Origin of the sequence: Enterobacter cloacae complex sp. SHL009, from assembly GCF_049237205.1 — a bacterium.
Taxonomy (GTDB): domain Bacteria; phylum Pseudomonadota; class Gammaproteobacteria; order Enterobacterales; family Enterobacteriaceae; genus Enterobacter; species Enterobacter cloacae_M.
Window position 1 is genome coordinate 112694 of record NZ_JBMKIW010000003.1, and the last position, 113664, is coordinate 226357.

Consider the following 113664-nt stretch of genomic DNA (forward strand, 5'->3'; position numbering starts at 1 on the left):
TGTGACGTTCCAGTCGCCGGTTTACGTGGCCATTCTCCTGACAGTCGGTGCAGACTGGCACCAGATCGCTGCGGCGGTCAGTTCGAATATTGTTATTTCGATGTTGATGGGAGCCGTTTACGGCTATTTCCTCGACTACTGCCGCCGCCTGTTTAAAGTCAGCCAGTACAGCCAGGCAAAAGCGTGATGTGAAGCGACTGGCGCACGCCAGTCGCGGATTTACTGTACGTCGCCAAACAGTCCCTTCAAAAATCGCTCCAGCGCCATACGCGAACTGAAACCGTGCGGAATACCGTAATGCTCATGCCGTTCACCGCCTAAATAGAGCGGAAATTGCTGATAATGATCGCAGGTTTTAATATCCGAGGCAGGCTCAGCAAATGACAAACTTCTGTCTTTCAGCGTCGGGTGAATAATGAGAGCGGTACGTCCCATTCTTGCTTCGCGATTAACATAAACATAATTCTCGCCGCGGCGATATCCATACGCTTTTGGCGTCACCTCATCCATGGTGAATCCCTCTTTTTCAAGAACGCGTGCCACCTCGTCAGGTCGTAAATACATATCTTTTCCTCGTTATCTTTTCCTGCCCGGCAACCTTACAGTATTCAGCAATAGCAGGGCTTTCAGAATAGTCCATAAACTGCCGGATAACGCGTGATGCGCTTCAGATATTAAATTTCTGAACTAAACTGAACGGGAACACAAAATTACGGAGGATCGTATGTTTAACAGACCGAACCGAAACGATATTAACGACGACGCTCAGGATATTCGTAATGATGTCAGCCAATTAGCGGACACGCTGGAAGAGGTGCTGAAGTCCTGGGGAAGTGACGCGAAGGACGAAGCGGAAGCCGCAAAGCGTAAGGCTCAGTCTCTGCTCCGTGAAACCCGCGCCCGTATGAACGGACGTTCACGCGCCACGCAGGCTGCCTGCGATATGGCAAGCTGTGCTACGACCTTCGTGCGTGAAAAACCGCTATGTACTCTGGGAACCGTCGCGGCGGTCGGCATCTTCGTCGGTGCCCTGCTCAGCCTGCGTAAATAATCCCGCGTATTCTGCCCCGGTAGCCTCAGGCGCCGGGGCTTTTTTATGCCCGTAAGCCTGAAAAACCCGTACAGCCTGCCCTGCCCCGCTGTGCTCATCACAGGGGCGATATTAATCTAAATTTCCCATATCTTGTATGGTTGAAACTTAAGACAACTACATCTAGTATTCCTTTTAGCAAGATACACACAACCTGACGCGATGATTCGCGCCGCACCCTCATTTTAAATGGAAATACGAATCATGAGCATTATTATTTACACTCGTAACGATTGTGTTCAGTGCCACGCGACCAAACGGGCAATGGAAAGCCGCGGCGTGGCGTTTGAAATGGTGAATGTTGACCAGGTCCCCGAGGCCGCAGACACCCTGCGCAAGCAGGGTTTTCGTCAGCTTCCGGTGGTGGTCGCCGGGGAGACAAGCTGGTCTGGCTTCCGCCCGGACATGATTAACCGCCTGAGCGCTCAGGCCACGCGTGCATGAGCGGGCTGGTCTACTTCTCCAGCAGCTCGGAAAACACGCTCCGCTTTATTGAGCGCGTCGGGCTGCCTGCGGTGCGCATTCCGCTGAACGAGCGGGAGCGGATCCGGGTAGATGAACCGTACATTCTGGTGGTGCCCAGCTATGGCGGAGGCGGCACGGCAGGAGCCGTGCCTCGCCAGGTGATCCGCTTTCTGAACGATCCTCACAACCGCGGGCTGATTCGCGGAGTGATCGCGGCGGGGAATCGCAATTTCGGCGATGCCTTCGGCCGCGCCGGGGATGTCATTTCTCAAAAATGCGGCGTGCCGTATCTCTATCGTTTTGAGCTGATGGGGACACAGCAGGACGTCGAAAACGTGCGTAAAGGAGTGAACGAATTTTGGCAACGACAACCGCAGAACGGGTGATTCAGGCGACACCGGATTACCATGCATTAAACGCCATGCTTAACCTCTACGATCGGGAGGGACGCATTCAGTTCGAGAAAGATCGTGAGGCGGTGGACGCCTTTTTTGCCGCCCACGTGCGGCCCAACAGCGTGACGTTTGCGAGCCAGAATGAACGTCTCGACTATCTGGTGAACGAGGGCTACTACGACGCGCGCACGCTCACCCGCTACGACCGCGCCTTTGTGGTGAAGCTGTTTGAACGCGCCCACGCCAGCGGCTTTCGTTTCCAGACCTTCCTCGGCGCGTGGAAGTACTACACCAGCTACACGCTGAAGACCTTTGACGGCAAGCGCTACTTAGAGAGCTTTGAAGATCGCGTGGCGATGGTGGCGCTGACGCTGGCGCAGGGCGATGAAGCGCTGGCGGAGCAGCTCGCCGACGAGATCCTCTCCGGCCGCTTCCAGCCCGCCACGCCGACCTTTCTCAACTGCGGCAAAGCCCAGCGCGGCGAGCTGGTTTCCTGTTTTCTGCTGCGTATCGAAGACAATATGGAGTCGATTGGCCGCGCGGTGAACTCGGCGCTGCAGCTTTCCAAACGCGGCGGCGGCGTGGCGTTTCTGCTCTCGAACCTGCGTGAAGCGGGCGCGCCGATCAAGCGCATCGAAAACCAGTCCTCCGGCGTGATCCCGGTGATGAAGATGCTGGAAGATGCCTTCTCCTATGCCAACCAGCTTGGCGCGCGTCAGGGTGCGGGCGCGGTTTACCTGCACGCGCACCACCCGGACATTCTGCGTTTTCTTGATACCAAACGTGAAAACGCCGACGAAAAAATTCGCATCAAAACGCTGTCGCTTGGCGTGGTGATCCCGGATATCACTTTTAAGCTCGCCAAAGAGAATGCCGAGATGGCGCTTTTCTCGCCGTATGACGTTGAGCGAATCTACGGCAAAGCCTTTGGCGACGTGGCCATCAGCGAGCTGTACGACGAGCTGCTGGCCGACGATCGCATCCGCAAAAAAACCATCAATGCCCGCGATTTCTTCCAGACGCTTGCGGAGATCCAGTTTGAGTCCGGCTATCCGTATATCATGTTTGAGGATACGGTGAACCGCGCGAACCCGATTGCCGGGCGCATCAACATGAGCAACCTGTGCTCGGAGATTTTGCAGGTCAACAGCGCGTCTACCTACGACGAAAACCTGGACTACGCGGACATCGGCAAGGATATCTCCTGCAACCTCGGGTCGCTGAATATTGCCCACACCATGGATTCCCCCGACTTTGGCCGCACGATAGAAACCGCCGTTCGCGGGCTGACGGCGGTGTCGGACATGAGCCACATCCGCAGCGTACCGTCTATTGAAGCGGGCAACGCCGCTTCGCACGCCATCGGTCTGGGGCAGATGAACCTGCACGGCTATCTGGCGCGCGAAGGTATCGCCTACGGCAGTCCGGAAGGGCTGGATTTCACCAACCTCTATTTCTACACCATTACCTGGCACGCGCTGCACACCTCGATGATGCTGGCGCGCGAGCGCAGCCAGCGGTTCGCGGGCTTTGAGCACTCCCGTTACGCCAGCGGAGCCTATTTCAGCCAGTATCTTGAAGGCGACTGGCAGCCGAAAACCGAAAAAGTGCGCGAACTGTTTGCCCGCGCGGGGATTACCCTGCCGACGCGCGAGATGTGGCAGCAGCTGCGTGACGACGTGATGCGCTACGGCATTTATAACCAGAACCTGCAGGCGGTGCCGCCGACCGGATCGATCTCCTACATCAACCACGCCACGTCGAGCATTCACCCGATCGTGTCGAAAATTGAAATTCGTAAGGAAGGCAAAACCGGGCGCGTTTACTACCCTGCCCCGTTTATGACCAATGAGAACCTGGCGCTGTATCAGGACGCGTATGAGATCGGCCCGGAAAAAATCATCGATACCTACGCCGAGGCGACGAAACACGTGGATCAGGGACTGTCGCTTACGCTGTTCTTCCCGGACACCGCCACCACGCGGGATATCAACAGAGCGCAGATCTACGCCTGGAAGAAAGGCATCAAAACGCTCTACTACATTCGCCTGCGCCAGCTTGCGCTGGAAGGAACCGAAATCGAAGGCTGCGTGTCCTGCGCGCTGTAAGGAGAAAGGATGAAACTGTCACGCGTGAGTGCCGTTAACTGGAACAAGATTCAGGACGATAAAGATCTGGAGGTGTGGAACCGCCTCACCAGCAACTTCTGGCTGCCGGAAAAGGTCCCGCTCTCCAACGATATTCCGGCCTGGCAAACGCTCGGCCACGCCGAACAGCAGCTGACGATCCGCGTCTTTACCGGCCTGACGCTGCTGGACACCATTCAGAATACCGTCGGTGCACCGGCTCTGATGAGCGACGCGCTGACGCCGCACGAAGAGGCGGTGATGTCGAACATAAGCTTTATGGAGGCGGTGCATGCCCGCTCCTACAGCTCGATTTTCTCGACCCTGTGCCAGACCAAAGACGTGGACGCAGCCTACGCCTGGAGTGAAGAGAGCGAGTCATTACAGAGAAAGGCGGAGCTGGTTCTGGAATATTACCGCGCCGACGAGCCGCTGAAGAAGAAGATCGCCAGCGTGTTCCTGGAATCTTTCCTCTTCTATTCCGGCTTCTGGCTGCCCATGTACTGGTCGAGCCGGGGCAAGCTCACCAACACCGCCGATTTGATTCGGCTCATCATTCGTGATGAAGCGGTGCACGGGTATTACATTGGCTATAAGTATCAGAAAGGACTGGAGAAAGTCAGCGAGGCGAAGCGCGAGGAGCTTAAAGGCTTTGCGCTCGATTTGCTGATGGATCTGTACGACAACGAGCTGAGCTATACGGAGGAACTCTACGCCGGCACCGGCTGGGAGGACGACGTGAAGGCCTTCCTCTGCTACAACGCCAACAAGGCGCTGATGAACCTGGGCTACGACGCGCTGTTCCCGCCGGAGATGGCGGAGGTGAACCCGGCGATTCTGGCCGCGCTGTCGCCCAATGCCGACGAAAACCACGATTTCTTCTCGGGATCGGGCTCATCGTACGTGATGGGCAAAGCGGTGGAAACCGAGGATGAAGACTGGGATTTTTGATGAACGCTAACGTTCGTTAATTTAATATAAACCCAACAATTCCCACTCTAATATTTACAAAACAACTACACTGTAATTTCCACGTCATATTCGCCTGAATCATTCCGGTTCAGGCGAAATTTCACGATGCAGCAGCAAAAAATTGAGAAAAATTCAAATCGCCCTCAGCCCTTTATTCATGGGAAATTCAGCCGTTTCGCTTGCGTCAAAATTTTGCCTTCATCCCGACTCAGGGTTGTCTCAGATTCTCAGTATGTTAGGGTTATGCCCGTTAACAATTTACCATGGTAATCATATCGGCATAAACAAATAACAGGACACTCTCTATTGCATGGCAATTAAATTAGAAGTGAAAAATCTTTATAAAGTATTTGGCGAGCATCCGCAGCGCGCATTCAAATATATTGAGAAAGGCCTTACGAAAGAGCAAATTCTGGAAAAAACCGGGCTATCGCTTGGCGTTAAAGACGCCAGTCTGGCCATTGAAGAAGGCGAGATTTTTGTCATCATGGGATTATCCGGTTCGGGTAAATCCACTATGGTTCGCCTTCTCAATCGCCTGATTGAACCCACCCGCGGACAGGTGCTGATTGACGGCGTGGATATCGCCAGAATATCAGACGCAGAGCTTCGCGAGGTGCGCAGAAAGAAGATTGCAATGGTGTTCCAGTCATTCGCGCTGATGCCGCACATGACGGTGCTGGATAATACCGCTTTCGGCATGGAATTAGCCGGCACGCCGGCTCAGGAACGTCAGGAAAAAGCCCTTGATGCGCTGCGTCAGGTCGGGCTGGAAAATTATGCGCATGCGTATCCGGATGAACTTTCCGGCGGTATGCGTCAGCGCGTGGGATTAGCCCGTGCATTAGCCATTAATCCAGACATATTATTAATGGATGAAGCCTTCTCCGCCCTCGATCCGTTAATTCGTACCGAGATGCAGGACGAGCTGGTAAAATTACAGGCTAAACATCAGCGAACTATTGTCTTTATTTCCCACGATCTGGATGAAGCCATGCGTATTGGCGACCGCATTGCCATTATGCAAAACGGTGAAGTGGTGCAGGTCGGCACGCCGGATGAAATTCTCAATAATCCGGCGAACGATTATGTCCGCACCTTCTTCCGCGGCGTGGATATTAGCCAGGTCTTTAGCGCCAAAGATATTGCCCGTCGAACGCCAAACGGCATTATCCGTAAAACGCCAGGCTTCGGCCCGCGCTCGGCGCTTAAGCTGCTGCAGGACGAAGACCGTGAATACGGATATCTGGTTGAACGCGGCAATAAATTTGTTGGCATTGTCTCCATCGACTCCCTGAAAACGGCTCTCACTGAGAACCAGGGAATCGATGCGGCGTTAATTGACGCTCCGCTTGCCGTGGACGCCGAAACGCCGCTCAGCGAGTTGCTCTCTCACGTAGGCCAGGCGCCGTGCGCCGTGCCGGTCGTCGGTGAGGAACAACAGTACGTCGGCATCATCTCAAAACGGATGCTGCTGCAGGCTTTAGATCGCGAGGGGGCAAACAATGACCGATCAATCTAACCCGTGGGGCACCACTGAGGCAGCGGACAGCGCTGCGCAATCCACCGACGCGTGGGGTTCCACGCCCGCTCCTGCCGATGGCGGCGGCGCGGCAGACTGGCTGAACAGCGCACCCGCGCCTGCGCCAGAACATTTCAACATCATGGATCCGTTCCATAAAACGCTGATCCCGCTGGACAGCTGGGTCACAGAGGGGATCGACTGGGTGGTCACGCACTTCCGTCCGGTCTTCCAGGGGATCCGCGTCCCGGTGGATTACATCCTGAACGGCTTCCAGCAGCTGATGCTGGGCATGCCGGCGCCGGTGGCGATTATCCTGTTCTCCCTGATTGCCTGGCAGTTCGGTAGCGCGGGGATGGGGATCGCCACGCTGATCTCGCTGATTGCCATTGGCGCAATTGGCGCGTGGTCGCAGGCGATGATCACCCTGGCGCTGGTGCTGACCGCCCTGCTCTTTTGCATTGTCATCGGCCTGCCGATGGGGATCTGGCTGGCGCGCAGCCCGCGGGCAGCGAAGATTATTCGTCCGCTGCTGGATGCGATGCAGACCACCCCGGCGTTCGTCTATCTGGTGCCTATCGTAATGCTGTTTGGTATCGGCAACGTGCCGGGCGTGGTGGTGACCATTATCTTCGCCCTGCCGCCGATTATTCGTCTGACCATTCTGGGGATTAACCAGGTGCCTGCGGACCTGATCGAAGCGTCACGCTCGTTCGGCGCCAGCCCGCGCCAGATGCTGTTTAAGGTTCAGCTCCCGCTGGCGATGCCAACCATCATGGCGGGCGTTAACCAGACGCTGATGCTGGCCCTGTCGATGGTGGTGATCGCCTCGATGATCGCTGTTGGCGGTCTGGGCCAGATGGTGCTGCGCGGCATTGGCCGTCTCGATATGGGGCTGGCCACCGTCGGCGGCGTCGGCATTGTGATCCTCGCCATTATCCTTGACCGCCTGACCCAGGCAGTCGGTCGTGATTCACGCAGTCGCGGCAACCGTCGCTGGTATACCACCGGCCCTGTCGGGTTACTCACCCGCCCTTTCTCGAAATCAAAATAAGGAACAACGATGCGACATAACGTACTTTTTGCCACAGCGTTTGCCACCCTTGTCTCCACCAGCGCGTTTGCGGCTGACCTGCCGGGTAAAGGCATTACCGTGCAGCCGGTGCAGAGCACCATTTCGGAAGAGAGCTTCCAGACTCTGATCGTCAGCCGCGCGCTGGAGAAGCTGGGCTACACGGTTAACACGCCGAGCGAAGTGGACTACAACGTAGGCTACACGTCGATTGCCTCTGGTGACGCCACCTTTACCGCGGTGAACTGGCAGCCGCTGCACGACGACATGTATGCCGCCGCCGGTGGCGACAAGAAGTTCTACCGCGAAGGCACCTTCGTGACGGGCGCGGCGCAGGGGTATCTGATCGACAAGAAAACTGCCGACCAGTACCACATCACCAACATTGAACAGCTGAAAGATCCGAAGATCGCCAAACTGTTCGACACCAACGGCGACGGCAAGGCCGACATGATGGGCTGCTCGCCGGGCTGGGGCTGTGAAGCGGTGATTAACCACCAGAACAAAGCTTTCGATCTGGCGAAAACGGTCGACGTGAGCCACGGCAACTATTCAGCGATGATGGCCGACACCATTGCCCGCTTCAAAGAGGGTAAACCGGTGATCTACTACACCTGGACGCCGTACTGGGTGAGCGACGTGCTGAAGCCGGGCAAAGACGTGGTGTGGCTGCAGGTGCCGTTCTCCTCCCTTCCGGGCGAGCAGAAGGATATCGACACCAAACTGCCGAACGGCATGAACTACGGCTTCCCGGTGAACACCATGCATATCGTGGCCAACAAAGCCTGGGCGGAGAAAAACCCGGCGGCGGCGAAGCTGTTCTCGGTAATGAAGCTGCCGCTGGCGGACATCAATGCCCAGAACGCGATGATGCATGCGGGCAAATCGTCTGAAGCGGATGTGAAAGGCCACGTCGACGGCTGGATCAAGGCCCACCAGCAGCAGTTTGACGGCTGGGTGAAAGAGGCGCTTGAAGCGCAGAAGTAAAACATTTTCCCTCACCCCGGCTCTCTGTTAGCGTTCCCTCTCCCTGTGGGAGAGGGTTAGGGTGAGGGCACCAGACCGCACCATTCACCTAAACCGCACAATACATCACCCAACAATCCCCCACTATTCACAATCATTAGCTATTATGGTTTCCGGAAAAATAATCACTCAACTAACGATTCCTGAAACTAATGACAAAAACAGCTCAAGGGCTTAGCCCCGCACTCATCCTTTTAATGTCCGTGGCAACGGGTCTGGCGGTCGCCAGCAACTATTACGCGCAGCCTCTTCTCGACACCATCGCCCGCGCGTTCAATCTCTCTGCCAGCTCCGCAGGCTTTATCGTTACCGCAGCACAGCTAGGCTATGCCGCCGGGCTGCTGTTCCTGGTGCCGCTCGGCGATATGTTTGAACGCCGAATGCTGATCGTCTCCATGACCCTGCTGGCCGCCGGTGGGATGCTGATCACCGCCAGCAGCCAGTCGCTGACGATGATGATCGTCGGAACCGCGCTTACGGGGCTGTTCTCCGTGGTGGCGCAAATCCTGGTCCCGCTCGCCGCGACCCTCGCCTCCCCGGAAAAACGCGGCAAGGTGGTGGGCACCATCATGAGCGGCCTGCTGCTGGGGATTTTGCTGGCGCGTACCGTTGCAGGGCTGCTGGCAAGCCTTGGCGGCTGGCGCACCGTATACTGGGTGGCGAGCGTGCTGATGGTCATCATGGCGCTGGCGCTGTGGCGCGGGCTGCCAAAAGTGAAGCAGGAAAACCACCTGAACTATCCTCAGCTGCTGGCCTCCGTTTTCAGCCTGTTTACGCAGGACAAGCTTCTGCGCACCCGCGCCCTGCTGGGCTGTTTCACCTTCGCTAACTTCAGCATTCTCTGGACGTCGATGGCGTTTCTGCTGGCCGCGCCGCCGTTCAACTATTCCGAAGGGGTGATTGGCCTGTTCGGCCTGGCCGGTGCCGCAGGCGCACTGGGCGCGCGTCCCGCTGGCGGGCTGGCCGATAAGGGCAAATCCCACCTGACCACCTCCGCAGGGCTGGTTTTACTTCTGCTCTCCTGGGCGGCGATCTGGTACGGACACATCTCGGTGCTGGCGCTGATTGTCGGTATCCTGGTGCTCGATCTCACCGTTCAGGGCGTTCACATCACCAATCAGACCGTCATCTATCGCGTGAAGCCAGAGGCGCGTAACCGTCTGACGGCCGGATACATGACCAGCTACTTCATCGGCGGCGCGGCGGGTTCGCTTATTTCAGCGTCGGCGTGGCAGCATGCGGGCTGGTCGGGGGTATGCGCGATCGGGGCCATCGTCGCTACCCTCAACCTGGTAGTATGGTGGCGCGGTTATCACCGTCAGGATGCAATTAACTAACATTTACATTGAGTTGGCCTCTTAGGGTGTTAAGAGACCCTTCACTCTGTTAATGTAAACGTAATCATTTATCCCAGAAATTTTAATGTGGGTGACATATTTACAATCGGCATGAATAGTTCAGACCCCCGTCCTCACATCCTCTCTTCAGCGGGTTCACACCCAACGCTTTCTGTGCTCACCGGGTCACGGACTTACCCGGCGCTTTCTGATGGTGACATAAGTTTGGCGGATATAACCGCACAAATAATTCATTTACATTATTTGTCACTATCGTTACTATATCGGCTGTAATTAATGAGGTTATGCCCAAATGGATAGTTCGTTTACGCCCATTGAACAAATGCTTAAATTCCGCGCCAGTCGCCATGAGGACTTCCCGTATCAGGAAATCCTGCTGACTCGCCTGTGCATGCACATGCAAGGTAAGCTACTGGAAAACCGTAATAAAATGCTGAAAGCTCAAGGGATTAACGAGACGTTGTTTATGGCGTTGATTACGCTGGAGTCTCAGGAAAATCACAGCATTCAGCCTTCCGAACTGAGCTGCGCGCTGGGCTCCTCCCGTACCAATGCGACCCGTATTGCCGATGAACTCGAAAAGCGCGGCTGGATTGAGCGCCGTGAAAGCGACAACGATCGCCGCTGCCTGCATCTGCAACTGACCGATAAAGGTCACCAGTTCCTGCGCGAGGTGCTGCCACCTCAGCACAATTGCCTGCACAAACTCTGGTCTGCCCTCAGCACCGCCGAGCGCGACCAGCTTGAGCACATCACTCGCAAGCTGCTCACCCGTCTGGACCAGATGGATGAAGACGGCGCCGTTCTTGAGGCGCTGCGCTAACGCGACGACACGCTCACCATTCCAGATTCATAAGAAAACCGACAGGCCAGCACGTCACAGTGCTGGCCTTTCTGACAACAGGTCGGCTCAGCCGATGTGAAAATAAGAAGATCGTGGAGAACAACAATGAGCGCAAATGCGGAGAGCACTACCCCGCAGCAACCGGCCAACAAGAAAGGCAAACGTAAGAGCGCCCTTCTTCTGTTGACCTTGCTCTTTATCATTATTGCCGTGGCATATGGGATCTATTGGTTTTTAGTACTGCGTCATGCTGAAGAGACTGACGACGCGTACGTGGCAGGGAACCAGGTACAAATTATGGCGCAGGTGTCGGGCAGCGTGACGAAAGTCTGGGCTGACAATACCGACTTTGTGCAAAAAGGCGATGTGTTGGTGACCCTCGATCCAACCGACGCCCAGCAGGCGTTTGAAAAAGCACAGACCGCGCTGGCCTCCAGCGTCCGTCAGACCCGTCAGCTGATGATCAACAGCAAACAGCTGCAGGCCAACATCGACGTGCAGAAAACGGCGCTGGCGCAGGCGCAGAGCGACCTGAACCGCCGCGTTCCGCTCGGCACCGCCAACCTGATTGGCCGTGAAGAGCTGCAGCATGCCCGCGACGCCGTTGCCAGCGCTCAGGCACAGCTGGATGTAGCCATTCAACAGTACAACGCCAACCAGGCGATGGTGCTGGGCACCAGCCTTGAAAACCAGCCTGCCGTACAGCAGGCGGCGACCGAAGTGCGCAACGCGTGGCTTGCCCTGCAGCGTACCAAAATCGTCAGCCCGATGACCGGCTATGTCTCCCGTCGTTCCGTCCAGCCAGGGGCGCAGATTAGCCCAACCACGCCGCTGATGGCGGTCGTGCCGGCAGACAATCTGTGGGTAGACGCCAACTTTAAAGAGACGCAGCTTGCCCATATGCGTATCGGCCAGAGCGCGACGGTTGTCAGCGACATCTACGGCGATGACGTGAAGTACACCGGTAAAGTGGTTGGTCTGGACATGGGGACCGGCAGCGCTTTCTCCCTGCTGCCTGCGCAAAACGCCACCGGTAACTGGATCAAAGTGGTTCAGCGTCTGCCCGTGCGTATTGAGCTGGATGCCAAACAGCTGGCGGATCACCCGCTGCGTATCGGCCTCTCTACGCTGGTGACGGTCGACACCGCCAACCGCGACGGTCAGATCCTGGCAAGCCAGGTGCGCAGCAGTCCGGCTTATGAAAGTAACGCCCGTGAAATTAGCCTCGATCCGGTCAACAAGCTGATCGATGACATCGTGAAGGCAAACGCCGGTTAATCCGAAGGTGAGCGTTATGCAACAGCAAAAGCCGCAAAAACCGCTGGAAGGCGCGCAGCTGGTCATTATGACCATCGCGCTGTCGCTGGCGACATTCATGCAGGTGCTGGACTCCACCATCGCAAACGTGGCGATCCCGACTATCGCCGGTAACCTTGGCTCGTCGCTGAGCCAGGGGACCTGGGTCATTACCTCGTTTGGGGTGGCAAACGCCATCTCCATTCCGATTACCGGCTGGCTGGCAAAGCGCGTCGGTGAGGTGAAGCTGTTCCTCTGGTCGACGGTATTGTTCGTTCTTGCCTCCTGGGCGTGCGGCATGTCCAGCAGCCTGACGATGCTGATTTTCTTCCGCGTCATTCAGGGGATTGTCGCCGGGCCGCTGATCCCGCTGTCGCAGAGCTTACTGCTGAACAACTACCCGCCCGCCAAACGCTCGATTGCGCTGGCGCTGTGGTCAATGACCGTAATTGTCGCGCCGATTTGCGGGCCTATCTTAGGCGGCTATATCAGCGACAACTATCACTGGGGCTGGATCTTCTTCATCAACGTACCGATTGGCGCCCTCGTGGTAATGCTGACGCTCCAGTCGCTGCGCGGCAGAGAAACCCGGACGGAACAGCGGCGTATCGATGCCATTGGTCTGGCACTGCTGGTTGTCGGCATCGGTAGCCTGCAGGTCATGCTCGACCAGGGCAAAGAGCTGGACTGGTTCAACTCCAGGGAGATCATCATCCTGACGATTGTCGCGGTGGTGTCGCTGAGCTTCCTGATTGTCTGGGAGCTGACGGACGATAACCCGATAGTCGACCTGTCGCTGTTTAAGTCGCGAAACTTCACCATAGGCTGTCTGTGTATCAGCCTCGCCTACATGCTCTACTTCGGCGCGATTGTACTGCTGCCGCAGCTGTTGCAGGAGGTATACGGCTACACCGCAACCTGGGCAGGTTTAGCCTCGGCGCCGGTTGGATTGATTCCGGTTCTGCTGTCGCCGATTATTGGCCGCTTCGCCCACAAGCTCGACATGCGCCGGCTGGTGACGTTCAGCTTTATCATGTACGCCGTGTGCTTCTACTGGCGCGCGTATACGTTCGAACCGGGAATGGACTTTGGCGCGTCCGCGTGGCCGCAGTTTATTCAGGGCTTTGCCGTGGCGTGCTTCTTTATGCCATTGACCACCATCACGCTTTCCGGTTTACCGCCTGAGCGCATGGCGGCCGCATCGAGCCTGTCGAACTTTACGCGAACGCTGGCGGGCTCGATTGGTACGTCGATCACCACCACCCTGTGGACGAACCGTGAATCGATGCACCATGCCCAGCTGACCGAAGCGGTGAACCCGTTCAACCCTAACTCCCGGGAGATGTACAACCAGCTTCAGGGAATGGGCATGACGGAGCAGCAGGCGTCAGGGTGGATTGCCCAGCAGATCACCAACCAGGGGCTGATTATCTCGGCCAACGAGATTTTCTGGATATCGGCGGGGATCTTTATCGTCCTGCTGGGGCTGGTGTGGTTTGCTAAACCACCGTTTGGCGCCGGTAGCGGCGGCGGTGGCGCGCACTAGTCCTTTGACAGTTGCCCGGTGGCGCTTCGCTTACCGGGCCTACGAACGTAGGCCGGATAAGGCGTAGCCGCCATCCGGCAAAAAACCGCACCCTGTCCTGAACGCGACAGCGATTGTCAGTTCCGATAAAGCAGCGCTCCTGAAATCAATTCACGATAGTGAAAAGACAACAGGAGCGCATTATGCTGAACACACCCGCCGACAAGTACCAACCCTATCCGACCCTTTCCCTGCCCGACCGCCGCTGGCCGGAGCAACGCATTACCTGCGCGCCGCGCTGGCTCTCAACCGACCTGCGCGACGGCAACCAGGCCCTTGCCGAGCCGATGGACAGCGCCCGCAAGCTGCAGTTCTGGGATCTGCTGCTGGGCTGCGGATTCAAAGAGATTGAGGTCGCCTTCCCGTCCGCCTCGCAGACGGATTTCAACTTTGTTCGCCAGCTGATTGAAGAGAACCGCATCCCGGATGACGTCACGATTCAGGTATTAACCCAGGCGCGGGAAGATCTCATCCATCGCACTTTTGAATCCCTGCGCGGCGCGAAGCAGGCTACCGTGCATCTGTATAACGCCACCGCCCCGCTGTTCCGCCGCCTGGTATTCGGCATGGAGAAAGCGCAAGTCGTCGAGCTGGCGACGCGATTCACGCGGCTTATTCGTCAGCAGTGTGAAGAGAACCCGGACACCCGCTGGCAGTATGAGTATTCCCCGGAGACCTTCTGCTTTACCGAGCCGGAGTTTGCGCTGGAGATTTGTGAAGCCGTGGCGGAGATCTGGCAGCCGTGCGACGAACGGCCCATGGTGATCAACTTACCCGCAACCGTCGAAGTGAGCACGCCGAACGTCTATGCCGACCAGATCGAGTATTTCTGTCGCCACTTCAGCCGCCGCCGGGATGTCTGCATCAGCGTACATCCGCATAACGACCGCGGTACCGGCGTCGCCAGCGCCGAGCTGGCCGTGATGGCGGGGGCAGACCGCGTGGAGGGCTGTCTGTTTGGTAACGGCGAGCGCACGGGCAACGTCTGCCTGGTGACGCTGGCGATGAACCTCTACAGCCAGGGCATCAGCCCGAATCTCGACTTTAGCGATATGAACCGGGTCGTGGAAGTGGTGGAAGCCTGCAACCAGCTGCCGGTGCATCCGCGCCACCCGTGGGCAGGCCGGCTGGCCTATACCGCCTTCTCCGGCTCGCACCAGGATGCGATCAAAAAAGGCTTTGATGCCCGCAGGCCTGGCGATCGCTGGGAGATGCCGTATCTGCCCGTCGATCCGCAGGACATCGGCTGCACCTACGAAGCGGTGATCCGCGTGAACAGCCAGTCAGGGAAAAGCGGCAGCGCGTGGCTCATCGAACAGAATCATGGCCTGAAATTACCCCGCGCCCTGCAGCAGGATTTCAGCCAGCACGTGCAGCAGGAAACCGATCGCCACGGAAAAGAGATGACGCAGAATGCGCTGTGGCAGCTGTTCCGCACCCGCTACGGCCTGGTAGCCACGCCGCAGTTTGCGCTGCAATCCTACCGCAGCGACAGCCAGCAGGACGGCCAGCTGCGTTTGACGGCAAGCATCGCTACGCAGGGGGGAACGCGTCAGCTGGAAGGTCAGGGTAACGGTCTGCTCTCCGCCGCCGCTCACGGCTTGAGCCGCTGGGTCAACGCCCCGTTCGTGATTAAGGATTATCACGAGCATACGTTAGGCGAACGCAGCGACAGCCGCTCAGTGGCCTACATCCGCTGCCTGTTCCAGGACGGGAGCAGCCGCTGGGGCGTGGGCATCGACAGCGACGTGGCGCGCGCGTCGCTTCAGGCGCTTTTAAACGCCGTCAGTCGTTCTTAAAGTAATCGCTGGGTGAGACGCCCATCACCCGGCGGAACATTGCCGTAAAGGCGCTGTGGCTGCCGTAACCCAGATCCAGCGCCACGCGCAGCACTGGCTGGCCCTGCGCCAGCCGCACTAAGGCTTCCAGCAGGCGCGCCCTTCTCAGCCACTCGCCGTAGCTTAATCCCGTCTGCTGCTGAAAATGGCGGTTCAGGGTGCGCTCGCTCATGTTCATCATGCTCGCGGCCTGCGCGCTGCTCCAGCTCCCTCCCGCGTTTTGCCGGATTAGCAGACACAGGTGGCGTAACGCCTCGCTTTCCGGCTCCGGCAGATGAAACGGCAGCACCGGCATGGTGCGGATTTCATCGAGAATGAGTTCATAGACGCGTTCATCCCGGCTGCCGGGCGAGTACGATTCAGGTAAAGCAAGAGAGACGAGGATCAGCTCGCGCAGCAGCGGCGCGATCTGCACGATCTGACAGGAGGCCGGGAGATCGGCCCGCGCCAGCGGATCGATGAACAGCGTTCGCGCCGCCACGTTGCCGGTGATGCGAAGCGAGTGGCGAGTCCCCGCCGGTAGCCAGACGCCGCGACCCGGAGGAACAACCCAACAGCCCGATGCGGTATCGACCCGTACCACGCCGCTCAGGGTGTGCAACAGCTGCGCGCAGTCGTGCTCATGCCACGGCTCGCTGTCACCATGAACGTAATCATGGGCGAACGGAACGAGGGGACGATGGGTAAAGGAGAAGGTTGCGGTTGTGGTCATGGGGTTAAACCACCCTCACCCTACCCTCTCCCGGAGGGAGAGGGAAAAGGTGCACTAGATGTGCAGTTCCTGCAGTTTTTCTTTTGGCAGGGCCAGCTCTTCGTTGCTGTTCACGCGAACATCACGCTCGATGATGTGACGCGCGATTTCCTGCGCTTCTTCCAGAGAGTGCATCTGGTAAGTACCGCACTGGTAAACGTTCAGCTCAGGGATCTGGTTCTGCTCTTTCACCTTCAGCACGTCTTCCATCGCCGCTTTCCACGCATCAGCGACGCGTTTCTCTTCCGGCTGGCCAATCAGGCTCATGTAGAAACCGGTACGGCAGCCCATAGGGGAGATGTCGATGATCTCAACGCCGTTGCCGTTCAGATGGTCACGCATGAAACCGGCGAACAGGTGTTCCAGGGTATGAATGCCTTTCTCTGGCATCACTTCTTTATTTGGCACGCAGAAACGCAGATCGAAGACGGTGATCGTGTCGCCGTGCGGGGTGTGCATGGTCTTCGCCACGCGAACTGCAGGTGCTTCCATACGGGTATGGTCGACAGTAAAGCTATCTAATAACGGCATACGTCACCTCCGACAGTGATTTTTTTTAAAATAAACTGAACTCTTCTACAGAATGCACGTCTGAGTATATGAAAGACGCGCATTTGTTATCATCATCCCTGAATTCAGAGATGTATATTTTGGCCACAGCGATGTGGCCTTTTTCTTTTCTGCTTAAGACTGCTTCGCCAGAAACGCCTCAAACGACTCGGTATCCGCCGCTTCAACCTCTTTCTGACGCACCACGGACGCATCGCGTTCCGCGGCAAAATCTGCTTCGCTCAGCACTTCTAACGGCTCCTGCATCAGCATCTCACGATACTCCGCTGAGAGTGAACGCCCCGTGCCGCCAATGCCCTGATCGATCATAGAACGCAGAATACGCGCTGAGAACGTCAGTTCCGGATTATCAAAACATTCCACCAGCTGGTCGCAGATCTGTTGATACGCGTCGCCGCCGTCAATGCTGTCCATTGTGCGGGCAACACGCTTCAGATCGCGGAACAGATCTTTGCCGACTTTGGTCAGCGGGAACTGTGCCGTTTCGCAGCCGATACCCAACGTCAGGCCCGGCTTACGCCCTTCCAGAATCACGCGATTCCAGTTTGTACGGGTACAGAGCAGTTCGTCTGAACTCATTTCCGGCGCATCCGCCAGCACGCACCAGACCATAAACAGATCCAGGAAGCGAATCTGCTGCTCATCAACGCCAATCGGTGAGAACGGGTTGATATCCAGCGAACGCACTTCAATGTATTCGATCCCGCCGCGCTGCAGCGCATCCGACGGGGTTTCACCGCTGCGCGTTACGCGCTTAGGACGAATAGGCGCATACAGCTCGTTTTCAATCTGCAGCACATTGCTGTTGATTTGCAGGCGTTTGCCGTCTTTTTCGAGGCCGATTTTCTCGTACTCTTCCGACGGGGTTTTGATCGCCCGCTTCAATCCTGCCACATATTCGTGCAATTCGTTAAACGTAATACCGAGATTGCTTTGCGATTTATTGGTATAACCGAGATCGCTCAGGCGCAGAGAGGTGGCGTACGGGAGATAGTACATTCCGCACTCGGTCTTCTCGAACGGCAGCGTGGTCGGTTTCCCCTGCAGGAACGAAGAACAGATCGCCGGGGAGGCACCAAACAGATACGGGATCACCCAGCCGAAACGGTAATAGTTGCGGATCAGGCGGAAGTAGCCTTCAGAGATCGCATCTTTATCCGTTTCACCGCATTTCGCCTGCCAGAACGCCATTGGCAGCGAGAAGTTATAATGCACGCCCGAGATCGTCTGCATCAACGCGCCGTAGCGGTTTTTCAGCCCTTCGCGATAGAGCGTTTTCAGCCGACCGATATTTGACGTGCCGTACTGCGCCAGCTCAATCTCCTGGCCCTGCTCGATATAGCACGGCATGCTGAGGGGCCACATACGTTCGTCGCCCATGTTGCGCGCGGTGTAGCGATGGATATCGCGCATAATCGTCAGCATATGATCAATATCACCCTCTACTGGCGTGATGAACTCCAGTAGTGCTTCAGCGAAATCGGTTGTGATCCATTTATGTGTCAGCGCCGAGCCTAACGCCTTCGGGTGACCCGTCGTCGCTAAGCTACCGTCCGCGTTAACGCGCAGCGTTTCACGCTCAAGACCACGCTGAATACCCTTCAATGCCTGAGGGTGGTTTTCCAGCCAGGCCAGCGCCTGAGATACGTCCGGGATCAAATTGACCTCCCGCCTGTCAAAGTAATTTTACTCAGCATAATTGTAATGGTTGACGATTGAAGGTCGCGTATTCATTCCACCAATTAGTGCCACCACGTCATACCCTGTAGTGTTGCCCACGCCACGAGAACATAGCGCAACGCCTTGCCAAGGCACAAAAAAAAGAGCACCGGTCCCCAGGAGATGCGCATCCATCCCGCCAGCAGACACAGTAAATCGCCTATTACAGGCATCCAGCTTAATAACAGCGTGGCAGCGCCATAGCGTTTTAGCCAGCCGACTGCCTTTTCCTGCCAGCGCGATTTTTCGCGCAGCGGAAAGAAACGCCCAAGAATAACGTTAGTCAGCCCTCCAAGGCTATTACCCATTGTTGCTATTAATACAAGCAGCCAGGGCTGACTCACGCCGGACAATAGCATCGCCACCAGCACCACTTCCGAATTTCCCGGTAACAGCGTGGCGCTTAAAAAACTGCTGGCGAATAATGAAGCAAGTGACAGCGCGTCACTCACAGTAAGCGCACATCCACCGCATCCATTCCGGCATCACGCGCGGCCTGAATGCCGAAATCGGCGTCTTCAAACACGACACATTTTGCCGCCGGGACGCCCATTAATTCTGCGCAAAGCAGGAAGGTGTCCGGTGCGGGCTTGTGATGTTTAACATGATCGGCGGCGACCACCGCAGAAAAATAGTGACGCAGGCCAAGATGATTGAGCAAAGCTTCTGCAATCGAGCTTTCACTGCCTGTTCCTACCGACATCGGGCGGCGCCCGTGCCACTCTTTTACCACATCAATCAGCGGCAGAGGACGTACGGTATCTAGAAGCATGGCTTTTACCGCATCGGTTTTTTCGCGCGCGAGCAGATGCGGGTCGAGGTCGGCCTGATTCAGTTCAATCACGGCCTGCGCAATACGCCAGGTGGGGGATCCGTTGAGGGCTATCATCGCCTGAAGATCGAAACGCATTCCGTAGCGGCCCAGGACGTCAGTCCAGGCTTGACGATGCGTGGGTTCGGTATCCAGGAGAGTGCCGTCCATATCGAAGATCAAACCGTCATACTGTGCGTACATCGTGCTCTCGCTAAACGATTAACAAACCATTACTTTATCGTAAATGGTGATTTTTGTCGCTGATTGAGAGTGTGATTGCTGACGGAACGTCGAAGGAATAAACAAAGAAGGAGAAGATGGTGCATCCGGGAGGATTCGAACCTCCGACCGCTCGGTTCGTAGCCGAGTACTCTATCCAGCTGAGCTACGGATGCATCGGGATTTACTACTGTACTGCTCGATATTCACATCACTTCTAAAGCAATATGAAGTAATAGATGGTGCATCCGGGAGGATTCGAACCTCCGACCGCTCGGTTCGTAGCCGAGTACTCTATCCAGCTGAGCTACGGATGCATCAGGGTACTGCTTTCAGAAATAGTAAATGGTGCATCCGGGAGGATTACTCGTCTGCGCCTCGCCCTGCGGGCCGTTGCTAAAGCAACGTTATCCTCCCTGGTGCTTACGATTAACTCGCAGACCTTGAAACAACAGCATCGCTGTTATCTCGGAGAATATGGTGCATCCGGGAGGATTCGAACCTCCGACCGCTCGGTTCGTAGCCGAGTACTCTATCCAGCTGAGCTACGGATGCATCGGGATTTACTACTGTACTGCTCGATATTCATATCACTTCTAAAGCAATATGAAGTAATAGATGGTGCATCCGGGAGGATTCGAACCTCCGACCGCTCGGTTCGTAGCCGAGTACTCTATCCAGCTGAGCTACGGATGCAAAATGGCGGTGAGGCGGGGATTCGAACCCCGGATGCAGCTTTTGACCGCATACTCCCTTAGCAGGGGAGCGCCTTCAGCCTCTCGGCCACCTCACCACACAACGCCTCTTTCGAGTGCTTCGAGTTACTCGTTAAGAGCTTCTCGTCGCTGCGTGGCGCATATATTACTTTCTGGGACTTATAAGTCAAACAATTTTCCAAAAGCTTTTATCGTTTGCACAAATCACACGCAATTCGCATGTAAAAGCCGCAAAGAGGGTGTTTTATAAGCGGATTTTGCAGGCATCTTCACAGAAAACCTTTGCAGAAATGGCGGCGTAAGGGCGAGTTTAAGGTAACGGAGTGGTTAAAAAGAGAGCGTTTGAAATTAAACGGTAACGTTGAGCAGGAAAAATGACAGGAGGGTTGCGTCTCGCCCGACAGCGAGACGCGACAATATCAGTAACTGGACTGCTGGGATTTTTCAGCCTGGATACGCTGGTAGATCTCTTCACGGTGGACAGATACTTCTTTAGGAGCGTTAACACCAATACGTACCTGGTTACCCTTTACCCCTAAAACTGTCACGGTGACCTCATCCCCAATCATGAGGGTCTCACCAACTCGACGAGTCAGAATCAGCATTCTTTGCTCCTTGAAAGATTAAAAGAGTCGGGTCTCTTGTATCCCGGCATTATCCATCATATAACGCCAAAAAGTAAGCGATGACAAACACGTAAAGTGTAAGCAGTCACGGCATCACATTCTGTTAAACGTAAGTTTAGCCGATATACACAAACTCAACCTGACTTTATCGTTATCGATAGCACAGTGAACAAGACGCCATAACGTTACCGCTATGGCGTCTGCTTGTGCTTTGTAGTTATTACAGTTTCGCGCTTACCCAGCTTTCAACGCTGGCCAAAGCTTGCGGAAGTGCCGCCGCATCCGTACCACCGGCTTGTGCCATGTCCGGACGACCGCCACCCTTGCCACCCACCTGCTGAGCGACCATACCAATCAGTTCCCCTGCTTTTACGCGGTCGGTCACATCCTTAGAGACGCCCGCAATCAGAGAAACCTTACCTTCTGCCACTGTCGCCAGCACGATAACGGTAGAACCAAGCTGGTTCTTGAGATCGTCGACCATAGTACGCAGCATCTTAGGCTCAACGCCCGCCAGATCGCTGACCAGCAGTTTGACGCCCTTAATGTCTACAGCCTTGCTGGAGAGGTTTGCACTCTCCTGCGCCGCAGCCTGCTCTTTGAGCTGCTGCAGCTCTTTTTCCAGCTGACGCGTGCGATCCAGCGCAACGCGCACTTTCTCGCCCAGGTTCTGGCTATCGCCTTTCAGCAGCTGAGCGATGTCATGCAGCTGATCGCTCTGCGCATGCAGGCTGGCAATCGCACCTTCACCGGTCACCGCTTCAATACGGCGCACACCTGCCGCCGTACCCGATTCGGAAACAATGCGGAACAGGCCGATGTCACCGGTGCGCGATGCGTGCGTACCGCCGCACAGCTCGGTAGAGAAGTCGCCCATGCTCAGCACGCGAACGCGGTCGTCATATTTCTCACCAAACAGCGCCATCGCACCTTTTTTCTTCGCGTCCTCGAGCTCCATGATGTGGGTCTCGATTGGCAGGTTACGACGGATCTGCGCGTTTACCAGATCTTCCACCGCGCGGATTTCAGACGGTTTCATCGCTTCAAAATGCGAGAAGTCGAAACGCAGCACTTTGTCGTTAACCAGAGAACCTTTCTGTGCAACGTGGGTACCGAGCACGTCGCGCAGGGCAGCGTGCATCAGGTGGGTTGCAGAGTGGTTCAGACGAATGCGCGCGCGGCGAGCTTCATCCACGTTAGCCTGTACGCCCTCGCCCACTTTCAGAGAACCGGAAACCAGTTTGCCCTGGTGACCAATCGCCTGACCGTATTTCTGGGTGTCGCTGACGCTGAAGCTGAAACCGTTGCCTTTCAGCTCGCCCTTGTCGCCAACCTGACCGCCGGATTCCGCGTAGAACGGCGTTTTGTCCAGAATGACAACCGCTTCCTGGCCCGCGCTGATGCTGTCCACGGCTTTACCGTCAACAAACAGGGCGGTCACTTTGCCGGTCAGTTCCAGCGCGTCATAACCTTTGAACTCAGACGCGCTATCAACGCGGATCATCGCGTTGTAGTCTGCACCGAAACCGCTGGATTCACGCGCACGACGACGCTGCTCTTCCATCGCGGCTTCGAAGCCCGCTTCGTCAACTTTGATATTGCGCTCGCGGCAAACGTCCGCCGTCAGATCAACCGGGAAGCCGTAGGTGTCGTACAGGCGGAAAGCGGTTTCGCCATCCAGCGTGTCGCCCTTGAGATTCGCCAGCTCTTCGTCCAGCAGCGCCAGACCGCGCTCCAGTGTACGCGCAAACTGCTCTTCTTCGGTTTTCAGAACCTGCTCTACCTGCGCCTGCTGGCGTTTCAGCTCGTCACCGGCAGCACCCATCACGCCAATCAGTGGCCCAACGAGTTTATAGAAGAAAGTGTCCTTCGCGCCCAGCATGTTGCCGTGACGGATGGCACGACGAATGATACGACGCAGCACGTAGCCACGGTTTTCATTCGACGGGATAACGCCGTCGGCAATCAGGAACGCACAGGAACGAATGTGGTCCGCGATAACGCGCAGCGATTTGTTGTTCAGGTCGGACGCGCCGGTAACTTCGGCAACGGCTTTGATCAGGGTGCTGAACAGGTCAATCTCGTAGTTGGAGTTGACGTGCTGCAGAACCGCGGCAATACGCTCCAGACCCATACCGGTATCAACGGAAGGCTTCGGCAGCGGCTCCATCGTACCGTCGGCCTGACGGTTGAACTGCATGAAGACGATGTTCCAGATCTCAATGTAGCGATCGCCGTCTTCTTCCGGGCTGCCCGGAGGGCCACCCCAGATGTGGTCGCCGTGATCGTAGAAGATCTCGGTGCACGGGCCGCAAGGGCCGGTATCACCCATCTGCCAGAAGTTGTCAGACGCGTATGGCGCGCCTTTGTTATCGCCGATGCGAATAATACGCTCGCGCGGGATCCCGACTTCTTTTTCCCAGATTTCGTAGGCTTCGTCATCGGTTTCATAGACGGTAACCCACAGACGCTCTTTCGGCAGGTTGAACCAGTTTTCACCGGTCAGCAGTTCCCACGCATATTGAATGGCATCGTGTTTGAAGTAGTCGCCGAAGCTGAAGTTACCCAGCATTTCGAAGAAGGTGTGGTGACGCGCGGTGTAACCGACGTTTTCCAGGTCGTTGTGTTTACCGCCCGCACGCACGCAACGCTGTGAGGTTGTGGCGCGGGAATAATTACGCTTGTCGAGACCAAGGAACACATCCTTGAACTGGTTCATCCCGGCGTTGGTAAACAGCAGAGTCGGATCGTTGTTCGGTACCAGGGAGCTGCTGGCAACAACCTGGTGTCCCTTACTATGGAAAAAATCGAGAAACGCCTGACGGATCTCAGCGGTGCTCTTGCTCATAATTATCCTGAAATCAAGCTAACGAAATGTCGTAGCCAGCCTGTATCGGTAAACCGTTGGACAGACCAGCTACTGGAAAAAGTGGGAATAAGATAAGTTTTCTTTAGTGGGAAGTAAAATCCCGCATGCGTTCAATCGGCAAAATTACGCCAGATATCCTGAATATCTTCCATCAGAAAGCCGCGGTAGAGCAAAAAGCGCTGGATTTTAACTTTTTCTGAAAATTCACGCGGCAGCGGCTCGCCGTACTTGCGAATCGCCTGTTCTCTTGCCAGTTCGCACCAGTCAATATCGCATTCGCGCATCGCTTTTTCGATGGACTCCCGGGCTACCCCTTTCTGGTTTAGCTCCTGCCGGATGCGCGCGGGCCCGTATCCTTTACGGCCACGGCTGGCGAGAAACCGCGAGGCAAAACGCTCGTCATCAAGATAGCGATGCTCATAGCACCAGGCGATGACGCGGTCATAATCTTCCGCGGCGGCATCAATCTCTTCCGGGCCGTTTTTACTCATCACCGGCGCCGACAGTTTTCGCCGCAGCTCCTGTTCACTGTGGTCACGGACGGCCAGGATGCGCACCGCGCGATCAAGTAAGCGTGCATACGCGGGTCGACGTGTTGTCGGTTCACTCATAAAAAAACCTGCTGATTCAGAAATGCAAAAAGGGCCGCATCAGCAGCCCTTCATTGTTAAACGAGAGAATTAAAAGTCTTCGTTAGTTTCTTCAGCATCCGCGCTATCAACCGCGAAATCAGGCGTGGAGTCCTGGTTGTTCAGCAGAAGCTCACGCACTTTCTTCTCGATCTCTTTCGCCGCAGCCGGGTTCTCTTTCAGCCAGGAGATGGCATTCGCTTTACCCTGACCAATCTTGTCACCGTTGTAGCTGTACCAGGCGCCCGCTTTTTCAATCAGCTTCTCTTTCACGCCCAGGTCAACCAACTCGCCGAGGAAGTTGATCCCTTCACCGTAGAGGATCTGGAATTCAGCCTGTTTGAACGGCGCGGCGATTTTGTTCTTCACAACCTTCACGCGGGTTTCGCTACCGACCACGTTCTCGCCCTCTTTCACCGCGCCGATACGGCGGATATCCAGACGAACAGAGGCGTAGAATTTCAGTGCGTTACCACCGGTAGTGGTTTCCGGGTTACCGAACATCACACCAATTTTCATACGGATCTGGTTGATGAAGATCAGCAGCGTGTTGGACTGCTTCAGGTTACCCGCCAGCTTACGCATCGCCTGGCTCATCATACGTGCCGCGAGGCCCATATGAGAGTCACCGATTTCACCTTCGATTTCGGCTTTTGGCGTCAGTGCGGCAACGGAGTCGACCACGATAACGTCAACGGCACCAGAACGTGCCAGCGCGTCACAAATTTCCAGCGCCTGCTCACCGGTGTCCGGCTGAGAACACAGCAGGTTGTCGATATCCACGCCCAGCTTGCGGGCATAAACAGGGTCCAGCGCGTGCTCGGCATCGATAAACGCACAGGTTTTACCTTCGCGCTGTGCCGCAGCGATCACCTGCAGCGTCAGGGTGGTTTTACCGGAGGACTCTGGCCCGTAGATTTCTACGATACGGCCCATAGGCAGACCGCCAGCGCCCAGCGCGATATCCAGAGAAAGCGAACCGGTGGAGATAGTTTCCACATCCATGGAACGGTCTTCACCCAGGCGCATGATGGAGCCTTTACCGAATTGCTTTTCGATCTGGCCCAGTGCTGCCGCCAACGCTTTCTGTTTGTTTTCGTCGATAGCCATTATTACTCCTGTCATGCCGGGAGAAGCGACTGTGCTTCACCGTGGATTTCTGTTCTGTTGGTGCAATTATACTGTATAGTCATACAGTATCAAGTGTTTTGTAGAAATTGTTGCCAGAGCGTTTTTAACGCATAAACGGTTGCCTGACGACGCACGCTTTCGCGATCGCCGCTGAAGCACTCCCGGCGGGTGATCCCTTCCCCTTTGGAGGTGGCGAACCCAAACCAGACGGTGCCGACAGGCTTCACGTCGCTGCCGCCGTCCGGGCCCGCAATACCGCTAATGGAAATCGCGTAATCTGCCCGCGCCTCTTTGAGCGCGCCAATAGCCATCTCGATTACCACCGGTTCGCTGACCGCGCCATGCTGTTCAAGCGTGGATTCACGCACGCCAATCATCTGTGCTTTAGCTTCGTTACTGTAGGTCACAAAACCGCGTTCAAACCAGGCGGAACTGCCGGCAATATCGGTAATCGCTTTCGCCAGCCAGCCGCCGGTGCAGGATTCCGCAGTGGTGATTGTCGCGCCACGCTGCTTCAGCGCAAGGCCAACGATCTCGCTAAGCTGCATCAATTCATGGTCAGTCATTCTCGCTCCAGGCATCTGAAAAACGTGCTGCACAAGATAGCACTTTATCGTCAGATGTGGGGATGCACTTCAGGTTTTACGAGGGGGCTTCAGAAAAAAGCCGGTACGGACGCACCGGCGGTGGAAAGGTTATTTCATGCTCTCAGCGAGGGTGTGCACATTGTGGCGAAACGCCTTAACGTAGGTGTCAGCCACCCCACCTTTTGCCGACAGCGCTTCGGGGTAAAGCTCGCCCCCGGGCTGTGCGCCCGTCGCCGATGCAATCTGTTTCACCAGACGCGGATCGAGCTGATTTTCCATAAACCAGGTTTTCACGCCGTCGGCTTTAATCTGATTGATAATCTCGGCGACCTGCGCCGCGCTGGCTTCGCTCTCAGACGACAGCCCCTGCGGCGCCATAAACGTCACGCCGTAGGCGCGGCTGAAATAGCCGAACGCGTCATGGCTGGTCAGCACTTTACGCTTAGCCGACGGGATCTGGCTAAAACGCGTTTTGGCCCAGTTATCCAGCTGGCTGAGCTGCGCGATATACGTTTTGCCAGAGGCTTCCAGCGCGGCTTTGTCCTCAGGATCGGCTTTCACCAGCCCGTTCAGGATATTTTGTGCATAGAGCGCCCCGTTCGCCGCGCTGTTCCACGCATGGGGATCGGTCACAGTCTTTCCATCTTCCTCAAGCGTGTGGGTTTTCACTCCTGTTGAGGCGACAACCAGTTGCCCTTTGAACCCGGAGGCTTTCACCAGACGATCAAGCCAGCCTTCCAGCCCCAGGCCGTTCACCACCACCACATCAGCCTTGCTCAGGGCGGCGCTGTCTTTCGGCGACGGTTCAAAGGTATGCGGATCGCCGTCCGGCCCGACCAGCGTCGTCACGTTCACATGGTCACCGCCTACCTCCTGCGTGATATCCCCCAGAATCGAAAAGCTGGTCACCACATTCAGCGTTTTCGCCATCACGCCGTGCGACATCATCCCCAGCGCGAGCGCCACTACAAATCCTGTACGTTTCATCGTTTCCCCTTGCGTTAAAAATACGCCCGCAGGCTGCCAGCGAGCCTGCTTCGCGTACCCAGTAAAATGGAAATAAAGAACAGCGCGCTGGCGGTGAGCACGATGGACGGCCCGGCAGGTAGGCTCATCGCCCAGGAGAGGCTCAGCCCCAGCCATGCGCAGAAAATACCGCTTATCCCCGCCATCAGAAGTAAGGCTGGTAGCGTGCGCACCCAGCAGCGTGCCGCCACGGCCGGAAGCATCATCAGCCCGACGGCCATCAGCGTGCCGAGCACCTGAAAACCAGCCACCAGGTTAAGCACCAGCAGCGCCAGAAACAGTCCGTGCAGCAGGCCAGGCAGCCAGCGGGCGTTCACCTGCAGCCAGGCAGTATCAAACGCTTCTGTGACCAGCCCGCGATAAAACAGCGCCAGTGTGATAAGGGTGAACATACACACGCCCGTGACAAAAAGCGCGGCGTCCTTGTCCACGGCGAGGATAGAGCCAAACAGCAGATGCAGCAGATCGACATTCGACCCGCGCAGCGACACCAGCGTGACCCCCAGCGCCAGCGAGCCAAGATAAAACCCGGCAAAGCTGGCATCTTCTTTCAGCGGCGTGCGTCGACTGACCAGACCGGCCAGCAGCGCCACGGTAATTCCCGCGATAAAACCGCCAATACTCATCGCCAGCAGCGACATACCGCTGAGCAAATACCCCACGGCGACACCCGGCAAAATGGCGTGAGAAAGGGCGTCGCCCATCAGGCTCATCCGACGCAGCTGAAGAAACACGCCGAGCGCGGTGGTGCTGACGGAGAGCGCCAGGCAAACCACCAGCGCGCGACGCATAAAGCCGTACTCAATGAACGGTTGAAAAAAGAGATGCCAGATCATGCCACCCTCACCCGCTCGGTTTTCCACTGGGGAACGTCAGCATCCAGCCGCAGCGTCTGCGGAAAATGGCGCGACACGCGCTCGCTGTCGTGCAGTACCGCGAGCAGCGTTTGCCCCTGCATATACATCTCCAGCATCAAATCCATCAGCACGCTGCAGGTGGTTTCATCGACCCCGGTAAAGGGTTCATCCAGCATCACCAGCGGCGCCTGCTGCACCAGGACGCGGGCAAACAGCATGCGCTGAAACTGACCGCCGGAGAGTTCATCGATGGTGGATAACGCCATGGACTCAAGCCCGACGCGCTCAAGCGCGCTGGCAATGCGCAGCCGCGTTTCGCGACGAAACCCGGAAAAAAGCGAAATGCCCGGCCAGCAGCCCATGCTTACCACGTCCTGTACGGTCAGCGGAAACTGCGCCTCCAGGGCGTGACGCTGTGCCAGCCAGCCGATGACCGGGCGCTTACCCTGCCAGCGGAAACCGCCGCTGACGGAAGGAATAAACCCCGCCAGCGTTTTCAGCAGCGTGGATTTCCCGCAGCCGTTAGCGCCGATAATGGCGGTCATGCTGCCGCGCTCAATGGTGCCCGAGAGGGGCCGCGTAACGGGCTGGCGTTCATAACCCGCGACCAGTTCGTTCATCACGATCATGGCAGTGCCACCGCCCAGCGCACGGCCAGCCCGATAAAGACAACCAGCACCAGCGCCAGCAAAAGCCGAACCAGAGCAGACAGAGAAAAAAGGGACGTTGACATGTCGACACCGCATTAAATGTTATAACATAACAATAATAAAAGGCGGTTAAGATGTAAATGACGGGTTTGAAAAGGGAGTGTGGCGAAATGTTTCTGAAGAATTTCCCTCTCCCGTGGGAGAGGGTCAGGGTGAGGGCATCAGGCCGCACCGTGCGTGCAGCCATGCCGGGTGGCGGCGTTGCCTTACCCGGCCTACCCGTCTGAGCAACTTACTGACTAAACGGTGACGCCGCCGGAACGCGCGCCTGAGACACTGCCAGCCCCAGCTGCCACACCGCCATTGCATAATGGGTGCTGTGGTTATAGCGGGTGATGGTGTAGAAGTTCGGCATGCCGTACCAGTACTGATAGCTGGTTCCCACGTCCAGGCGCAACAGGCTCACCTGATCGACATTGCCCAGCGGCTGGGTTGGCGTTAAGCCCGCCGCCGTCAGCTGTGCGACGCTATATTTGGTTTTGAAGCCGTTTTCCAGACCAAACGCCTCGCCGTTTGCCTGAACGGCAACCTGTCCGCCCGGCGTCCAGCCGTGCGCTTTGAAGTAGTTCGCCACGCTGCCGATGGCATCCACCGGATCCCACAGGTTGATATGACCATCACCGTTAAAGTCGACGGCATATTGCTTATAGGAGGACGGCATAAACTGGCCGTAGCCCATCGCACCGGCAAACGACCCTTTAAGATCGAGCGGATCGTCCTGCTCGCTGCGCGCCATCAGCAGGAAGGTTTCCAGCTCGGAAGAGAAATACTCCGCGCGGCGCGGGTAGTTAAATGAGAGCGTGGCCAGAGCGTCGAGGATGCGGGTTTTACCCATCACGCGGCCCCAGCGGGTTTCCACGCCAATAATCCCGACGATGATTTCAGGCGGTACGCCGTATACCTGCCACGCGCGGTTGAGCGCATCTTCATACTGATTCCAGAACACCACGCCATTTTGCACGTTGTCCGGGGTAATAAACTGTTTGCGATAGCGCAGCCACGCGCCGTTCGGCCCGCTCGGCACCTGGGCCGTCGGCGCCTGCCTGTCCATCAGGCGCAGCACGTAGTCCAGGCGCTTGGCCTGAGACAAAATTTCGTGCAGCTGCTGTCTGTCAAAGCCGTGCTTGCTCACCATTTTATCGATGAACTGCTCGGCCGCCGGGTTATTCGCGAAGTCGCCGCCCATCTGCATCATATTGTGCTGCGGCTCCAGCAGGAATCCTCCGGAAGGCGCGCCCGCCGTTTGCTGAACGGCTTCGGTCTTAGGTTTGCTACTACAGGCAGACAGCAGAATAAGCGCAGGCAACAGCGCTGCATAACGACGCTTGAACATGAGACATCCATTTAACGGGTTCGATAAGAACCCAGTATGGTAAAGCATCCGCAACACCTCAAGGAAGCGGTACGCACCTCCCCTACGCAAATCCGCGCTTTTTTCCACCGAAAATCATTCGCCCCGCCAATAAACTTTCAAAATAACCCATTTTTCTTTCATTGTGAGATCTAACTAACACTTTAAAACCTTTCAAAGTGATTATTATTAACCGCAGTCAGACAAAAACAAAAAAGCCCCACAGGAGAGAAGAATGATAGAAACCATCACCCACGGCGCCGAGTGGTTCATCGGGCTGTTTCAGAAAGGCGGAGAAGTGTTCACCGGCATGGTGACCGGGATCCTGCCCCTGCTGATCAGCCTGCTGGTGATCATGAACGCGCTGATCAACTTTATCGGCCAGCAGCGCATCGAACGCTTCGCCCAGCGCTGTGCCGGGAATCCGCTGTCCCGCTACCTGGTACTGCCGTTCATCGGTACCTTCGTGTTCTGCAACCCGATGACCTTAAGCCTCGGCCGCTTCATGCCGGAAAAGTACAAGCCGAGCTACTACGCCGCCGCCTCCTACAGCTGCCATTCCATGAACGGCCTGTTCCCGCACATTAACCCCGGCGAGCTGTTTGTCTATCTCGGGATCGCCAGCGGCCTCACCACCCTTGGCCTGCCGCTCGGCCCGCTGGCGGTGAGCTACCTGCTGGTTGGCCTGGTCACCAACTTCTTCCGCGGCTGGGTGACCGACCTCACCACCGCCATTTTTGAGAAAAAAATGGGCATCCAGCTTGAACAGAAAGTCCATCTTTCAGGAGCCACAGCATGAACCGGATCCGCATTGAAAAAGGCACGGGCGGCTGGGGCGGCCCGCTGGAGTTCGACGCCACCGAAGGCAAAAAGATCGTCTACATCACCGCAGGCACGCGCCCGGCAATCGTCGACAGACTGCGCGAGCTGACCGGCTGGGAAGCGGTCGACGGCTTCAAGGAAGGCGAGCCGCCGGAAGCGGAAATCGGCGTGGCGGTAATCGACTGCGGCGGCACGCTGCGCTGCGGTATCTATCCGAAGCGCCGCATTCCGACGGTGAATATTCACTCCACCGGAAAATCCGGCCCGCTGGCGCAGTACATCCTTGAGGACATTTATGTCTCAGGCGTGAAGGAGGACAACATCACGCTGGTGAATGGCACTGCCGCGCCGCAAAAAGCGGCCCCGCGCGAGTACGACACCAGCAAGAAAATCACCGAACAGAGCGACGGCCTGCTGGCGAAGGTCGGGATGGGCATGGGTTCCGCCGTGGCGGTACTGTTCCAGTCCGGGCGCGACACCATCGACACGGTGCTGAAAACCATTCTGCCGTTTATGGCATTCGTCTCGGCGCTGATCGGCATCATCATGGCGTCCGGCCTGGGCGACTGGATTGCTCACGGCCTCGCCCCGCTCGCGAGCCACCCGCTCGGGCTGGTGACGCTGGCGCTGATCTGCTCCTTCCCGCTGCTGTCGCCGTTCCTCGGCCCTGGTGCGGTGATTGCCCAGGTCATCGGCGTGCTGATTGGCGTGCAGATTGGTCTGGGGAACATTCCCCCGCACCTCGCCCTGCCCGCCCTGTTCGCCATTAACGCCCAGGCGGCGTGCGATTTCATCCCCGTAGGGCTGTCGCTGGCCGAAGCGCGCCAGGACACCGTGCGCGTGGGCGTGCCGTCGGTGCTGGTCAGTCGCTTCCTGACGGGCGCGCCGACGGTGCTGATTGCCTGGTTTGTCTCCGGCTTTATTTATCAATAAGAGGTTCCTGCGATGACCGTGATTTACCAGACCACCATTACCCGCATCGGCCAGAGCGCGGCTGACGCGCTGAGCGACCAGATGCTGATCACCTTCCGCGAAGGCGCCCCGGCGGATATCGAAGAGTTTTGCTTTATCCACTGTCACGGCGAGCTGAAGGGCGAGCTGAAGGCCGGGAGCCAGCTGGAGCTGGGCGAGGCGCGCTATGCCGTGACCGCCGTCGGCGACGTGGCCGAGCAAAACCTGCGCGAGTTGGGGCACATCACCCTGCGTTTCGACGGCCAGCCGCAGGCCGAATATCCCGGCACGGTTCACGTGGCGGGCCCGGTTCCGCAGGCTGTCACCCCAGGCTGCACGTTAAAATTTGTTGCGTAATTTAAGGAGAAACACATGAGTCAGGTTGCCGTTGTCATTGGTGGAGGACAAACCTTAGGCGAGTTCCTCTGCCGTGGGCTTGCCGCAGAGGGCTACCGCGTGGCGGTAGTGGACATTCAGAGTGAAAAAGCCGCCCGCGTGGCGGACACCATTAACACCGAGTTTGGCGAAGGGATGGCGTACGGGTTTGGTGCCGACGCCACCAGCGAGCAGAGCGTGATGGCGCTGGCCCGCGGCGTGGACGAGATTTTTGGGCGTACCGACCTGCTGGTCTACAGCGCGGGGATTGCGAAAGCGGCCTTTATCAGCGATTTCGAGCTGGGGGACTTTGACCGCTCGCTACAGGTGAATCTGGTGGGCTATTTCCTCTGCGCCCGCGAGTTTTCCCGTCTGATGATCCGCGACGGCATTCAGGGGCGCATCATTCAGATCAACTCCAAATCAGGGAAAGTGGGCAGCAAGCACAACTCCGGCTACAGCGCGGCGAAGTTTGGCGGCGTGGGGCTGACGCAGTCTCTGGCGCTGGATCTGGCCGAATACGGCATTACCGTGCATTCGCTGATGCTGGGCAACCTGCTGAAATCGCCGATGTTCCAGTCCCTGCTGCCGCAGTACGCCACCAAACTTGGCATCAAAGCGGACGAGGTGGAGCAGTACTACATCGATAAAGTGCCGCTGAAGCGCGGGTGCGACTATCAGGACGTGCTGAACATGCTGCTGTTTTACGCCAGCCCGAAAGCGTCTTACTGCACCGGGCAGTCGATTAACGTCACCGGCGGGCAGGTGATGTTCTGATCGAGCGCCTGATGCCCTCACCCTAACCCTCTCCCACCGGGAGAGGGAACATAATAAGGAGTCGATATGGTCACCGCACTCATCACCGTCGCCGCCCTCGCCTGGATCTGCCAGATGGCGTTTGGCGGCTGGCAGATCCACCAGTTTAACCGCGCGTTTGACGCGCTGTGTCAGAAAGGTCGCGTCGGGGTCGGGCGTTCCGGCGGACGCTTCAAACCGCGAGTCGTCGTCGCCGTTGCGCTGGATGAAAACAATCACGTCTGCGATTCCCTCATCATGCGCGGCATGACCGTCTTCGCCCGTCCGGCGAAAATCCAGGCGATCAACGGCATTTCGCTGCAGGAATTACGGCCTGATGTGATCTTTCCCCATGATCCACTCTGTCAGAATGCACTATCATTAGCGCTTAATCTGAAACATGGATAATTTCGTTGTGAAAGCTATAGACTTGCGAAATTATCATTTCGCAACCTAAGGAACGAAGCGCCTATGAAACCTCGTCAGCGGCAGGCGGCCATTCTCGAGCATCTGCAAAAGCAGGGAAAATGCTCGGTAGAGGATCTGGCCCACTACTTTGACACCACCGGCACGACAATACGCAAGGACCTGGTATTGCTCGAAAACTCTGGCGCCGTCATTCGAACCTACGGCGGCGTGGTGCTCAATAAGGACGAAGCGGACCCGCCTATCGATCACAAAACGCTGATCAATACCCACCAGAAAGCGCTGATTGCCGAAGCCGCCGTCAAATTTATCCACGATGGCGACTCCATCATTCTGGATGCAGGCAGCACCGTCCTGCAGATGATCCCGCTGCTCAGCCGCTTTAACAACATCACGGTGATGACCAACAGCCTGCACATCGTCAACGCCCTGTCGGAGTTTGACAGCGAGCAGACCATCCTGATGCCCGGCGGCACCTTCCGCAAAAAATCGGCGTCGTTTCACGGCCAGCTGGCGGAGAATGCCTTCGACCACTTCAGCTTTGATAAACTGTTTATGGGTACCGACGGCATCGACCTGAACGCCGGCGTTACGACGTTCAACGAGGTGTTCAGCGTCAGTAAAGCGATGTGCAACGCCGCGCGGGAAGTGATTTTGATGGCAGACTCGTCGAAGTTTGGCCGCAAAAGCCCCAACATTGTCTGTAGCCTTGAAAGCGTTGATAAGCTGATTACCGACGCGGGTATCGACCCGGCGTTCAAGAAAGCGCTGGAAGAGAAAGGAATCGACGTGATCGTAACCGGAGAGAGAGATGAGTGATTTTCTGTTAGAAACGGGCCGCCAGACGCTGATGCTGGAACTGCAGGAAGCCAGCCGCCTGCCGGAACGTCTGGGCGAGGATTTTGTCCGCGCCGCCAACACCATTATCCACTGCGAAGGCAAAGTGATCGTGGCGGGCATCGGTAAATCCGGCCATATCGGCAAAAAGATTGCCGCGACGCTCGCGAGCACCGGCACCCCGGCTTTTTTTGTGCATCCGGCAGAGGCGCTGCACGGCGATCTGGGGATGATTGAAAGCCGCGACGTGATGCTGTTTATCTCCTACTCCGGTTCGGCCAAAGAGCTGGACCTGATTATTCCACGCCTGCAGGAAAAATCGGTCGCCCTGCTGGCGATGACCGGGAAGTCCCGCTCGCCGCTGGCGCTGGCCGCCAAAGCGACGCTGGACATATCCGTCGAGCGCGAAGCCTGCCCGATGCACCTCGCCCCGACCTCCAGCACCGTTAACACCCTGATGATGGGCGACGCGCTGGCCATGGCGGTGATGCAGGCGCGCGGCTTTAACGAAGAAGATTTTGCCCGTTCGCATCCGGCGGGGGCCCTCGGCGCGCGGCTGCTCAATAAAGTGCATCACCTGATGCGCACCGACGATGCCATTCCGCAGGTCAAACTTGATACCAGCGTCATGGACGCGATGCTGGAGCTGAGCCGCACCGGTCTGGGGCTGGTAGCGGTCTGCGATGACAGCGGGAGCGTTAAGGGCGTGTTCACCGACGGCGACCTGCGCCGCTGGCTGGTGGGCGGCGGCAGGCTGGAAACCAACGTGTCGGACGCCATGACCAAAGGCGGGCTGACGCTGAAAGCCGGGAGCCGCGCCATTGAAGCCAAAGAGGTGCTGATGAAGCGCAAAATCACCGCCGCACCGGTGGTGGATGATTCCGGCAGGCTGTGCGGCGCCATCAACCTGCAGGATTTCTATCAGGCCGGCATTATCTAACCCTTCAGTCCCAGACGCTTCGCCAGCCTGTGCAGGTTGGCGACGTCCATCTCCAGCGCCCGCGCGCACGCCGCCCAGCTGCGGTTATTCTGCTCCAGCGCGCGGGTAATCATCTGACGCTGAAACGCCTCAGTGGCTTCGCGCAGATTTTCATTTACCGTTTCTGGTAGAGCCTGGGCGACAGCCGGTGCGGTTTCATCCTGCAGCGCAAAATGCCGCGCGTGGATCACAACTTCGTCACCCGAACGCGTCGCCCGCGCCAGCACCACCGCGCGGTGAATCGCGTGCTCCAGCTCGCGCACGTTGCCCGGCCAGCCGTAGCTCAGCAGATGCGACCTCGCACCCGGGCTCAGCACCACGCGGGAAAGCCCCATCCTGAGGCGGCACTGCTCGCAGAAAAAGCCCGCCAGCAGCACCACGTCGTCCCCGCGCTCGCGCAGCGGCGGCACGGTAAGCGGGAACACGCTCAGGCGATGGAACAGGTCGGCTCGGAACTGCCCTGCCACCACCGCTTCACGCAGGTCGCGGTTCGTTGCCGCCAGCACGCGAACGTCCACTCTGTGGCTTCGGTCATCCCCCACGCGCTGCATGTCGCCGTACTGCAACACGCGCAGCAGCTTGGCCTGCAGCGACAGGGAGAGCTCGCCGATTTCATCCAGAAACAGCGTGCCGTTATCGGCCATTTCGAATTTGCCGCTGCGGTTGCTGATGGCCCCGGTAAACGCCCCTTTAACGTGACCAAACAGCTCGCTTTCCGCCACGCTTTCCGGAAGCGCGGCGCAGTTGAGGTACACCAGCGGGTTCACCGCGCGCGGCGAGGCTTCGTGAATGGACTTCGCGACCAGCTCCTTGCCGGTGCCGGTTTCCCCGAAGATCAGCACGTTCAGGTCTGAGGCGGCGACAATCTCAATCTCTTTTTTGAGCTGCGCCATGCCCGGAGAAAGGCCGATCATCTCCGTTTGCGTCACCTGCTCAAACGCCGCCGGGCTGCCGGGAAGAATGTTCTGGCTCTCCAGCTGTTCAATCAGCAGGGCATTGTTCAGCGCCCCGGCGGCCAGGGCGGCAATCAGGCGCAGCTCTTCGTCGCTAAAGGTGTCGAACTGGTCCGGCGACAGGCCGTCGAGGGTCAGCGCGCCGATCAGGTTTTGCCCGGCAAATAAAGGCAGGCCGATACAGGCGTGAACCTTCAGGCTCTCCTGTCCGGGAATAAGCCCGTCGTACGGGTCGGGCAGATCGCTGTCCGCCGGGAAGCGCACTACGTCACCCGCGCGGGCGATGGTTTCCAGACGCGGATGGCCCTCAAGGGTAAAACGCCGCCCGAGCACGTCCTTCGCCAGCCCGTCGATAGCCAGCGGAATAAACTGCCGCCCCTCGTAGCGCAGCAGCGCCGAGGCGTCGCACTCAAGCACGTGGCGCAGCGTGGAGATCAGCCGCTGAAAGCGGTCCTGATGGCCGATACCGGTCTGCAGCTCAATGGCGATCTTCGCCAGCACGTCTACGGAAAAGCTCATAGAGACCTCGCTGTCATTTTGACAATGCATGTTGTCATATTGACACTACTTTGGATAGTCATAATGACTACCCATTACGGATCATAAAAATATTAATTAAGTAAAATCAATAAATTAAAAACTGGCACGCAACTTGATATAGGCAAATCATCTTATTTGAAAATGCTGTATTACGTAGAGGTTGCTATGTCTATTCTGGTTAAAAATAACATTCATTGGGTCGGTCAACGTGACTGGGAAGTGCGCGATTTCCACGGGACGGAATACAAAACGCTGCGCGGCAGCAGCTACAACAGCTATCTCATCCTCGAAGAAAAAAACGTGCTGATCGATACCGTCGATCACAAGTTCAGCCGCGAGTTCGTGCAGAACCTGCGCAGCGAAATTGACCTGGACGCCATCGACTACATCATCATCAACCACGCGGAAGAGGACCACGCCGGCGCGCTGACCGAGCTGATGTCTTACATCCCGAACACGCCGATCTACTGCACCACCAACGCCATCGACTCGATCAACGGCCACCACCACCATCCGGAGTGGAATTTCCACACCGTTAAAACCGGCGACGCGCTGGATATAGGCAACGGCAAGCAGCTGATCTTCGTGGAAACGCCGATGCTGCACTGGCCGGACAGCATGATGACATACATGACCGACGACGCGGTGCTGTTCAGCAATGACGCCTTCGGCCAGCACTACTGCGACGAGCGCCTGTTCAACGACGAAGTGGACCAGACCGAACTCTTCGAGCAGTGCCAGCGCTACTACGCCAACATTCTGACCCCGTTCAGCCGCCTGGTGACGCCAAAAATCACCGAGATCCTCGGCTTTAACCTGCCGGTGGACATGATTGCCACCTCCCACGGCGTGGTGTGGCGTGAAAATCCCACCCAGATTGTGGAGCTCTACCTGAAATGGGCGGCGGACTATCAGGAAGACCGCATCACTATTTTCTACGACACCATGTCCAACAACACCCGCATGATGGCGGACGCCATTGCCCAGGGCATCAACGAAGTGGACCCCAACGTGGCGGTGAAAATCTTCAACGTGGCGCGCAGCGATAAGAACGAGGTATTGACCAACGTCTTCCGCTCTAAGGGCGTGCTGGTGGGCACCTCCACCATGAACAACGTGATGATGCCGAAAATTGCCGGTCTGGTGGAAGAAATGACCGGTCTGCGTTTTCGCAACAAGCGCGCCAGCGCCTTTGGCTCCCACGGGTGGAGCGGCGGCGCGGTAGACCGTCTGTCTACGCGCCTGCAGGATGCGGGCTTTGAGATATCCCTCAGCCTGAAGGCGAAATGGCGCCCGGATATCGACGCCCAGGAGGTCTGCCGCCAGCACGGCCGCGACATTGCCCGTCAGTGGGCGCTCGCACCGCTTCCGCAAGCTGCCGAACCAACCGCACAGCAGGAAACCTGCGCCTGCGCCGCCGCGGCAGCCGCCGATCCCGGACCGCGCATGCAGTGCAGCGTCTGCCAGTGGATTTACGATCCTGAAATGGGCGAACCGCTGCAGGACGTTGCGCCGGGCACGCCGTGGAGTGACGTGCCGGACAATTTCCTCTGCCCGGAGTGTTCACTCGGTAAAGACGTCTTTGACGAACTGGGTACGGAGGCAAAATGAACAACGGTATCGTCATCATCGGCTCGGGCTTTGCCGCCCGCCAGCTGGTGAAAAACATCCGCAAGCAGGACGCCAGCGTGCCGCTGACGGTGATCGCCGCCGACAGCATGGACGAGTACAACAAGCCTGATCTAAGCCACGTGATTAGTCAGCATCAGCGCGCCGAAGACCTCACCCGTCAGACGGCGGGGGAGTTCGCGGAACAGTTTAACCTGCGTCTGTTCCCTTACACCTGGGTCACCGACATCGACGCTGCCGCCCACGAGGTGAAAGCAAAAGAGAAAACCTGGCAGTACGACAAACTGGTGCTGGCCACGGGTGCCTCTGCGTTTGTGCCGCCGGTTGAAGGCCGCGAGCTGACGATCACCCTGAACAGCCAGCAGGAGTATCAGGCCAGCGAAACGGCGCTTCGCGACGCGCAGCGCGTGATGATTGTCGGCGGCGGGCTGATAGGCACCGAGCTGGCGATGGATTTCTGCCGGGCGGGTAAATCCGTGACTCTGGTCGACCACGCGGCAAGCATTCTGTCGTCGCTGATGCCCGCAGAAGTAAGCAGTCGCTTACAGCATCGCCTGACCGACATGGGGGTGCATCTGCTGTTGAAATCGCAGCTGCAAAGCCTGAGCAAAACCGAAGGCGGCATTCGTGCCACTCTCGACCGCAGCCGCAGCGTTGAGGTGGATGTGGTAATCGCTGCAACGGGCCTGCGCCCGGAAACCGCGCTGGCGCATCGCGCAGGCGCCGAAATACAGCGTGGCGTGAAGGTAAATAGCTACCTGCAAACCACGCAACCTGATATTTACGCGTTAGGTGACTGCGCTGAAATTAACGGTCAGGTACTGCCCTTTTTACAGCCAATTCAATTAAGCGCGATGTATCTGGCGAAAAACCTGCTCGGCGGCAGCGCGCCGCTGAAATTACCTGCCATGCTGATTAAAGTCAAAACGCCAGAATTACCGCTGCATCTTGCCGGTGAAACGCAGCGTCAGGATCTGAACTGGCAAATTACCCTCGAACCGCAGGGAATGGTCGCGCGCGGCGCGGATAACGAGGGTCAGATTCGCGCTTTTGTGGTTAGTGAAGACCGGATGAAGGAGGCTTTCGCACTGCTGAAACTGTTACCTGCTTAACCTTCTCGTTGCCAGGCGGCGCTTCGTTTACCCGTCCAACAACGAGTCTACGCAGAGTTAACCTTTGAATTTTATTATTCACCGCCCCGATATTCCGGGGCTTTTTCTTACGCATTCTATTCATCAAATAAATGCAAAGTAGATATATCATCGCCATCAATCCCTTATTTATTATTTTCGTAAATGCTTTAATATGAAACAGCTTAAAAACATCATCCAGATTTATTATTGGCAGCTGACTCAGTCTGAAGAGACATCATCAGCAGGAGGCAAATAATGGCGAATTTTTATAAATAACTCAATTATCTTTCTCGTTATTTCACACAAGCGAAGAATGCGGAATATATTTATTCCGCAAAAGTTCTACATTTTCAGCATCTTTTTTATCGGTATGCCGCTATGCGCCAGCCATTGAGGAAGTCGCGGAGGTTGCGCCGTGCAGGAGCCGGTTCAGGAACGTACCACCAGCGCGTCGTAGCCGCGCCAGCGGTAGTTGACCATGGAGATCAGCCAGCAGGCGACAAACAGCCCGACCACCGCAAACCCGGCGTTGCCCAGGTTGTCGTTTACCGCGCCAATCAGATCCCACACGCCGCCGCTGAGGGCAAATTTGTCCATCAGCAGACCCAGCGCTTCCAGCCCGCCGATAAACAGCGCCACCACCACGGAGGTGCCGGTAATGGTCATGTTGTAGTAGAGCTTGCGCTGCGGCTTGTTGAACGCCCAGCCGTAGGCGCCGACCATCAGCAGGTTATCGAGGGTATCCACCAGCGCCATGCCGCTGGCGAAGAGCGCCGGGAAGACCATGATTGACCACACCGACATCCCGCTTGACGCGCTGGCGGCAGAGATCCCCAGCACGCCAATCTCGGTGGCCGTGTCAAAGCCGAGGCCAAACAGGAAACCGACCAGGTACATCTGCCAGCTTTTATTCACCAGGCGGAAGGTTTTACCAAACAGCCAGTTCATGACGCCGCCCTGGGCAGGGAGCGTGATGTCGCCCTGCACGGACCTGCCCTGTTTCAGCGCCTGAAAACTGCGCCAGACGCCACGCAGGATCACCATGTTCACCAGCGCCATCGCCAGCAGGAAGGTGGCGGAAACCGCGGTGCCGATCAGGCTGCCGGTTTCGTGGAACCACTCCATGTTTTTCTGAAACGCTGTCGCGGTAGCGGCGATAGCAATGGAGGCCAGCACCACGATGGTGGAGTGCCCCAGCGAGAACCACGCCCCCACGCCGGACGGACGTTTGCCCTGCTGCATCATCTTACGCGTCACGGTATCAATCGCCGCGATGTGGTCAGCGTCCACCGCGTGACGCAGCCCGTAGCACCACGCCAGCAGGCTGGCGGCCATCAGCGCCGTGCTGCCGCTAAAAGCGTGCCATGCCCATCCCCAGGCCAGCAGGTTTGCCATTACCAGAGCCAGCAGCAGAAGCGCGGCGCGAGGTTCATTGCGTATGAGTCGTAACATTTTAAGTCCTTTGTGAACATGACCGGGCAGCGGCGATCGCCGCCTGCCCGAAGGAGATCGCTCCGTCACCTGCGGGCAGGCGCGAAGGAAAAAGAAGCGTAAAGTCAGAAAGATAATGACGCAGGCGCGCGCGCAGCAGACGGTTGTGCAGCACGCCGCCGCTGAGACAGATTGTCGACAGCGACAGGCGTCGGGCATGGCGCGCGGCGAGATGTGCCAGCCCTTTTGCCAGCGCGTCGTGAAACGCCCACGCGCGCTCGCAGGGCTCAGACTGCCAGGCCAGCCACTGCCGCCAGAAAAGCGCAAGGTTGTCGACAGACAACGTCACCGGATGGTCGACGCCCGCGCACTGCGAGGCCAGCGCTTCCAGCCGGCAGGCCGCTTCACCTTCCCAGGATTGGGTTTCAATACCCAGCGCGCAGGCGACCGCATCAAACAGGCGACCACAGGACGAGGCCTGCGGCGCGTTGATGCCGCGCCGGATCGCCGTTGCCAGCAGCGGCCAGTTTTGACGCTGAACCGCGCGCGTTTCCGGGTACTGCTGCCAGTCAGGGACAAACGCCAGGCAGTGGGCGAGCAGATTGCGCCACGGCTGCCGCGCCGCCAGATCGCCCCCCGGCAGCGCAACGGCAGGCAGCCCGCCCAGACGCTCGCACGCGAGATAGTTCACCCGCAGGCACTCCCCGCCCCACAGCGCGCCGTTCTCGCCCATGCCGATCCCGTCCAGCGTCAGGGCAATCGCGTCTCCGCCGTCGAGAGGCCAGCCGTTCTCCGCCAGGCACGCCGCCGCATGGGCGTGATGATGGAGCACGGTTTCAACGGGCAGCCCCTGCGCCTGCGCCCATCGTTGCGTGTGATAGCCCGGATGGGCGTCGCACACCACGCGCTTCGGCTGAAAGGCGTAAATTTTCTGCATCAGCGAGAGCGCGCCTCGCCACTGCGCTTCGACGCCCTCGTCACCGAGATCGCCAAAATGCTGGCTCAGCACCGCCTGGCTGCCACGCACCAGGCAGAAGGTGTTTTTCATCTCCGCGCCGGTGCATAGCATGGCAGGGATATTCTCAAAACCCGCAGGCAACGTGACGGCATCCGGCACAAAACCGCGCGCGCGGCGAAGCATCGTGCCGTCCCGATCCATCACCGAATCGTCCATCCGCTGCAGGATATCGCGGTTGTGCAGCAGGAAGCCGTCCGCGATGTCGCCGAGTTCATCCAGCGCCTGCTGGTTGGTCATGGCAGGCGGTCTACCGCTGAGGTTGCCGGAAGTCATCACCAGCGGGCGCTGGCAATCCATCATCAGAAGGTGCTGCAGCGGGTTAGCGGGAAGCATGATGCCAGTACAATCGAGCCCCGGTGCAATCCCTTCGGGAAACCCGGGAAGCGAGGCTTTTGGGGTCAGCACAATCGGCGCTGCGGAGGAGCGTAACAGCGTCTGGATCGCCTCCGGCACGCCGTCCGCGTTTGGGATCATCACCGCCAGCGGCTTCGCGGGACGCTGCTTGCGTACCCGAAGCGCCGCGACCGCCTGCGGATTACGCGCGTCGCAGACGAGATGAAAACCGCCCAGCCCTTTGACCGCGACTATGCCGCCGCTTTTCAGCATCGCCACCGCCGCGCTCAGCGCAGCCTCACGGGAAGCGGTGATGTCGCCCGCACGCCATTCCAGCGCGGGCCCGCAGTCCGGGCAGGCTACCGGCTGGGCGTGAAAACGTCGATCGGCTGGGTTACGGTATTCCGTCTCACAAGGCAGGCAGAGGGGAAATGCGGCCATTGACGTGGCCGGACGGTCATAGGGCATCGCGCGGATAATGGTAAACCGCGGCCCGCAGTGCGTGCAGTTGATGAACGGATAGCGATAGCGACGCTCGCCGGGGTCGCGCATTTCAGCCAGACACGCCGGACAGGTCGCGGCGTCGGGAACAATCTGGGTGTCCATCGCCCCGCCCGCGCTGTGGCGGATGGTAAAGTCCTCCGGCACCTGCGCCCACGTAAACGGCTGCGTTTCAACGTGGTCAATGCGTGCCAGCGGCGGGCAGTCCTGATGCAGCCTCGCGGTAAAGGCCCCCCCATTACCCGCGAGGCGCACCAGCACGCCCTCTCCATCATTGCAGACGTCACCGGTCAACTGAAGCACCTGCGCCAGCTGCCAGACGAAGGGACGAAACCCCACGCCCTGCACCTTGCCGCGCACGCGCAGCTGTACGCCGTTACTGCACATACGGTTCAGAACAGCAGCGATGACGACGTGTCGAATGCCGCGCGACGGCGCTTTTCGGCGCTCATCTGCTCAAGCTTGTCGCGATCCACGCAGACCAGCGCATGCGTCGGGCAGGCTTCCATGCAGGCCGGACCGGCGTCGCGGTGATAGCAAAGATCGCATTTGTTGGCTTCGGCTTTCTCCGCACGTACGCTCAGCCCCATGCCGCTGTTGCGTACCACCGGACGGACAACCACCTCCATCGCGCCGTACGGGCAGGCGACCACGCAGGTTTTGCAGCCAATGCAGCGCTCCTGCATGACGTGCACAAAGCCTTTCTCGCGTTTAATCGCCCCGTTCGGGCAGACGTTCGCGCACGGTGCGTCTTCGCACTGGCGACAGATGGCGGCGGTGGAAATATTCACGCCTTTGATGACGTGGATGCGCGGCAGGAAGGTGTCAGGGGTGAGCGACGCGCAGTCCTGCTCCGCCTGATGGGAAACCACGCACGCTACTTCACAGGTACGGCAGCCAATACACTTACTGGCATCGGCCATAATAAAACGGTTCATCTGCTTCTCCAGCATTACAGTTATGCGCGGAGATATTCATAAACCGTGCCAATAGTTAACCTATTGATTTTATAATAATTTAAAAATTACGGCGGCGCTGTCATCGTCACTTATGACGATGACAGCTGTCGACATCAGCGGTGCGGGCCATCAATAACCGAGTCGCGCAGCACCAGCTCGCCGGAGAAGGTTTGCTGATACTTAAACTCACCGCCGTCGAGCATGAAGATCAGGCGGCTGATGGTCTCTTTAATCATCTCCGTTACGGGGATGCGGACGCTGGAGAGCGACGGCACAATGTAAGGCGCGATGGCCACATCGTCGAAACCAATCACCGACACCGCGTCCGGGGCGGCCACGCCGCTGTCGTGCAGCTGCTTCATGGCACCGATTGCCATATCGTCATTGCTCGCCACCAGCGCCGTAAAGCGCTCACCGCGAGCAAGCAGTTCCGATACCGCCGCCGCGCCGCTGGCGGGGTTCCACTTCCCCTGCGCAATCAGCCCTTCGCGCAGCGGAATACCGTGCTGCGCCAGCGCGTCCCGGTAGCCGGAGAGACGCTCAACCCCGGTGGGAGAATCCAGCGAGCCGGTGATAAACGCGATCTCCCGGTGCCCTTTCGCAATCAGCTGCGACACCGCCTCCTGGCTGGAGGCTTTATGATCTGACCAGACGCAGTGGCTGCTGTTTTTCCGCAGGCGGCGGTTGAGCACCATTATGGGCTGCTCGCACTTCTCGACGATCTCATCCATCTCTTCCACGCTCAGGAAACGCGGATAGATGATCACCGCGTCGCAGCGCATATCGAGCAGGTACTGGATCGCCTCACGCTCTTCATCCGCGCTGTGCTTGCCGTCCGCGAGGATCAGCTGCCGCCCCTTTTCTTCCGTCATGCGCGCGGCGTGAAACAGGAGTTCGCTAAAGTAAACGCCGTGATAGAGGGTGTTAGTCACCACCAGCCCCAGCGTCTGGGTTCGTTTGGTCGCCAGGTTTCGCGCCAGTAAATTCGGGCGATAGCCGCTCTCTTCAATGGCCTGAAACACCCGGTCTTTGGTCTCCTGGCTGACGTAGCCATTTCCCGACAGCACCCGGGACACCGTGGCTTTCGAAACGCCTGCCCGCTTCGCCACTTCAAGCATCGTGGTCATGTTGTTATTCCGTCTGAATCTGATGGAGCGCAGTGTACTGCACTGCAGAAAAATTGTCGCAGCGGCGAAATCACGCTTTTGCTACACCATTGCGATCTGCATCACGAAACGAAAAAATGGTCAAAAAGCGATCTTGTTTCATCCAAAGAAACTCATGATGATTATGTGGAACCGGTTTCCTACATGTCTCACAACAATAACAGGATCACATCCGATGGCCAAAAATTACGCTGCGCTGGCGAACGACGTTATCAGCGCGCTGGGCGGCAAAGAGAACATCGTCGCCGTCACCCACTGCATGACGCGTCTGCGTTTCGTACTGAAAGACGAAAGCCTGACCGACGCAGCGCGCCTGAAAAGCATCAGCGGCGTGCTCGGCGTAGTGCGCAACGACAACCAGTGCCAGGTCATTATTGGCAACACGGTTTCACAGGCGTACCGCGAAGTGGTAAGCCTGCTGCCCGCTGACCTGCAGCCCGCGGTGCCGGAAGGCCCGCAGAAGATGACCTTACGCCGCGTTGGCGCCGGGATCCTCGACGCGCTGATCGGCACCATGTCTCCGCTGATCCCGGCGATCATCGGCGGCTCGATGGTCAAGCTGCTGGCGATGATCCTCGAGATGACCGGCGTGCTGCCAAAAGGCGCGCCGACGCTCACTATTCTGACCGTCATCGGCGACGGCGCCTTCTTCTTCCTGCCGCTGATGGTGGCGGCCTCGGCGGCGGTTAAATTCAAAACCAACATGTCGCTGGCCATCGCCATCGCGGGCGTGCTGGTGCACCCGAGCTTTATCGAGCTGATGGCGAAAGCCGCGCAGGGCGAGCACGTTGAGTTCGCCTTTATTCCGGTGACGGCGGTGAAATACACCTACACCGTCATCCCCGCGCTGGTAATGACCTGGTGCCTGTCGTACATCGAACGCTGGGTGGATCGCATTACGCCGGCGGTAACGAAAAACTTCCTCAAGCCGATGCTGATCGTGCTGATTGCTGCCCCGCTCGCCATCGTGCTGATTGGCCCGCTGGGGATCTGGATCGGTAGCGCCATCTCCGCGCTGGTCTACACCATTCACGGCTATCTCGGCTGGCTCTCCGTCGCCATCATGGGCGCGCTGTGGCCGCTGCTGGTCATGACCGGCATGCACCGCGTGTTTACGCCAACCATCATTCAGACCATCGCCGAAACGGGCAAGGAAGGGATGGTGATGCCGTCGGAAATCGGCGCCAACCTGTCGCTCGGCGGCTCGTCGCTGGCGGTGGCGTGGAAAACCAAAAACCCGGAGCTGCGCCAGACGGCGCTGGCGGCGGCGGCCTCCGCCATCATGGCGGGGATTTCTGAACCGGCCCTGTACGGCGTGGCGGTGCGTCTGAAACGTCCGCTGATTGCGAGCCTGATCAGCGGCTTTATCTGCGGGGCGGTCGCCGGCATGGCCGGTCTTGCCAGCCACTCAATGGCGGCACCGGGGCTGTTCACCAGCGTGCAGTTCTTTGACCCGGCCAACCCGATGACCATCGTCTGGGTGTTCGGCGTGATGGGGCTGGCAGTAGTGCTGTCGTTTGTTCTGACCCTGCTTTTAGGGTTTGAGGATATCCCGGTCGAAGACGAGGCTGAAAAAGCGCGCGCCCTGCAGACCGCACCGGTACAGAACAACGCAGCAAAAGCATAAATTGAAAGCGAGGTAAGAATGTCTGTTTTTCCACAAGGATTTTTATGGGGCGGCGCGCTTGCCGCCAACCAGAGTGAAGGTGCTTACCGTGAAGGCGGCAAAGGACTGACGACGGTCGATATGATCCCCCACGGCGCGAATCGCCTGGCGGTGAAGATCGGTAAGGAAAAGCGTTTTTCGCTGCGTGACGACGAGTTCTACCCGAGCCACGAAGCGATTGATTTTTACCATCGCTATAAAGAGGACATCGCCCTGATGGCGGAGATGGGCTTTACGGTGTTCCGCACCTCCATTGCCTGGAGCCGCCTCTACCCGAACGGCGACGAGCCGCTGCCGAACAAAGAGGGCATTGCCTTCTATCGCGCGGTGTTCGAGGAGTGCAAAAAGTACAACATCGAGCCGCTGGTTACGCTCTGCCACTTCGACGTGCCGATGCACCTGGTGACGGAATACGGCTCCTGGCGCAACCGTAAGATGGTCGATTTCTTCGCCCGCTACGCCCGCACCTGCTTTGAGGAATTTAACGGGCTGGTGAAATACTGGCTGACCTTCAACGAAATCAACATCATGCTGCACAGCCCGTTCTCCGGGGCGGGACTGGTGTTTGAGGAAGGCGAAAACGAAGACCAGGTGAAATACCAGGCCGCGCACCACGAGCTGGTGGCGAGCGCGCTGGCGACCAAAATTGCCCACGAGGTGAACCCGGAAAACCAGGTCGGCTGCATGCTGGCGGGCGGGAATTTCTATCCGTACTCCTGCAAGCCGGAAGACGTGTGGATGGCGCTGGAGAAAGACCGCGAGAACCTGTTCTTCATCGACGTGCAGGCGCGCGGCAGCTACCCGGCCTACTCAGCCCGCGTGTTCCGCGAGAAAGGCGTGGTGATTGTGAAAGATCCCGGCGACGACGAGCTGTTAAAAAACACCGTCGACTTTGTCTCGTTCAGCTATTACGCCTCGCGCTGCGCGTCGGCGGATATGAACGCGGGTAACACCAGCGCGGCGAACATCGTGAAGTCCCTGCGTAACCCGCATATTCAGGTGAGCGAATGGGGCTGGGGCATCGACCCGCTCGGCCTGCGCATCACCATGAACATGATGTACGACCGCTACCAGAAGCCGCTGTTCCTGGTGGAAAACGGCCTGGGGGCGAAAGATGTCGTTGATGAAAACGGCGAGATTAACGACGACTACCGCATCAGCTATCTGCGCGAGCATATCCGCGCGATGGGCGACGCGATTGAGGACGGCGTGCCGCTGATGGGTTACACCACCTGGGGCTGTATCGACCTGGTGGCCGCCTCAACGGGCGAGATGAGCAAGCGCTACGGGTTTGTGTACGTCGACCGGGACGACGCAGGAAACGGCACGCTGGACCGCAAGCGCAAGAAATCGTTCTGGTGGTATAAGAAGGTGATTGCGAGTAACGGGGCGGATCTCGAGTAGCCTGTTGCCCTCACCCCGGCCCTCTCCCACAGGGAGAGGGAGAGGGGTTTGGCACTGCTCAGAGCTGAGAAAAACCTCCATCCCCAACCCACTCCGCAAGCCGTGAATAGACCCGTTCCACCGCCTCCTTCACCGGCGGCGTCATCGGGTAATAAAACCCAACGATATCCGGCTGAATCCCCAAAAACAGCACCTCGCCCACGTCGTCTTTAATCTGATCGACCAGGTAGTTCAGCGGCATATTGTGGGTAGTCATCATAAACATCTCGGCGATGTCGTTCGGATCAATCAGGCGGATTTCGCCGGGGTTCAGCCCCATATCGGTGGCATCCACAATCAACAGCCTGTCCGGATGGAGCTCGCGGATGGCGACCACGTCGTTTTCCGGCGCGCTGCCGCCGTCAATCACCACCCAACTGCCCTGCGGGTTTGCGGCGCACATCTCTGCCAGCAGCGGGCCCGCGCCGTCGTCGCCCATCATGCTGTTGCCGACACACAGTAAAACGTCAGTCACGTAATCTCCTCACCATCAGGTAGATGGCGCTCTCCTGATGAATATCGTGCAGCATGCTAAGCAGCGTTTTGCTCCACGCCTGCTGCTCGGGGGTTTGCCTGCTCAGCGCCGCGTCAAAGGCGTTGGCGAGCATCGCTATGTGGTTGGCGTCGATGACGATCTCGCCGTACTTCGGCACGCCCTCCATTTTGCGCCGCGCCGTGCTGCCCTCCTCCAGCGTGGCGATCCACGCCAGGTACTCGGGCCACGGGCAGCTCAGCGCCGCCTCCAGGCAGTCAATCACCCCGAGGTGATGCCCAATCGCCAGGCTGTAATAGACCACCTGCTGCGCCGCATCCGGCGTGGCATCGTTCTCATCAATAAACTTACGGCTCAGCTGGCTGAACACCACCGTTTCACTCATCGGATACGCGCCTCATCCACGATGCTGTTCAGGTTCGCCACGATCTCATTGAGACGCGGATCGTTTTCCGCCTCCAGCCAGCGCGCCACCTGATGGTCGCCCTGACTCAGCAGGCGCAGATAATCATCGGCAATCTGACGCCCGTAACGATAGCCCGCCAGCCTGCGCGCCGTGCGGTCAATCTTCACCCTCAGCGGCTGCACCATGTCCGGGTGCAGAATGGCCGCCGGCCGGTTGTCCAGCTCGCCCGGCTCGCGCGCGTGGATTTTCTGCTCCAGCAGGCCAAGCGCCATCGCGAAGCCGTACAGCGTCGCGGCGGGCGTCGGCGGGCAGCCCGGAATGTAGACGTCCACCGGCACGATTTTGTCGGTGCCGCCCCAGACGCAGTAGAGGTCGTGGAAGATGCCGCCGCTGTTGCCGCAGGCCCCGTAGGAGATGCAGATTTTCGGGTCCGGCGCGGACTGCCAGGCGCGCAGCGCGGGCGAGCGCATGGCGCGGGTGACGGCCCCGGTAAACAGCAGAATGTCCGCATGACGCGGGGACGGCACCACCTTGATGCCGAAGCGCTCGGCGTCAAACAGCGGCGACAGCGTAGCGAAGATCTCAACCTCGCAGCCGTTGCAGCCGCCGCAGTCCACGCGGTAGACGTAGGCCGAGCGTTTGATTTTTTTCAGCAGCGACGCCTTCATGCTGGCGATGGACTCCTCCACCGTCATCGGCACCGGAATGCCGTTAGCGTCGCGCGGGCCCAGTAGGTTTTCCATCAGCTGGCCTCTCTCATATGGCGGGTGATATCAATACGGTCGGACGGCAGCAGGCACTTCTGACGCTTGCACTCCGGGCAGGTTTCAAAGCTTTCGCGGTGGTGCTCCGCGCGGGCGTCACCGTTGTGCTGCAGCAGCGCGATGGCGTAGTCGATCTCTTTCTGCACGGCGAACGGGCGCCTGCAGACGCGGCAACTGCACAGGTCAAAGCGCGACTGCTGCAGAAAATCCTCTTTCTTCCACACCGCCAGCTCGTACTCCTGCGACAGGCGAATGGCGACCGTCGGGCAGACCTCCTCGCAGCGGCCGCAGAAGATGCAGCGCCCGAGGTTAAACTGCCAGGCCAGCTCGCCGGTTTTGAGATCCGTTTCCACCGTTAAGGCGTTCGACGGGCAGGCGTTGACGCAGGCCGCGCAGCCGATGCACTGCTGCGGGTTGTGCTCCGGCTTGCCGCGAAAGTTTTTATCCACCGGCATCGGCTCCAGCGGATAGCTGCTGGTCTGCGTGCCCGTTTTGATTACTTTTTTGATAAAGGTAAACATGGCGAGTCCTTATTTCAGCGGCGAGTTTTTACGCTCGATGCTGTAGCGCTCAAGCTCTTTGTACGGCACCACCTGGCTTTTTTTCTTGCGCACGTCGACCACGGTCATGCGGTCAGTGCAGGAGTAGCACGGGTCGAGGCTGCCGATGATCAGCGGCGCATCGGAAACCGTGTTGCCGCGCAGCATATAGCGCAGGGTTGGCCAGTTGGCGTAGGTGGCCGCGCGGCAGCGCCAGCGGTAGAGCTTCTGGTTGTCGCCGGTCATGCTCCAGTGGATATCGTCCCCGCGCGGCGCTTCGGCAAAGCCGAGGGCAAAGCGGTTCGGAATGTAGGTAAAGCCCTCCACCATCAGCGGGCCGCCGGGAAGGTTATCGAGGCCGAAGTCGATCATGTTCAGGGCGGTGAACACCTCGTTGATGCGCACCTTGAGGCGCGAGATGACGTCGCAGCCCTGCTCGCTGTGCACGGTCATCGGCAGCAGGCCGTAGCCGACGAACGGGTGATCGCCGCGCGTGTCGCGGGCGTGGCCGCTGGCGCGCACCATCGGGCCGACGTTGCTAAAGTCGCGGGCGATCTCCGGGTCAAGGCGCCCGATGCCGACGGTGCGCTGCTCGATGTTTGGCGTGCTGAGCAGCATGTCCACCAGCTCCTGCACGTCGCGGCGCATCTGCTGCGCCAGCTGGCGGGTCTGGATCATGTCGTCCTTCAGCAGGTCGCGGCGGATCCCGCCGATCAGGTTCAGGCCGTAGGTTTTACGCGCCCCGGTGAGGATCTCCGCCATCTTCATTGACGCTTCACGCACGCGGAAGAACTGCATAAACCCGGAGTCAAAGCCGACGAAGTGGCAGGCCAGGCCGAGGTTCAGCAGGTGCGAGTGCAGGCGCTCCACCTCCAGCAGAATGGCGCGGATCATCTGCGCGCGCTCCGGCACCACGATCCCCATGCCGTTCTCCACCGAGGTGGTGTAGGCGGTGCTGTGGGCGAAGCCGCAGATGCCGCACACGCGGTCAGAGAGGAACGTCACTTCGTTGTAGCCCATGCGGGTTTCCGCCAGCTTTTCCATGCCGCGGTGGACGTAGAACAGGCGGTAGTCGGCGTCGATGATGTTTTCGCCGTCGACGAACAGGCGGAAGTGGCCCGGCTCGTCGGAGGTGACGTGCAGCGGGCCGATCGGCACCACGTTGTTCTTCTTGCTGCCCAGCTCGTTGATGAATTCGTAGGTTTCGCTGTCGGTGGTCGGCGCCGGGCGCTGGCGGTAGTCCATGCTGTCTTTGCGCAGCGGGTAGAGTTCGTCCGGCCAGTCGTCCGGCAGCACCAGGCGGCGCTCGTCCGGCAGGCCGACCGGCACCAGGCCGTACATGTCGCGCACCTCGCGCTCGCCCCAGACGGCGGCGGGCACGCGCGGCGTGACGGACGGGTATTCCGGCTTAGCCGGGTCGACTTCGACGCGCACGGTGAGCCAGCACTTTTCGCCCTGCTCCATCGACATCACGTAGTACACCGCATAGTTGCCGCACAGCTGGCGCTCGTCGTTGCCGAACAGCACAGACAGCCAGCCGCCCTGCTGGTAGTACAGAAACTCCACCACTTCCGGCAGATAGTTCACCTTAATGGTGACGGTTACCTGGTCTTTGGTTTGCCAGGACTCCTCCAGCACCACGCCGGGGAAAGCCTGATGCAACGCGGCGAGATACTGCTGACCTTTCTTTTCTTCAGACATAAATACTCTCTTTAATCACGCCACCAGCAAGGAGACGAACGCTAAAAATGCAAAACCAAAACCGGCCCAGGTGATGCGCGACGTTTCCACAAAACGCAGGCGCGCCATGCTGTTTTCAAACAGGGCAATCACCAGCACGCCGACCAGCAGCTTGAAGGCGGCAACCACGACGGCCAGTATCAGACCGCCCGCGGAGAAGTGCGTCATCTGCCCCCACGGGAAGAAGACGCCGACAAACATCTGCAGCACCACCAGCTGTTTGAGGCTGATGCCCCACTTCAGCACCGCGAAGCCGTAGCCGCTGTACTCGGTAAGCGGCCCTTCCTGCAGCTCCTGCTCGGCTTCCGCCAGATCGAACGGCAGTTTGCCCATCTCAATAAACGTGGCGAACGCGCAGGCGCACAGCGCCAGCACCAGCGGGATCGAGCGGGACACCGGCCAGTGGTAAACGGTGTGGGTGATAAAGCTGATGTGGGTGGAACCCGCGACCTGCGCGGCAACCCACAGCCCCAGCAGCAGAATCGGCTCGACCAGCACGCCGAGCATCGCCTCGCGGCTGGCACCGATGCCGGTAAACGGGCTCCCGGTGTCCAGGCCCGCAATCGCAAAGAAGAAGCGGGCGATAGCGAAGAGGTAGATAAGCGTGATCAGATCGCCAAGCACGGGCAGCGGCGACGCCACCGTGACCACCGGCAGCGCGGTGGCGATGGTCAGCATCACGCCCACCATCACAAACGGCGTCAGGCGGAAGACCCAGCCTGCGGCGTCCGGGGCCACACTCTGACGGGAGAGCAGTTTAAAGAGATCGCGGTACTCCTGGAGCACCCCGGGCCCGCGACGGTTGTGCATTCGGGCGCGCGCCACGCGCGTGATGCCCGACAGCAGCGGCGCGGCGGCGAACAGCACCAGCGCCTGAAGAATTGCCAGTAACAGACTCATGTCAGGCTCCTCGTGAAATCACAATGACCACCAGCACCGCCAGCTCGATGACCGCCAGACGGCGGAACAGCGCGGGCGCGGCGGCGCTCTGCCAGCCGGGTACCCAGCCCACCGGGTTCAGCCAGTGGCGCAGCTTCAGCACGGCGGCGAAGTTCTCCTTCACCGGCATGGCAAAACCGTGGGCGGTGATAACCATCGACTGTTCGTGTTCGTAGCCGCAGGCCCACGCCGCACCGCGCGAGCGGGAGGCGAGCCGGTCGCGCTTGAAGAACAGCATCAGTACGAACGGAAGCAGCGGTGCGCCAATCAGCAGCAGCGCGATCATGGGCTGAGAGACGGTGGTATTCGCCACGGTCAGCGGCAGCGGAATGGCGTTGCCCAGCAGCGGCAGCAGCCACGGCGCGGCGACGCCGCCCGCGATGCAGCACAGCGCCAGCGCGACCACGCTCACGCCCATCAACAACGGTGCGCAGCAGGCGTTTTCCGCTTCGCGGGTGCGCGGCGCGCCGAGGAAGGTCACGCCGTAGACTTTCGCCATACACATCACCGCCAGCGCCCCGGTTATCGCCAGACCGACCGCCAGCAGCGGGCCGAGCAGGCGTGCAATAAATGCGTCGCTCTGGCCGAGCGCGAAGAAGGACTGGTAGATCACCCACTCCCCGGCAAAGCCGTTCAGCGGCGGCAGCGCGGCCATTGCCATCAGACCCACCAGCATGGCGAGCGAAATGACGGGCATCTTTTTGCCAATCCCGCCCAGCTTTTCGATATCCCGATGGCCGGTGCGGAACCAGACGCTTCCCGCACCGAGGAACAGCGTGCTTTTAAACAGGCTGTGGTTGACGAGGTGATAAAGACCGCCGATAAACCCGGCGGCAATCAGCGCCGGCTGGTTGAGCGCCAGCCCGGTCACGCCCGCGCCAATGCCGAGCAGGATGATGCCGATGTTTTCCAGCGTGTGGTATGCCAGCAGGCGCTGGATATTGTGCTCCATCAGCGCGTACAGACCGCCGACGAACGCGGTAATCATTCCGGCGACCAGCAGCACGACGCCCCACCACAGAGGCGGTTGTCCGCCGGTCAGCGTAATCACCAGAATCCCGAACAGACCCACTTTCATCACCACCACAGAAAACAGCGCGGCGGCGGGCGCGGAGGCATTCGCATGCGCCTGCGGCACCCAGCCGTGCAGCGGGATGATGCCAGCGAGCAGGCCAAAGCCGAGCACGCCCAGCAGCCAGACGTCGTTCCCCAGCGGATGCCCGTTGAGCGCAGCGAAGTCCAGCGTGCCAAAGCGTTGCCACACCAGCCAGCAGGCCAGCGCCAGCAGCAGCGTTCCGAGGCGTCCCAGCGCAAACCACAGCTTGCCGGAGGCGCTGCAACCCGTCAGGAACACGCCGCACAGCGCCATGATCTCCGCCATCACCACCAGCGCGCCGAGGTTGCTGGCGGTCACGGTACAGACCGCCGTCGCCATCAGCAGATTGACCAGCAGGCCGTTGGCTTTAGCGTGCGGGTGGCGGTGCCAGTCGATATTGAACAGGCTGATAAACAGCCCGCACAGGCCAAACGTCACCAGCCAGATGGCGTTCAGGGGCGCGATCTCCACGTTGTGGCGAATCAGCGGCATCACGGTCTCAGCGGACTGGCCGCCGAGCAGGACAACGCCGCCTGCTGCCAGCGTCATCAGGCTAGCAACCGCCCCGCCGAGTCCGGCGATCGCGCCGCTCAGGGTTTTATGGAATGAGAAGATCGGCGCCAGAACAGCGGCGCCAGCAAAACAGGCTACCGCGCTGGTAATCATCATCGCCGCGTTCATTTCGCCCCCTCGTTAAGCGCCTGTAGCAGAGAAAGGTCGCCAAAATCACTGTTGATGGTCAGCTCGCGTTTACGCTTGCTGGTACGGGCGATGTCGCGAATGTTAACCAGAATCAACGCCTTAGTCGGGCAGGTGCGCACGCAGGCCGGCCCCTGCTCATCGAAGCTGCACAGGTCGCATTTCACCGCAACGGCACGGATGCCGGGCACCCAGTCCAGCAGCGTGCTTACGCGTGCCGGAGCCGGTGGTGCGGGCGGGGCTTTTGGCGAGTTGGCGTTCGCCGGAATATGCAGCGGACGGCTGCCGGAAAATTCAATCGCGCCGAACGGGCAGGCAATGCCGCACAGCTTGCAGCTTACGCACAGGCTTTCGTTCAGCTGGACAGCGCCATCCACGCGAGTGATAGCATTTACAGGACAGACACCCGCGCAGGGGGCGTCTTCACAGTGATGGCAGAGCTGCGGGGCAGACTCTTTTTCATTACGCATGACGTGCAGGCGCGGCATGGACTGCAGCCCATGCAGGCGATGCGTTTCCGAGCACGCCGCCTCACAGGTTCGACAGCCAATACAGACCGTCGAGTCAGCAATTACAAAACGGTTCACCGGGTTATCCTCTGGTGATAGTCATTTTTGACGAAAAACTGTCTTGTCGACACTTCTCGACACGCAGGAGTCAGGCCACGTTCGCTGAGGTATTTCCATCCATCAGCTGCTTCAGGTTGACCGGGAGATCGTGTTCAACGGCGGCGTACAGGCCGTTATAGACTGGCGCGATTTTTTCCAGATAGTGCTCCAGCACCTGCTGGCGATCGCGGTTGCTGACGTGGCCGTCCACCATGCCATCGGCCATCAGCTGCGCCTTCGCAATACACTGTTTTTCGCCGTCTTTTGTCTCGAGGTGGTACTCAATGGTGTGGCTGTTGAAGTTATCCGCCAGGGTAACGTTGATGATGAAATGGCCGAACAGGACGAAGCGCATGTCGCCCTGCGCCGCGCAGCTCATCGCGTGGTGAAGACGCGCTTTCGAGAGGGTTATGCCCTGAACCAGAGAGTTGCAGTAGAGGTGCCACTGGTCCTGCAGCTGCTGATGACGCTGCGCGATGTAATCCGCTTTTTCGCTGATTTCCCAAATAGTCATAGAAGGTATCCGGTTAATGGAGATAGCGGCTGTTAAGCAGATTCCATGCCAGTTTTTAACTTTCTGATTTTAAATAGATTTAATTACAAAACCGCTGTCAACGCCGCGGTGTCGACGTGTCATTTCGACAGCGTTGACATCGTCACGCCTTAACAAAAATCAAGCTGGCACCGTTATTGCATTCAATGGCGCAATTCATTGAGGAGGCGTCATGCACGAAATCACCCTCTGCCAGCGGGCTCTGGAACTTATCGAACAGCAGGCAGTGCAAAACCACGCGAAGCGCGTCACCGGCGTCTGGCTGAAAGTCGGGGCGTTTTCCTGCGTTGAGCCCAGCGCCCTGAATTTCTGTTTTGAGCTGGTGTGTCGCGGCACGCTGGCGGAAGGCTGCGAGCTCCATATCGAAGAGCAGCAGGCGGAGTGCTGGTGCGAGCAGTGCCAGCAGTACGTCACCCTGCTGTCATCAAAGGTTCAGCGCTGTCCGCAGTGTCAGAGCACCGGTCTTCGCATCGTGGCGGACGACGGCATGCAGATCCAACGCCTCGAAATCGAGAAGGAGTAAAGTATGTGTAGCACCTGCGGTTGCGCCGAAGGCAACCTGTATATAGAAGGGGATGAACACCGTCCCCATTCCGCGTTTCGCTCCGCGCCCTTTTCGCCTGCCCCGCGGCCTGCTGCGGCGCTGACCGGTATCACCTTCGCCCCGCAACGCTCCGCTGCGGGCGATCTACACTACGGCCACGGCGAAGCGGGTACCCACGCGCCGGGCATCAGCCAGCGCCAGATGCTGGAGGTGGAAATCAACGTGCTGGACAAAAATAACCAGATCGCCGCCCGCAACCGCGCGCGCTTTGCCGCCCGCAAACAGCTGGTGCTGAACCTGGTCTCCAGCCCCGGCTCCGGCAAAACCACGCTGTTAACGGAAACGCTCAAACGCCTGAACGGGCGCGTCTCCTGCGCGGTGATTGAAGGCGACCAGCAAACCGTTAACGACGCGGCGCGCATTCGCGAAACCGGCACCCCGGCGATTCAGGTCAATACTGGCAAAGGCTGCCACCTGGATGCGCAGATGATTGCCGACGCCGCCCCACGCCTGCCGCTGGCGGATAACGGCATTCTGTTTATTGAAAACGTCGGCAACCTGGTCTGCCCGGCGAGCTTCGATCTGGGCGAACGCCACAAGGTGGCGGTGCTTTCGGTGACCGAAGGCGAAGACAAACCGCTGAAGTACCCGCATATGTTTGCCGCCGCGTCCATCATGCTGCTGAACAAAGTCGACCTGCTGCCGTACCTGAACTTCGACGTGGAGAAGTGCCTGTCCTGCGCCCGGGAAGTGAACCCGGAGATTGAGATCCTGCTGGTCTCCGCCACGCGCGGTGACGGCATGGACGCCTGGCTGAACTGGCTGGAGAGTGAACGATGTGCATAGGCGTACCGGGACAAATCCATTCCATTGACGGGAACCAGGCCAAAGTGGAGGTCTGCGGCATCCTGCGCGACGTGGACCTGACGCTGGTGGGCAGCAGCGATGAAACGGGCGCATCGCGTCTCGGCCAGTGGGTGCTCGTCCACGTAGGGTTTGCCATGAGCGTGATTAACGAAGCGGAAGCCCGCGACACGCTGGATGCATTGCAAAACATGTTTGACGTGGAGCCTGATGTGGGCGCGCTGCTGTACGGCGAGGAGCGTTAGCCATGCGTTACGTTGATGAATACCGCGCGCCGGAGCAGGTGCTGCAGCTTATCGGGCACCTGAAAACGCGCGCGGCGCTGCTGGAATACACGGCGGAAAACCCGTTGCGGATCATGGAGGTGTGCGGCGGACATACGCACGCCATCTTCAAATTTGGCCTCGACCAGCTGCTGCCGGAGAACATCGAGTTTATCCACGGCCCCGGCTGCCCGGTGTGCGTGCTGCCGATGGGGCGCATCGACAGCTGCATCGAAATTGCCAGCCAGCCCGACGTCATTTTCTGCACCTTTGGCGACGCGATGCGCGTGCCGGGGAAAAACGGCTCGCTGCTGCAGGCGAAAGCGCGCGGGGCCGACATCCGGATCGTCTATTCGCCGATGGATGCCCTGACGCTGGCGGAGGACAACCCCGCGCGCAGGGTGGTGTTTTTTGGCCTGGGGTTTGAAACCACCATGCCCGCCACCGCCATCACGCTGCAGCAGGCGAAAGCGCGCGGCGTCGGGAATTTTTTCTTCTTCTGCCAGCACATTACGCTCATTCCCACGCTGCGCAGCCTGCTGGAAGAGCCGGGAAACGGCATTGACGCCTTTCTGGCACCGGGGCATGTCAGCATGGTGATTGGCACAGACGCCTACGGTTTTATCGCTGAACAGTACAATCGTCCGTTAGTGGTCGCTGGTTTCGAACCACTTGATCTACTGCAAGGTGTGACCATGCTGGTTGAGCAGAAAATAGCGGCCCTGAGCGCGGTGGAAAATCAGTATCGCCGCGTGGTGCCCGATGCGGGTAATGAACGAGCGCAGCAGGCGATCGCCGACGTGTTCAGCGTTGAGGGCGACAGCGAGTGGCGTGGTCTGGGGCTGATTGCCGAATCCGGCGTGCGCCTGACGTCAGCCTATCGCGCGTTCGACGCCGAAGCGCATTTCCGCCCGCAGCCGCAGCAGGTTTGCGACGATCCCCGGGCCCGCTGCGGCGAAGTCCTCACCGGTAAATGCAAACCGCATCAATGCCCGTTATTTGGCAATACCTGTAACCCGCAAACGGCGTTTGGCGCGCTGATGGTCTCCTCCGAAGGGGCGTGTGCCGCGTGGTATCAGTATCGCAACCAGGAGAGTGAAGCATGAATACGGTTGAAATGGCGCACGGCAGCGGCGGACAGGCGATGCAGCAGCTGATTAACCGGCTGTTTATGGAAGCCTTCAACAACCCCTGGCTCGCCGAACAGGAAGACCAGGCGCGCATTGACCTCGCCACCCTCACCGCGCAGGGCGACAGGCTGGCCTTTTCCACCGACAGCTACGTGATCGATCCGCTGTTCTTCCCCGGCGGCGATATCGGCAAGCTCGCCGTCTGCGGTACGACCAACGACGTGGCGGTCAGCGGTGCCGTTCCGCGCTACCTCTCCTGCGGGTTTATCCTCGAAGAGGGATTACCGATGGAGACGCTCACGACAGTGGTCAACAGCATGGCGCAGACCGCGCGCGAAGCCGGGATAGCTATCGTCACCGGCGATACCAAAGTGGTGCAGCGCGGCGCGGCCGACAAGCTATTTATCAACACCGCCGGCATGGGCGCGATCCCCGCCGATATTCACTGGGCGGCGCAGCGGCTCAGCGTGGGCGACGTGCTGATCGTGACCGGAACGCTGGGCTGCCACGGGGCGACCATCCTTAACCTGCGCGAAGGTCTGGGGCTGGACGGGGAACTGCGCAGTGACTGCGCGGTGCTCACCCCACTGATCCAGACGCTGCGGGGTATTCCCGGCGTGAAAGCCCTGCGCGACGCCACGCGAGGCGGCGTGAATGCCGTGGCACACGAATTTGCGGCAAGCTGCGGATGCGGGATTGAACTCACCGAGCGCAGCCTGCCCGTTAAGCCCGCCGTTCGTGGGCTTTGCGAACTGCTGGGGCTGGACCCGCTCAACTTTGCCAACGAAGGCAAACTGGTGATTGGCGTTGAACGCTCGGCCGCGGAAGCCGTTCTTGAACAGCTGCGGGCTCATCCGTCAGGAAAAGAGGCGGCGATGATTGGTGAAGTGGTTGAGCGCAAAGGGGTGCGCCTGACCGGACTTTATGGCGTGAAGCGGACGCTTGACCTGCCGCACGCGGAACCCTTACCCCGTATTTGCTAGAACCGCGCCAAAAGCGGTCAGCACTGAATGTCTCTTTTTTTGCCAGTTTCTATTGGAAAGCAATATGCCGTATACACCGATGAGCGATCTTGGACAGCAGGGCCTGTTTGACATCACGCGCACACTTTTACAGCAGCCCGATCTCGGTGCGCTGAGCGATGCCCTGACGCGGCTGGTCAGGCAATCGGCGCTGGCGGACAGCGCCGCGATTGTGCTCTGGCATAGCGGAACGCAGCGCGCGAGCTACTACTCGACGCGTGATAATGGCAAAACGTTTGAATACGAAGACGAAACGTATCTGGCGCATGGCCCGGTGCGCCGCATACTCTCCCGGCCTGAAGTGCTGCACTGCAACTTTGCGGAGTTCCGCCAGGCGTGGCCGAAGCTGGCGGAGAGCGACCTCTATCAGCCTTTCGGGCATTACTGCATGCTGCCGCTGGCGGCAGAGGGCCAGATTTTTGGCGGCTGCGAGTTTATCCGCACGACCGACCAGCCCTGGAGCGAGGCGGAATACGAGCGCCTGCACACCTTTACCCAGATTGTGGCCGTCGTCGCGGAGCAGATCCAAAGCCGCGTCACCAATAACGTCGATTACGACCTGCTGAGCCGCGAGCGCGACAACTTCCGCATTCTGGTCGCCATCACCAACGCCGTGCTGTCGCGGCTCGACATGGACGAGCTGGTCAGCGAAGTTTCGAAAGAGATCCACCACTATTTCAAAATAGACGCCATCAGCATTGCGCTGCGCGGGCATCGCAAGGGCAAGCTGAACATCTACTCCACGCACTATCTCGATGAAGCCAACCCGGCGCACGAGCAGAGCGAGGTAGACGAAGCGGGCACCCTTTCCGAGCGGGTCTTCAAGAGCAAAGAGATCCTCCTGCTCAACCTGAACGAGCAGGACCCGGTCGCGCCGTACGAGCGGATGCTGTTTAACACCTGGGGCAATAAAATTCAGACCCTGTGCCTGCTGCCGCTGATGTCCGGTAACACCATGCTGGGCGTGCTGAAGCTGGCGCAGTGCGAGGAAGGCGTGTTTACCACCGCCAACCTGAAGCTGCTGCGCCAGATTGCCGAGCGTATTTCCATCGCGCTCGATAACGCCCTCGCCTATCAGGAAATTCATCGCCTGAAAGAGCGGCTGGTGGATGAGAACCTGGCCCTGACCGAACAGCTCAACAACGTGGACAGCGAGTTTGGTGAAATCATCGGGCGCAGCGACGCCATGTACAGCGTGCTTAAGCAGGTTGAGATGGTGGCGCAAAGCGACAGCACGGTGCTGATTCTGGGCGAAACCGGTACGGGTAAAGAGCTGATTGCCCGCGCTATCCATAACCTGAGCAACCGCAACAGCCGCCGGATGGTGAAGATGAACTGCGCCGCGATGCCTGCGGGACTGCTGGAAAGCGATCTGTTCGGCCACGAGCGCGGTGCATTCACCGGAGCCAGCAGCCAGCGGCTGGGCCGTTTTGAGCTGGCGGACAAAAGCTCGCTGTTCCTCGACGAAGTGGGCGATATGCCGCTGGAGCTACAGCCGAAACTGCTGCGCGTCCTGCAGGAGCAGGAGTTTGAGCGCCTTGGCAGCAACAAACTTATCCAGACCGACGTGCGGCTGATTGCGGCCACCAACCGGGACCTGAAAAAAATGGTCGCCGACCGCGAGTTTCGCAGCGACCTTTACTATCGCCTGAACGTCTTCCCGATCTTCCTGCCGCCGCTGCGCGAGCGCCCGGAAGATATCCCCCTGCTGGTTAAAGCCTTTACCGCGAAGATCGCGCGCCGTATGGGGCGAAACATCGACAGTATTCCTGCCGAGACGTTGCGTACCCTTTCATCGATGGAATGGCCCGGCAACGTGCGCGAGCTGGAAAACGTCATCGAACGCGCGGTGCTGCTGACGCGCGGAAACGTGCTGCAACTCTCCCTGCCTGAAGTTACGCTTCCTGACGTAACCGCGCCCGCCGCCGAGACAGCGAAAGAGGGAGAAGATGAATATCAGCTCATTATGCGCGTGCTGAAAGAGACCAACGGCGTGGTCGCCGGGCCAAAAGGTGCCGCCCAGCGTCTGGGGTTAAAACGCACCACCCTGCTGTCACGCATGAAGCGTCTCGGTATTGATAAAGAGAGCCTGGTTTAAGCCCCCAATCCGGCGGTGTTTTTCTGGCACCGCCTTTCGTTACCCTGCGCAATTGTCCCTCATTGACACAAAATCGTTTCCTCTGTATAAAATTCCGCCTTAATAATGAGTTTCATTTGCATCAATAATAATATTAATCAAGGGTAGCGTTTCATGAAGAAGGTCATCTGCGCGTTAGGCCTGGCGGTTGCGTCGGTCAGTTCTGCTCTGGCAACCACATATCCTCTGACCATTGAAAACTGTGGCTATAAAGAGACATTCACCAAAGCGCCGGAACGCGTCGTGGCTCTGGGTCAGAATACCGTCGAAATTCTGCTCCTGCTGGGGCTGGAAGATAAGGTGAAGGCCAGCGCCTTCTGGCCGACGAAAGTGCTGCCGCAGCTGGCGGAACAGAACGCAAAAATCAAAACCCTGACGGTCGAAATCCCTACCCTTGAATCCGTGCTTGCGCAAAATCCCGACTTTGTCCCCGCGCAGTCACCGCTGCTGCTGGGGCCGGAAAGCAAGGTCGCAAAACGCGACGATCTGATGACTCTGGGCGTGAACAGCTACGTGTCACCGGGCATGTGTGCGACCAAAAAAGCCACCGGCGATATGTACGGCAGCCGCCAGAAGCTTTGGGATATGACGTATCTCTACAAAGAGATTGAGGATTTCGCCAAAATCTTTAACGTTGAAGACCGCGGTCAGGCCGTGATTGCCGATTTCAAAAAACGTGAGGCTGACCTGCGCCAGGAATTCGGCAAGAATAAAAAAGACCTTTCGTTTGTCTTCTGGTTCTCCAGTTCATCCCCTTCTGCGGACGCCTACGTCGGCGGTAAAAATAGTCCCTCCGGGTTTATCGCCAGCCTGATGGGCGGCCATAACGCCATTACGTCCGAGACCGAATGGCCAACCGTGGGTTGGGAAAGCATTATTGCCGCCAATCCGGATGTCATCGTGGTGTCCAGCCTTGACCGCAACCGCTGGGCGCTGGATAACGCGGAAGAAAAAATCAAATTCCTGAAGAGCGATCCGGCGGTCAGCCAGTTGGACGCGGTGAAAAAAGGCCATATCGTGGTGATGGACGGCCAGGCGATGAACCCGACGATCCGCACGATTTACGGGGCTGAGCAGGTCGGCGAACAGCTCAGAAAGCTGGGGCTGAACTGATGACAACCGCCGTTCTTCAGGCCCGGCAGAGCCTGGTTCTGACGACCTCGGGTTTGCTCGCTCTGGTCCTGTTATTTCTGGCGATCGCGCTGAGCGTCAGCGTCGGCGAGTTGTCCATCCCGCTGGATAACGTGTTTTACGCCATCAGCAATAAAATGGGGCTCACCGAGGTTCCGCTCACTCGCATCTATGAGAGCGTGATCTGGGACTTTCGCCTGAGCCGCGCGCTGGTGGCGGCCTGCTGCGGCGCGGGGCTGGCCATCTGCGGGGCCGTATTGCAGAGCCTGCTGAAGAACGCGCTGGCGGAACCCTACGTGCTCGGCGTGTCCGCGGGCGCATCGACCGGGGCGGTCTCTGTCGTCGTATTGGGGATCGGCACCGGTGCGGTGTCGCTCTCTGCCGGGGCCTTTGCCGGGGCGTTCGCCGCGTTTGCGTTTGTCGCGTTTCTGACGAACGGGGCGCGCGGCGGGAATGAACGTACGATTCTGGCAGGCGTCGCCGCCTCGCAGCTTTTTAACGCTATTACCGCCTACACCATTAGCACCTCCGCCAGTGCCCAGCAGGCGCGCGACGTAATGTTCTGGCTGCTGGGCAGCTTCAGCGGCGTACGCTGGCCTGAATTCCAGCTGGCACTGGTCGTGGTGCTGATTGGGTTAGCCATTTGCCTCTACTATTCCCGGGCGCTGGATGCCTTTACGTTCGGTGATGACGCCGCGGCATCGTTGGGCATTGCTGTCCCCTGGGTGCGCCTGGCACTTTTTACCACTACCGCGCTGATTACCGCGACCATCGTCAGCATGGCGGGCTCAATCGGCTTTGTCGGGCTGGTGGTGCCGCACGTCATGCGTTTCCTGTTCGGGCCGCTGCACCGCACGCTGCTGATTGCCAGCGCGCTGGCAGGCGCAATCCTGATGGTGCTGGCCGATATCGCCTCGCGCATGCTGATTGCGCCGCAAAGCCTGCCCGTCGGCGTGGTCACCGCGCTGGTTGGCGTTCCGTTCTTTGCCGTGATTATCTACCGCTCAAGGAATAAGTGATGAGCATCTGCGCTGAAAATATTACCTGGAAGGTCGGCAAAAAAGTCATCGTTAATGACGTGTCGCTGAAGGTTTCCCGGGGCGAAACGGTAGGACTGCTTGGCCCTAACGGCTGCGGTAAATCGTCTCTTTTACGTATCCTCGCGGGGCTGCGTCGCCCGGATGCGGGCTGTGTGACGCTGGACGGCCAGGACATCTCTCGTATTGCCAAAAAGCAGCTGGCCCGCCGGGTCGCCTTCGTGGAGCAGCACGGCATGACTGACGCCAACATGCGCGTGCGCGACGTGGTCAAACTCGGGCGGATTCCGCACCACTCCGCCTTTTCCAACTGGAGCACGCACGATGACGAAACCGTCACCGCCGCTCTGCAGCGCGTGGATATGCTGGATAAAAGCAACCAGGGGTGGCTGAGCCTCTCCGGCGGTGAGCGCCAGCGCGTCCACATTGCTCGCGCGCTGGCCCAGACCCCGACGGAAATCCTGCTGGATGAACCAACAAACCACCTGGACATTCATCATCAGATGCAGCTGATGCAGTTGATCAGCGAATTACCGGTCACCAGCATTGTCGCTATCCACGATCTCAACCACGCCTCGATGTTCTGCGACTCGCTGATTGTGATGCAGAAAGGCCAAATTGTGGCGACGGGGACACCGCAGGACATCCTGTCCGAGTCGTTGCTCTGGGACGTCTTCCGGGTCAAAACCAAAATCGAGATCTCGCCGTTCCATGGCAAAAAACACATTCACTTTATCGTTTAGGGGCGAGTGACCAACGATGCCCCTTCGCCCTGCCACCACGCTCTGGCCGCCCGTTTTACTGAGTAGCCAGTTTGTTTTTAACATCGGCTTTTACGCCGTTGTCCCCTTCCTGGCGATATTCCTGCGCGACAATATGCTGCTCTCCGGCGGGCTGATCGGGCTGATCCTCGGTCTGCGCACGTTCTCTCAGCAGGGGATGTTTATCGTCGGCGGCGCGCTCTCGGACCGGTTTGGCGCGAAAATCGTTATCCTGAGCGGGTGCATTATTCGCGTCGCGGGCTATCTGCTGCTGGCGTTCGGGCACGCACTCTGGCCCATCATTCTTGGGGCGTGCCTGACCGGTATTGGCGGCGCATTGTTCTCCCCCTCGATTGAGGCACTGCTGGCAAAAGCAGGCACGCAAAGCGAGGCGAGAGGCAAGCGTAGCCGGGCGGAGTGGTTTGCCCTCTTTGCCGTCTGCGGTGAACTCGGCGCGGTGCTGGGCCCGGTTGCCGGTGCCCTGCTGACGGGGCTTGGCTTCCGCCAGGTGGCGATGGCGGGTGCAGGGGTTTTCATTATTGCCTTACTGGTGCTGCACTTCTGTCTTCCGGCTTCCCCCCGCCTTTCACAGACCCTAAACATACAGCCCTGGTGGACGACGTTCCGCCAGCCGCGCTTTGTCGCCTTTATCATTGCCTACAGCTCGTGGCTGTTAAGCTATAACCAGCTCTATCTGGCGCTGCCGGTAGAGATCCAGCGCTCCGGTGGTAACGAGAAAGATCTTGGCCCGCTGTTTATGCTGGCCTCGGTGCTGATCATCACTTTGCAGCTTCCGCTGGCCCGCTTCGCCCGACGCGTGGGGGCGGTGAGAATTCTGCCGGTGGGCTTTTTGCTGCTCTCCGCCGCCTTTGCGAGCGTGGCGATGTTTGCGGCGACAGAACCGCCAGAGGGCTGGCTGCGCCTGCTGCCGTCGGTCTGTTTCGTGACGCTGTTGACGCTGGGACAGATGCTGCTGGTACCCTCGGCTAAGGACCTGATTCCCCGGTTTGCCGAGGAGTCCACGCTGGGAGCGCACTACGGCGCACTCGCCACCGCCGGAGGCATTGCGGTACTGGCCGGCAATTTGCTGTTTGGCAGCCTGCTGGATCGCGCGCTGGTGCCCTCAACGCAGGCGATGCTCCCCTGGCTGCTGCTGGCCCTCTTCCCGCTCTGCAGCGCGCTGGCCCTTAACGTGATTTGCCGCCCGCTCAGAAGCTGAACCGGTCACTTTTTCGGACGATACTTTTCCGGCAGTTCCGGTACGGGACGACGGTCATCCATCAGATGGCGAACGGTCAGGATGGGATGACGCCATAACATACGCGGGCCTGCCCAGCGCATAAGCTGCTTCATCTCCTCACGTCTGGCAGGCTGGTAGCAGTGTACGGGGCACTGCTTGCAGGCAGGCTTTTCCTCACCGAAAACGCACTTATCCAGGCGCTTATTGGCATACGCGTTGAGCGCCTGATAGTGCCCTTCCTCCTGAGATGCCTGCGGACACTGCTTTTCATACAACGCGATCATTTTCGCGATGGTCTCTTTTTCTCGTGAGATGCGTTTACCGGACATAGCGGATTACCGAATAATAAAGTGCATCAATAATACATCTTTCGACGCTGGATTTCAGCGGTTGCATTTCGTTTCCTGAAGGCTGATTCCAGTTTTAGCCCTGCACCGGCTAGCAATCACTGGTATTTTATACAGGCATCAGAAATGACCTTTGTCCGTGTTGTCTGGAGACCCTATGCAAGAGCTCGCGATCGGCAAACCCTATCGCCATTTAAAAGTGGGATATTTTAGAAAGCGCCATGAAGACCGCAATACCAAGATACCGAAGCGCTACAGCGTGCATGCGGCGCTGAGCTTAAAAGGTGACTGGCTTGAAAAAGCGGGATTTACAACCCATTCCCGAGTCAGGGTGGGCGTGGAGCATGGAAAAATTGTCATCGAATTAATGTCGGAAGATGCCTCGTAAAGCCACGACATTTTTCTGCGCCGGACCTTTTTTTCATGCGACAATAGAAGGAACAAACGGCCATTGAGCCCATCAAAACGGTTTATTTTCAAAGAAATGGACATCATAACTCCATGAGCACAATCGATAATTTCGACGCACATACGCCGATGATGCAGCAGTATCTGAAGCTGAAAGCACAGCATCCGGAAATCCTGCTGTTTTACCGTATGGGCGATTTTTACGAGCTGTTTTATGACGATGCTAAGCGTGCATCGCAGCTGCTCGACATCTCGCTAACCAAACGTGGCGCATCGGCAGGCGAGCCCATTCCTATGGCAGGTATCCCGCACCACGCGGTAGAAAACTACCTGGCGAAGCTGGTGAATCAGGGCGAGTCCGTTGCCATCTGCGAACAGATCGGCGATCCGGCGACCTCAAAAGGCCCGGTGGAACGCAAAGTCGTGCGCATCGTCACGCCTGGCACCATCAGTGATGAAGCCCTGTTACAGGAGCGCCAGGATAACCTTCTGGCAGCGCTGTGGCAGGACGGTAAAGGGTTTGGCTACGCGACGCTGGATATCAGCTCCGGACGTTTTCGTCTGAGTGAACCGGCTGACCGTGAAACGATGGCTGCCGAACTGCAGCGCACCAACCCTGCAGAATTGCTCTATGCCGAAGATTTCGCCGAAATGTCGCTGATTGAAGGTCGTCGCGGGTTGCGCCGTCGTCCGCTGTGGGAATTCGAAATTGATACCGCGCGCCAGCAGCTGAATCTGCAGTTTGGCACCCGCGATCTGATTGGCTTTGGCGTTGAAAATGCCCCGCGCGGGCTGTGTGCGGCAGGTTGCCTCCTGCAGTACGTGAAAGATACCCAGCGCACCGCCCTGCCGCATATCCGCTCTATCACCATGGAGCGCCAGCAGGACAGCATCATCATGGATGCCGCCACGCGCCGTAACCTGGAGATCACGCAGAACCTGGCGGGTGGCGTAGAAAATACGCTCGCGTCGGTCCTCGACAGTACGGTTACGCCAATGGGCAGCCGCATGCTGAAACGCTGGCTGCATATGCCGATCCGCAATACCGAGACGCTGGTTTGCCGTCAGCAGACGATTGCCGCGCTGCAGGATCGCTATACCGAGCTGCAGCCGGTCCTGCGCCAGGTGGGCGATCTGGAGCGTATCCTTGCGCGTCTGGCACTTCGAACAGCGCGACCACGCGACCTCGCGCGGATGCGTCATGCTTTCCAGCAGTTGCCGGAACTGCGTGCGCAGCTGAGTGACGTTGACAGCGCGCCGGTACAGAAACTCCGCGAAACCATGGGCGAATTTACCGAGCTTCGCGAACTGCTGGAGCGTGCCATTATCGATGCGCCTCCGGTTCTGGTGCGTGATGGCGGCGTGATTGCCCCGGGCTACAACGAGGAGCTGGACGAATGGCGCGCGCTGGCCGATGGTGCGACGGACTACCTCGATAAGCTGGAAATCCGCGAGCGCGAGCGGCTTGGGCTCGACACCCTGAAAGTGGGGTATAACGCGGTACACGGTTACTACATTCAAATTAGCCGCGGGCAGAGCCACCTGGCGCCGATTCACTACGTGCGTCGCCAGACGTTGAAAAACGCCGAACGCTACATCATTCCTGAACTGAAAGAGTACGAAGACAAAGTCCTCACCTCGAAAGGCAAGGCGCTGGCGCTGGAAAAACAGCTTTATGACGAGCTATTCGACATGCTGATGCCGCACCTGGGCGACCTGCAGCAGAGCGCCAGCGCGCTGGCGGAGCTGGACCTGCTGGTCAATCTGGCAGAACGCGCTGAAACGCTGAACTACACCTGCCCGACCTTTACCGATAAGCCCGGCATTCGCATCACTGAAGGCCGTCACCCTGTGGTAGAGCAGGTGCTCAACGAACCGTTCATCGCCAACCCGCTGAGCCTGTCACCGCAGAGAAGAATGTTGATCATTACCGGTCCGAACATGGGCGGTAAGAGTACCTATATGCGTCAGACGGCGCTTATTGCGCTGCTCGCGTATATTGGCAGCTACGTCCCGGCGCAAAACGTGGAGATTGGCCCCATCGACCGCATCTTTACCCGCGTCGGGGCTGCGGACGATCTGGCGAGCGGACGCTCAACCTTCATGGTCGAGATGACCGAAACGGCAAACATTCTGCATAACGCGACGGAGCACAGCCTGGTGCTGATGGACGAAGTCGGACGCGGAACGTCAACCTATGATGGTCTGTCCCTGGCATGGGCCTGTGCGGAAAGCCTTGCGAATAAAATCAAGGCCATGACGCTTTTTGCCACCCATTATTTCGAACTCACGCAGCTGCCGGAGAAAATGGAAGGTGTTGCGAACGTTCATCTGGATGCGCTGGAGCACGGCGATACCATTGCCTTCATGCATACGGTGCAGGATGGCGCGGCGAGCAAGAGCTATGGCCTGGCCGTCGCGGCGCTGGCAGGCGTACCGAAGGACGTGATCAAGCGCGCGCGTCAGAAACTGCGTGAACTGGAAAGCCTGTCACCGAATGCGGCGGCGACGCAGATTGATGGCACCCAGATGTCGCTGCTGATGCCTGCAGAAGAGACGTCGCCTGCGGTGGAAGCGCTGGAGAACCTCGACCCGGATTCACTGACGCCGCGTCAGGCGCTGGAGTGGATTTACAGGTTGAAGAGTCTGGTTTAGTTTTCTGCGGTCTGTTTTGTCGGGTGGCGGCTTCGTCTTACCCGACCTACAAAACCGTAGGCCCGGTAAGCGCAGCGCCACCGGGCAAAAGACCGCACAATATTATCGCCCGGTAAGCGTAGCGCCATCGGGCTTTTTTTTACAGCAGCGGCGGGATTGTCGGCACCTGCGGCGCCTCATCAATATCCTTCTGCGTCATGCGGAACGCTTCCGGATAGTGCTCGCGGCTGGTGCGGCGCAGCGGTTCGGTATCGCGCCAGGTATACAAACAATGCTGGCACTGATAAACGGTCCAGACCCCTTTTACCGGCGACGTCGCCATCACTTCAATATGCTCATCGGCACAACGTGGACAAATCATCTTTTCCTCCTTATTGACGTGCTGCCAGCATCGCGGTCAGTTTTTCAGCCCAGGCTTTGGTTTCAGGCAGATCCTGTACCGGCTGGCTGTAGTGGCCCCGGGTGTCCGGCGCGACAGGCGTGGTGGCATCGATAATCAGTTTGTCGGTAATGCCCGCCGGGCTGGAACCGGGATCGAGTTCAAGGACCGACATGTTCGGCAGTTGCACCAGATCGCCTGCCGGGTTCACTTTCGACGACAGCGCCCACATCACCTGCGGAAGGTTGAACGGATCGACATCCTCATCCACCATAATTACCATCTTCACGTAGCCGAGGCCGTGCGGCGTGGTCATGGCGCGTAAACCGACCGCGCGGGCAAAACCGCCGTAGCGTTTTTTAGTGGAGATAATCGCCAGCAGACCGTGGGTGTACATCGCGTTCACCGCCTGCACTTCCGGAAACTCCGCTTTAAGCTGCTGGTAGAGCGGGACGCAGGTAGCCGGTCCCATCAGGTAGTCAATCTCGGTCCAGGGCATGCCGAGATAAAGGGATTCGAAAATCGGCCTGGTGCGGTAAGAGACTTTGTCGATACGGACAATCGTCATGTTACGATCACCGGAATAGTGTCCGGTAAACTCGCCAAACGGCCCCTCGATTTCACGCTTGCGGCCTTCAATCACCCCTTCCAGGATCACTTCAGAACCCCATGGCACATCGAAGCCGGTCAACGGCGCGGTGGCAATCGGGTACGGGCTTTCACGCAGCGCGCCAGCCATTTCATACTCGGACTGATCGTATTTCAGCGGCGTGGCGCCCATCAGGGTGATGATCGGGTCGTTGCCCAGCGTAATCGCAATCGGCAGGTCTTCACCACGCTCTTCCGCTTTGTGCAGATGCAGGGCGATATCGTGCATCGGAACCGGCTGGAGGCCGAGCTTGCGCTTGCCCTTCACTTCCATACGGTAGATCCCGACGTTCTGCTTGCCGAAGTTGTCCGGGTCGAGCGGATCGCGCGAGACAACGCACGCTTTATCGAGATAAAAACCGCCGTCACCGTCGTTCAGGCGAAACAGCGGCAGGATATCGAACAGGTTAATGTCCTCCCCGTCCACCGTATTCTGCGCCCAGGCCGGGTTGGCGCGGCGCTCCGGTGTGACGGGAAATTTATCCCAGCGGCGGATAAATTCGTCGATCTGTTTTTTTACCGGAGTGTTCGCAGGCAGCCCCATCGAAATGGCGTGGTTCTGCCAAGAGCCGATGGTGTTCATCACCACGCGGGCATCGGTAAAGCCACGAATGTTGTCGAACCACAGCGCAGGCGCGCCGTCGCCAATGCGGCCGGTCGCGTTGGCTGCCGCCGCCAGATCGGGCTCGGCGTTAACCTCTTCCTCAATTTTCAGCAGTTGCCCTTGCTCATCGAGCGCCTGCAGGAAGCTTCTCAAATCATCAAATGCCATCTTTATTCTCCTGTGCAAAATGTTTCGCCTCCCGCAGCCCGTTCCAGCGGCGCGCCTTTTTATGCTCCAGACCGAACTGGTCGAGCACGCGGGTCACGATGTGCTGGGTAATGTCATCGGCGGTTTGCGGGTGGTTGTAATACGCAGGCATGGGCGGCACCATCGCCACGCCCATGCGGGAAAGAGCAAGCATGTTCTCAAGATGAATGGTGCTGAGCGGCGTTTCACGAGGAACCAATACCAGCTTGCGCCCCTCTTTCAGCACCACGTCCGCCGCACGTCCCACCAGCCCTTCGGCGTAGCCCGCGCGGATACCCGCCAGCGTTTTCATGCTGCAGGGAATGACGATCATGCCGTCGGTGCGAAACGAGCCGGAGGAGATGGTGGCGGCCTGGTCAGCCGGACTGTGGACAACGTCAGCCAAAGCAGCAACGTCCTGCGCGGTGTAGGGCGTTTCCAGCTCGATGGTGGTTTTTGCCCACTTAGACATCACCAGATGCGTCTCCACCTCCGGCATTTCCCGCAGCGCCTGCAGCAGCGCCACGCCCAGCGGTGCGCCCGTTGCCCCCGTCATTCCTACTATCAATCTCATTCATCACCTCAATATTTTGTTCGTACACGAACATTATAAATAAGCTACTCCAGGATCGTTTTCCTGACAAGATCGTTCGCATACGATCACACGAATGGCTAAAAGATGCCGCGTTAAAATTGAGAGCAATAGCGGCTATCATAGGGGAGAGATTTTTTCCGTCGGAGTGTTCATGGAACTAAGACAAGAGGCGTTCCACCTGTTACGTCAGCTTTTTCAACAGCATACCGCGCAGTGGCAACATGCCTTACCGGAACTGACCAAGCCACAGTATGCGGTGATGCGCTCTATTGCCGAGCATCCGGGTATTGAACAGGTGGCGTTGACCGAAGTGGCGGTCAGCACGAAAGCGACCCTGGCGGAGATGCTCAGCCGCATGGAGGCGCGCGGTCTGGTCAAACGCAAGCACGATCCGGCCGATAAGCGCCGCCGGTTTGTCTTCCTGACGCCAGAAGGTGAAGCCCTGCTTGCTGGCTGTAAACCGGTTGGCAACGAGGTGGATGAGGCGTTTTTAGGACGTCTTAACAAGGCCGAGCGGGAGCAGTTCTCCGCGCTCATCAAAAAGATGATGCACGATTAATTCACGCTGGCGCGCATAAAATCGATAAAGGTGCGCACTTTCGCCGACACGTGCCGGGCATCGGGATAAACCGCATAGATGCCCTGCTGCGCAAAGGTATATTCCGGTAAAACCGGGACCAGTTTTCCCACATCAAGCGCATCGCGCACCAGCCATTCCGGCAGTAACGCCACACCTCCGCCAGCAAGTGCAAAGGCCATAAGGGCCTGAGCGCTGTCGGCAAACAGGCGCGGCGCTTTTTTTATCTCCAGCGTTTCAGGCGCACCGCTGGCATCCTTCACCTGCCAGCGCAGCGGCGAGGCCAGGCGCTCGTGAATAATCCAGTCGGCGTTGGCAAGGTGCGCAAGCGTTTCGATCGGATGGTTAACGAGCCACCCGGGCGCCGCGACGGGGAGAATGGAGAAGTGCGCAATCAGCGCGGCGTGGTTGCGCGAATCGGCAAGCGTTCCCAGACGGATGGCTACGTCAAAGCGCTCCGATATAAGGTCAGCGTGCAGGGACGACGAAACGTGCCGCACGCGAAGATCCGGGTGCTGCTGGCTAAACCTGGCCAGCAGCGGCACCACCACCTGTGAGCCATACTCGGGCGTAGTCGTGATCCGCAGTTCGCCAGTGAGCCCCGCATGATTCGCGCGGACATCATCCTGCAGCCGTTCCGCATCCTTCAGAAGCGCCACGCTGCGCTGATGAAAGAGCGCGCCCGCCTCGGTTAACGTCAGGCGGCGGGTGGAGCGCAGCAGCAGCGTAACGCCCAGCTCATCTTCAAGCTGGCGAATATTGAAGCTGACCACGGCTTTTGTCAGCCCCATTGCCTCGGCTGCAGCAGTGAAACTGCCGGTGTCGGCCACCGCGACAAACATCTGAGCCCGCTGCAGATTAATCATCATCACGCCCTTTACTGTCAAAACTTTTTTGACAGTATATCGCGCTTTGTCAGGTTTATCCGTGCTTCCCGGATCGATACGATACGCCACCTCACCGGAGGATCCACCATGACGTATCGCAGCAAAGTCGCCGTTGTTTATCTGCTGGGCTTTTTTCTTGATTTGATCAATATGTTTATTGCCAGCGTCGCCTTCCCGGCAATGGCTCACGCCTTTAACACCACGCCTTCAGCCCTTGCCTGGGTCAGTAACGGGTACATTGCCGGCCTGACGCTGGTGATCCCGTTCAGCAGCGTGCTCACGCGCCGCATCGGACCAAAGCGCGTCATCCTGCTCTCGCTTTTTCTGTTCAGCGCAGCCTCCGCAGCGGCGGGCCTGTCTGCAACGCTTGAAAGTCTGATCGCCTGGCGAGTACTCCAGGGCGTGGGTGGAGGTTTACTGATCCCCGTCGGACAGGCGCTGACCTGGCAACAGTTTAAGCCTCACGAGCGTGCCCGACTCTCCTCGGCGGTGATGCTGGTGGCATTGCTTGCCCCGGCCTGCTCCCCTGCTATCGGAGGCCTGCTGGTGCAGACGCTAAGCTGGCGATGGATATTTTTCGCCACGCTACCGGTCGCTGTCGTGACCTTTGTTTTGGCCTGCCTGTGGCTTAAACACGAAATGCCCGCGATGAAAGCGGCCAGACTGCTAAACCTGCCGTTACTCGCGGACCCGCTTTTGCGTTTTTCCATGCTTGTCTATATCTGCGTACCCGGCATGTTTATTGGGGTGAACGTCACGGGCATGTTTTATCTTCAGCAAGTGGCGAACATGAGCCCAGCCGCAACGGGGATGCTCATGCTGCCGTGGTCCGTGGCATCGTTTATCGCCATCACGGCAACGGGACGCTATTTTAACCGTATCGGCCCCCGACCGCTGATCGTCATCGGCTGCCTGCTGCAGGCGACGGGTATCCTGCTTTTGATTAACGTCAGTTCGGCTACGCTGCTGCCTGCCGTTGCGTTTACCCTGATGGGCGCGGGGGGAAGCCTGTGCAGCAGTACGGCTCAGAGCAGCGCTTTTCTGACGACGCGCCGGGAAGAGATGCCGGATGCCAGCGCGCTGTGGAATCTTAATCGTCAGCTGAGCTTTTTTGCCGGAGCCCTGCTGCTGGCGCAGGCCCTGAGCCTGGCGCAGGCCTGGCTGACACCGCTCGCCGCCTGGCACGGGATGTTTATTTTTGCCGCAGGCATGACCCTGCTGCCTGTACCGTACATTTTTCGTCTTAACAATACGCAGGTGCTCACCCAGCTGCGACAGGAGAATTCATGACGCCTTTCGAACACGACATTATCGACCTCCACATTGCGCTTGAAGACTGGTTAGGCAAAGGTGAAGGTGATTCCGACGCCCTGCTCGCCCGCTTCAGCCCGGATTTTATGATGATCCCACCGGGCGGCGTTCAGATCGACTATATCGGTCTTGCCAGTTTTCTGGAAAATCAGCGCGGAAGCCGTCCAGGACTGAAGATCGTCATTGACGAATTATCCACGATCCAGCGCTGGGATCGTGGCGCGGTGCTTCACTACCGCGAGACGCAAACCCGGCCGGACCTGCCCGTCAACGTGCGCTGGTCAACCGCGGTGCTCAATCAGGAAGGCGATCGGATAGTGTGGCGTCTGCTGCACGAAACGGCTAAGCCGTAGCGCAAAAGAAAAAGGCCCGTCTCACGACGGGCCTTTTTTGACGAAAGGTTGCTTATTCGCGGAACAGCGCTTCGATATTCAGACCTTGCCCCTGCAGGATTTCACGCAGGCGGCGCAGACCTTCAACCTGAATCTGACGAACACGTTCACGAGTCAGGCCAATTTCGCGGCCGACGTCTTCCAGTGTCGCAGCTTCATACCCCAGTAAACCGAAACGACGTGCCAGCACTTCACGCTGTTTGGCGTTCAGTTCGAACAGCCATTTGACGATGCTCTGCTTCATGTCATCGTCCTGCGTGGTATCTTCCGGACCGTTGTCTTTTTCATCGGCCAGGATGTCCAGCAGCGCTTTTTCGGAGTCGCCACCCAGCGGGGTGTCAACGGAGGTAATGCGCTCGTTGAGACGCAGCATACGGCTAACGTCATCAACCGGTTTATCGAGTTGCTCGGCAATCTCTTCTGCGCTTGGCTCGTGGTCCAGTTTATGGGACAACTCGCGCGCGGTGCGCAGATAAACGTTCAACTCTTTGACGATGTGAATCGGCAGGCGGATCGTACGGGTCTGGTTCATAATAGCCCGTTCGATGGTCTGACGAATCCACCAGGTCGCGTAGGTTGAGAAACGGAACCCGCGTTCCGGGTCAAACTTCTCAACTGCGCGGATGAGACCTAAGTTGCCCTCTTCAATCAGATCCAGCAGAGCCAGACCACGATTGCCGTAACGGCGGGCAATTTTCACGACCAGTCGCAGGTTACTTTCAATCATGCGACGACGCGAGGCTACATCACCACGCAAAGCACGACGTGCGAAATAGACTTCTTCTTCGGCCGTTAGCAGTGGGGAGTAACCAATCTCCCCAAGGTAAAGCTGAGTCGCGTCCAGTACACGCTGTGTGGCACCCTGCGATAACAGCTCTTCTTCAGCCAAATCGTTATCACTGGGTTCCTCTTCTACTAAGGCTTTTTCGTCAAAAGCCTCTACTCCGTTCTCATCAAATTCCGCGTCTTCATTTAAATCATGAACTTTCAGCGTATTCTGACTCATAAGGTGGCTCCTACCCGTGATCCCTGAACGAGACACCCTGGCTGGCATGCCCCGTCAAATTATCGCTGCGGCAAATACTGCAGCGGGTTTACGGATTTCCCCTTGTAACGAATTTCAAAATGCAAGCGTGTAGAACTGGTTCCGGTGCTACCCATGGTAGCGATTTTTTGCCCCGCCTTAACTTCTTGTTGTTCCCGGACCAGCATTGTGTCGTTATGGGCGTAGGCACTCAGGTAATCATCGTTATGTTTGATGATAATAAGATTACCGTAACCGCGCAGAGCGTTACCGGCATACACAACGCGCCCGTCAGCGGTCGCGATGATAGCCTGTCCTTTACTCCCTGCGATATCGATCCCTTTATTTCCCCCCTCAGAGGAAGAGAAGTTCTCGATAACCTTGCCGTCAGTTGGCCAGCGCCATGCAGAGATAGGCGAACTGGAGGTCATACTGCTGGCAGTCGGTTCAGTAGAGCTAACCACAGGTGCCGTCACCGGTGCTGTGACAACAGTCGCAGTCCCTTTATTATTCGGCAACATTTTGTTAGCAGTCTGATCACCTGAATCCTCAGAATACGTAATTACAGGTTGTGAAGCAACCACCGTGGTGGATTTTTGTGCAGGCTTAACGCTGTTATTTTGAGCCGTCACATCGGCCGCTGAAACGGTGTTGCCAGGCGTAAGCGGCGTGCCCGTCGCGTTGCCAACCTGGAGCGTTTGCCCCACTTCCAGACCATACGGGGCCTGGACGTTATTGCGCTGCGCGAGGTCACGGAAATCGTTCCCGGTGATCCACGCAATGTAGAACAGCGTATCGCCGCGTTTCACGGTATAGGTGCTGCCACCGGTATAGCTGCCTTTCGGAATGTTCCCATACTGGCGGTTATAGACTATGCGGCCATTTTGGGTCTGAACAGGCTGTTCCACTGGCTGAATCTGTGTCGGCTGCGTCATTGGACGCTGAACCGGCTGGATTGGCGGATTTTGTTGCGCCGTAGAGGTGCCCATTTTAGGCGGAGGAGTGATCAACATTCCGCTGGACGTGTTACCCGAGCCGCTGTTTCCGCCGACAGAACTGACGGGCGCAGGCGCGTTGTTAGAACTTGTACAGCCTGCCAGCCAGAGCGAAACCAGTGATAATGCCGCAACACGGCTGATGGTGAATTTAGGGCTTCCCGCGCTCATTTATCCCCCAGGAATGTGTTAACTACCAGTGACTTAAAATTTACCGTGATGACACGAATCTTTCGCGCCACACCATACGCTGAATTTGCCTTAATAACCCTGGATAATTCCGAGTCTCAGGCCAACTCCCCCTTTACCAGAGGCACAAAGCGCACGGCTTCCACGGTGTCGATAATAAACTCGCCGCCGCGCCGACGAACGCGCTTCAAAAGCTGCTGCTCGTCCCCGACGGGCAGAACAAGAATTCCCCCCTCATCCAGCTGCGACAACAGGGCCGCAGGAATTTCAGGCGGGGCCGCCGTCACGATGATCGCGTCAAACGGCGCGCGCGCCTTCCAACCCTGCCATCCATCACCGTGTCGTGTCGAAACATTGTGTAAATCAAGTTGTTTCAGGCGACGACGCGCCTGCCACTGCAAACCTTTAATCCGCTCAACGGAGCATACATGATGAACCAGATGCGCCAGAATCGCGGTTTGATACCCCGACCCGGTGCCAATCTCCAGCACGCGTGATTCGGGCGTCAGCTCCAGCAGCTCCGTCATGCGCGCCACCATGTAAGGCTGCGAAATCGTCTGGCCCTGTCCGATGGGCAGCGCCACGTTTTCCCACGCTTTGTGTTCAAACGCCTCGTCTACAAATTTTTCACGCGGAACCAGGGCGAGCGCTTCGAGCACGTGCTCGTCGCTGATCCCCTGCGCGCGGAGTTGTTCCAGAAGAGTTTGTACACGTTTGTTTACCATTGCGCGTTCACTCCTGCGCGATCCAGCCAGCCCGACACCACATCATGCGCGCTATACGCGGTTAAATCTACGTGCAGCGGAGTAACCGAAACATAGCCTTCATCCACGGCGGCAAAGTCGGTATCCGGACCCGCATCGCACTTGTCGCCGGGAGGGCCAATCCAGTAAAGCGTGTTGCCGCGAGGATCCTGCTGCGGGATGACCTGATCGGCAGGGTGTCGACTCCCGCAACGGGTGACGCGAATGCCTTTAATTTCGTCGAGGGGAAGATCCGGCACGTTGATGTTGAGGATGCGCCCGGTACGCAACGGCTCGCGGCCGAGCGCCCGCAGGATCGAACAGGTCACCGCGGCGGCGGTATCGTAGTGCGTATGGCCGTTCAACGAGACCGCCAGCGCCGGGAATCCCAGATGGCGCCCTTCCATTGCGGCCGCCACGGTGCCGGAGTAAATCACGTCATCGCCGAGGTTAGGACCGGCGTTAATGCCGGAAACAACGATATCCGGACGCGGCCGCATCAGCGCGTTCACGCCCAGAAAAACACAGTCGGTTGGCGTGCCCATCTGCACGGCAATATCGCCATTTTCAAAGGTAAAGGTGCGAAGCGACGACTCCAGCGTCAGAGAGTTAGACGCTCCACTGCGGTTACGATCGGGCGCCACGACCTGCACATCCGCAAATTCGCGGAGATGTTTCGCCAGGGTCTGAATGCCTGGCGCGTGGATCCCGTCATCGTTACTCAGCAATATTCGCATAATCACCCGAGGTGTTGATTAGTTCCCTGACAACACTGGTGGCAAAGCTACCTGCCGGTAGCCAGAAGCGTAACTCGACGGTTACGTCATCCCACCAGTTCCAGCTTAACTGCTGCGGATAGAGCAGCATCGCGCGGCGTGCCGCTTCAACTTTTTCCCGCACCAGCAAGGATTGCAATTCTGGCGCATCCGCTACGGCTGACTGCTCGGCGGCCAGCGCGTCGCCCTGTGTTCCCCAGTCACCCGTACCGGGCAACGCGGCGGTAATCATCAGCGCTTTTGCGTCCACGCGCGACTGCACATCAGCCATCTCTTCGGCCATTGCCACAAACCAGCTTCCGCGTCCCGCTAATTGTAGCGCATCGCCAACAACAACTTGATTCGCGTCCGGTTTTTTCAGCCTTTCGCTCACAATCTGATTAAACAACGCGCTGCGGGCCGCCGACAACCAAAAACTGCGTTTATTCCTGTCACGTACCGGCGCATCGCTTTGCGCCCAGCGCAGCGCGCCCTGCAGGTTGCTGCCGCCGATGCCAAAGCGCTGCGCGCCAAAGTAGTTCGGTACGCCGCGGTCGCTGATGGCGTTCAGGCGTTTTTCAACGTCTTCTCGGTCAGTCACTTCGCGCAGCACCAGCGTAAACGCGTTGCCTTTCAGCGCCCCCAGACGCAGTTTGCGCTTGTGGCGGGCATATTCCAGTACCTTACAGCCCTCAAGCTCAAATTTGCTTAAATCAGGCATCGCATTGCCGGGAACGCGCGCGCAGAGCCACTGTTCCGTGACGGCGTGTTTATCTTTCTGCCCGGCAAAGCTCACCTCGCGGGCATGAATTTTGAGGAATTTTGCCAGCGCGTCGGCCACGAAGCGGGTATTGCAGCCATTTTTCAGAATACGCACCAGGATATGTTCGCCTTCGTCATCCGGCTCAAAGCCCAGATCCTCCACCACGAGGAAATCTTCCGGGCTGGCTTTCAGCACCCCGGTCCCCTGCGGTTTACCGTGCAGGTATGTCAGGTTGTCGAAGTCCGTCATTTGCTCGCCTTCACCAGCAGCGCCACGGCCTCACAGGCAATCCCTTCGCCACGCCCGGTAAAGCCCAGCTTCTCGGTCGTCGTCGCTTTGACGTTCACGTCGTCCATATGGCAGCCCAGATCCTCTGCAATAAACACGCGCATCTGCGGAATGTGCGGCAGCATTTTCGGGGCCTGGGCAATAATCGTCACGTCGACGTTGCCGAGGGTGTAACCTTTCGCCTGAATGCGGCGCCACGCTTCGCGCAGCAGTTCGCGGCTGTCCGCGCCTTTAAATGCCGGGTCGGTGTCCGGGAACAGCTTGCCGATATCACCCAGCGCGGCAGCGCCCAACAGCGCGTCGGTCAGCGCATGCAGTGCCACGTCGCCATCAGAATGCGCCAGCAGTCCTTTTTCATAGGGAATGCGCACGCCGCCAATGATAATTGGGCCTTCTCCGCCAAAGGCGTGTACATCAAAACCGTGTCCAATTCGCATTATGCCTTCTCCTGATGGGTCGAACGGGTAAGATAAAATTCCGCGAGCTGTAAATCTTCCGGACGCGTCACTTTTATATTATCAGCGCGTCCTTCAACAAGCTCAGGGTGGAAACCGCAATACTCCAGCGCGGAGGCTTCGTCCGTGATGGTCGCGCCTTCTTTAAGCGCTCGCGTTAGGCAGTCGTGGAGTAATTCGCGGGGGAAAAATTGTGGCGTCAGCGCGTGCCATAAATCGACGCGATCGACGGTGTGGGCGATAGCCTGTTTGCCCGGCTCGGCGCGCTTCATGGTGTCGCGCACCGGTGCGGCCAGAATCCCGCCAACCTTGCTTGTTTCGCTCAGCGCCAGCAGGCGCGCAAGATCGTCCTGATGCAGGCAAGGACGCGCCGCGTCATGCACCAGCACCCACGGCGCGTTTCCGGCGGCCTGAATGCCCGCCAGAACGGAATCGGCGCGCTCGGCGCCACCGTCAACGACGGTAATCTGCGGGTGATTTGCCAGCGGCAGCTGCGCGAAGCGCGCATCGCCCGGGCTGATAGCGATGATCACCCGCGTCACCCGCGGGTGCGCCAGCAGCGCCGCCACGGCGTGCTCGAGGATCGTTTTATCGCCAATAGAGAGGTACTGCTTGGGACATTCTGTCTGCATGCGCCGGCCAAAACCTGCGGCCGGCACCACGGCGCATACGTCCGAAAAAGTTACTGCCATGTCGTAATCCTGGGCCTGATTATCGATTATTTTGTGCTGAGCCCTGATTGCGTTTAGACGCATCCGGAACCAGACGATAAAAGGTTTCGCCCGGCTTAGTCATACTGAGTTCATTGCGTGCGCGTTCCTCAATCGCCTCTTGCCCGCCATTGAGGTCATCAATTTCAGCAAAGAGTTGATCGTTTCGCGCCTTAAGTTTGGCGTTTGTTGCCTGCTGAGCCGCGACGTCATCGCTTACCCGGCTATAGTCGTGCAGTCCGTTCTTACCGAACCACAGCGAGTATTGCAGCCAGATTAGCAAAGCCAGCAACAGCAGCGTTAGTTTACCCATCCTGCCCCCTGAAAAACGGCATCATCATCCCAAGACTTCCCCAGAGCACTACGCCGGGGTAACAGAGATGCCGCAACATCGCGGGCAAATGTACCACATTTTTTCCGCAGAATCGTCCTGCACAATATCGTTACACAGTTGGTTACGGTTTGAATTATGGCTGAAGTTAGCCCATGAGCCACAAAAATAACAGACCAAACATCAGAACCACCGTCACAATCGTGACCAAGGTGCTGTAGAGGAGCTTGCCGTTGAGCAGAGAGTGCAGCGCAATGCCGACAACAACCGCCACGGGCATCAACGCCAGAAAGAAAGGCCAGGTGTAGAGAAAGAAGAACAGCGTGTTGCCGCCGTAGATAAGAAACGGAATGCCAAGCGCCAGCAGCCATGAGACGAAGCCAATGATGGCCCCAGGAAATGACCAGGTCGTTTCGTCGTCGGTCGCTAGCGGCTCCGACCCGGTGGTGGTGATGTAATGTTCACTGTTGCGCATAGCTAATCCTGTGACCGTGACTCATCGTTCGGGAAGACAGCTCCCGAACGATACCGCCTCAGGATCTGATAATATCGTCCCGCCTGAGCAGGTCTAATAATTGGCTTACTAAATTTGTTACCAATTGTTGACCTTCCAGGTGAATTTCAGGCGATTCAGGCGCTTCGTATACCGCGTCAATTCCGGTGAAGTTGCGCAGCTCTCCGGCACGCGCTTTCTTGTACAGCCCTTTCGGGTCGCGCGCTTCGCAAATCTCCAGCGGCGTATCGACAAACACCTCGATAAAGCGATCCTGGCCCACGCGTTCGCGCACCATCTGGCGCTCGGCGCGGTGCGGGGAGATAAACGCGGTCAGCACCACCAGCCCGGCGTCAGCCATCAGGCTGGCGACTTCGCCCACCCGGCGGATGTTCTCTTTGCGGTCATCGTCGCTAAACCCTAAATCGCTGCACAGGCCGTGACGCACGTTATCGCCATCCAGCAGGTACGTGCTTACGCCCTGCTGATGCAACGCCTCTTCCAGCGCGCCCGCCACCGTCGATTTACCCGAGCCGGACAGCCCGGTAAACCACAGCACAACCCCACGGTGACCGTGGAGCTGTTCGCGCTGGGCGACGGTGACCGGATGAGGATGCCAGACGACGTTCTCATCATGGGCGGCCATTACTTGCCTCCCAGCAGATCGCGTGCGCCCCAGTGCGGGAAGTGTTTACGCACCAGCGCGTTCAGTTCCAGCTCGAAGGCGCTGAATTCAGACGTCGCGGCAGCCTGTTTAATCGGTTCGCGAACCATACCGGCCCCGACGGTAACGTTGGTCAGCCTGTCGATAAAGATAAGACCTCCCGTGACCGGGTTCTGCTGATACGGATCCAGCACCAGCGGTTCGTCGAAGGTCAGATCGACCAGACCGATGCCGTTCAGCGGCAGCTCGGTGACGTCACGCTGAGTCAGGTTGTTGATATCCACCTGGAACTGAATACCGTCCACGCGGGCGCGGGTTTTCTTGCCGGCAATTTTGATGTCATAGCTCTGGCCAGCGGTCAGCGGCTGTTCGGCCATCCAGACCACGTCCACGGAAGCCCCCTGCACTGCCGCCAGCGTTTCCTGCGCGTCGACCAGCAGGTCGCCGCGGCTGATATCAATTTCGTCTTTCAGCACCAGCGTTACGGCTTCACCGGCGCCCGCTTCCTGCAGGTCACCGTCGAAGGTGACGATGCGGGCGATAGTCGATTCCACGCCGGATGGCAGCACCTTGACGCGCTGACCTACCTTCACGGAGCCTGACGCCAGGGTGCCTGAGAAACCGCGGAAATCGAGGTTTGGACGGTTCACGTACTGCACCGGGAAACGCATCGGCTGGGTGTCGACCACGCGCTGAACTTCAACGGTTTCCAGCACTTCCAGCAGCGTCGGACCGCTGTACCACGGCATGTTCGCGCTCTGGGAGGCGACGTTATCCCCTTCCAGCGCCGAGAGCGGCACAAAGCGAATATCCAGGTTGCCCGGCAGCTGTTCGGCAAAGGTCAGGTAGCTCTGGCGGATCTCCTCGAACTTCTCTTCGCTGAAGTTGACCAGATCCATCTTGTTGACCGCCACCACCAGGTGTTTGATCCCCAGCAGCGTCGAGATAAAGCTGTGACGACGGGTCTGATCCAGCACGCCTTTACGCGCGTCCATCAGCAGGATCGCCAGGTCGCAGGTGGACGCGCCGGTCGCCATGTTGCGTGTGTACTGCTCGTGCCCCGGGGTGTCAGCGATAATAAATTTGCGCTTCTCGGTAGAGAAGTAGCGGTAGGCCACGTCGATGGTGATGCCCTGCTCGCGCTCCGCCTGCAGGCCGTCCACCAGCAGGGCCAGGTCGAGTTTTTCACCCTGGGTGCCGTGACGTTTACTGTCGTTATGCAGGGAAGAGAGCTGATCTTCATAAATCTGGCGCGTGTCGTGCAGCAGGCGGCCAATCAGGGTACTTTTCCCGTCATCCACGCTGCCGCAGGTCAGAAAACGCAGCAGGCTTTTGTGTTGTTGCGCGTGCAGATACGCTTCCACGCCGCCTTCGTTGGCAATTTGTTGAGCAATAGTGGTGTTCATGGCGGCTCCTTAGAAATAACCCTGACGTTTCTTCAGCTCCATGGAGCCTGCCTGGTCGCGGTCAATCACGCGCCCCTGTCGCTCGCTGGTGGTGGACACCAGCATCTCTTCGATGATCTCCGGCAGCGTCTGCGCGCTGGATTCCACCGCGCCGGTCAGCGGCCAGCAGCCGAGGGTACGGAAACGGACCATCTGTTTTTTGATCACTTCACCCGGCTGCAGGTCGATGCGATCGTCATCGATCATCATCAGCATGCCGTCGCGCTCCAGCACCGGGCGCTCGGCGGCCAGGTACAGCGGAACGATCTCGATGTTTTCCAGATAGATGTACTGCCAGATATCCAGCTCGGTCCAGTTGGAGAGCGGGAAGACGCGAATACTTTCGCCTTTGTTGATCTGACCGTTGTAGTTGTGCCACAGCTCCGGACGCTGGTTTTTCGGATCCCAGCGGTGGAAGCGGTCGCGGAAGGAGTAGATACGCTCTTTGGCGCGGGATTTCTCCTCGTCACGGCGCGCGCCGCCGAAGGCCGCGTCAAAACCGTATTTGTTCAGCGCCTGCTTCAGCCCTTCGGTTTTCATGATATCGGTGTGCTTGGCGCTGCCGTGCACGAACGGGTTAATGCCCATCGCCACCCCTTCCGGGTTTTTGTGCACCAGCAGCTCGCAGCCGTAGGCCTTCGCGGTACGGTCGCGGAACTCGTACATTTCGCGGAACTTCCAGCCGGTATCCACGTGCAGCAGCGGGAACGGCAGCGTGCCCGGATAAAACGCTTTACGCGCCAGATGCAGCATGACGCTGGAATCTTTACCGATGGAGTACATCATCACCGGGTTAGAAAACTCGGCGGCCACTTCGCGGATGATATGGATACTCTCCGCTTCGAGCTGCCGCAGGTGTGTAAGACGTTTTTGGTCCATAACCGTTCCTTAAGCCAAATTTACGACAGAAGAACCAAAGCCTTCTGTATCGGTTGTGTGTTGGAACCAGGCGAGCGTGCTGTGCAGCTGCACCACTTCACCCACCACGATCAGGGCGGGCATCGGGGCGTCTTTCGCCAGGGTTGCAAGATGTTCCAGCGTGCCCGTCGCAACGTGCTGATCGACGCGCGTGCCGCGAGAAATGACGGCAACGGGCGTCGTCGCCTCGCGACCGTGCTGAATAAGCTGTTCGCTGATGTCCGCGGCCTTCATCGTGCCCATGTAGATCGCCAGCGTCTGGCGGCTCTGGGCGAGATGCGACCAGTCGAACGGCGTGCTGTCGGCCTTGTAGTGGCCGGTCACAAAGGTCACGCTCTGGGCGTAATCGCGGTGGGTCAGCGGAATACCGGCGTAGGCCGTCACCGCAGAGGCCGCCGTGATGCCGGGCACCACCTGGAACGGTATGCCCGCTTCGGCTGCCGCCTGCAGCTCTTCGCCGCCGCGGCCGAAGATAAACGGATCGCCCCCTTTCAGGCGCACCACGGTTTTACCCGCTTTGGCGGCGTCAACCAGCATCTGGTTGGTGTCGTGCTGCGGCACCGAGTGCTCGCCAGCCCGTTTGCCGACGCAGATTTGCTCCGCGTCGCGACGGATCAGCTCGCGCACGCCGTCGGTGACCAGATGGTCGTAGAACACCACGTCCGCGTCCTGCAGCACCTGCAGGCCGCGCAGCGTCAGGAGCCCGGCATCGCCCGGCCCTGCCCCCACCAGAATGATCTCCCCGCCCGTGCTGCCGGGGTTATCCAGTTCGTCCTCGAGGATTTTCTGCGCCGCCGTCTCATTACCGGCATGCATCAGGCTGGCAAAGCGGCCGCGAAACACGCGCTCCCAGAAGCGACGGCGTTCCGTTACGCTGGTCAGGCGCGTTTTAAGATGGTTGCGCCAGAAGCTGGCTTTTTCCGCCATGCGCCCGAGGCTGGTCGGCAGCAGCGCCTCGATTTTTTCACGCAGCACGCGCGCCAGCACCGGTGCGGTACCGCCGGAGGAGATCGCCACCAGCAGCGGAGAACGGTCAACGATCGACGGGAAGATAAACGAGCATAACGGCTGGTCGTCCACCACGTTCACCAGGCGGTAACGGGCCTGGGCGGCGTCGGAAATCCGCCGGTTCAGGTCGCGATCTTCGGTCGCCGCAATCACCAGCACTACGGTATCGATTTGTGATTCGTCAAAATCCGCTTCTGCCACTACCCGCACCTGCGCCCCTGCGCGCTGCAAAAACGCGATTTTGCGATCGGCAATTTCACCCGTGCCTACAACCAGCACCGGCTTCTCTTTTATCGCGGCAAATAAGGGCAGATAGTCCACAAGCAACAACTCACTAACAACGAGGAATAAAGGGACTATAGGGGGCGGCTTAGACCGAATGAAATTACGAATTGGAATGAGTAGTTACTCAATGGAATAACGCCGTGAAAAAGCTAATACCAAAAAGTGCTTAACACGCGAAATATCGGGCATTTAAGAGCAATTCAAATTGTGTATGGGCGATCACAGTTTCATACTAGGCGGGTTAATATTTTGCTCTGTTTTTAAGGACTCACTATGTTTTCCGCAACGCGCCACCGTATTGCTGCCCTGGCGCTCGGCGTTTGCTTTATTCTTCCTGCCCAGGCAAAAAACCAACCTTATGGTGAAATCGCCACTATGCAGGCGCGGCATATTGCCACCGTCTTTCCTGGCCGCATGACCGGCTCGCCTGCGGAGATGCTCTCTGCGGACTATCTTCGCCAGCAGTTTGCCGGGATGGGCTATCAGAGCGATATCAGGTCGTTTCACAGCCGCTACGTCTATACCTCACGAAATAAAACGAAAAACTGGCATAACGTGACCGGCAGTACGGTTATCGCGGCGCATGAAGGTAGCGCGGCTGAACAGATTATTATTATGGCGCACCTTGATACCTACGCCCCGATGAGCGATGCCGATACGGATAACAACCTCGGCGGGCTGACGCTGCAGGGCATGGACGACAACGCGGCGGGCCTGGGCGTGATGCTCGAACTGGCCGAGCGGATGAAAGATATTCCAACCCGGTATGGCATTCGTTTCGTGGCTACCAGCGGTGAAGAAGAGGGCAAACTCGGCGCTGAGAATCTCCTCAAACGCATGAGCGCTGAGGAGAAGAAAAATACGCTGCTGGTGATCAACCTTGATAACCTGATCGTCGGCGACAAGCTTTATTTCAACAGCGGGCAGAGTACGCCGGGACCGGTGCGGAAACTGACGCGCGACCGGGCGCTGGCGATAGCCCGCAGCCATGGCGTTTTTGCCACGACCAATCCGGGCGGGAATCCTGCTTTCCCACGCGGAACAGGCTGCTGCAACGACGGGGAAGTCTTCGATAAGGCGGGCATTCCGGTGCTGTACGTGGAAGCGACAAACTGGGCACTGGGCAAAAAAGATGGCTATCAGCAGCGGGCTAAATCGAAAGCCTTCCCGGACGGGACAAGCTGGCACAACGTGATGCTGGATAATCAGCAGCACATTGACAGCGCGCTGCCGCAGCGGATTGAGCACCGCAGTCGTGATGTGGTGAAGGTCATGCTGCCGCTGGTGAAGGAGCTGGCGAAGGCGGGGAAAGCCTGAGGTGGTTAAACATAGCGCGGCCTGATGCCCTCACCCAAACCCTCTCCCACAGGGAGAGGGAGGATAAAGGATCACCCTTCGTGCAGCCCGCACTCGCGCTTCAGCCCAAAGAATCGCGTCTCTTCTTCCGCCATTCCCGGTTCCCATTTGCGCGTGGTGTGGGTGTCGCCCACCGACAGATAGCCCTGGTCCCACAGCGGATGGTACTTCAGCCCGTGTTTTTGCAGATACTGATACACCGTCCGGTTATCCCAGTCGATAATCGGCAGCACTTTAAACACCCCGCGCTGGACCGCCAGCACCGGTAAGGTTGCACGACTGCCGGACTGCTCGCGACGCAGGCCCGCAAACCACGTCTGCGCATTGAGCTCTTTCAGCGCCCGGTTCATCGGTTCGACTTTATTGATCTCATTGTATTTCTCAATGCCCTCAATGCCCTGCTCCCACAGCTTACCGTAGCGCGCCTCCTGCCAGGCCGCGCTTTCCGTCGCGCGGTACACTTTGAGGTTCAGCTTGAGCTTGTCCGTCAGCTCGTCAATAAACTGGTAGGTTTCCGGGAACAGGTAACCGGTATCGGTGAGGATCACCGGAATGTCCGGACGGATCTGATTCACCAGATGCAGGCTGACCGCCGCCTGAATACCAAAGCTCGACGAGAGCACATAGTCTCCCGGCAGGTTTTCCAGCGCCCACGCCACGCGCCCTTCGGCGTCCAGCTTTTCAAGATGGGCATTGGTTTCTGCCAGCGCCAGAATGCGTTCGACTTTAGGCAGATCGTTAAGGGCGTTTAGATCGAGTACGGACATAAGAACCTCGTTTGCCTGTTTTGCCGGGCGGCACTGCGTTTGCCCGGCCTACAACACCTGTAAAACCATCGGGATGTTACTCCCAGAAATCCCTTGCGGGATCGAGCACCGGGCGAATGATGCCCGCACGCACCGTAAAGTCGCCGAAGCCTTCACCCGCTTCGCGCTCTTTCGCCCAGCGCCCGACAAGCTCGTCGATGGAATCAAGGATTTCCGGCTCGGTAATGTTCTCGCGGAACATACGCGGAATGCGAGTGCCGATACGGTTACCGCCCAAGTGCAGGTTATAGCGCCCCGGCGCTTTCCCCACCAGACCCAGCTCGGCCAGCATCGCGCGACCGCAGCCGTTCGGGCAGCCGGTGACGCGCATAACAATATGCTCGTCCGGAATACCGTGTTTTTCCAGAATCGCTTCTACCTTGTCAGTGAATGACGGCAGGAAACGTTCCGCTTCGGCCATCGCCAGCGGGCAGGTCGGGAACGACACGCAGGCCATCGAGTTTTCACGCTGCGGCTTAACCGCATCCATTAACCCGTGATCGCGCGCCAGCTTCTCGATCTTCGCCTTCTGGCTCTCCGGCACGCCGGCAATAATGAGATTCTGGTTAGCGGTAATGCGGAATTCGCCTTTATGGATCTTAGCAATTTCCAGCAGACCGGTTTTGAGCGGACGGCCCGGATAATCCAGAATACGGCCGTTTTCAATAAACAGCGTCAGGTGCCATTTATTATCGATACCCTTCACCCAGCCAATGCGATCGCCGCGACCGGTGAATTCGTAAGGGCGGATCGGCTCAAACTTGATGCCTGCGCGACGCTCCACTTCCTCTTTGAACGTCTCAACGCCCACGCGCTCCAGGGTGTATTTGGTTTTCGCGTTTTTACGGTCGGTACGGTTGCCCCAGTCGCGTTGGGTGGTTACTACCGCTTCCGCCACGGCCAGCGTGTGCTCCAGCGGCAGGAAGCCGAACTCGCTCGCGGTACGGGCGTAGGTTTTCTTATTGCCGTGCTCAATGGACAGGCCGCCGCCCACCAGCAGGTTAAAGCCAATCAGCTTGCCGTTTTCGGCAATCGCCACGAAGTTCATGTCGTTGGCGTGCAGATCGATATCGTTCTGCGGTGGGATCACGACCGTAGTTTTGAACTTACGCGGCAGATAGGTCTGGCCGAGAATCGGTTCTTCGTCCGTGGTGGCGACTTTTTCCTGATCGAGCCAAATCTCCGCATAGGCGCGGGTGCGCGGCAGCAGATGCTCAGAGATCTTCTTCGCCCACTCATAGGCTTCGGCATGCAGCTCGGACTCATACGGGTTCGAGGTGCAAAGCACGTTACGGTTCATGTCGTTGGCGGTCGCCAGCGCGTCCAGCCCGACCGAGTGCAGCATCTGATGCACCGGCTTCACGTTCTTCTTCAGAATGCCGTGGAACTGGAAGGTCTGACGGTTGGTCAGGCGGATGCTGCCATAAATCGTGTTTTCACCGGCAAACTTGTCGATGGCCTGCCACTGCTTGGTGGTGATCACCCCGCCCGGCAGACGGCAGCGCAGCAGCATCGCATGACGCGGCTCCAGCTTCTGTTCGGCACGCTCGGCGCGGATGTCGCGATCGTCCTGCTGGTACATACCGTGGAAGCGGATCAGCAGGAAGTTGTCGCCTTTGAAGCCGCCGGTGAGACCGTCATTCAGATCTTCAGCAATGGTGCCGCGCAGATAGTTGCTTTCCAGCTTCATGCGCTCGGCGTCTGTCAGTTTACCTTCGACCACCAGTGGCCCTGGATGTTTTTCGCTCATTAGTAGACATCTCGCTGATAACGGCGCTCAACGCGCAGCTCACTTAAAAATTCATCCGCCGTTTCGGCATCCATACCGCCGAATTCGGCAATCACTTCCAGCAGTGCCTGCTCAACGTCTTTCGCCATGCGATTGGCGTCGCCGCAGACATAAATGTGGGCGCCGTCATTGATCCAGCGCCACAGCTCTGCGCCCTGTTCACGCAGTTTGTCTTGTACGTATACTTTTTCTTTCTGGTCGCGGGACCAGGCCAGATCGATGCGGGTCAGTACGCCTTCTTTCACATAGCGCTGCCACTCAACCTGGTAGAGGAAATCCTCGGTAAAGTGCGGGTTGCCGAAGAACAGCCAGTTTTTACCCGGCGCTTCATCTGCCGCGCGCTGCTGCATGAAGGCGCGGAACGGCGCAATGCCGGTGCCTGGGCCAATCATGATGACCGGCGTTTCCGGGTTCGCCGGGAGGCGGAAGTTGTCGTTGTGCTCGATAAAGACGCGCACTTCGCCCTCTTCTTCCACGCGATCCGCCAGGAAACTTGATGCCCCACCCGCGCGGGCGCGGCCTTCGATGTCGTAGCGCACCACGCCGACGGTAATATGCACTTCACTCTCCACTTCGGCCTGCGAAGAGGCGATGGAGTACAGGCGCGGCGTCAGCGGTCGCAGCAGGCCGATTAGCGCATCGGCATCCAGCTGAGCCGGAGAGAAACGGACCATATCGACAATTGGCGTCGTCGCGGCGTAATGCTGCAGCTTCGCCTTGTCGCCCACCAGCGGCAGCAGGGATTCGCTGCGCGTTAAGGTGGCATAATTTTCGACGATATTCGGGGTATTCACCGTCAGTTCGAAATGCCACTGCAGCGCCTCTGAAAGCGACTGGGTTTTGCCGTCAACGGTCACGGGCTCGTCCCCCTTCAGCCACAGCAGCTCAACCAGCTCTTTCACCAGAGCCGGATCGTTCTGGTACCAGATACCCAGCGCGTCGCCCGGTTGATAGCGCAGGCCAGAGTCGCCGAGATCGATTTCGATATGGCGCACGTCTTTTTCCGAGTCGCGGCCGGTAATTTTCTGGTTCACCGACAGGCTCGCCGTCAGCGGCGCCTCTTTGGTGTACGGGCTGGTGTGGATGTCGTTTACAGCTCCCGTCGCGGTGAACGCGGCCTGCGCCGACGTCTCTTTCGGCACGCGCGCTTTCAGCACCTCAACAATGCGGGCACGCCATTCGGCGGCGGCGGTCTGGTATTCGACATCCGCGTCAACGCGGTCCAGCAGGCGCTCCGCGCCCAGCTCCGCCAGCCTGCTGTCGAAGTCTTTACCGGACTGGCAGAAGAATTCATACGAGGTATCGCCAAGGCCAAATACGGCAAACGCCGTGCCATCCAGCTTCGGCGCTTTTTTCGAGAACAGGAACTTGTGCAGCGCCACCGCTTCTTCAGCGGGTTCACCTTCACCCTGCGTAGAAGCGACCACCACCAGCATTTTTTCTGACGCGATTTGCTTAAATTTATAATCCCCGGCGTTGACCAGGTTCACATTCAGTTTGGCGGCCAGCAGGTCGTCACGCAGCGCTTCGGCCACGCGGCGCGCATTGCCCGTCTGCGAGGCGGAAATCAGCGTAATGGCCGGAATTTCAACGGCCGTTACTGGTGCACCCGCCACAGCGCCAGGCTGCTGATTGAGCATTCCCCAGAAATAACCGGAGACCCAGGCAAGCTGAGTGGGAGAAAAATCAGAGGTGGCAGCCTGAAGGCGCGCCAGTTGCTCCGGGTTCAGGGGAAGCAAATTTGAAGGTGGGGCCTGTGTTGTCATGCGTCGTTATGTTCCAGTAGCCAAGCGGACTTTAAGCGAATAAATCCAAACTGAAGATAAGGTTAACGGCGAGGATAATAACAATTAAAGAAGGGATGGAAATAATAAATAACCAAATGGACTAACCTGTTTTAGTTGTCATACCTAACGATAAAACCGATTAATTAACCCACTGAAAATTATCGATAAAACCCACAAAAAAAACCCGTTAACGAGACGCATGGCTTCAGAGCCGTTTTAGTTAATGCTAAAAATTGTGCTTTCCGGTACTATGCGGCGGTTTTTTCCGCATTACTGAGAGCGATCATGTCCACCACACTGTTTAAAGATTTCACCTTCGAAGCCGCCCACCACCTTCCGCATGTCCCTGAAGGGCATAAATGCGGCCGTCTGCACGGGCATTCGTTCATGGTGCGTCTTGAGATCACCGGTGAAGTTGATCCGCATACCGGTTGGATCATGGATTTTGCCGAGCTGAAGGCGGCGTTTAAGCCGACCTACGATCGTCTGGATCATTACTACCTGAATGATATCCCGGGCCTTGAAAACCCGACCAGCGAAGTGCTGGCTAAATGGATTTGGGATCAGATGAAGCCGCTGGTGCCGCTGCTGAGCGCGGTGATGATCAAAGAGACCTGCACCGCTGGCTGTATCTATCGCGGGGAGTGATCCTCTTCATCACGCCCGTTTAGCGGCATGAACTCATAGAGCACGAGCGCGTTACTTTCCAGTGATTCTGTCATTTGCCAGCCGTCATTAAGCCGTTCATCGCGTAAGGAAAGCGTTGGACGCGCTTTGTGCGCAATCCAGCGCCACATCTCTTCATCAGGCCCGCTGTCGCTGCGTACCCCTTCCAGCAGCGGGTAGAGCGCACCATTGTGCCGATCGAAAAGATGGCGCCTGATGCGCCACTCGCCGCGCATCCCCTGTAGCTGCAGATGATATTGCTGTTGAAAACGTTGGATGAAAGCCTCCTCGCTGGAGAGCAGCGGATTGAACACCACCACGTTACGCAGCAGCAGCTGATAGCCCCCCTGATGGCGGAGCAGCAGCACGCTCTTGTCGTTGACGAGCACTTCTCCCCGCAGGCGTTGCCACAGCCAGAGCACCCAGTAGATGGGCCGCGGAAGGCCGTGATTATACTGAAGCGCAAGGCTCGATGTATCGAGGGTGTTGTTCGTCCTGGCTTCCCCCTGCAAACCGGAATTCAGCCAGAATCCCGCCAGCCAGACCTGTTCTGAAAGCCCGAGTAAATTTTGCATAAGCAGCGCGCCGCGAAAAAACCAGCCGTTGGTTGCCCGCGTATTCCCGGTAAGGGTATTCCACGAGAGTAACCATACCGGCAGCGTGCGCTGCCGCTGGCGAAGGGCGGAGAGTATTTGGCGGATCTTCAGCACGGGATAGTTTTCAGACGAGGAGATATGTGCAGGATCCAGCCGCGCCAGATCGAGCAGCTCGTTGGCATCCGCCTGACAGGCGAGGAAATCGGCCTGGCCCAGAATGCCAGAATGGAACAGCGCGTCGTCGCCGAGTTCAGTACCCACGGGAGAGAAGCGATGCCACACCCCAAACTTTGCCTGTGGAAGGTAGGCCCCGACCGTCGCCCGCTGAGCCTGCCAGGCGTGCTCCTGGGTTTCCGCGCTTGCCTGAGGAGACCAGTGCATCACAACGTGCCAGCCTGCGGTAATATCGGGTAAAAATCGGTTAACCGACAGCTGCAAAAAGCGCTTCAGAAGATCGCATCGGGTGGTGACCCCCGTGTGCAGCAGGATCGTCCAGCCTTTTTTTGCTACCCAGGTAAACAGCTGCTGCAGATTGTACCAGCAGGCGTAACCCGCCATATGGGGATCGTCCCATCCCGTGGCGAACAGACGGCTGCTGAGAAAAGGTTCAGCGATATCAATCCCCTCAATTGGGATCGCCTCGTGAAGCGCCTCCAGATGCTGGCGAACATCCTCCCGCAGTAAATCGTCGAGCTCGCGCAGGGTGACGACCAGCCTCGCGCGGCGCAGCGCGGACGAGAGCGGATAAAGCTGCTGCAGATCAACTATTCGCTCCTGACGCGGAGAGTGGGTTAGCGGAGCGGGTTCCCAGCCGCGGTTCTCAGCGCCTCTAAGCAAGCTAAACAGCCTATCCACCGCGATGGGAAAGCGCTGCTCGCCTGTGCCTGCCCGCAGCGGAGACGCATCGGAGCGATGCCGCCTGGCCTTACGAAACTCGCCCGGAGACATATTGTGATAGCGCCGGAACCGATCGGTCATCATACGCGTGCTGGCAAACCCGTGCTCCAGCGCAATCTGATGCAAAGGACGGCTGGTGAGGCGCAGGGCGTCAGCCGCTTTTTCCAGACGCAGGGCGGTGATGTACTGCATAAAACTGACACCCATCTCTTTTCGAAAGAGGCGGGAGAGCCACGCTTCGGAGACGAACTCACTCGCTGCAATTTCGGCCAACGTAATGCGCCGGGTATAGCTGGCGTTGATCCGCTCCAGCACGCGGGCAATGCGCTTGCTGACGTCGGCGTGCTGGTCCCGGGGTTTCTGGCGGGCAGGCTGCTGAAAGCGGCCAATCAGCAGCAGCAGGATCTCGCTCAGCCAGCGATTTGCCTCCAGCCTGAAGCGGTGCGGATCGTTCACCAGCGTCACCACCAGAAGCTGACGCAGCAGGTGCCGAAGTTCGTCACACTGCGGCCAGTTTCCACCGGACTCTGTCGGAACCGCGTAGTCATGGGCAAAAAAGTCATTGTACAGCTTGATTACCCACCGCCCGGAGAGAACGACACGAAGCGTCACGTTCGCGCTCTGGCTACTGAACCGCCAGCGCTGATAGCGGTTTATCACCGCAAGACCGTTATTTGACACCGTCTCGCGTCCTGCGGCGGTTTGCAGTTCGGCTTGCCCTTCCAGAACCCACAGTATCGTCAGCGAATCACCTTCATCCTGCGTGAGCAGGCGAATGTCTTCAACGACTACCGCAAACTCGTTCCCATGCTGCTCCATTCGGCTCCCCCGCATGGACAAAAAATGATGCGCCATTTTTTGTCATAACTGAATCGTATGAAAAACAATCAGAAAAAAGGCGTCGCTTTACAACAAAAAAGGGCATTTTCCGGCAATGCGATCGACATAAACTCGAAACTAACACCGTTTGGCAGGAAAAGGATAACAAAAATGACACATCCAATTGTTGACGCTCTGCGGGACACCGAAGATCGGTTCACTGAACTTCGTCGCGAATTCCACCGACACCCCGAAATTGGCTTCGAGGAGCACAAAACCAGCGACCGCGTCGCGTCACTCCTTCAACAATGGGGCTATGAGGTCCACCGGGGAATGGCAAAAACCGGGGTGGTTGGCACCCTGAAGGTGGGCAACAGCAGCAAAAGCCTGGGCCTGCGCGCCGACATGGATGCACTGCCAATGCAGGAAAACAGCGGTAAGGCGTGGAGTAGCACCGTCGAGGGAAAATTCCACGGCTGCGGGCACGATGGCCACACCACCACGCTGCTCTATGCCGCAGAATATTTGGCGCGCACCCGCAACTTTAGCGGTACGTTACATCTCATTTTTCAACCTGCGGAAGAGCTGCTGTATGGCGGACGCGTCATGCTGGAGGATGGCCTGTTTGAGCAGTTCCCCTGCGACCATATTTTCGGCTTGCACAATATGCCCTCCCAGCCGCTCGGGAAAATCGGCCTTCGCGATGGCGCCATGATGGCCTCTTCGGATACCGTTCATATTGAAGTCAACGGGGTGGGAGGACACGGCGCCGTTCCGGAACACACCGTCGATGCCACGCTGGTTGCCTGCCACATCACCCTCGCCCTGCAGTCGATTGTGTCGAGGAATATTACCCCGTTCCAGCCGGTCGTCGTGACCGTGGGCAGCATCCAGGCGGGTCATGCTCCGAATATCATCAACGACAAGGTGTTAATGAAGCTGACCGTTCGCACGCTGGATGAAACGGTGCGTCAAACCGTGCTGCAGCGGATCCATGATATCGCCGTGGCGCAGGCTGAGAGCTTCAACGCCACGGCCACGATCCGTCACGTGAACGGGAGTCCGGTGCTAAGGAATAACCCGCAGGCCAATGAAATGGTGCGTACGGTAGCGACCGACCTGTTCGGTCAGGATGCCGTCTCGTCGGTGAATGCCTTTATGGGAAGCGAAGATTTTGCGTTCATGCTCGAGAAAAATCCCAACGGCTGCTACTTCACCCTCGGTGCGGGAGATGAACCTGAGCGCTGCATGGTGCATAACCCAGGCTATGACTTTAACGACAAGCTTCTCCTCACCGGCGCGGCACTCTGGAGCGCGTTGACCGAACATTATCTGCGTTAATTCCCGCCCACCCCGGAGGCTTGCACGATGAGTACCGTTCCCCTGACAGGCACACCGACCTACGCCGGTAACGATCGGCTGTTGGCCGGTATTGTGATGAGCGTTCTGACGTTCTGGTTATTTGCGCAGTCGGTGATTAACGTTGTCCCGGCAATGAAAAATAGCCTGACTATCTCCCTCGAAACCCTCACGCTGGCGGTCAGCCTCAGCGCCTTGTTCAGCGGCTGTTTTGTCGTTGCCTGCGGGGGATTCGCCGACAAGTTTGGGCGTATGCGCATGACCTATATCGGCCTGATGCTGAGCATCGTCGGAAGCGCCCTGCTTTTCATCTCGTGGGAGCCGGTTCTGTTTCTGCTGGGAAGAGCGATACAGGGGCTGTCAGCGGCCTGCATCATGCCCGCCACGCTGGCGCTGATTAAAACCTGGTATGAAGGAAACGCGCGGCAGCGGGCCATCAGCTTTTGGGTCATTGGTTCATGGGGCGGCAGCGGCCTGAGCGCGTTTGTCGGCGGGACTATTGCCACCACGCTCGGCTGGCGCTGGATTTTTGTTTTTTCCATGCTGGTCGCGGTGGCGGCGCTGCTGCTGATCCGCGGTACGCCGGAAAGCCGAAGCGACGCCGTGAGCCGCCATAAGCTGGATATCAGCGGCCTGGTGAGCTTTGTCTGCATGCTGGTGCTGCTGAACCTATTTATCAGTAAAGGGCACAGCTGGGGCTGGAGCAGCGTTTTATCGCTACTTGTGCTGGGTAGCGCCGCGCTGGCAGCGGTCTTCTTTGTGCTTACCGGGCGACGTAAAGGTGATGTGGCGCTGATTGATTTTGCCCTGTTTAAAAACCGGGCCTACAGCGCGTCGGTATTCTCAAATTTTTTGCTCAACGGCTGCATTGGCACCATGATGATCGCCAGTATCTGGCTGCAGCAAGGACACCATCTTTCGCCGCTACAAACCGGCATCATGACGCTGGGATATCTGGTCACCGTGCTGGCGATGATTCGGGTCGGGGAAAAGCTGCTCCAGCGTTACGGGGCGCGCCTGCCGATGATGACAGGGCCGCTGCTGACCGCAACGGGTATCACGCTGATCTCCTGCACTTTCTTAAGCAAAGAGATCTATATTGTCACCGTTTTTCTCAGCAACATTTTATTTGGCCTGGGGCTGGGGTGTTACGCCACGCCGTCAACGGATACTGCGGTAATGAATGCGCCTGAAAACAAAGTTGGCGTGGCCTCAGGGGTTTACAAGATGGGCAGTTCACTGGGCGGAGCAATGGGGATCGCCGTTACCGCGTCGCTGTATGCGCTGCTGCTGCCGCTGGGAATGGCCAGCGCCGCACAGTATGCGCTACTCTTCAACAGCGCAATTTGTCTCGCTTCGGCGGGAGTCACCTGGGCATTACTTCCTTCAGAACGGGCCCCGCGATAGTCGGGGCCGCGCAACGATCATGCGATATTCAGATATTTGTGCGTCTGCATCGACAGGCGCCAGTTGCGCGCAATACAGGTTTCAATGCACAGGCGCGTTGCATCCTCTTTCTGGCTGATAGGCTGCAGGGCAATCACCCGCTGCTTTTCATCCGTCAGCGTGGCCAGCAGTTCATCCAGCGCTTCGATATCACGCACGCGCCCTACCGGGTGCTTAATCTCATCCGCGCGTTCCAGCGCCTGAGACAGCACGTCATACCCGCCGCGCATATTCACTTTTGGCGATACCGTCACCCAGGTCGTGTGTGAACAGCGCACTTCATGGGTGCCGCTGGTCTCAATCTGGCAGCTGTAGCCGTTCTTTTCGAGCAGCTCGGTCAGCGGCGTCAGATCGTGGATGCAGGGTTCACCGCCGGTGATCACGACGTGGCGCGCCGTCCAGCCCTGACGACCAATAATGGCCAGCAGATCTTCAGAACTGCCCGCGCCCCACTTATCGCTCTCTTTGGTTTTCGCCAGAATGCTAAACAGCGACACTTCCCGATCTGCGAGCTTATCCCACGTATGTTTGGTATCACACCAGGCACAGCCAACCGGGCATCCCTGTAAACGAATGAAAATAGCGGGAACGCCGGTAAAGTAACCCTCGCCTTGCAGGGTCTGGAACATCTCGTTAATCGGGTACTGCATAGTCATCTCAGTAAAGGGGATAAACGATAAGTATCGCAGATCCCCGCCGGATGGTCATGCTCCATCGGTGCTTTGCGCGCCAATCGCCGCCATAAAACGCTCGGTAATTTGCTGTGGACGGGTGATCGCGCCGCCGACGACGACCGTATGCGCGCCCAGCGCCAGGCATCTGGCCGCGCGTTCAGGCGTATCCACGTTGCCTTCGGCAATCACGGGAACCGTCACGGCGGCCAGCACGGCCTTCAGGAACGCGCAGTCATTTTCCGGAAGCGAATGGCCCGCCGTTTCCGCCGTATAGCCGTAAAGCGTGCTGCCGACGCAGTCAAAGCCAAGCGCCTGCGCCGTCACGGCTTCGCCCACGGTGGAAATATCGGCCATCAGCAGTACCGAGGGGTAGCGCGAGCGAATGCGCGTGACCAGCGTTTCCAGGGATTCTCCACCGGGACGCTCACGCGCCGTCGCATCAAGCGCAATGATTTCCGGAGAGGCGGCCATGAGCTCATCCACCTCTTTCATCGTGGCGGTGATAAACACCTCGCTTTCCGGGTAATCCCGTTTGATGATGCCGATAACAGGCAAAGAGACCTGCTGCTTAATGGCCTCGATATCCACCACGCTGTTGGCACGAATGGCGGCGGCTCCGCCCTGCGCCGCCGCCAGCGCCATCCGCGACATAATAAACGGGCTGTGCAGCGGTTCATTTTCCAGCGCCTGACAGGAGACGACCAGTTTTCCCTTCAGGTTATCCAGTACAGTTTTCATTACGATAAGATCTCTTCCACTTCGTTTTTGATAATCGTGACGTGCGGGCCATAAATGACCTGAACACCGTTACCGCGCACGATAACGCCGCGTGCGCCGGTGGCTCTCAGCGCCGCGTCATTCACTTTGCTGCCGTCCTTCACCGTGACGCGAAGCCGCGTGGCGCAGCAGTCCACCTCTTCCAGATTGTCTTTTCCGCCTAATCCGGCGATCACCGCAACGGCGCGCTCGCTCTGCGAGAAGGTCGCTTCACTGGCCATCGCCTCCTTTTCCCGACCCGGCGTGGCAAAATCGAAACGGTTAATCAGATAGCGGAAGGTGAAGTAGTAAAGGAAGAACCACGGCACGCCGACCAGCGGAACGAACATCCAGTGGGTTTTGGCCTCCCCCTGCAAAATGCCGAACAGCACGAAGTCGATAAAACCGCCGGAGAAGGTTTGCCCGATGGTGATATGCAGCATGTGTGCGAGCATGAACGCCAGCCCGTCAAACAGCGCATGAATGACGTAAAGCACCGGCGCAATAAACAGGAAGGAAAACTCGATAGGCTCGGTAATCCCGGTCAGGAACGAGGTTAGCGCCGCAGAGAGCAGCAGCCCGGCAACGCGCTTTTTGTTCTCCGGTTTTGCCGTGTGGTACATCGCCAGACACGCGCCGAGCAGGCCAAACATCATCGTAATAAAGCGCCCGGACATGAAGCGCGACGTGCCCTCATAGAAATGCTGCGTGTTCGGGTCGGCCAACTGGGCGAAGAAGATCCGCTGTGTGCCCTCAACGAGGTGACCGTTAACAATCTCACTGCCGCCGAGCGCGGTAGTCCAGAACGGCAGATAGAAGATGTGGTGCAAACCAAACGGGCCCAGCATGCGTAAAATAAAGCCGTACAGCAGGGTGCCCAGATAGCCGGTGGCATCCACCAGCCCGCCGAGACCAAAAATCAGTTTCTGGAAATGCGGCCAGACCACGGTCATGAGCGCGCCGACGAGTATCGCCGCCAGCGAGCTGATGATGGGAACAAAGCGCGAGCCGCCAAAAAAGCCCAGGAACTGCGGAAGCGCAATTTTATTAAACCGATGATGGAGCGTGCAGGTCACCAGCCCAATCACCACGCCGCCAAACACGCCGGTTTCGAGCGTCTGTATCCCCAGCGTCATGCCCTGCCCTACAGCGCCCGGGTTCTCATGCGCCAGTTTGCCGGTGAGGATCAGCAGCGCGTTGATGGTGGCATTCATCACCAGAAACGCGAGCAGCGCCGCCAGCCCGGCCGTGCCCTTATCGCTTTTCGCCAACCCTACGGCCACCCCAACCGCAAACAGCACCGAGAGGTTCGCAAACACAATTGAACCGGCGCTGCTCATGATGGTGAAAATGGCCTGCAGCCAGCCCACATCTAAAAACGGATAAGCCGTCAGCGTATTGGGATTCGATAACGCGCCGCCTATCCCCAGCAGCAGACCCGCCGCGGGCAACACGGCAATGGGCAACATAAAGGATTTACCAAAGCGCTGCGCTTTTTCAAACCATCCCCCCGAAGAAGCACCACTGAACATTTGCATCATGTTTTCATCTCCCCATTAATTGATGAAAATTTTTACCATACAACTATTATTAAGTGAAAATTATCATCAAAAACCAGGAAGCCGATCATACTTTTTCAAAATGACTGGCATCTTTCCCCTCCTTTCCGCCACACTAGTCGCAGCGAAACACATTAAGGACGTGGCATGTCGGACCATGAAAATCTGCTGCTGAAGCTCCGCCAGGAGGCTTCCGGGTACAGCCCAACGCAACAAAAACTCGGCGAGTTTGTCCTCAGCGATCCTGGCCGGGTGCTCTACCTGACGATCACCGAGCTGGCGCGCGAGAGCCATACCAGCGAGGCAAGCGTCACGCGTCTTTGCCGGACGCTGGGCTGCAAGGGCTATAACGAATTTAAAATGGCGCTTGCGCTGGATATTCAGCAGGGCCAGCCCGCGCGTCAGGCGGGGGATGAGATTGATAACGTCGTGAATGAGTCGGTGCAGGCTTTGCAGGATACCGCCCGACTCCTCGACCGCGCGCTGCTTGAAAAAGCGGCGCTGGCGTTGCACCAGGCGCAATCCGTACAGATTTACGGCGTCGCGGCCAGCGCGATCCTCGGGGAGTACCTGCATTACAAGCTGCTGCGGCTGGGCAAACCCGCACAGCTGTTTAGCGATATGCACCGCGCGGCCATGAATGCGACAACGCTTTCGAAAGAGACGCTGGTTGTGGCCATCTCCAGCTCGGGTTCAACGCGGGATTTACTCCACGTGGTGAAGCTTGCCCGCAAGCGCGGCATTAAGGTTCTGGCGCTAAGCAATACGCCCCGCAGCCCGCTGGCGTCCCTGAGCGACATGCAGCTGGTGGCCGCCAAACCAGAAGGCCCTCTAAGTGCAGGCGCGCTCAATGCTAAGGTTGGAGTCATGCTGCTGGTCGAGCTGCTGACCACGTCCATGATTGCGCTGGATGGTCATTACGGCGACGTTAGTCAACAAACAGCCAGCGCCACGCTTCCCCTTTTGCTCTGAAAATAATTCGCAGGCTAAATAAATCGGCCTGCGACTTATGTTGTCTGATTTGAGTTAAGTGGTATTTAAAACATTTATTCGATAAATGTTTGGTGTAACAAATTATTATATTTATTACATTTTGAATTACGTTAGCCATTCGACATAGACTTTATAAAAGCATTTAAATTCAATAATTTAAAATTTAAATTTTAATAGAGTGAATTTTTACCCTTGCGCTAGTGTCCAATATCTCCACCTGATTCCCTTTCCTTAAAATAAGCTTAAGACGCCATTGATTTCGGCGTTTTATTATTTAAATGCCGTTTACTTTTGCACGCCTACAATCCGCCTCATCAATCATAATGAGACGGTATTAATGAAGATGTTATTGATTACAGGCGTGACCGGATTTCTGGGCGGTGCAGTTCTTGAAAAAATTCTGACCAGCGATCAACCTGCAAAACTCCTTTTGCTTGCGCGCGCCAGCGATCCGCAGAGCGGGCTGGAGCGCGTGCTGGAGAACATGCGCAAGTTCAACGTTCCCGAGGACAAACTGGCCTCCCTGAAGGTGGATAATATCCTGATTGGCGACCTCAGCCAGCCTGAAGCCTTTCTCAACGATCCCCGTCTGGATCGGGTCACGCACGTGGTTAACTGTGCGGCCGTGGCCTCATTTGGTAATAACCCGCTGATCTGGAAGGTCAACGTTGAAGGTACGCTCGCGCTGGCGCGCCGTATGGAGCAGGTTACAGGACTGCAGCGTTTCCTCCACGTCGGCACCGCAATGTCATGCACGCCGGAGCAGGATTCCCTGGTCGCCGAAAGCGCTGAATTCAGAGAGAATGCTGAACACCTGGTGGAATACACGTTTTCGAAGTCAACCATCGAACAGCTGATGCGCCAGGAGTGTCCGAACCTGCCGCTGCTCATCGCCCGTCCGTCCATCGTCGTCGGCCATACCCGTCACGGCTGCACGCCGTCGAGCAGCATTTTCTGGGTCTTTAGCATGGGCCTGATGCTGCAGAAATTTATGTGCTCAATGGAAGACAGGATCGACGTTGTTCCGGTGGATTATTGCGCCGACGCGATGTTAATGCTGCTCAACAGCAACGCTCGTCCGGGAGAAGTGGTACACATTTCTGCGGGAGAAGAGAACAGCGTTCGCTTTGCGGATATCGATCAGGCAATGGCGCAGGCGCTGAAGAAAGCCCCCGTCGGGGATAGATATGCGCAGGTCAGCTACGAAACGCTGGTCAGAATGCGCCGCGAGCTGAAACATATTTTTGGGCCGTGCAACGAACGTCTGATGCTGAAAGCCATGCGTTTATACGGTGCGTTTGCCACGCTTAACGTGCGCTTCAGCAACGATAAGCTGCTGAGCATGGGGATGCCGAAGCCCCCCCGGTTTACGGATTACATCGCCCGCTGCGTGCAAACCACCCAGGGGCTGACCATTCCGGAGCAAATGGCGGTCGATTTTAAATAGCAAAAAAAATGCCAGTCTTTCGACTGGCATTTTCATTTTAAGGCTTAAGCAATTATGCCTGGCCTTTGATCTCTTTACGACCGTTGTATGGTGCTTTTTCGCCCAGCGCTTCTTCGATACGAATCAGCTGGTTGTATTTAGCAACACGGTCAGAACGGCTCATAGAACCGGTTTTGATCTGGCCTGCAGCGGTACCCACAGCCAGGTCGGCAATGGTAGCGTCTTCAGTTTCGCCAGAACGGTGAGAGATAACAGCGGTGTAGCCAGCGTCTTTCGCCATTTTGATCGCAGCCAGAGTTTCGGTCAGAGAACCGATCTGGTTGAATTTGATCAGGATGGAGTTAACGATGCCTTTCTCGATGCCTTCTTTCAGGATCTTGGTGTTGGTTACGAACAGGTCGTCACCAACCAGCTGGATTTTGTCGCCCAGTACTTTAGTCTGGTATGCGAAGCCAGCCCAGTCAGACTCGTCCAGACCGTCTTCGATAGACACGATTGGGTACTGTTTGGTCAGGTCTTCCAGGAAGTGAGTGAACTCTTCGGAGGTGAACGCTTTGTTGCCTTCGCCAGCCAGAACGTATTTACCGTCTTTGTAGAATTCAGATGCTGCACAGTCCATCGCCAGGGTGATGTCTTTGCCCAGCTCGTAGCCAGCAGCTTTAACTGCTTCTGCGATAACGGCCAGCGCTTCTGCGTTAGAACCCAGGTTTGGCGCATAGCCACCTTCGTCACCAACAGCAGTGTTCATACCTTTAGCTTTCAGAACTTTAGCCAGGTTGTGGAACACTTCAGAACCCATACGTACGGCTTCTTTCAGGGATTTCGCGCCAACTGGCTGAATCATGAATTCCTGAATATCAACGTTGTTGTCTGCGTGCTCACCACCGTTGATGATGTTCATCATTGGTACAGGCATGGAGTATTTGCCTGGGGTGCCGTTCAGTTCAGCGATGTGCTCGAACAGTGGCATACCTTTCGCAGCAGCAGCCGCTTTGGCGTTTGCCAGAGAAACTGCCAGGATTGCGTTCGCACCGAAGTTAGATTTGTTTTCAGTACCGTCCAGATCGATCATGATCTTGTCGATGCCAGCCTGGTCTTTGGCGTCTTTGCCAAGGATTGCCTGAGCAATAGGACCGTTTACAGCGCCAACCGCTTTCAGTACGCCTTTGCCCAGGAAGCGGGATTTGTCGCCATCGCGCAGTTCCAGCGCTTCGCGAGAACCAGTAGAAGCACCTGATGGAGCAGCAGCCATACCAACGAAACCACCTTCCAGGTGAACTTCGGCTTCAACGGTCGGGTTACCACGGGAGTCGATGATTTCACGACCGATGACTTTAACGATTTTGGACATTAGATTTTCCTCAGTACAAGTTAAACTAAAACTCCAGACAAACAACGCGTACCAAAGGTACGCGTTGCCGTTCTAACTTTTTTTACTTCGCCTGACGCTTCTGGTAGTCGCTGGCGGCCTTCACGAAGCCTGCAAACAGCGGATGCCCGTCACGTGGCGTTGAAGTAAATTCCGGGTGGAACTGGCAGGCGACAAACCACGGATGGTTTGGCACTTCAATGATCTCGACTAACTGATCATCCCCGGAGCGGCCCGCAACACGCAGGCCCGCGGCTTCAATAGGTTTCAACAACATGTTGTTGACTTCATAGCGGTGACGATGGCGCTCGGTGATGACCGGCTCGCCGTACAGCTTGCGAACCACGCTATCGTCAGACAGCTGGCAGGCCTGTGCGCCAAGACGCATGGTGCCACCCAGATCGCTCTTCTCGGTACGGACTTCGACGTTACCTTCTTCGTCACGCCATTCAGTGATAAGCGCCACAACAGGGTACTTACAGTCTGGCACAAATTCCGTAGAGTTCGCGTTTTCCATTCCCGCTACGTTGCGCGCAAATTCGATCAGCGCAACCTGCATACCCAGACAGATGCCGAGGTATGGAATATTGTTTTCACGCGCATAGCGCGCGGTGGCGATCTTGCCTTCAACACCACGGTAGCCGAAGCCGCCAGGGATAAGGATAGCATCCAGATCTTTCAGGATTTCAACGCCACGCGTTTCAACATCCTGCGAATCAATCAGCTTGATGTTCACGGAAACACGGTTCTTCAGACCACCGTGTTTCAGCGCTTCGATCACTGACTTATAGGCATCCGGCAGTTCAATGTACTTGCCGACCATACCGATAGTCACTTCGCCTGCCGGGTTGGCTTCTTCATAAATAACCTGTTCCCATTCAGACAGGTTCGCTTCCGGACAGTTCAAGCTGAATCGTTTACAAATATAATCGTCCAGGCCCTGAGATTTCAACAGGCCCGGGATTTTATAAATGGAATCGACATCTTTCATTGAAATAACGGCTTTTTCAGGCACGTTACAGAACAATGCAATTTTCGCACGTTCGTTCGCCGGAACCGCGCGATCGGAGCGGCAAACCAGGATATCTGGCTGAATACCAATAGAGAGCAGCTCTTTCACAGAGTGCTGAGTCGGCTTGGTTTTCACTTCACCTGCGGCGGCCATGTACGGCACCAGAGTCAGGTGCATGAACAGCGCGTGCTCACGGCCGATATCTACCGCCAGCTGACGAATCGCTTCCAGGAATGGCAGGGATTCGATATCACCCACGGTACCGCCGATTTCAACCAGCACCACGTCGTGGCCTTCGCCACCCGCAACAATGCGTTCTTTGATTGCGTTAGTGATGTGCGGGATAACCTGAACGGTTGCACCCAGGTAGTCACCACGGCGCTCTTTACGCAGAACGTCGGAGTAGATGCGGCCAGTCGTGAAGTTGTTACGACGGGTCATTTTGGTGCGGATGAAACGCTCGTAGTGGCCAAGATCCAGATCGGTTTCAGCGCCGTCTTCAGTAACGAACACTTCCCCGTGTTGGATTGGGCTCATGGTGCCCGGATCGACGTTGATGTACGGATCCAGTTTCATCATGGTCACATTGAGGCCACGGGCTTCAAGAATGGCTGCGAGGGAGGCTGCGGCAATGCCTTTACCCAGAGAGGATACGACCCCGCCGGTCACAAAAATATAGTTCGTTGTCATGCTGAACCTGAGAAGTTAGGGTGAAACGATGGAATAACCAGGACGGGAAAGTAGTATACCCGAACACGGCGAGCGCCACAAACTTTCATTCTCCGTCTCCATTCCAGGCCATGACAAACATAAGGAGTGAGAAAATAGCCCCTTTTGGGTAAATGTTTTTGACGCAAATCAAGCGCTTGTCATTTAAAAAATCACACAAATTGCGCTTGATCGCAAAATCTCGTTACAGATCAGATTCCTGGCGCTTTACTTCCTGCCAGACTTCTTCCATCGCTTCGAGGTCAATTCCGCTCATTTCCAGGCCTCGCGAGGCGACAATCCGCTCAACTTCGCGAAAGCGTCGTTCGAATTTTAGGTTGGCTTTTTGCAGGGCGGTTTCCGCTTTTACACCCAGGTGGCGAGAAAGGTTGACGGTCGCGAACAACAGGTCGCCCATCTCTTCCTCAAGCTTTGCTTCATCCACCACCGCCTGCTGCGCTTCGTGCATGACTTCGTCAATCTCTTCGTGCACTTTATCCAGCACCGGGCCGAGGGAGGTCCAGTCAAAACCGACGGCGGAGCAGCGCTTCTGGATTTTATGCGCGCGCATCAGCGCGGGAAGGCTCAGCGGAATATCATCCAGCGCCGAGTGCTGGGATTTTTCCGCCCGCTCAGCGCTTTTGATCTGCTCCCAGCGGGCCAGCACCTCAGCGCTGTTCCCTGCGGTGGCATCGCCGAAGATATGGGGATGACGGCGCTCAAGCTTGTCGCTGATGGCAGCGCAGATATCGTCAAAGTTAAAGCGCCCTTCTTCCTGCGCCATTTGCGCATAGAACACCACCTGGAACAGCAGATCGCCCAGCTCGCCGCGCAGGTCGTCAAAATCTGCGCGGGAAATAGCGTCCAGCACCTCATAGGTCTCTTCGAGGGTATAAGGCGCGATGGTGGCGAAAGTCTGCTCTTTGTCCCACGGGCAGCCGTTTTCCGGGTCGCGCAGGCGTTTCATGATGCCGAGCAGGCGGTCGATTTGAGTCATAGTGTTTTCCATTAAAAAAACAAGCCGGGCGGCGGCAAAGCCTTACCCGGCCTACAGAAGAGTGTGTTTAACCGCCGTGCAGACGACGCGCGTCTATCACATCCGGCACCTGGTTCAGTTTGCCGAGCACGCGGCCCAGCACCTGCAGGTTGTAGATTTCGATGGTCATATCGATGGTGGCAAGCTGCTCGCGGGTATCGCTGCGGCTGGCGACGCCCAGCACGTTGACCTTCTCGTTGGCGAGAATGGTCGTGATGTCGCGCAGCAGCCCGCTGCGGTCATTGGCAGTGACGCGCACCACCAGCGAGTAGCCAGCGGAATAGCTCTCACCCCAAACCGCTTCCACGATGCGCTCCGGCGCATGCGACTGCAGCTCGGCAAGCTGGTCACAGTCGGAACGGTGAATCGAAATCCCGCGTCCCTGGGTGATAAAGCCGACGATATCGTCGCCCGGAATAGGCTGGCAGCAGCGGGCAATGTGGTGCATCAGGTTACCTACACCCTCGACCACCACGCGGCCGTTGTCTTTACTGCGCTGCTGCGGCGCGTAGGTTTTCTGCTGCAGCTGCTTCAGCGCCGCCGCATCCTGCTCTTCCGCGCTTGGCTTATTGAACTGCGCCTGCAGGAAATTCACCATCTGATTCAGACGAATATCACCGCCGCCAATGGCCGCTAACAGCTCGTCAAGCTCGTTGAAGTTGTAGCGCGGCAGCAGGAATTTTTCCGCCTCTTTCAGGCTTATCCCGATATGCTCCAGCTCGTCGTCGAGGATCTGGCGACCGGCAAGGATGTTCTTGTCACGATCCTGCTTACGGAACCAGGCGTGAATTTTCGAGCGCCCGCGGCTGGTGGTGACGTAGCCCAGGTTAGGGTTAAGCCAGTCCCGACTCGGGTTGGGCTGCTTCTGGGTAATGATTTCAATCTGGTCACCCATCTGCAGCTGATAGGTGAACGGTACAATACGCCCGCCGATTTTCGCCCCGATGCATCGGTGTCCCACATCGCTATGGATATGGTAGGCAAAATCAAGCGGCGTAGAGCCGGCCGGCAGGTCGACAACGTCCCCTTTCGGCGTAAAGACATACACCCGATCGTCAAAGACCTGGCTGCGCACTTCGTCGAGCATCTCGCCGGAATCGGCCATCTCTTCCTGCCACGCAATCAGCTTGCGCAGCCAGGCAATGCGGTCTTCGTGGCCAGAACGCGCCCCACCGGAGGTGCCTTCTTTGTATTTCCAGTGCGCGGCAACGCCCAGCTCGGCGTCTTCATGCATCTGTTTGGTGCGGATCTGAATCTCAACCGTTTTACCGCCAGGGCCAAGCACCACGGTATGGATAGACTGGTAGCCGTTCGGTTTTGGGTTGGCGACATAGTCGTCGAACTCATCGGGCAGATGACGGAAGTGAGTGTGTACTATCCCCAGCGCGGCGTAGCAATCCTGCAGACGCTCCGCCACGATACGCACGGCGCGTACGTCAAACAGCTCGTCAAAGGCGAGGTGTTTCTTCTGCATTTTGCGCCAGATGCTGTAGATATGCTTAGGCCGACCGTAGACTTCGGCGCGCACGTTCTCTTCTTTCATCGCCTGGCGCAGGCCGCCGACAAACTCCTCGATATAGTGCTCGCGGTCGATACGGCGCTCGTGCAGAAGTTTGGCAATCCGTTTATATTCCGCCGGGTGCAGATAGCGGAAGCAGTAATCTTCCAGTTCCCACTTCAGCTGACCAATCCCTAAGCGGTTCGCCAGCGGCGCATAGATGTTCGTACACTCTTTGGCGGCCAGCACGCGCTCGTCTTCCGGCGCATCCTTCACCTCACGCAGATGAGCAATACGCTCTGCAAGCTTGATAACCACGCAGCGGAAATCATCCACCATGGCCAGCAGCATCCGGCGAACGTTATCGACCTGTTCTGAGGAAACGGAATCAGTGTGCGCGGCCTTCAGCTGGCGAATGGCCGCCATATCGCGCACGCCGTGGATCAGCGCGACGACGGATTTCCCGACGCTGTCGCGCAGTACGTCTTCGCTGACCACGTCCGCATCCGCGAGGGGGAAGAGAAGCGCGGCCTGCAGCGTTTCAATATCCATGTTCAGCATGGATAAGATTTCCACCATCTCAACGCCGCGCCACAGGAGAAGATCGGCATCCGGATGCCCCTGCGTGGTGCGCAGACAATAGGCCCAGGTTTCGGTTAAGCGTTCACACGACTGCTGGCTGGAAATTCCCAGACTTGCGATCCATTTTTGTGGGTCAAATTCCCCAGCTTTATTGAGATGTGCACTTCTTACCGCAACCATTGTCCTCTCCTTTAGGGACCTGGGCCTGTCGAAGTCGACAAGCCAAACAAATTAGATGTGCTCGAACAACACCATCGATTCCAGATGTCCAGTGTGCGGGAACATGTCCAGCATTGCCAGACGCTGAATCTGGTAACCCGCGCTGATTAATGCCTCGCTGTCCCGGGCAAGCGTTGCCGGGTTACAGGAAACATAGACCACACGCTTCGGCGCGAGTTTAATAATATGTGCCATCACACCCGGGGCACCGGCACGCGCCGGGTCGAGCAAAATTTTATCAAAGCCCTGCTTTGCCCACGGCTGTTGGGTGACATCTTCCTCAAGATTTTGATGAAAGAATGTCACATTTTGCAAGCCGTTCTGCAGCGCGTTCTCCTGCCCTTTAGCCACCAGCGCCTCAACGCCTTCCACGCCGACGACGCTGGCCGCTTCTCGCGCCAGCGGCAGCGTGAAGTTGCCCATTCCGCAGAACAGGTCGAGCACCCGATCGCTTTTCTGGACGTCCAGCCACGTCAGCGCTTTCTCAACCATCAGTTGGTTAACGCCATCATTCACCTGAATGAAATCCCGCGGGCTGAACGTTAAGCGTAGCCCGTTTGACGCATACCAGGGCGCCTCACCGGTAACCTGCTCAAGTATCTCGCTTTGTGGTGCAAGGAAAAGCGCCAGGTCGTGGGAATGCGAAAAGCGTTCCAGTTTTTCGCGATCTTTTTTCGACAACGGCGCGGTATGGCGCAGGACCATCAGCGGTCCATTGTTTGCCATGACCAGTTCGACATGCCCGAGATGGCGAACGCCGTCCAGCCCGGAAAGACAGGTGCGCACTTCCGGAAGTAATGCCTCAAGATGGGGCACCAAAATGGGGCACTGCTGCACATCGACAATGTCGCTGGAACCGGCCTTGCGAAACCCCATCTCCAGCCGAGCCGTTTTTGGCTGATAGCTGAGGCTCAGGCGCGCGCGTCGACGATAGCCCCAGGGCACATCGGCGAGAATTTCGTTAACGTCATGTTTAAGCTGACGCGCCAGCGCGCGGCTTTTGCTTTTTTGCTGTAATTCTGTGCTCGCATGCTGTTGCTGGCAGCCCCCGCAAACGCCAAAATGTGGGCAGCGGGGCTTCACGCGCTCCGGGCTATCGTTGAGGCGACGCTTAACCTGTCCGCGCGCGAACTGGCGTTTATCTTCCGTCAGCGTAATTTCTGCTCGTTCTGTTGGCAGTAAACCTGTTATAAACAGAGCTTTACCATTGTGACGTGCCACTCCCTGACCAAACGGATCGAGGTCCGTGGCTTCAACAGTAATGATTTGACGCGTCGTCACGCGTCGCTTTGCAGAGTAGAATTGCGCCATCGCCGAGATTTTTCTCACATAAACATAATTATCTTAATTGTCCCATAACGGAACGCCATGACCAACTACAGCCTGCGCGCGCGCATGATGATTTTGATCCTCGCCCCCACCGTTCTCATCGGTTTGCTGCTGAGTATCTTCTTTGTGGTGCACCGCTATAACGATTTGCAGCGGCAGCTGGAGGATGCAGGTGCCAGCATTATCGAACCGCTTGCCGTGTCCAGCGAGTACGGCATGAACCTGCAAAACCGCGAATCCATTGGTCAGTTAATCAGCGTGCTCCACCGCCGCCACTCGGACATCGTACGCGCCATTTCCGTTTACGACGAACATAACCGCCTGTTTGTCACCTCGAATTTTCATCTCGATCCGGCGGCTCTGAAGATCCCGGACGGTACGCCATTCCCGCGCCACCTCACCGTACTGCGGCGCGGCGATATCATGATCCTGCGCACGCCGATCGTATCGGAAAGCTATTCCCCCGATGAGTCTGCGCAATCCGATGCCAAATCCAGCAACAATATGCTGGGATATGTGGCGCTGGAGCTGGATCTCAAGTCGGTCCGGCTACAGCAGTACAAAGAAATTTTTATCTCTGGCGTGATGATGCTGTTCTGCATTGGCATTGCGCTGATCTTCGGCTGGCGCCTGATGCGCGACGTGACGGGCCCCATCCGCAACATGGTTAATACGGTTGACCGCATCCGCCGCGGCCAGCTCGACAGCCGGGTGGAAGGGTTTATGCTGGGTGAGCTGGACATGCTGAAGAACGGCATCAACTCGATGGCCATGTCGCTGGCGGCGTATCACGAAGAGATGCAGCACAACGTTGACCAGGCCACGTCCGACCTGCGCGAAACGCTGGAGCAGATGGAGATCCAGAACGTTGAGCTGGATCTGGCGAAAAAGCGCGCCCAGGAAGCGGCACGTATTAAGTCGGAATTCCTTGCCAATATGTCTCACGAGCTGCGTACGCCGCTCAATGGCGTGATCGGCTTTACCCGCCTGACGCTGAAAAGCGAGCTTAACCCGACTCAGCGCGATCACCTGCACACCATTGAACGTTCGGCCAACAACCTGCTGGCGATCATCAACGACGTGCTCGACTTCTCCAAGCTGGAAGCGGGCAAGCTGATCCTGGAGAGTATTCCGTTCCCGCTGCGCAGTACGCTCGATGAGGTGGTGACGCTGCTCGCGCACTCGTCGCACGACAAAGGCCTTGAGCTGACGCTTAATATTAAAAACGACGTGCCGGATAACGTCATTGGCGATCCGCTGCGCCTACAGCAGGTCATTACCAACCTTGTCGGGAATGCGATTAAATTCACCGAAAGCGGTAACATCGACATTCTGGTAGAAAAACGCTCCATCAGCAGCAATAAGGTGCAGATTGAAGTCCAGATCCGCGATACCGGCATCGGTATTCCTGAGCGGGATCAGTCGCGTCTGTTCCAGGCGTTCCGTCAGGCGGACGCCAGTATCTCCCGCCGTCATGGCGGTACCGGCCTGGGGCTGGTGATCACCCAGCGCCTGGTGAACGAGATGGGCGGCGATATCTCTTTCCACAGCCAGCCGAACCGTGGTTCAACCTTCTGGTTCCACATTAATCTGGACCTCAATCCGAATGTCCTGACCGATGGCCCGGTGACGGACTGCCTGAAAGGCAAGCGTCTGGCCTACGTCGAACCTAACGCGGCGGCCGCGCAGTGCGCGCTCGATATTTTAAGCACCACGCCGCTGGAGGTGGTCTACAGCCCAACCTTCTCAGCGCTTGCCGTTGAGCACTACGATATTCTGCTGATGGGGATCCCGGTTACCTTCACCGGCGAGCTGACCATGCAGCAGGAGCGGCTGGCGAAAGCCGCCTCAATGACCGACTATCTGCTGCTGGCGCTGCCCTGCCACGCCCAGATTAATGCAGAGGAGTTGAAAAACGACGGAGCCGCCGCGTGTCTGCTGAAGCCGCTCACCTCGACCCGCCTCCTGCCCGCGCTCACGGAGTATTGCCGTCTTAGCCAGCATGCTCTCCCGCTGATTAACGATGAGCAAAAATTGCCCATGAGCGTGATGGCGGTGGATGATAATCAAGCCAACCTGAAGCTGATTGGCGCATTACTTGAAGACCAGGTTCAGCACGTTGAGCTGTGCACCAGCGGCGCGCAGGCGGTTGAACAGGCGAAGCAGATGCAGTTCGATTTAATCCTGATGGATATTCAGATGCCGGGCATGGATGGCATTCGGGCCTGCGAGCTGATCCACCAGCTGCCGCACCAGCAGCAAACCCCGGTCATTGCGGTCACCGCGCACGCGATGGCCGGTCAGAAAGAGAAGCTGCTGAGCGCCGGAATGAATGACTATCTGGCGAAGCCCATCGATGAAGAGAAACTTCATAATCTGCTGTTACGCTATAAGCCGGGTCACATTGGCGGGACGTACACGGTTTCCAGCGAGCCGGTTGAAATCAGCGTTAACCAGAACGCCACCTTTGACTGGCAGCTTGCCCTGCGCCAGGCGGCGGGTAAACCCGATTTAGCCCGCGAAATGCTGCAAATGCTGGTCGCGTTTCTGCCGGAAATTCGCAATAAGGTGGAAGAGCAGCTGGTGGGTGAAAATCCGGAAGCGCTGCTGGAAGCGATCCACAAGCTGCACGGCAGCTGCGGGTACAGCGGCGTACCGCGGCTGAAAAACCTTTGCCAGCTGCTGGAGCAGCAGCTGCGTGCCGGCACGCCGGAATCGGAGCTTGAACCGGAGTTCCTGGAGCTGCTGGATGAGATGGATAACGTAACGCGCGAAGCGATGAAGGTGTTGGGGAACTGAGATAAAAGCCCGGTGGCGCT

At 57.9% G+C, this 113664-nt stretch carries 106 protein-coding genes and 5 tRNA genes (1 of these 111 running past the window's edge); 47 read left to right on the forward strand and 64 right to left on the reverse strand.

Features of this window, described 5'->3' with window-relative positions; all coding sequences use genetic code 11:
- Positions 1-187, forward strand: partial view of an L-alanine exporter AlaE gene (gene alaE, locus ACOTZC_RS09280; protein ID WP_045404708.1) — the 3' portion only. It extends 263 nt beyond the left edge of the window; only the last 187 of its 450 coding nucleotides appear in the window; its start codon lies beyond the left edge, outside the window; the stop codon is at positions 185-187.
- A 32-nt stretch (positions 188-219) separates the two neighbouring features.
- Here alaE and ACOTZC_RS09285 read toward each other — a convergent pair whose 3' ends face one another.
- Positions 220-564, reverse strand: coding sequence for a DUF2002 family protein (locus ACOTZC_RS09285; RefSeq protein WP_023308923.1), 345 nt, complete (start codon positions 562-564; stop codon positions 220-222).
- Positions 565-724: 160 nt separating this feature from the next.
- Here ACOTZC_RS09285 and ACOTZC_RS09290 point away from each other — a divergent pair, with 160 nt between their 5' ends.
- From ACOTZC_RS09290 to leuA, 13 genes are all read left to right on the forward strand, one after another.
- Entirely contained in the window at positions 725-1051 is a 327-nt protein-coding gene (locus ACOTZC_RS09290; protein ID WP_045404711.1) for a DUF883 domain-containing protein, read from the forward strand.
- Between the two features lie 243 nt (positions 1052-1294).
- Positions 1295-1534, forward strand: coding sequence for a glutaredoxin-like protein NrdH (gene nrdH / locus ACOTZC_RS09295; RefSeq protein ID WP_023308925.1), 240 nt, complete (start codon positions 1295-1297; stop codon positions 1532-1534).
- Positions 1531-1941, forward strand: coding sequence for a class Ib ribonucleoside-diphosphate reductase assembly flavoprotein NrdI (nrdI, locus tag ACOTZC_RS09300; RefSeq protein WP_023308926.1), 411 nt, complete (start codon positions 1531-1533; stop codon positions 1939-1941). The genes nrdH and nrdI overlap by 4 nt, the downstream gene beginning before the upstream one ends.
- Positions 1914-4058 (forward strand): class 1b ribonucleoside-diphosphate reductase subunit alpha, encoded by a 2145-nt coding sequence (nrdE, locus tag ACOTZC_RS09305; protein WP_322408176.1) that lies wholly within the window; start codon positions 1914-1916, stop codon positions 4056-4058. The genes nrdI and nrdE overlap by 28 nt, the downstream gene beginning before the upstream one ends.
- Positions 4059-4067: 9 nt before the next feature.
- Entirely contained in the window at positions 4068-5027 is a 960-nt protein-coding gene (gene nrdF / locus ACOTZC_RS09310; protein ID WP_023333169.1) for a class 1b ribonucleoside-diphosphate reductase subunit beta, read from the forward strand.
- A 331-nt stretch (positions 5028-5358) separates the two neighbouring features.
- Positions 5359-6570, forward strand: a complete 1212-nt coding sequence (gene proV / locus ACOTZC_RS09315; protein WP_032660399.1) for a glycine betaine/L-proline ABC transporter ATP-binding protein ProV — start codon at positions 5359-5361, stop codon at positions 6568-6570.
- The gene (gene proW, locus ACOTZC_RS09320; protein WP_322408177.1) at positions 6554-7624 is read left to right on the forward strand and encodes a glycine betaine/L-proline ABC transporter permease ProW; all 1071 of its coding nucleotides are present in this window, start codon (positions 6554-6556) and stop codon (positions 7622-7624) included. Before proV ends, proW begins: the two co-directional genes overlap by 17 nt.
- 9 nt (positions 7625-7633) lie before the next feature.
- Positions 7634-8629: a glycine betaine/L-proline ABC transporter substrate-binding protein ProX gene (gene proX / locus ACOTZC_RS09325; protein ID WP_045404718.1), complete on the forward strand. Its 996-nt coding sequence runs from the start codon at positions 7634-7636 to the stop codon at positions 8627-8629.
- Positions 8630-8820: 191 nt separating this feature from the next.
- On the forward strand, positions 8821-10005 hold the full coding sequence (locus ACOTZC_RS09330) for an MFS transporter (protein WP_045357559.1): 1185 nt from the start codon (positions 8821-8823) through the stop codon (positions 10003-10005).
- Positions 10006-10318: 313 nt separating this feature from the next.
- On the forward strand, positions 10319-10849 hold the full coding sequence (gene mprA, locus ACOTZC_RS09335) for a transcriptional repressor MprA (RefSeq protein WP_023308933.1): 531 nt from the start codon (positions 10319-10321) through the stop codon (positions 10847-10849).
- A gap of 126 nt (positions 10850-10975) precedes the next feature.
- Positions 10976-12148 (forward strand): multidrug efflux MFS transporter periplasmic adaptor subunit EmrA, encoded by a 1173-nt coding sequence (emrA, locus tag ACOTZC_RS09340; protein ID WP_023308934.1) that lies wholly within the window; start codon positions 10976-10978, stop codon positions 12146-12148.
- 16 nt (positions 12149-12164) lie between these two features.
- Entirely contained in the window at positions 12165-13712 is a 1548-nt protein-coding gene (emrB, locus tag ACOTZC_RS09345) for a multidrug efflux MFS transporter permease subunit EmrB (RefSeq protein ID WP_023308935.1), read from the forward strand.
- Between the two features lie 182 nt (positions 13713-13894).
- Complete coding sequence (gene leuA / locus ACOTZC_RS09350; protein WP_126303021.1) at positions 13895-15550, forward strand: 2-isopropylmalate synthase; 1656 nt, start codon at positions 13895-13897, stop codon at positions 15548-15550.
- On the opposite strand, the gene ACOTZC_RS09355 is transcribed toward leuA, so the two are convergent.
- The 19 genes from ACOTZC_RS09355 to mltB all read right to left on the reverse strand — a co-directional run bounded on the left by ACOTZC_RS09355 (position 15537) and on the right by mltB (position 30146).
- Positions 15537-16301 carry an AraC family transcriptional regulator gene (locus ACOTZC_RS09355; protein ID WP_126303022.1) on the reverse strand — a complete coding sequence of 255 codons (765 nt, stop codon included), beginning with the start codon at positions 16299-16301 and terminating at the stop codon, positions 15537-15539. The genes leuA and ACOTZC_RS09355 overlap by 14 nt on opposite strands.
- A 54-nt stretch (positions 16302-16355) precedes the next feature.
- The gene (gene luxS, locus ACOTZC_RS09360) at positions 16356-16871 is read right to left on the reverse strand and encodes an S-ribosylhomocysteine lyase (RefSeq protein WP_008499539.1); all 516 of its coding nucleotides are present in this window, start codon (positions 16869-16871) and stop codon (positions 16356-16358) included.
- A gap of 153 nt (positions 16872-17024) precedes the next feature.
- Positions 17025-18569: a glutamate--cysteine ligase gene (gshA, locus tag ACOTZC_RS09365; RefSeq protein WP_023308938.1), complete on the reverse strand. Its 1545-nt coding sequence runs from the start codon at positions 18567-18569 to the stop codon at positions 17025-17027.
- Between the two features lie 83 nt (positions 18570-18652).
- A complete protein-coding gene (locus ACOTZC_RS09370) occupies positions 18653-19081 on the reverse strand; it encodes a YqaA family protein (protein WP_008499541.1) in 429 nt (142 codons plus the stop codon).
- Entirely contained in the window at positions 19078-19644 is a 567-nt protein-coding gene (gene yqaB / locus ACOTZC_RS09375) for a fructose-1-phosphate/6-phosphogluconate phosphatase (RefSeq protein ID WP_023308940.1), read from the reverse strand. Before yqaB ends, ACOTZC_RS09370 begins: the two co-directional genes overlap by 4 nt.
- A 117-nt stretch (positions 19645-19761) precedes the next feature.
- Positions 19762-19838, reverse strand: a tRNA-Arg gene (locus ACOTZC_RS09380).
- 64 nt (positions 19839-19902) lie between these two features.
- Positions 19903-19979: transfer RNA gene (locus ACOTZC_RS09385), tRNA-Arg, on the reverse strand.
- 161 nt (positions 19980-20140) lie between these two features.
- Positions 20141-20217 (reverse strand) — tRNA-Arg (locus tag ACOTZC_RS09390).
- A 64-nt stretch (positions 20218-20281) separates the two neighbouring features.
- Positions 20282-20358, reverse strand: a tRNA-Arg gene (locus ACOTZC_RS09395).
- Positions 20359-20362: 4 nt separating this feature from the next.
- Positions 20363-20455, reverse strand: a tRNA-Ser gene (locus ACOTZC_RS09400).
- Positions 20456-20797: 342 nt separating this feature from the next.
- Positions 20798-20983, reverse strand: coding sequence for a carbon storage regulator CsrA (gene csrA / locus ACOTZC_RS09405; RefSeq protein WP_000906486.1), 186 nt, complete (start codon positions 20981-20983; stop codon positions 20798-20800).
- A gap of 241 nt (positions 20984-21224) precedes the next feature.
- Positions 21225-23852 carry an alanine--tRNA ligase gene (gene alaS, locus ACOTZC_RS09410; RefSeq protein WP_325795084.1) on the reverse strand — a complete coding sequence of 876 codons (2628 nt, stop codon included), beginning with the start codon at positions 23850-23852 and terminating at the stop codon, positions 21225-21227.
- A gap of 131 nt (positions 23853-23983) precedes the next feature.
- Complete coding sequence (gene recX, locus ACOTZC_RS09415; RefSeq protein ID WP_111965498.1) at positions 23984-24484, reverse strand: recombination regulator RecX; 501 nt, start codon at positions 24482-24484, stop codon at positions 23984-23986.
- A gap of 69 nt (positions 24485-24553) precedes the next feature.
- Positions 24554-25612 (reverse strand): recombinase RecA, encoded by a 1059-nt coding sequence (recA, locus tag ACOTZC_RS09420; protein WP_248184901.1) that lies wholly within the window; start codon positions 25610-25612, stop codon positions 24554-24556.
- An 89-nt stretch (positions 25613-25701) separates the two neighbouring features.
- Entirely contained in the window at positions 25702-26199 is a 498-nt protein-coding gene (gene pncC / locus ACOTZC_RS09425) for a nicotinamide-nucleotide amidase (protein WP_421635737.1), read from the reverse strand.
- 129 nt (positions 26200-26328) lie between these two features.
- Positions 26329-27207, reverse strand: a complete 879-nt coding sequence (locus ACOTZC_RS09430; protein WP_047173858.1) for a metal ABC transporter substrate-binding protein — start codon at positions 27205-27207, stop codon at positions 26329-26331.
- A gap of 14 nt (positions 27208-27221) precedes the next feature.
- Positions 27222-28082: a metal ABC transporter permease gene (locus ACOTZC_RS09435; RefSeq protein WP_023308946.1), complete on the reverse strand. Its 861-nt coding sequence runs from the start codon at positions 28080-28082 to the stop codon at positions 27222-27224.
- Positions 28079-28732, reverse strand: coding sequence for a metal ABC transporter ATP-binding protein (locus ACOTZC_RS09440; RefSeq protein ID WP_248184899.1), 654 nt, complete (start codon positions 28730-28732; stop codon positions 28079-28081). The genes ACOTZC_RS09435 and ACOTZC_RS09440 overlap by 4 nt, the downstream gene beginning before the upstream one ends.
- Positions 28733-29045: 313 nt before the next feature.
- Positions 29046-30146, reverse strand: coding sequence for a lytic murein transglycosylase B (gene mltB, locus ACOTZC_RS09445; protein ID WP_171843736.1), 1101 nt, complete (start codon positions 30144-30146; stop codon positions 29046-29048).
- Between the two features lie 253 nt (positions 30147-30399).
- On the opposite strand from mltB, the gene srlA reads away from it, so the two are divergent.
- The 7 genes from srlA (at position 30400) to gutQ (ending at position 35310) form a co-directional block, all read left to right on the forward strand.
- Complete coding sequence (srlA, locus tag ACOTZC_RS09450) at positions 30400-30963, forward strand: PTS glucitol/sorbitol transporter subunit IIC (RefSeq protein ID WP_023333189.1); 564 nt, start codon at positions 30400-30402, stop codon at positions 30961-30963.
- Complete coding sequence (gene srlE, locus ACOTZC_RS09455; RefSeq protein WP_023308950.1) at positions 30960-31919, forward strand: PTS glucitol/sorbitol transporter subunit IIB; 960 nt, start codon at positions 30960-30962, stop codon at positions 31917-31919. The genes srlA and srlE overlap by 4 nt, the downstream gene beginning before the upstream one ends.
- Positions 31920-31931: 12 nt before the next feature.
- The gene (gene srlB / locus ACOTZC_RS09460) at positions 31932-32294 is read left to right on the forward strand and encodes a PTS glucitol/sorbitol transporter subunit IIA (protein ID WP_023308951.1); all 363 of its coding nucleotides are present in this window, start codon (positions 31932-31934) and stop codon (positions 32292-32294) included.
- Positions 32295-32309: 15 nt separating this feature from the next.
- Positions 32310-33089, forward strand: a complete 780-nt coding sequence (gene srlD, locus ACOTZC_RS09465) for a sorbitol-6-phosphate dehydrogenase (protein WP_045404214.1) — start codon at positions 32310-32312, stop codon at positions 33087-33089.
- A gap of 66 nt (positions 33090-33155) precedes the next feature.
- The gene (gutM, locus tag ACOTZC_RS09470; protein ID WP_023308952.1) at positions 33156-33515 is read left to right on the forward strand and encodes a transcriptional regulator GutM; all 360 of its coding nucleotides are present in this window, start codon (positions 33156-33158) and stop codon (positions 33513-33515) included.
- Positions 33516-33578: 63 nt separating this feature from the next.
- On the forward strand, positions 33579-34352 hold the full coding sequence (gene srlR / locus ACOTZC_RS09475; RefSeq protein ID WP_032640855.1) for a glucitol operon DNA-binding transcriptional repressor SrlR: 774 nt from the start codon (positions 33579-33581) through the stop codon (positions 34350-34352).
- The gene (gutQ, locus tag ACOTZC_RS09480; RefSeq protein WP_333033190.1) at positions 34345-35310 is read left to right on the forward strand and encodes an arabinose-5-phosphate isomerase GutQ; all 966 of its coding nucleotides are present in this window, start codon (positions 34345-34347) and stop codon (positions 35308-35310) included. Before srlR ends, gutQ begins: the two co-directional genes overlap by 8 nt.
- Here gutQ and norR read toward each other — a convergent pair.
- Positions 35307-36821, reverse strand: a complete 1515-nt coding sequence (gene norR, locus ACOTZC_RS09485; protein WP_421635738.1) for a nitric oxide reductase transcriptional regulator NorR — start codon at positions 36819-36821, stop codon at positions 35307-35309. The two genes, gutQ and norR, sit on opposite strands and share 4 nt — an antisense overlap.
- A 186-nt stretch (positions 36822-37007) precedes the next feature.
- Between norR and norV the strand changes: the two genes are divergently transcribed.
- Together norV and norW are read left to right on the forward strand one after the other, a co-directional pair.
- Positions 37008-38453: an anaerobic nitric oxide reductase flavorubredoxin gene (gene norV, locus ACOTZC_RS09490; protein WP_421635739.1), complete on the forward strand. Its 1446-nt coding sequence runs from the start codon at positions 37008-37010 to the stop codon at positions 38451-38453.
- The gene (gene norW / locus ACOTZC_RS09495) at positions 38450-39583 is read left to right on the forward strand and encodes an NADH:flavorubredoxin reductase NorW (RefSeq protein ID WP_213751583.1); all 1134 of its coding nucleotides are present in this window, start codon (positions 38450-38452) and stop codon (positions 39581-39583) included. The genes norV and norW overlap by 4 nt, the downstream gene beginning before the upstream one ends.
- A gap of 450 nt (positions 39584-40033) precedes the next feature.
- Here norW and ACOTZC_RS09500 read toward each other — a convergent pair whose 3' ends face one another.
- The 4 genes from ACOTZC_RS09500 to ACOTZC_RS09515 all read right to left on the reverse strand — a co-directional run bounded on the left by ACOTZC_RS09500 (position 40034) and on the right by ACOTZC_RS09515 (position 44973).
- Positions 40034-41056, reverse strand: a complete 1023-nt coding sequence (locus ACOTZC_RS09500; RefSeq protein WP_045404208.1) for a HoxN/HupN/NixA family nickel/cobalt transporter — start codon at positions 41054-41056, stop codon at positions 40034-40036.
- Position 41057: 1 nt separating this feature from the next.
- The gene (gene hypF / locus ACOTZC_RS09505; RefSeq protein WP_421635740.1) at positions 41058-43274 is read right to left on the reverse strand and encodes a carbamoyltransferase HypF; all 2217 of its coding nucleotides are present in this window, start codon (positions 43272-43274) and stop codon (positions 41058-41060) included.
- Between the two features lie 5 nt (positions 43275-43279).
- Positions 43280-43825: an electron transport protein HydN gene (gene hydN / locus ACOTZC_RS09510; protein ID WP_023308960.1), complete on the reverse strand. Its 546-nt coding sequence runs from the start codon at positions 43823-43825 to the stop codon at positions 43280-43282.
- A gap of 134 nt (positions 43826-43959) precedes the next feature.
- Positions 43960-44973, reverse strand: coding sequence for a LacI family DNA-binding transcriptional regulator (locus tag ACOTZC_RS09515; protein WP_047173490.1), 1014 nt, complete (start codon positions 44971-44973; stop codon positions 43960-43962).
- 214 nt (positions 44974-45187) lie between these two features.
- Here ACOTZC_RS09515 and ascF point away from each other — a divergent pair, with 214 nt between their 5' ends.
- Together ascF and ACOTZC_RS09525 are read left to right on the forward strand one after the other, a co-directional pair.
- A complete protein-coding gene (ascF, locus tag ACOTZC_RS09520) occupies positions 45188-46639 on the forward strand; it encodes a PTS cellobiose/arbutin/salicin transporter subunit IIBC (protein ID WP_126303032.1) in 1452 nt (483 codons plus the stop codon).
- An 18-nt stretch (positions 46640-46657) separates the two neighbouring features.
- Positions 46658-48082: a 6-phospho-beta-glucosidase gene (locus tag ACOTZC_RS09525; protein ID WP_047173492.1), complete on the forward strand. Its 1425-nt coding sequence runs from the start codon at positions 46658-46660 to the stop codon at positions 48080-48082.
- Positions 48083-48140: 58 nt separating this feature from the next.
- On the opposite strand, the gene hycI is transcribed toward ACOTZC_RS09525, so the two are convergent.
- The 9 genes from hycI to hycA all read right to left on the reverse strand — a co-directional run bounded on the left by hycI (position 48141) and on the right by hycA (position 55919).
- Complete coding sequence (gene hycI, locus ACOTZC_RS09530) at positions 48141-48596, reverse strand: hydrogenase maturation peptidase HycI (RefSeq protein ID WP_063408794.1); 456 nt, start codon at positions 48594-48596, stop codon at positions 48141-48143.
- Entirely contained in the window at positions 48589-48999 is a 411-nt protein-coding gene (locus ACOTZC_RS09535; protein ID WP_042717145.1) for a formate hydrogenlyase maturation HycH family protein, read from the reverse strand. Before ACOTZC_RS09535 ends, hycI begins: the two co-directional genes overlap by 8 nt.
- A complete protein-coding gene (locus ACOTZC_RS09540; RefSeq protein WP_421635741.1) occupies positions 48996-49763 on the reverse strand; it encodes an NADH-quinone oxidoreductase subunit B family protein in 768 nt (255 codons plus the stop codon). The genes ACOTZC_RS09535 and ACOTZC_RS09540 overlap by 4 nt, the downstream gene beginning before the upstream one ends.
- A complete protein-coding gene (locus ACOTZC_RS09545) occupies positions 49763-50305 on the reverse strand; it encodes a formate hydrogenlyase complex iron-sulfur subunit (protein WP_023308967.1) in 543 nt (180 codons plus the stop codon). Before ACOTZC_RS09545 ends, ACOTZC_RS09540 begins: the two co-directional genes overlap by 1 nt.
- A 9-nt stretch (positions 50306-50314) precedes the next feature.
- Complete coding sequence (locus tag ACOTZC_RS09550) at positions 50315-52024, reverse strand: NADH-quinone oxidoreductase subunit C (protein WP_248201566.1); 1710 nt, start codon at positions 52022-52024, stop codon at positions 50315-50317.
- A 15-nt stretch (positions 52025-52039) separates the two neighbouring features.
- Complete coding sequence (locus ACOTZC_RS09555) at positions 52040-52963, reverse strand: respiratory chain complex I subunit 1 family protein (protein WP_248184886.1); 924 nt, start codon at positions 52961-52963, stop codon at positions 52040-52042.
- Position 52964: 1 nt separating this feature from the next.
- Positions 52965-54779 carry a formate hydrogenlyase subunit 3 gene (gene hycC, locus ACOTZC_RS09560; RefSeq protein WP_248196444.1) on the reverse strand — a complete coding sequence of 605 codons (1815 nt, stop codon included), beginning with the start codon at positions 54777-54779 and terminating at the stop codon, positions 52965-52967.
- Positions 54776-55384 carry a 4Fe-4S dicluster domain-containing protein gene (locus tag ACOTZC_RS09565; RefSeq protein WP_023308971.1) on the reverse strand — a complete coding sequence of 203 codons (609 nt, stop codon included), beginning with the start codon at positions 55382-55384 and terminating at the stop codon, positions 54776-54778. The genes hycC and ACOTZC_RS09565 overlap by 4 nt, the downstream gene beginning before the upstream one ends.
- Before the next feature lie 70 nt (positions 55385-55454).
- Positions 55455-55919: a formate hydrogenlyase regulator HycA gene (hycA, locus tag ACOTZC_RS09570; protein ID WP_045404197.1), complete on the reverse strand. Its 465-nt coding sequence runs from the start codon at positions 55917-55919 to the stop codon at positions 55455-55457.
- A gap of 211 nt (positions 55920-56130) precedes the next feature.
- On the opposite strand from hycA, the gene hypA reads away from it, so the two are divergent.
- The 10 genes from hypA to ACOTZC_RS09620 all read left to right on the forward strand — a co-directional run bounded on the left by hypA (position 56131) and on the right by ACOTZC_RS09620 (position 66066).
- The gene (gene hypA, locus ACOTZC_RS09575; protein ID WP_045404196.1) at positions 56131-56481 is read left to right on the forward strand and encodes a hydrogenase maturation nickel metallochaperone HypA; all 351 of its coding nucleotides are present in this window, start codon (positions 56131-56133) and stop codon (positions 56479-56481) included.
- Positions 56482-56484: 3 nt separating this feature from the next.
- Positions 56485-57348 (forward strand): hydrogenase nickel incorporation protein HypB, encoded by an 864-nt coding sequence (gene hypB, locus ACOTZC_RS09580; RefSeq protein ID WP_047743932.1) that lies wholly within the window; start codon positions 56485-56487, stop codon positions 57346-57348.
- Positions 57339-57611, forward strand: coding sequence for a HypC/HybG/HupF family hydrogenase formation chaperone (locus ACOTZC_RS09585; RefSeq protein ID WP_023308975.1), 273 nt, complete (start codon positions 57339-57341; stop codon positions 57609-57611). The genes hypB and ACOTZC_RS09585 overlap by 10 nt, the downstream gene beginning before the upstream one ends.
- 2 nt (positions 57612-57613) lie before the next feature.
- Positions 57614-58735, forward strand: a complete 1122-nt coding sequence (gene hypD / locus ACOTZC_RS09590) for a hydrogenase formation protein HypD (protein ID WP_163354219.1) — start codon at positions 57614-57616, stop codon at positions 58733-58735.
- Complete coding sequence (hypE, locus tag ACOTZC_RS09595; RefSeq protein WP_421635742.1) at positions 58732-59742, forward strand: hydrogenase expression/formation protein HypE; 1011 nt, start codon at positions 58732-58734, stop codon at positions 59740-59742. Before hypD ends, hypE begins: the two co-directional genes overlap by 4 nt.
- 64 nt (positions 59743-59806) lie before the next feature.
- Complete coding sequence (flhA, locus tag ACOTZC_RS09600; protein WP_023308978.1) at positions 59807-61879, forward strand: formate hydrogenlyase transcriptional activator FlhA; 2073 nt, start codon at positions 59807-59809, stop codon at positions 61877-61879.
- A gap of 153 nt (positions 61880-62032) precedes the next feature.
- Positions 62033-63031 carry an ABC transporter substrate-binding protein gene (locus ACOTZC_RS09605; RefSeq protein WP_126303039.1) on the forward strand — a complete coding sequence of 333 codons (999 nt, stop codon included), beginning with the start codon at positions 62033-62035 and terminating at the stop codon, positions 63029-63031.
- Positions 63031-64068: a FecCD family ABC transporter permease gene (locus ACOTZC_RS09610; protein ID WP_045404191.1), complete on the forward strand. Its 1038-nt coding sequence runs from the start codon at positions 63031-63033 to the stop codon at positions 64066-64068. The genes ACOTZC_RS09605 and ACOTZC_RS09610 overlap by 1 nt, the downstream gene beginning before the upstream one ends.
- Positions 64068-64829 carry an ABC transporter ATP-binding protein gene (locus ACOTZC_RS09615; protein WP_045355783.1) on the forward strand — a complete coding sequence of 254 codons (762 nt, stop codon included), beginning with the start codon at positions 64068-64070 and terminating at the stop codon, positions 64827-64829. The genes ACOTZC_RS09610 and ACOTZC_RS09615 overlap by 1 nt, the downstream gene beginning before the upstream one ends.
- A gap of 16 nt (positions 64830-64845) precedes the next feature.
- Positions 64846-66066, forward strand: a complete 1221-nt coding sequence (locus tag ACOTZC_RS09620) for an MDR family MFS transporter (protein WP_421635743.1) — start codon at positions 64846-64848, stop codon at positions 66064-66066.
- A 5-nt stretch (positions 66067-66071) separates the two neighbouring features.
- Here ACOTZC_RS09620 and ACOTZC_RS09625 read toward each other — a convergent pair whose 3' ends face one another.
- Positions 66072-66416, reverse strand: coding sequence for a nitrous oxide-stimulated promoter family protein (locus ACOTZC_RS09625; protein WP_163354213.1), 345 nt, complete (start codon positions 66414-66416; stop codon positions 66072-66074).
- A gap of 175 nt (positions 66417-66591) precedes the next feature.
- Here ACOTZC_RS09625 and ACOTZC_RS09630 point away from each other — a divergent pair, with 175 nt between their 5' ends.
- Positions 66592-66822 (forward strand): SymE family type I addiction module toxin, encoded by a 231-nt coding sequence (locus ACOTZC_RS09630; RefSeq protein WP_023308980.1) that lies wholly within the window; start codon positions 66592-66594, stop codon positions 66820-66822.
- 113 nt (positions 66823-66935) lie between these two features.
- On the forward strand, positions 66936-69497 hold the full coding sequence (gene mutS / locus ACOTZC_RS09635; RefSeq protein WP_421635744.1) for a DNA mismatch repair protein MutS: 2562 nt from the start codon (positions 66936-66938) through the stop codon (positions 69495-69497).
- A 139-nt stretch (positions 69498-69636) separates the two neighbouring features.
- Here the strand turns inward: mutS and ACOTZC_RS09640 are convergent, their stop codons facing one another.
- From ACOTZC_RS09640 to ACOTZC_RS09650, 3 genes are read right to left on the reverse strand one after another with little or no spacing between them, the layout of a single operon-like run.
- Positions 69637-69858: a non-oxidative hydroxyarylic acid decarboxylases subunit D gene (locus tag ACOTZC_RS09640; RefSeq protein ID WP_003862116.1), complete on the reverse strand. Its 222-nt coding sequence runs from the start codon at positions 69856-69858 to the stop codon at positions 69637-69639.
- Between the two features lie 10 nt (positions 69859-69868).
- Positions 69869-71296: a non-oxidative hydroxyarylic acid decarboxylases subunit C gene (locus ACOTZC_RS09645; RefSeq protein ID WP_421635745.1), complete on the reverse strand. Its 1428-nt coding sequence runs from the start codon at positions 71294-71296 to the stop codon at positions 69869-69871.
- Positions 71286-71888, reverse strand: coding sequence for a non-oxidative hydroxyarylic acid decarboxylases subunit B (locus ACOTZC_RS09650; RefSeq protein ID WP_023308983.1), 603 nt, complete (start codon positions 71886-71888; stop codon positions 71286-71288). Before ACOTZC_RS09650 ends, ACOTZC_RS09645 begins: the two co-directional genes overlap by 11 nt.
- Positions 71889-72060: 172 nt before the next feature.
- Here ACOTZC_RS09650 and ACOTZC_RS09655 point away from each other — a divergent pair, with 172 nt between their 5' ends.
- On the forward strand, positions 72061-72468 hold the full coding sequence (locus ACOTZC_RS09655; RefSeq protein ID WP_126303043.1) for a MarR family winged helix-turn-helix transcriptional regulator: 408 nt from the start codon (positions 72061-72063) through the stop codon (positions 72466-72468).
- On the opposite strand, the gene ACOTZC_RS09660 is transcribed toward ACOTZC_RS09655, so the two are convergent.
- Positions 72465-73352, reverse strand: coding sequence for a LysR family transcriptional regulator (locus tag ACOTZC_RS09660; protein ID WP_213751658.1), 888 nt, complete (start codon positions 73350-73352; stop codon positions 72465-72467). The two genes, ACOTZC_RS09655 and ACOTZC_RS09660, sit on opposite strands and share 4 nt — an antisense overlap.
- Before the next feature lie 108 nt (positions 73353-73460).
- Between ACOTZC_RS09660 and ACOTZC_RS09665 the strand changes: the two genes are divergently transcribed.
- Entirely contained in the window at positions 73461-74663 is a 1203-nt protein-coding gene (locus ACOTZC_RS09665; RefSeq protein ID WP_163354211.1) for an MFS transporter, read from the forward strand.
- Positions 74660-75037 (forward strand): DUF4440 domain-containing protein, encoded by a 378-nt coding sequence (locus tag ACOTZC_RS09670; protein ID WP_045404183.1) that lies wholly within the window; start codon positions 74660-74662, stop codon positions 75035-75037. The genes ACOTZC_RS09665 and ACOTZC_RS09670 overlap by 4 nt, the downstream gene beginning before the upstream one ends.
- A gap of 52 nt (positions 75038-75089) precedes the next feature.
- On the opposite strand, the gene rpoS is transcribed toward ACOTZC_RS09670, so the two are convergent.
- From rpoS to cysG, 13 genes are all read right to left on the reverse strand, one after another.
- The gene (gene rpoS, locus ACOTZC_RS09675; RefSeq protein ID WP_008499600.1) at positions 75090-76082 is read right to left on the reverse strand and encodes an RNA polymerase sigma factor RpoS; all 993 of its coding nucleotides are present in this window, start codon (positions 76080-76082) and stop codon (positions 75090-75092) included.
- Positions 76083-76141: 59 nt separating this feature from the next.
- A complete protein-coding gene (gene nlpD, locus ACOTZC_RS09680; protein WP_029741538.1) occupies positions 76142-77266 on the reverse strand; it encodes a murein hydrolase activator NlpD in 1125 nt (374 codons plus the stop codon).
- Between the two features lie 116 nt (positions 77267-77382).
- A complete protein-coding gene (locus ACOTZC_RS09685) occupies positions 77383-78009 on the reverse strand; it encodes a protein-L-isoaspartate(D-aspartate) O-methyltransferase (protein WP_045404181.1) in 627 nt (208 codons plus the stop codon).
- Positions 78003-78764, reverse strand: a complete 762-nt coding sequence (surE, locus tag ACOTZC_RS09690) for a 5'/3'-nucleotidase SurE (RefSeq protein ID WP_023308990.1) — start codon at positions 78762-78764, stop codon at positions 78003-78005. The genes ACOTZC_RS09685 and surE overlap by 7 nt, the downstream gene beginning before the upstream one ends.
- Positions 78745-79794 (reverse strand): tRNA pseudouridine(13) synthase TruD, encoded by a 1050-nt coding sequence (truD, locus tag ACOTZC_RS09695; protein ID WP_421635746.1) that lies wholly within the window; start codon positions 79792-79794, stop codon positions 78745-78747. Before truD ends, surE begins: the two co-directional genes overlap by 20 nt.
- Positions 79791-80270 (reverse strand): 2-C-methyl-D-erythritol 2,4-cyclodiphosphate synthase, encoded by a 480-nt coding sequence (ispF, locus tag ACOTZC_RS09700; protein ID WP_008499607.1) that lies wholly within the window; start codon positions 80268-80270, stop codon positions 79791-79793. Before ispF ends, truD begins: the two co-directional genes overlap by 4 nt.
- On the reverse strand, positions 80270-80980 hold the full coding sequence (ispD, locus tag ACOTZC_RS09705) for a 2-C-methyl-D-erythritol 4-phosphate cytidylyltransferase (RefSeq protein WP_023308993.1): 711 nt from the start codon (positions 80978-80980) through the stop codon (positions 80270-80272). The genes ispF and ispD overlap by 1 nt, the downstream gene beginning before the upstream one ends.
- A 19-nt stretch (positions 80981-80999) precedes the next feature.
- Complete coding sequence (gene ftsB, locus ACOTZC_RS09710; RefSeq protein WP_008499609.1) at positions 81000-81311, reverse strand: cell division protein FtsB; 312 nt, start codon at positions 81309-81311, stop codon at positions 81000-81002.
- 166 nt (positions 81312-81477) lie between these two features.
- Positions 81478-81804, reverse strand: a complete 327-nt coding sequence (locus ACOTZC_RS09715; protein WP_045404178.1) for a DUF3561 family protein — start codon at positions 81802-81804, stop codon at positions 81478-81480.
- Positions 81805-81862: 58 nt separating this feature from the next.
- On the reverse strand, positions 81863-82468 hold the full coding sequence (gene cysC / locus ACOTZC_RS09720; protein WP_010434543.1) for an adenylyl-sulfate kinase: 606 nt from the start codon (positions 82466-82468) through the stop codon (positions 81863-81865).
- Complete coding sequence (cysN, locus tag ACOTZC_RS09725) at positions 82468-83892, reverse strand: sulfate adenylyltransferase subunit CysN (protein WP_059446890.1); 1425 nt, start codon at positions 83890-83892, stop codon at positions 82468-82470. The genes cysC and cysN overlap by 1 nt, the downstream gene beginning before the upstream one ends.
- 9 nt (positions 83893-83901) lie before the next feature.
- Positions 83902-84810, reverse strand: a complete 909-nt coding sequence (cysD, locus tag ACOTZC_RS09730; RefSeq protein WP_006811770.1) for a sulfate adenylyltransferase subunit CysD — start codon at positions 84808-84810, stop codon at positions 83902-83904.
- Positions 84811-84819: 9 nt separating this feature from the next.
- A complete protein-coding gene (cysG, locus tag ACOTZC_RS09735) occupies positions 84820-86178 on the reverse strand; it encodes a siroheme synthase CysG (protein WP_023308997.1) in 1359 nt (452 codons plus the stop codon).
- Positions 86179-86415: 237 nt separating this feature from the next.
- Here cysG and ACOTZC_RS09740 point away from each other — a divergent pair, with 237 nt between their 5' ends.
- Positions 86416-87459, forward strand: coding sequence for an aminopeptidase (locus ACOTZC_RS09740; protein WP_045404176.1), 1044 nt, complete (start codon positions 86416-86418; stop codon positions 87457-87459).
- Between the two features lie 71 nt (positions 87460-87530).
- Here the strand turns inward: ACOTZC_RS09740 and cysH are convergent, their stop codons facing one another.
- The 3 genes from cysH to cysJ all read right to left on the reverse strand — a co-directional run bounded on the left by cysH (position 87531) and on the right by cysJ (position 91859).
- Positions 87531-88265 carry a phosphoadenosine phosphosulfate reductase gene (gene cysH / locus ACOTZC_RS09745; protein WP_047173511.1) on the reverse strand — a complete coding sequence of 245 codons (735 nt, stop codon included), beginning with the start codon at positions 88263-88265 and terminating at the stop codon, positions 87531-87533.
- 76 nt (positions 88266-88341) lie between these two features.
- Entirely contained in the window at positions 88342-90054 is a 1713-nt protein-coding gene (gene cysI, locus ACOTZC_RS09750) for an assimilatory sulfite reductase (NADPH) hemoprotein subunit (protein ID WP_023309000.1), read from the reverse strand.
- Positions 90054-91859: an NADPH-dependent assimilatory sulfite reductase flavoprotein subunit gene (gene cysJ / locus ACOTZC_RS09755; RefSeq protein WP_421635747.1), complete on the reverse strand. Its 1806-nt coding sequence runs from the start codon at positions 91857-91859 to the stop codon at positions 90054-90056. The genes cysI and cysJ overlap by 1 nt, the downstream gene beginning before the upstream one ends.
- Positions 91860-92165: 306 nt before the next feature.
- Between cysJ and queD the strand changes: the two genes are divergently transcribed.
- Entirely contained in the window at positions 92166-92528 is a 363-nt protein-coding gene (gene queD / locus ACOTZC_RS09760; RefSeq protein ID WP_023309002.1) for a 6-carboxytetrahydropterin synthase QueD, read from the forward strand.
- Here queD and ACOTZC_RS09765 read toward each other — a convergent pair.
- On the reverse strand, positions 92513-94858 hold the full coding sequence (locus ACOTZC_RS09765; protein ID WP_163354208.1) for a helix-turn-helix transcriptional regulator: 2346 nt from the start codon (positions 94856-94858) through the stop codon (positions 92513-92515). The two genes, queD and ACOTZC_RS09765, sit on opposite strands and share 16 nt — an antisense overlap.
- Positions 94859-95029: 171 nt before the next feature.
- Between ACOTZC_RS09765 and ACOTZC_RS09770 the strand changes: the two genes are divergently transcribed.
- Both ACOTZC_RS09770 and ACOTZC_RS09775 read left to right on the forward strand, forming a co-directional pair.
- Entirely contained in the window at positions 95030-96199 is a 1170-nt protein-coding gene (locus ACOTZC_RS09770) for a M20 aminoacylase family protein (RefSeq protein WP_045355771.1), read from the forward strand.
- 27 nt (positions 96200-96226) lie between these two features.
- On the forward strand, positions 96227-97624 hold the full coding sequence (locus ACOTZC_RS09775) for an MFS transporter (protein WP_047173515.1): 1398 nt from the start codon (positions 96227-96229) through the stop codon (positions 97622-97624).
- A 17-nt stretch (positions 97625-97641) separates the two neighbouring features.
- On the opposite strand, the gene queE is transcribed toward ACOTZC_RS09775, so the two are convergent.
- From queE to ACOTZC_RS09790, 3 genes are read right to left on the reverse strand one after another with little or no spacing between them, the layout of a single operon-like run.
- The gene (gene queE, locus ACOTZC_RS09780; RefSeq protein ID WP_023309006.1) at positions 97642-98313 is read right to left on the reverse strand and encodes a 7-carboxy-7-deazaguanine synthase QueE; all 672 of its coding nucleotides are present in this window, start codon (positions 98311-98313) and stop codon (positions 97642-97644) included.
- Between the two features lie 54 nt (positions 98314-98367).
- A complete protein-coding gene (locus tag ACOTZC_RS09785; RefSeq protein WP_045404173.1) occupies positions 98368-99075 on the reverse strand; it encodes an N-acetylmannosamine-6-phosphate 2-epimerase in 708 nt (235 codons plus the stop codon).
- A complete protein-coding gene (locus ACOTZC_RS09790) occupies positions 99075-100634 on the reverse strand; it encodes a PTS transporter subunit EIIC (protein WP_163354206.1) in 1560 nt (519 codons plus the stop codon). The genes ACOTZC_RS09785 and ACOTZC_RS09790 overlap by 1 nt, the downstream gene beginning before the upstream one ends.
- A gap of 165 nt (positions 100635-100799) precedes the next feature.
- Between ACOTZC_RS09790 and ACOTZC_RS09795 the strand changes: the two genes are divergently transcribed.
- Entirely contained in the window at positions 100800-101624 is an 825-nt protein-coding gene (locus ACOTZC_RS09795) for a MurR/RpiR family transcriptional regulator (RefSeq protein WP_163354205.1), read from the forward strand.
- 358 nt (positions 101625-101982) lie between these two features.
- Entirely contained in the window at positions 101983-103092 is a 1110-nt protein-coding gene (locus ACOTZC_RS09800; RefSeq protein WP_421635748.1) for an SDR family oxidoreductase, read from the forward strand.
- Positions 103093-103144: 52 nt separating this feature from the next.
- Here the strand turns inward: ACOTZC_RS09800 and eno are convergent, their stop codons facing one another.
- The 5 genes from eno to rlmD form a co-directional block, all read right to left on the reverse strand.
- Positions 103145-104443 carry a phosphopyruvate hydratase gene (gene eno, locus ACOTZC_RS09805; RefSeq protein ID WP_045355766.1) on the reverse strand — a complete coding sequence of 433 codons (1299 nt, stop codon included), beginning with the start codon at positions 104441-104443 and terminating at the stop codon, positions 103145-103147.
- A gap of 82 nt (positions 104444-104525) precedes the next feature.
- Entirely contained in the window at positions 104526-106163 is a 1638-nt protein-coding gene (pyrG, locus tag ACOTZC_RS09810; protein WP_023309013.1) for a glutamine hydrolyzing CTP synthase, read from the reverse strand.
- Between the two features lie 223 nt (positions 106164-106386).
- Positions 106387-107178 (reverse strand): nucleoside triphosphate pyrophosphohydrolase, encoded by a 792-nt coding sequence (gene mazG, locus ACOTZC_RS09815; RefSeq protein ID WP_045404169.1) that lies wholly within the window; start codon positions 107176-107178, stop codon positions 106387-106389.
- A gap of 67 nt (positions 107179-107245) precedes the next feature.
- Positions 107246-109477 (reverse strand): GTP diphosphokinase, encoded by a 2232-nt coding sequence (relA, locus tag ACOTZC_RS09820; protein WP_008499628.1) that lies wholly within the window; start codon positions 109475-109477, stop codon positions 107246-107248.
- Positions 109478-109528: 51 nt separating this feature from the next.
- Positions 109529-110827 (reverse strand): 23S rRNA (uracil(1939)-C(5))-methyltransferase RlmD, encoded by a 1299-nt coding sequence (gene rlmD / locus ACOTZC_RS09825; protein WP_126303054.1) that lies wholly within the window; start codon positions 110825-110827, stop codon positions 109529-109531.
- Between the two features lie 57 nt (positions 110828-110884).
- Between rlmD and barA the strand changes: the two genes are divergently transcribed.
- On the forward strand, positions 110885-113644 hold the full coding sequence (gene barA / locus ACOTZC_RS09830; RefSeq protein WP_126785849.1) for a two-component sensor histidine kinase BarA: 2760 nt from the start codon (positions 110885-110887) through the stop codon (positions 113642-113644).
- Positions 113645-113664 lie beyond the last annotated feature (20 nt).

Coding starts and splice junctions, on each gene's coding strand:
- ACOTZC_RS09625 (WP_163354213.1), bottom strand. CDS start 66,416: ATGTCCGGTAAACGCATCTCACGAGAAAAAGAGACCATCGCGAAAATG.
- nlpD (WP_029741538.1), bottom strand. CDS start 77,266: ATGAGCGCGGGAAGCCCTAAATTCACCATCAGCCGTGTTGCGGCATTA.
- nrdH (WP_023308925.1), top strand. CDS start 1,295: ATGAGCATTATTATTTACACTCGTAACGATTGTGTTCAGTGCCACGCG.
- cysH (WP_047173511.1), bottom strand. CDS start 88,265: ATGTCCGTACTCGATCTAAACGCCCTTAACGATCTGCCTAAAGTCGAA.
- ACOTZC_RS09290 (WP_045404711.1), top strand. CDS start 725: ATGTTTAACAGACCGAACCGAAACGATATTAACGACGACGCTCAGGAT.
- proW (WP_322408177.1), top strand. CDS start 6,554: ATGACCGATCAATCTAACCCGTGGGGCACCACTGAGGCAGCGGACAGC.
- hypB (WP_047743932.1), top strand. CDS start 56,485: ATGTGTAGCACCTGCGGTTGCGCCGAAGGCAACCTGTATATAGAAGGG.
- srlR (WP_032640855.1), top strand. CDS start 33,579: ATGAAACCTCGTCAGCGGCAGGCGGCCATTCTCGAGCATCTGCAAAAG.
- ACOTZC_RS09790 (WP_163354206.1), bottom strand. CDS start 100,634: ATGATGCAAATGTTCAGTGGTGCTTCTTCGGGGGGATGGTTTGAAAAA.
- hypD (WP_163354219.1), top strand. CDS start 57,614: ATGCGTTACGTTGATGAATACCGCGCGCCGGAGCAGGTGCTGCAGCTT.
- ACOTZC_RS09665 (WP_163354211.1), top strand. CDS start 73,461: ATGACGTATCGCAGCAAAGTCGCCGTTGTTTATCTGCTGGGCTTTTTT.
- ftsB (WP_008499609.1), bottom strand. CDS start 81,311: ATGGGTAAACTAACGCTGCTGTTGCTGGCTTTGCTAATCTGGCTGCAA.
- cysC (WP_010434543.1), bottom strand. CDS start 82,468: ATGGCCGCCCATGATGAGAACGTCGTCTGGCATCCTCATCCGGTCACC.
- ACOTZC_RS09515 (WP_047173490.1), bottom strand. CDS start 44,973: ATGACCACGATGCTTGAAGTGGCGAAGCGGGCAGGCGTTTCGAAAGCC.
- norR (WP_421635738.1), bottom strand. CDS start 36,821: ATGAGCTTTTCCGTAGACGTGCTGGCGAAGATCGCCATTGAGCTGCAG.
- ACOTZC_RS09330 (WP_045357559.1), top strand. CDS start 8,821: ATGACAAAAACAGCTCAAGGGCTTAGCCCCGCACTCATCCTTTTAATG.
- nrdI (WP_023308926.1), top strand. CDS start 1,531: ATGAGCGGGCTGGTCTACTTCTCCAGCAGCTCGGAAAACACGCTCCGC.
- ACOTZC_RS09585 (WP_023308975.1), top strand. CDS start 57,339: ATGTGCATAGGCGTACCGGGACAAATCCATTCCATTGACGGGAACCAG.
- ACOTZC_RS09740 (WP_045404176.1), top strand. CDS start 86,416: ATGTTTTCCGCAACGCGCCACCGTATTGCTGCCCTGGCGCTCGGCGTT.
- ACOTZC_RS09355 (WP_126303022.1), bottom strand. CDS start 16,301: ATGACCACAACCGCAACCTTCTCCTTTACCCATCGTCCCCTCGTTCCG.
- flhA (WP_023308978.1), top strand. CDS start 59,807: ATGCCGTATACACCGATGAGCGATCTTGGACAGCAGGGCCTGTTTGAC.
- proX (WP_045404718.1), top strand. CDS start 7,634: ATGCGACATAACGTACTTTTTGCCACAGCGTTTGCCACCCTTGTCTCC.
- proV (WP_032660399.1), top strand. CDS start 5,359: ATGGCAATTAAATTAGAAGTGAAAAATCTTTATAAAGTATTTGGCGAG.
- ACOTZC_RS09535 (WP_042717145.1), bottom strand. CDS start 48,999: ATGAGTGAAACGGTGGTGTTCAGCCAGCTGAGCCGTAAGTTTATTGAT.
- cysJ (WP_421635747.1), bottom strand. CDS start 91,859: ATGACAACACAGGCCCCACCTTCAAATTTGCTTCCCCTGAACCCGGAG.
- queE (WP_023309006.1), bottom strand. CDS start 98,313: ATGCAGTACCCGATTAACGAGATGTTCCAGACCCTGCAAGGCGAGGGT.
- ACOTZC_RS09555 (WP_248184886.1), bottom strand. CDS start 52,963: ATGAGTCTGTTACTGGCAATTCTTCAGGCGCTGGTGCTGTTCGCCGCC.
- ACOTZC_RS09640 (WP_003862116.1), bottom strand. CDS start 69,858: ATGATTTGTCCACGTTGTGCCGATGAGCATATTGAAGTGATGGCGACG.
- truD (WP_421635746.1), bottom strand. CDS start 79,794: ATGACGGACTTCGACAACCTGACATACCTGCACGGTAAACCGCAGGGG.
- ispD (WP_023308993.1), bottom strand. CDS start 80,980: ATGGCAGTAACTTTTTCGGACGTATGCGCCGTGGTGCCGGCCGCAGGT.
- cysI (WP_023309000.1), bottom strand. CDS start 90,054: ATGAGCGAAAAACATCCAGGGCCACTGGTGGTCGAAGGTAAACTGACA.
- ACOTZC_RS09440 (WP_248184899.1), bottom strand. CDS start 28,732: ATGATCGTGATGAACGAACTGGTCGCGGGTTATGAACGCCAGCCCGTT.
- ACOTZC_RS09620 (WP_421635743.1), top strand. CDS start 64,846: ATGCCCCTTCGCCCTGCCACCACGCTCTGGCCGCCCGTTTTACTGAGT.
- norW (WP_213751583.1), top strand. CDS start 38,450: ATGAACAACGGTATCGTCATCATCGGCTCGGGCTTTGCCGCCCGCCAG.
- ACOTZC_RS09800 (WP_421635748.1), top strand. CDS start 101,983: ATGAAGATGTTATTGATTACAGGCGTGACCGGATTTCTGGGCGGTGCA.
- norV (WP_421635739.1), top strand. CDS start 37,008: ATGTCTATTCTGGTTAAAAATAACATTCATTGGGTCGGTCAACGTGAC.
- ACOTZC_RS09645 (WP_421635745.1), bottom strand. CDS start 71,296: ATGGCATTTGATGATTTGAGAAGCTTCCTGCAGGCGCTCGATGAGCAA.
- srlB (WP_023308951.1), top strand. CDS start 31,932: ATGACCGTGATTTACCAGACCACCATTACCCGCATCGGCCAGAGCGCG.
- ACOTZC_RS09500 (WP_045404208.1), bottom strand. CDS start 41,056: ATGTTACGACTCATACGCAATGAACCTCGCGCCGCGCTTCTGCTGCTG.
- mutS (WP_421635744.1), top strand. CDS start 66,936: ATGAGCACAATCGATAATTTCGACGCACATACGCCGATGATGCAGCAG.
- ACOTZC_RS09285 (WP_023308923.1), bottom strand. CDS start 564: ATGTATTTACGACCTGACGAGGTGGCACGCGTTCTTGAAAAAGAGGGA.
- ACOTZC_RS09605 (WP_126303039.1), top strand. CDS start 62,033: ATGAAGAAGGTCATCTGCGCGTTAGGCCTGGCGGTTGCGTCGGTCAGT.
- cysD (WP_006811770.1), bottom strand. CDS start 84,810: ATGGACCAAAAACGTCTTACACACCTGCGGCAGCTCGAAGCGGAGAGT.
- leuA (WP_126303021.1), top strand. CDS start 13,895: ATGCTGAACACACCCGCCGACAAGTACCAACCCTATCCGACCCTTTCC.
- ACOTZC_RS09655 (WP_126303043.1), top strand. CDS start 72,061: ATGGAACTAAGACAAGAGGCGTTCCACCTGTTACGTCAGCTTTTTCAA.
- ACOTZC_RS09685 (WP_045404181.1), bottom strand. CDS start 78,009: ATGGTAAACAAACGTGTACAAACTCTTCTGGAACAACTCCGCGCGCAG.
- ACOTZC_RS09525 (WP_047173492.1), top strand. CDS start 46,658: ATGTCTGTTTTTCCACAAGGATTTTTATGGGGCGGCGCGCTTGCCGCC.
- srlE (WP_023308950.1), top strand. CDS start 30,960: ATGAACCGGATCCGCATTGAAAAAGGCACGGGCGGCTGGGGCGGCCCG.
- cysN (WP_059446890.1), bottom strand. CDS start 83,892: ATGAACACCACTATTGCTCAACAAATTGCCAACGAAGGCGGCGTGGAA.
- srlD (WP_045404214.1), top strand. CDS start 32,310: ATGAGTCAGGTTGCCGTTGTCATTGGTGGAGGACAAACCTTAGGCGAG.
- surE (WP_023308990.1), bottom strand. CDS start 78,764: ATGCGAATATTGCTGAGTAACGATGACGGGATCCACGCGCCAGGCATT.
- ACOTZC_RS09610 (WP_045404191.1), top strand. CDS start 63,031: ATGACAACCGCCGTTCTTCAGGCCCGGCAGAGCCTGGTTCTGACGACC.
- mazG (WP_045404169.1), bottom strand. CDS start 107,178: ATGACTCAAATCGACCGCCTGCTCGGCATCATGAAACGCCTGCGCGAC.
- ACOTZC_RS09770 (WP_045355771.1), top strand. CDS start 95,030: ATGACACATCCAATTGTTGACGCTCTGCGGGACACCGAAGATCGGTTC.
- gutM (WP_023308952.1), top strand. CDS start 33,156: ATGGTCACCGCACTCATCACCGTCGCCGCCCTCGCCTGGATCTGCCAG.
- pncC (WP_421635737.1), bottom strand. CDS start 26,199: ATGACTGACCATGAATTGATGCAGCTTAGCGAGATCGTTGGCCTTGCG.
- pyrG (WP_023309013.1), bottom strand. CDS start 106,163: ATGACAACGAACTATATTTTTGTGACCGGCGGGGTCGTATCCTCTCTG.
- ACOTZC_RS09615 (WP_045355783.1), top strand. CDS start 64,068: ATGAGCATCTGCGCTGAAAATATTACCTGGAAGGTCGGCAAAAAAGTC.
- ispF (WP_008499607.1), bottom strand. CDS start 80,270: ATGCGAATTGGACACGGTTTTGATGTACACGCCTTTGGCGGAGAAGGC.
- yqaB (WP_023308940.1), bottom strand. CDS start 19,644: ATGTACGCACAGTATGACGGTTTGATCTTCGATATGGACGGCACTCTC.
- csrA (WP_000906486.1), bottom strand. CDS start 20,983: ATGCTGATTCTGACTCGTCGAGTTGGTGAGACCCTCATGATTGGGGAT.
- srlA (WP_023333189.1), top strand. CDS start 30,400: ATGATAGAAACCATCACCCACGGCGCCGAGTGGTTCATCGGGCTGTTT.
- ACOTZC_RS09630 (WP_023308980.1), top strand. CDS start 66,592: ATGCAAGAGCTCGCGATCGGCAAACCCTATCGCCATTTAAAAGTGGGA.
- relA (WP_008499628.1), bottom strand. CDS start 109,477: ATGGTTGCGGTAAGAAGTGCACATCTCAATAAAGCTGGGGAATTTGAC.
- hydN (WP_023308960.1), bottom strand. CDS start 43,825: ATGAACCGTTTTATTATGGCCGATGCCAGTAAGTGTATTGGCTGCCGT.
- ACOTZC_RS09545 (WP_023308967.1), bottom strand. CDS start 50,305: ATGTTTACCTTTATCAAAAAAGTAATCAAAACGGGCACGCAGACCAGC.
- alaS (WP_325795084.1), bottom strand. CDS start 23,852: ATGAGCAAGAGCACCGCTGAGATCCGTCAGGCGTTTCTCGATTTTTTC.
- emrB (WP_023308935.1), top strand. CDS start 12,165: ATGCAACAGCAAAAGCCGCAAAAACCGCTGGAAGGCGCGCAGCTGGTC.
- ACOTZC_RS09650 (WP_023308983.1), bottom strand. CDS start 71,888: ATGAGATTGATAGTAGGAATGACGGGGGCAACGGGCGCACCGCTGGGC.
- ACOTZC_RS09795 (WP_163354205.1), top strand. CDS start 100,800: ATGTCGGACCATGAAAATCTGCTGCTGAAGCTCCGCCAGGAGGCTTCC.
- ACOTZC_RS09715 (WP_045404178.1), bottom strand. CDS start 81,804: ATGCGCAACAGTGAACATTACATCACCACCACCGGGTCGGAGCCGCTA.
- ACOTZC_RS09785 (WP_045404173.1), bottom strand. CDS start 99,075: ATGAAAACTGTACTGGATAACCTGAAGGGAAAACTGGTCGTCTCCTGT.
- recX (WP_111965498.1), bottom strand. CDS start 24,484: ATGAGTGAACCGACAACACGTCGACCCGCGTATGCACGCTTACTTGAT.
- barA (WP_126785849.1), top strand. CDS start 110,885: ATGACCAACTACAGCCTGCGCGCGCGCATGATGATTTTGATCCTCGCC.
- ACOTZC_RS09660 (WP_213751658.1), bottom strand. CDS start 73,352: ATGATTAATCTGCAGCGGGCTCAGATGTTTGTCGCGGTGGCCGACACC.
- ACOTZC_RS09765 (WP_163354208.1), bottom strand. CDS start 94,858: ATGGAGCAGCATGGGAACGAGTTTGCGGTAGTCGTTGAAGACATTCGC.
- luxS (WP_008499539.1), bottom strand. CDS start 16,871: ATGCCGTTATTAGATAGCTTTACTGTCGACCATACCCGTATGGAAGCA.
- hypA (WP_045404196.1), top strand. CDS start 56,131: ATGCACGAAATCACCCTCTGCCAGCGGGCTCTGGAACTTATCGAACAG.
- rlmD (WP_126303054.1), bottom strand. CDS start 110,827: ATGGCGCAATTCTACTCTGCAAAGCGACGCGTGACGACGCGTCAAATC.
- ACOTZC_RS09775 (WP_047173515.1), top strand. CDS start 96,227: ATGAGTACCGTTCCCCTGACAGGCACACCGACCTACGCCGGTAACGAT.
- ACOTZC_RS09435 (WP_023308946.1), bottom strand. CDS start 28,082: ATGATCTGGCATCTCTTTTTTCAACCGTTCATTGAGTACGGCTTTATG.
- ACOTZC_RS09430 (WP_047173858.1), bottom strand. CDS start 27,207: ATGAAACGTACAGGATTTGTAGTGGCGCTCGCGCTGGGGATGATGTCG.
- queD (WP_023309002.1), top strand. CDS start 92,166: ATGTCCACCACACTGTTTAAAGATTTCACCTTCGAAGCCGCCCACCAC.
- hypE (WP_421635742.1), top strand. CDS start 58,732: ATGAATACGGTTGAAATGGCGCACGGCAGCGGCGGACAGGCGATGCAG.
- gutQ (WP_333033190.1), top strand. CDS start 34,345: ATGAGTGATTTTCTGTTAGAAACGGGCCGCCAGACGCTGATGCTGGAA.
- hycA (WP_045404197.1), bottom strand. CDS start 55,919: ATGACTATTTGGGAAATCAGCGAAAAAGCGGATTACATCGCGCAGCGT.
- recA (WP_248184901.1), bottom strand. CDS start 25,612: ATGGCTATCGACGAAAACAAACAGAAAGCGTTGGCGGCAGCACTGGGC.
- mltB (WP_171843736.1), bottom strand. CDS start 30,146: ATGTTCAAGCGTCGTTATGCAGCGCTGTTGCCTGCGCTTATTCTGCTG.
- mprA (WP_023308933.1), top strand. CDS start 10,319: ATGGATAGTTCGTTTACGCCCATTGAACAAATGCTTAAATTCCGCGCC.
- rpoS (WP_008499600.1), bottom strand. CDS start 76,082: ATGAGTCAGAATACGCTGAAAGTTCATGATTTAAATGAAGACGCGGAA.
- ACOTZC_RS09550 (WP_248201566.1), bottom strand. CDS start 52,024: ATGTCTGAAGAAAAGAAAGGTCAGCAGTATCTCGCCGCGTTGCATCAG.
- eno (WP_045355766.1), bottom strand. CDS start 104,443: ATGTCCAAAATCGTTAAAGTCATCGGTCGTGAAATCATCGACTCCCGT.
- ACOTZC_RS09540 (WP_421635741.1), bottom strand. CDS start 49,763: ATGGAAAACCTACTGGGCCCGCGCGACGCTAACGGCATTCCGGTGCCG.
- ACOTZC_RS09670 (WP_045404183.1), top strand. CDS start 74,660: ATGACGCCTTTCGAACACGACATTATCGACCTCCACATTGCGCTTGAA.
- nrdF (WP_023333169.1), top strand. CDS start 4,068: ATGAAACTGTCACGCGTGAGTGCCGTTAACTGGAACAAGATTCAGGAC.
- ascF (WP_126303032.1), top strand. CDS start 45,188: ATGGCCAAAAATTACGCTGCGCTGGCGAACGACGTTATCAGCGCGCTG.
- hypF (WP_421635740.1), bottom strand. CDS start 43,274: ATGTGCAGTAACGGCGTACAGCTGCGCGTGCGCGGCAAGGTGCAGGGC.
- hycC (WP_248196444.1), bottom strand. CDS start 54,779: ATGAACGCGGCGATGATGATTACCAGCGCGGTAGCCTGTTTTGCTGGC.
- emrA (WP_023308934.1), top strand. CDS start 10,976: ATGAGCGCAAATGCGGAGAGCACTACCCCGCAGCAACCGGCCAACAAG.